Here is a 114,929-nt window from a genome sequence, read left to right on the forward strand (position 1 = left end):
TCATCGTCTTCGGAGCCAACGGCCGTACCGGACACCTCGTCGTCCGCGAAGCCCTGCGACTGGGCCACGACGTCACCGCCGCGGTGCGCGACCCGGCCCGGTGGCAGCCCCCGGCCCCGGACGACTCGCCCGGTACGGGGAGGTCGAACGTCGTGCGGGCCGACGTGCGCGACGCCGCCGACGTGCGCTCCGCCGTCGAGGGCCACGACGTCGTGGTCTCCGCGATCGGCCCGCCGGGGCGGCACGCGCACCGGCTCTACTCCGACGCGGCGCGCACGCTGGTGTCCGCGATGGAAGGCGCGGGGGTACCGCGGTTGATCGCCGTCACATCGGGGGGTGTCCACCACCGCGACCCCAACTTTCCCTGGTGGTACCGCAATCTCGTCACCCCCCTGGTTCGGGAGTTGTACGACGACATGCGGTTGATGGAAACGATCGTCCGCGGAAGCACCGTCGACTGGACCTTCGTCCGCCCCGCCCGATTGCAGGACGAACCCCCCACCGGCAACTACCGCGTCCTCGACGCGAGCAACCCCAGGGGCGGCCGGAAGGTGACCCGCACCGACCTCGCCCGCTTCATCGCCCGCGAACTCGACGAACACCGCTGGTCCCACGCCGCACCGACCCTCGCCGAATGACACCCCGGGTGCGGGCGCTCCGGCCGACCGTCCCTATCCGAGCGTGAGCATCGCCTCGGTGACCTCGCCGACCGCCGCGTCGGGGATCACGGTGGCGGCCTCCTCGAGGACGAGCAGCCGGGCCCCGGGGATCTCGCGTGCGATCGCCTCACCGTTGCCGACGGGGAAGAACGGGTCGCGGCGACCGTGGACGACGAGCGTGGGGATCTCGATCCCGGGCAGGCGCTCGCGCCAGCGGGGTGCGCAGTCGAGCCTGGCGAACACCATGCCCATCTGGTTGGCCATCTGGACCGGGGGCGCGGTGCCGGGCGTGCGGTCCCAGATCCGCGCGGCGATCGCGTGCGCGGCGACGGGGTCGTTGCCGAGGATCTCCGCGCCGGCGGCGGTGAACTCCGCGACCGCCGCGAGGTCGCTCCAATCGGGCATCGCCCGCGCGAACAACCGGCCCATCGTCGCCCGGTCGTGTTCGGGGAGGTCGTCGTCGGCCGGGCCGGGGGCAACCGCGCGCGTGCCGACCAGGGTGAGCGCCGAGAACGCGCCCGGATGGTCGAGTACGGCCACCTGGGCGACCATGCCGCCGACGCCGATCCCGGCGAGGTGCGCGGGCCCACCGCCGAGCGCGTCGACCAGGGCCGCCGCGTCGGCGGCGAGGTCGCGCAGGGTGTAGGCGGGCGCCTCCGGGTCCGCCGTCGTCGACTCCCCGCTGTCGCGCAGGTCGTAGCGCACCACACGGCGCCCGCGGGCGGCCAGGCGCTCGCACAGGGTGTCGGGCCAGGAGAGCATCGTCGTCCCGCCCGCGAGCAGGACGAGCGGCGCGTCGTCGGCACCGAACGACTCGATGCCCAGGGCGACTTCATTGACATTGACAGTGGTCATCGGGATCACCGGGAGACGTCGTGGGTCGGGTGGGTCGCGGTCGATGTCGAGAGCATGCTCCGCCGTACCGGCGGGCGCGGCGCTCCGCCGCAGGTGTCGGTGCCGGGGCCGCTGCCCGGGCCGGGGTCGGGCCCGGTGACGAAGCCGCCGAGGGGGGCGGAGATGCCGGCGATGAGGAGAGTCATGCCAGGTTGGACCCGACCCGTCGCCCAAACTCATCGCTCACGCACGAAACGCGCGGCGGAAACGAACCCGACGGCCCGCCGCACGGGCCCGTCCCGGTGGCGCGCGGAGGGGGTCATCGGCTCCGCTGAGGCGCCTGATCGCGAACTCGACGGCCACTCGCACATCGGGCCGCGGATCGATCACGACGCGTTCGACACCGTCGACGGGTTCGGGATCGCCGGGGCGAGCCTGCCGGGGTACCCCGAACCTCGCGTGGCATGGACCACCGCTTCGTGCTCGCCGACGGGCGGTACCGATCCGGGCCGGCGGCGCTGCCGCCGCAGGAATCCGATCCGCTGCCGAGCGAGGATCGGATAGGGATGGGCCGGCCTGGTCATGTGGCGAGTCTCCGGCCCGCGTCGGCCGAAGTGAACCCGCCCCGGGAGGAATCGACGGAACCGCCTCCGCCGCGCCATCGCCCCCGGGCCCGCCCGGAGTTCGGGGGCGGGGCCGGGGGCGATGGGAGGTGGAGCGTGGTCGGGGGTGACGACTACCGGGTCAGACGCCCGCGACGGACTGGATCCAGGAGCGGTACGCGGTCACGTTCGTGTAGGCGGTGGTGCTCTGTCGGTCGCTGGTGGAGGCGACGCCGACCTGAATGCCGTTCGCGTTCATCGGTCCACCCGAGTCGCCGCCCGCGGTGATGCCGTTGCCGTAACGGGCGCAGATCGCCGAGCCGTTGTACGCGTCGCGGCAACCGCCGGTGACCGTCACGTTGGCGACTTTCAGGAACTGCGACTGGCAGTTGATCTCCTGGCCGCACCGGGACGTCGCGCCCCAGCCGTAGACCTGGACGCTCTGACCCACCGTCACCGATCCCGGCTGCCCGAGTCGGGCGTAGGTCGCCGAGACGGAGCGGTCCAGGCGTACCAGGGCCAGGTCCGCCGACGGACTGGTGTAAGTCTGGGCGCCGTTGGCCACGGTGCCACCGGAACTCTGGTCGAGGCTGCCGATCCGGAACGTCAACTGCCCACCGCTGACGCAGTGTTTGGCGGTCAGGATCCAGGTGGGGGCGATGATGGTCGAGGTACAGGTCTGCCTGCCGGCGGAGAACAGGCGGGCCGCCCATGGGGCGTTCTGGGCGGGTCCGCCACCGATGATCGGCCGGGGACCGTCGGCCGACGGGTTCTCGTTGGAAACCCCCACCGGAGCGGGGGAAGCGGTGGCGGTGGCGGTGGCGCCGAGCGTGAACACCATGAGCAATGCGGCCAAGAGGGCGGGGACGATCTTGGTTGTTCGCAAAGTTCCTCGTTTCCGACGACACGCGATATCTCACACGTGGGATACAGGGGATACCAGGATCCCCAACGTCGGATTCCACGGGTAATAGCAATCTCCCCTCTCGGTGATGTTATGGACCGGAGGGCACCGCTCCGGTGTCGGCGGGAGTCGAACCGTTCCTCGGCTGCCGCCATCCTCCGAAAGGGCCGTGCTCCGTCGCCGGTGCGGCCCGTCGAGCCGGTGGTTGTGGCTTCGGTCATGGCGGCTTTCGACGTGGACGCGGATGATCCTGTGGAGCGCGATGTCCGTGCTCGACGCTCGACGACGTGCGGATGGACGATTCGTACGCCGACACCGGCTCGTCGTCCGGCCGCGCGACGCAACGCGACGTGACGCGCCGGATGGAACGGCCCACAACAGACGGGAAGCCCGACTCATCGTGAACTCGGCCCTCAAGTCGCTCCTCGCCGCCCTCCTGGCATCCGGCCTGCTCGTGGCGACTTCCGCCTGCCGACTCTCGGACCGGAAAGACGACAAGGACGAGAAGTACGTCACGGGCGCGGCGGACACCCGCCCGTACGAGGAGTGGCTCGCGGCACGCTCGGAGATACCGGCCGACCTCGCGCTCGCGGGAGGGTTCCGCACCGTTCCGGGCCACGACGAGGCCAGGGGCGGGACTCGTGTGCTGCGCTATCGCATACAGATCGAGGAGGGCCTGTCGATCGATGCCGCCTACTTCGCGCGCGCCGTGCACGAGACGCTCAACGACACGCGCAGTTGGGGCGGCGACGGGACCATCGCCCTGGAACGGGTGGCTTCGGGCGAGTCCGACTTCGTCGTGACCCTCGCCAGTACGGGAACGGTCAACACGTGGTGCGCCAAGGACGGTCTGGACACCGGCGAACAACGTGTCTCGTGCAACGTCGCCTCCACCCGGCGGGTGATGATCAACGCGTGGCGGTGGGCGAAGGGATCCACGACGTACGGCGACGACCTGGCGAACTACCGACGCATGTTGATCAACCACGAAGTCGGCCATCGCCTCGGCCACATGCACGAGACGTGTGATCGGTCGGGCGCCCCCGCGCCGGTGATGATGCAGCAGACGTTGACCCTCGTCACCGGCAGTGCCACGTGCTCGCCCAACCCGTGGCCTCGCCCATGACCGGAATCGGGTGAATCGTCCCTTCGGAAGCGCCTGCTCCCGTCCGCCCAGCCCGCGAGATTGTCGGCCCCACCCTCGCAGTCTCGCCACCTGAACCACTAGGCAACGGCGCGACACCGGCGCAGGATGGTCGCCGGGGTTGGTCGCCCCACCGGGGAACCGCACCCGCGGTGAACCGGATTTCGGGGCCTGTCGTTTCGACAGCGTCGTCGAAGCGTGGACAGGCTCCGAGCATTCGGCCGGGCAATGGCCCGAGCCTCATTCTCGGAGGAACAGGTGACCGTCACTCGGCACGGTGACAGGCTCAACGGCGAGCCTGTCACGATCGCGGCATCCACCACGCGGATCGCATCGTGGTTGGAGGACATCGCGACGGTGGACCGGATCCACCACTACCTGGACGCGCAACTCCGGAACCGGACGACGGATCCGGGCGCGAGATCGTTGCGGGCGATGCGCCTGCACAACGACGAGGCACAGGCCTCGATCCTCACGGCCGTACGCGCCGGTGTCGCCGATGCCGGCCTCACGGCCACGACGCGTGCCGCGCTCGAGCGGGAGGTGAGCGAGCACGCGTCGCGGTGGACGCACGCGTTGGCTCGTCTGATCGAGCACGCGGGATGGTTCGACCATCTCTGCGACGCACTGATCGCGACACACCAGGTCGTGCGGGTCGGTCCCGCCAAACCCTGCGGTCGCTGCGGGAACGACGGCGAGCGTGTGGTGTACACCAGCCTGTACCCCGGCGTCATGGACCGGGTCACCGTGTCCTGCGACCCGTGTGGTCGAACCGCCCATCATCCCTACGGCGAACCCGGTCCCGAGATCGACGTCCGGCTGGTCGCCCGTGCGGGCTCCGCCGTCCTGGAGATCACGACGGTCGCGGATCCGCGAGCGGTCGCCCCGACCGCGATGCACGTGCGGTTCGCTTCCGGCGACGTGGCGGGCGGCCCGGTGAAGCCGTCGCCCGGGAAGCACTTCCGGTTGGAACCGGGTGGGCGTGCGACCACGACGACGGAACTGCCCGACGCCGTCGGGGTGGGCGCCCGACTCCAAGTCCTGTGCGTCAGCGGTTTCCAGGTCTCGACCCGGAGCTTCGCGCTCCCCGGCCCGGCCGCGATCCCACGCCCCCGCGCCACGATGTCCCGCCGCCGAGACGTCCGCAAGGTCGCGCCGAAGCGCGGTGCGGCGACCACCGACCCGGCGGTCGCCGCCGTCTCCGCGAAGGCCTGACACCGGCCCGAGGCCCGACGTCGGACCCCCGTCCGGCGTCGGGCCCCGGAGTACCCGCGCGGCGGTCGACGTCAGGGCGTGCGGCCGATGAAGGCCAGCAGGCGGGTTTGTGCGTCGGCGTCCTCCGGGACCTCGACCCGCGGGCCGTAGTGGCCGCTGTCGCGCAGGACTTCGTCGAGCGGCAACATCCCCTCCAGGAGTCGGGCGCACGTGGCCGGGTCCAGGCGTTCGTCCTGGCCGGTCGCCCGGGCCAGGTCCCAGGTGTGCAGGAAGACGTCGACCGTGTAGAACCGGTCGATCGCCTCGCTCAACGGGAGTTCGCCGATGTGCGGGTTCGCCAAGACCTTGCCGGCGGTGGCGGGGTCGTCGAGGAGGGCCTGTACCGCCTCGTTGTGCACGATCCAGGCGGCCCGCGGGTCGTCGTCCACCGGCGGCCCCTTCGGCAGTTCGATCCCCGCGCCGGATCGGAGAAACGCCGGGAACCACTCGACCAGGTGGCGCACCACGTCGCGCGCGGTCCACCCCTCGCACGGTGCCGGGTCGTTCCACGCCGCGGCCGGCACGCCGAGCACCCGCTCGGTGAACACGCCCGCGACGCGGCGGTGTTCGGCCGCGGCGGCGGTTTCTTGCCGGAGTTCGTCGAGTCGTTCCGAATCCTCGCGGACGCCGTGCTCCGCGCCGCTCGCGATCATCGCGTCGCCCTCGATCGTCGTCTCGTCGTGGTGCGGGTCGTTCGTGGCAGTCATGATGCCGCCTCCTCGGTGCGGGATACCGTACCCGAGCGTGCCGCACGCGGTTGCCGATCGGGGCGTTCGGTCGGGCGTTCGGCGAGTTGGTGCAGGCGCAGGGCGAGTTGCAGTTCCAGCGCCTGCTGCGGCCGGTTCCAGTCCGGTCCCAGGAGGGCTTCGACGCGCTCCAGGCGTTGTACGACCGTGTTGACGTGGATGTGCAGCTCCTCCTTGGCCCGGGTCAGGCTGCCGCCGCACGCGAAGTAGGCCCGGAGCGTGCGCACCAGTTCGGTGCCGCGCCGCGCGTCGTACGCCAGCAAGGGGCCCAGCGCGTCGCCGACGAACGTGTCGACGTCCTGCCGGTCGCCGAGTACGACGCCCAGGAACCCCAGCTCCGCGGCGCACGCGCCGTCGCCGGTGCGGCCCAGCACGATCAGGGCGCGCAGGCAGCGGGCGGCCTCCGCGTGGGCCGCCGCGATGCCGCGCGCACCCGCGGCGGGGCCCGCCGCGGCGACCGTGACCGGCGCTCCGGTACGTACCCCGAGCCGGTTCGCGGCGCGTCGGGCGGCCTCGCCGGGCGGCGTGCCGTCGTCCGGCAGGAGCAACACCGTGGACCCGGCGTGCTGCGCGGTCACGCCGCTGCCCGCGAACAGGTATTGCCGGGCGCGCGCCGCGAGCCGCTCCCGGCCCGAGGTCGCGGTATCGGCCACGAGGACCAGGTGGGGGCGGTCGAGGTCGATACCGGAACGCCGCGCCCGGGCCGACAGGGACGCGGGATCGCGGTCGGGATCGGTCAGCAGGTCGGCCAGCAGCTCGCCGCGGACCCGGTTCTCGGTCTCCGCGACCGAGCGGCGCAGCAGCAGCAGGAGCGCGGCCACGACGCCGGCCCGCTCGAACACGTGCCGGTCGGCGTCGTCGAGATCGGCGCGACGCAGCACCAGGCTGCCCAGGGCCTCGGGCCCGGCCAGGACGGCGCAGACCCACCCGCCGTGCCACGCCACCGCGCGTCCGAGCGCGTGCGACTCCTCGGCGGCCCGGACCAGTTCGGCGCCGCCGAGCGGGGTGGCGTCGGCGTCCGTCGCGGGGCCGGTCAGGTCCAGACCGGCGGTGTCGTGGATGGCGACCGACCCGCCGAGGAGGTCGGCGACCGCGGCGGCCACGTCCGGCAGGTCGCCGCCGCGCAACACCAGGTCGGTGAGTTTGTCGTGCGCCTCCTCGGCGCGCTGCACCGCGTTGGCGTGGGCCCGGATGACGGTGTTCGCCTCGGCCAGTTCCGCGAGCGCCGCACGGGTGTCGGCCATGGCGCGCGCGGTGTCGATGGCGATGGCGGCGTGGGTGGCCAGCGAGCTCATCAGCGCCACTTCGTCGCCGCCGAACGCGCGTGGGGCCCGGTCGGCCGCCATCAGGACGCCGACGACCTTGCCCCCGTCCCCGCGCGTCGAACCCAGCAGGAGGGGCACGCCGAGGATCGCGACCAGGCCCTCGTCGAGCACTCCCTCGTCCACCCGGTCGACGTGCCGAAAGCGGGTGTCCGTACGGTAGTCGGGGGTCGCGTACGGCCGCGCGGTCTGCGCGACGAGCCCGCCGAGCCCGTCCCCGAGCCCCAGGCGCAGGGCCTGGAAGATCGGGGAGACCGACCCGTCGGTCACCCGCATGTAGGTGTCGCCCGCCTCCTCGTCCGGCAGCGTCAGGTACGCGGTGTCGGTGCCCAGCAACATCCGCGCCCGCCGGACGATCGAGCGCAGCACCGAATCCAGGTCCCGCAGCGCCGCCAGGTCGCTCGCGGTGTCGAACAGCGCGGTCAACTCCCGCTCCCGGCGCCGGTGTTCACGCAGCGTGCCGCGGATGCGCAGGGCCTTCGCGGTGGCGTCGTCGAGGTCCGCGAGCTCGTCGGGTGCGGCACCGGCCGCGCGGGCCTGTGCGGACAGGGCCCGGAAGTCCTCGGCGGGCGCGTCCGCGGAGAGGAGGTCGAGGAGGTCCCGGGTGAACCGCGCGGTTCGCCCGGGGTGTTGCTCTGCCATGGTGTCCGTCCATCCGCCGAGGTGGTGGCAGGGAAGGGATGTGTGCGCCACCGTAGGCGTCCCCGCCGAGGCAGGACATGGTGCCACGGCACACGACCGGGCATCGACGAGTATGAGCCGGCGCCATGACGAGCGCGGCGCCGCCGGGGCGTGACCTCGACGCGCGAGTCAGTGCGCGGTCCAGCCGCCGTCCAGGACGAACGAGGTTCCGGTGACGTGGCGGGCGTGCGGCCCGCACAGGTACAGGGCCGCCTCGGCGACCTCCTCGGGCTCGATCAGCCGTTTGATCGCCGTGCGTTCCAGCAGGATGTCGCGGACGACGTCGTCGGCGGGGATCCCGTGCGCGACGGCCTGGGCGGCGATCTGGCCCTCGATCAGCGGCGTGCGGACGTAGCCGGGGCAGACGCAGTTGCTGGTGACCCCGTGCGGGGCGCCTTCCAGGGCGGCGACCTTGCTGAGTCCCTCCAGGGCGTGCTTCGCGCTCACATACGCCGACTTGAACGTGCTCGCCCGCAGACCGTGCACCGAGGAGATGTTGACGATGCGCCCCCAGTTCCGCGCGTACATGTGCGGCAGGACCCGGCGCATGATGCGAAAGGGCGCCTCCACCATCACCTTGTGGATGAGGGTGAACCGTTCGAGGGGGAACTCCTGGATCGGCGCCACGTGTTGCAGACCGGCGTTGTTCACCACGATGTCGATCCGGGCCGGCAGCGTGTCCACGGCGTCCGGATCGGCCAGGTCGGTCCCGTGCGCGGTGCCGCCGATCTCCTCGGCGACCGCCTCGGCCGCGTCGACCGCGATGTCCACGACGTGCACGTGCGCGCCCGCGGCGGCGAACGCGAGGGCGCAGGCACGTCCGATCCCGCTCGCCGCCCCGGTCACCAACGCGACGCGTCCGGCGAGGAAGGGGGCGTCGGGGGGAGTGGGCGAGAGGTCGCCGGTGATCGCACTGGTTGCCATGGCCATATCGTAGGAAAAGCGAGCCTGCGGGCACATGGAGTCCGTCGCCATAGTCGCGGGGTGCGCCGTGGGCCGAGGCGCCATGCCGAGCCCGTGGGCACGGCGGCGCCGCCGGGCGGGCCGGAAGCGGCGCGTGCCGCACGCGGAGCGGCCGTGCGCCGAGCCGGCGCGCCGGCCGCGGGTCACCAGGTGCCGATGTCGCCGTCGTCGACCCGGTCGTTCCAGGCCACCGTGCGGCTCGACGGCGGGTTCGTGTCGTGCTCCACCCAGTCTTCGAGGGCCTTGAACACGGTGCGGTACGCGGGCAGGAGGGGACGCAGCCGAGCGGGGAAGAGGTCGCAGAATCCGTCGACGTGGTTGCCGCCCTCGACGCGGTACTGGCGATGCAGCCGGCCGCGACCGGCGGCGGCGACGAGGTCGGCGTAGCGGTCGGAGTGCAGCGTGATGGGCAGGAACGCGTCGAGGGTCCCGTGCAGGGAGAGCAGCGGCTTGCCGATCGCCCCGGTGAGCGCGACCCGGGCGACGGCCTCGTGCACGGCGGAGGGGCGGTTGGGGTAGTCGTAGTCGGCGTCGCTGCCCGCCTCGCCGGGGCCGGCGAAGGGGACACCGGCGGGCGGTAGACCCGGACCGGGGTGGTGCGGGTCGAAGACGGCCCGGTAGGTGCGTTGCGTGACGTCCCAGTAGGTCCGGTGGTGGATGTCCCACAGGAACTCCGACCCGGCCGGCAGTCCCGCTTCGATCAGCCGTGCCGCCGCGTCCGGATCACCGCTGTCCCGGTAGCGCGGATAGTGGGCCAGGACCGTCGGCAGATACGTGAACAGGTTGGGTCCTTCGGCCATCCACAGCGGGCCCTCCCAATCCACGCCGCCGTCGTACAGGTCCGGGTGCCGCTCCAGCTGAGCGCGGGTCAGGTAGCCGCCGTTGGAGATCCCGGTGACGTAGGTGCGGTGCGCCTCCGTGCCGTAGTGGCGGCGCACCGCCAGGCGTGCGGCGACGGCGAGTTCGTACAGGCGGTCGGACCAGTCGACGAGCGTGTCGCCGGGGTGGTGCCCCGCGGTGTGGAAGTCGGGGCCGGAGTTGCCCTTGTCGGTGGCCGCGTAGGCGTAGCCGGCGGCGAGCGCCCCGTCGGAGATGATGCGGTCGGTGGCGTATTGCCGTCGGATCCCCGGAGCGGCGGTGACGACCAGTTTGCCGTTCCAGTCGTCGGGGAGGCGCAGTACGAACTGTGCGTCGTGGTGCCAACCGTGATGCGGGTTCAGCCGGGTCTCGGCGGGGAAGCAGCCGTCGATCTGCAGTCCCGGCACCGGACGTTCCGGCCGTGGGGTCCCGGACGCGTGCAGGTTTTCCCAGTCCGCGAGGACGGTGTGCCCCGCGACGGCGGTGCCGACGGTGGTCAGATCCCCGAGCCGCACGACCTGTTGGCGTTCGGCTCCCGGGACGCGGACCGTCCGGCCGGCGTCGACGCCCACGGCGCGCGCGGCGCCGCCTTCCGTGGTGTCCGCCATCGCCGGCTCCTTCGAGTGTGGTGGGCCCGTATCGCTCCGGAGCGCCGTGCCGGAGCGCCGTGCATCCGCACGACGGTATGGCCGTACCGGGACCTCGTCCATGGCGTCGTGCCCCATTCACCGTCGTTCGAGCATGTTCGCGGAGCACACCGGCCGCGGCATCGACCGCCGGTGGACGGCGATTCGACCGGCACATGGGCCGACACGTCGTCGCTCGGTCGACCGCGGGCCAGGGGTGCGACCCACACCTCCGGTCGCTCGTCGTGTGGGCCGTCCTCATGGGCCCGGCCCGCCCGTCCCGCCTACCGTGTCGGGGCGGGCCGCTCCGGGCCCGCCGGGCGGAGGAGTTGACGATGGTGCGGAAGTCGGGCGGCTGGATCCTCGCGGTGTTGCTCGCGCTGCTGACCGGGCTCGTCGGAGTACCGGCCGCCTCGGCCGCGCCGCCGACTCATCTCACGATGGAGGCGAGCTACAACTCGCCGGCCAATGGCTGGGAGCGCGTCGAGCGTTATCTCGACACCACCGCAGGGTTCCGCCAGGAGCAGTACCCGCCGGACGGTCGCGGTGACCAGGACGGTCAGCGCCTGACCTTCTTCGGCGGGGTGAAGCAGCCGTATTCCGGGCGCTTCCTGCTCTACTCCGCACCCGGCTGGAACAGCGGCGCACACCAGGTGCCGGTGCTGCTGGTGCACGGCGCCAACGACAACCCGGACCGGGCCTGGGCCAACCCGGGCGAGTCGGGCGGCTACGGCTGCGGGACGGCGTCCTGCCCGAACACCGGCCTGATGCAGTACCTCTCCACGCGGGGATACCGGGTCTTCGCCATCGGCTTCGCGCACAAGCAGGGCGACAACCTGATGCAGGCGCAGGAGGTGGGCGACGCGGTCGCGTTGATCCGTGCCCGGCTGGGCGTCCCCCAGGTGGATCTGGTCGGCTGGAGCAAGGGCGAGATGTCCACCCGGGCGTACGTCTCCTCGGTCAAGCCCTCCTGGGGGCGCCCGTATGCCGGCGACGTCCGGCGGCTGGTCACCCTGGGTGGCCCGAACGGCGGCTACGACTACCCCTTCGCGCACGGCTGGGCGCACGATTTCAGCATCTGGCCGGAGTGCGGCGGCAAGGTCAACGCGCCCTCGCCGCATCTGCGCATGACGTGCTACGGGACCTATCAGGCCCACCCGGAGTACGCGTTCACCCCGACCGGCGGCTACGACGACTACCCGGGGCAGCGGCAGATGTTGGCCCGCTGGGACGGTACGTACGGCGTCGACCAGAGCCAACAGGACTGGTACACCACCTACTACGGCGGCCAGGGGTTCTACACCGACGGCACCGGCATCCAACCCGCCATCGCCGCGGGCTCGTTGATCACCCCGCTGCACCAGGCCGGCATTCCCGCCCAGGTCCGCACCTTCCTGCTGGCCGGCGGTACCCCGAGCATCCTCGGCATCTTCAACGAGAACCGCGGGCCCAGCGACGGCGTGGTCTTCGTCTCCAGTGCCCTGGACACCACCGGAGTCGGTACGGTCGGCGGGACCGCGCTGGTCGCCGGCGCCAACCACCTCGAACTCGGCTGGAACACCACGGTCGCGGCCAAGGTTGCCGGCTGGCTCGACTGAAGGATTCAAGGATGCTGCTGCCCACCATCGCCGCCGGTCGGATCGCGACCTCCCGGCTTACCGTCAACTGCCTGCAGATACAAGGACGTTCCGGTGAGCCGGTGGTCTTCGTGCACGGCAACGTGTCGTCCTCGCTCTTTTGGCGGCAGGCGATGCTCGACCTGCCCGCGCACTATCGGCCGATCGCGCTCGACCTGCGCGGCTTCGGCGACACCGACCCGCTGCCGGTGGACGCGACCCGCGGCCTGCGCGACTACAGCGACGATCTCAGCGCGTTGATCGAGACGCTCGACCTGGGCCGGGTGCACCTGGTCGGCTGGAGCCTGGGCGGAGGTGTGGTCCTGCATCAACTGCGGGACCACGCGCAGCGGTTGCGGTCGGTGACCCTGGTCAACCCGGTCTCGCCGTACGGGTTCGGCGGCACGCACGGGATCGACGGCCGGCTGAACAGCCCGGACGGCGCGGGCTCCGGCGGCGGCGCCGCGAACCCGGAGTTCGTCCGGTTGCTGGCGGCCGGCGAGACCGGCGGGGAGTCGCCGCTGTCACCCCGCGCGGTGTTCGCCGACTGCTACGTCAACGCGCCCGTGGAGCCGGCCGACACCTATGTCGCCTCGATGCTCACCACCCGGGTCGGCGACGACCACTACCCCGGCGACTCCCGCACCAGCGAGGCCTGGCCGGGCCTGGCACCGGGCGACCGCGGCGTGCTCAACTGCCTGGCGCCGACCCACTTTCGGGTCGACGACCTGGAACTCGCCGCGGCCAGGCCCCCGGTGCTGTGGTTGCGGGGCTCGGCCGACGTGATCGTCTCCGACACCTCGCTCTTCGACCTGGCCCACCTGGGCGCACTGGGTGCCGTCCCCGGCTGGCCCGGAGCGGACCACTGCCCCGCCCAGCCGATGATCGCCCAGACCCGCGCCGTCCTGGCCCGCTACGCGGCGGCCGGCGGCCCGGTCCGGGAAGCGGTGGTCGAGGGCGCGGGGCACAGCGTGCACATCGAGCGCCCGAAGGAGTTCCTGACGGAACTGCTGCGGGTGCTGCGGGAGGCCGATCCCGAAACCCCGACCGGGTAACGGCCACGCGGGCGCGCGGGCCGCTCCGCCGCACGACGGCCAGGGCGTGGCTTCAGGGGTGACCGTCCCGATCGCACGGAGTCCGCGACCGCGGGGTCACGCCTCGCAGTCGTCGGAGACCTTGCCTCCGTCGGCGCCGGCGTCGCAGATGTCGACGCCGGGGCCGCCGACGAGGGTGTCCACGCCGGCACCGCCCTTGAGGGTGTCGTTGCCGAAACCGCCGTCCAGCGTGTCGTTTCCGGGACCGCCGATCAGCAGGTCGTCCCCGTCACCGCCGCGGAAGGTGTTCTCGACCGCGCCGTAGGCGGCGAACGCGTCGTTGCCGGTACCTCCCCGCAAGTCCTCGACGTCGGGGCGGATGTTGCCGTTACGATGGCCGACCGGCCCGTCGTCCGCGATCCCGTCGAGCGTCACCGACACCGCGGCGGTCTCGGAGCCGTAGTTCACCACGTCGCGGCCTGTCCCCCCGGAGATGTCGTACGTTCCCCCGTGCACCACGAACGTGTCGTTGCCGTCGCCGCCCAACGCGGTCGTACCGGCGTACAGATCGATGGTGTCGTCGCCCGGACCGCCGTCGACCCGGCATGGATCCGGGGAGAGCGTGTCGTTGCCCGAACCGCCGTGGAGGACGCACGACACGCCTCCGAGTTGGTCCGAGACGGTGATCCGGTCGTCGCCGTCACCGCCGTCGATCACGGCTCGGGAGACATTCGGGCACAACACGAAGTGGGTCACGTCCCGGGTGCACCCCGGTCCGACGGCCACGCCGCCCGCCGGATCGTGGACACTCCAGGCCGGGATGGTGTTCGTCTCGTAGAAGTGGTCGTATTGCACAAGGATGTTCGACGACAATCCCGGCGCTCCGACCACGTACACGACGGAACCGTCGACATAGACGGTGGTCGGAGCCACCGACGCCGATGCCGGTGCGGACACGGCGGTAGTCGCCAACCCCGCACCCGTCACCGCCCCGACGACCATCAACCACGCCGTCGCGATCCGTGCGAACCAGCGCCTGCCGCTCACGCCCGACCCCCTCGCTCGGCGCCGACGCCCGATGGAGCGCCGGCACATCGACGCACACGCACCGGCGGAACACCCGCCGCCGTGGGCATCCGACCCACGCGCAACCAGGTTCCCTCCCGACCGACCGGCCCCACAGCGCGCGTTCCGGCCGAACCCGAAATGCCCTGCGAATCAAAGGAGTTGAGCATCAGGGCGGCCGACTTCGCGCGCCGAGCCGGCACGAACGGCAGCGGCCCCACACCCGTATCCGCTGCTCAACACCCACCATCCGCACGTCCGGCACCCCCGCCGGCCACCGCCGTGGAAGCCCCACTCGCCCCTCCAACGGGTCCCACCTCGGGGCTTGTTCACCTCTCGGACACCACGGCGCCACCAGGGCTTCCCCTGTCCGCCGGCCCGAATCATCCGCCGTGGTCCCGCGGCCCCGGACATCACCTGTGTCCCCGGATCGTGCCGTTCCGGTAACAGCGGCCGGAGATCACGATTCGCGCCCCTAGGGTCGTGATCACAAGCACGGCGCCGCCGCAACGTACCCGGCACCAGGGGGGTTACGGGTACCCACGTCACACACACGGCGGCGCCGTGGTCCGCGACAAACACCGAACCGGGGGGTTCACGGTGCGTATCACCATGCCGCGTCACGCGGCGACCACAGTCGTTGTACCGCTGACCGCGGTCGCGCTCTTCGGCCTGACGGCCTGCGAGAAGTCCGGCGGCGACGCCGAGGACACGCCGTCCGCGTCCGCTTCGATATCCGCCGCCGCCGACAGGGCGGACAAGAACGCGACGCCGGCGACGGACCGGCAACTGTCCGCGGTCCTCATCGACGGGAAGGACATCCCCGCCGGATACGGCGGCGGAAAGGTGTCGAACGAACGGACACCGGACAAACCCGGCGAGGTGGTCAGTCCCGCCGCGTGCGTGGCGCTCGGCAGCGGCGGCACGTCGCACCCGGTCGGCCACGCCGAGCGTTCGTACGCCATCGCTCCCGGCGACCCGGAGTCGGACGACTCGGTGCGCGTGAGCCTGTCCAGCGCGCCGCGCGACGTGCTGCAAAAGCAGCTCGACGACGGCATCAAGGCGCTGGGTTCCTGCGCGCACTACACCGTCACGAAGGGTGGCGACGTCACGACCTTCGCCGTGACCGATGTCAAGGTCGGCGTGCGGGGCAAGGACAGCGTCTCGTACAAGGTCGCCGTCTCCACCAACGGCCGACTGCTCGGCACCGCCGTCAACACCCTGGTTCTCCGGGGCACCACCGGTCTCGCCGTCACGTCGTTCGCGACGCCGGGCAAGGGCGACCCCGCCGACACCGGCCCGTTCGTGGGCGCCCAGCTCTCCGGGCTCGACAGGATGCCTCCCGACACAGGGGGTTCCCCGTCCGAGCCGGCGCGGCCCACCGCCAAGCCGTCGGCCACGCGGAGCGCCGAGAGCAGGACGATCCCGGCCGCCGACACACTGACGGCGGCACTGCTCAGCGCGCAGGAGGTTCCGGCGCAGTACTCGGCCGAGGGTCCGGAACCCGCGACGCCCGAGGACGCACCCCGACTGTCCGACCCGCGTTGTGCACCGTTGATGGACACCTCGCAGGACCGGCGCACCGCCGCGGTCCAACAGAAGTATCGCAAGACGACTCTCGACGCGACCGTGCGGCCCACCGAGGGTGTGATCACCGAGCTGTCGAGCGGCCGACACGAGGTGTTGAAGCGGGAGTTCGACGCGTACGTCGCGGCGCTCGAGGTCTGCTCGTCCTTCTCCGAGACGAACGACGACGGCACCGTCGACCGGTACACGATCACCGAGGTCTCCGTCGGGCGCAACGGTGCGGACACCGTGGCGTTCCGGATGCGCGACGACCACCCCACCGACGGACGCCTGTACGCCTACCTCGTGGTCGCCGTCAAGGGCGACGTCGCCATGCAAATGGCCTCGTTCGCGCAGACCGGCCCGGCCGAGGTGCCGTCCGAAATGATCGACGGCCAGCTGTCCAAGGTGGCCGAGATCGCAGGCTGACGACCCGTCGGACACGGACGCCCCACACGCTCCGGGCGACGGCCCGGAGCGTGCGGGGAGGTCGGTTCGTGGTCCGCCGGTCAGTCGACGTAGCGGGCGGGGGGCGGGGCCGCGGTCGGGTCGGACAGGTTTGCGGCGAGCCACTTTCGGTAGGAGGCCATCCATGGGCTGTCCGCGCCGCCCGCGCGATAGTTCTCCAGGATCGCGTTGACCCGGCGGACGAGGTCGGTGTCGTCGGGATTCATCGCGACCCCGTACAGCGTTTCGTCGAGGCGTGGTTCCAGTACGCGGATCATCGGATCCTGTGCGGCCAGTCCCGCGGCGAGTGAACCGTGTGTGAGGATCGCGTCGGTCCGACCCTCCTGTAAGCGCACCAGGCAGTCGAGATGGTTGTCGGCGAGGTCGACGATCGCGCCGAGGTCGGCCTGTGCCAGGACGTCCACGGCCGTGGTGCCGGCGCCCACGCACACCCGGCGTCCGCGCAGCGTCGTGTCGAAGGCCCGCACGGGTGACCCCTTGGGTACCACCAACTGCTGGCCGCTGCGGAAGTAGACGGTGGAGAAGGCCACTTCGGCCTTGCGTTGACACGTGATGGTCATCGTCCGCACCATCACGTCGACGTCTCCCGCCCGGATCCGCGCGACCCGTTGCTCGGGAGACATGGTCACGAACTTGACCCGGGCGCCCGGGCCCAGGATCCCGCGGGCGATCGCCCACACGATGTCGATGTCGAACCCGACGATCTCGCCCGTTTCCGGGTCGGCGGACCCCCACAGATAGCTGTTGAGGTCGACGCCCGCGACCAGGAATCCGCGCTGCCGGATCCGGGCGATCGCCGGCCCGTCGTCGGCGTTCGTCGGCCGCAGACTGGCCCACGGATCGCACGCGGGCGGCGTTGCCGCGGGCGCGGCGGGCGACGTCGCCGGCGCTCCGACAACCGCTGTGGGTACCGGGCGGCGCGTGGGCGGGGAACCACCGCACCCGACCGCCATCCCCGCGAGCACGACCACCACCAGACACCGGGCCGCCATCCTCACCGGCTGTACGCGCATCGCCCGCCACGTCCTCTCCGTACGGCGCACGTCGGAGGGCGCCGCGCGCACGGTCCGCACACGGCCCCCGGATTCGATCGACACCATCGTCGCGTTCCGAGGGGAGGCAGGTGTGGGTATCTCCCCATGCCGCTTGTCGGTTCACGGCCACCGCCCGCTTCACGGCGACTCGGTCGGGCCCCCGATCCGAGGTTTCGAGTCGGAACGGCTCGCCCGGGGAGCGGGCAGCTCGGGCCGCGCGTAGTAGCCGGCGACGTCGCAGTGCAACGGGCCCCACGCGTCGGGTTTGCCGAGTTCGCGGAAGTAGACGTCGACGTCGCCGGCGGCTCGACCGCCCGGAACACGGGCGTTGGCCGCGGTGCAGACGAGTTGGTGGACCGCGTCCACCTCTACGCGGCCGGCGTCGAGGGGGAGCGTGAGCGTGACGCTGCCCTCGCCGGTGTCGACGTCGACCCGGCCGGCCAACTCCGCCAGGAGGGTCCGGAATCCCTGCCGTCGTTCGGCCTCGGTCGGTCCCTTGAGCAGGAGCGCGATCGCCTGGCCGGGGTCGAGGGACGTGTCGCTGAGCCGGGACACGGCTTGCACACCGTCGGACGACGCGAAGAACAGGCGGGCCCGGTCGGGGACGGTGCCGACCTGGGGAACGCCCTTGGCCGGGGGGCCGACTCCGTGTGGCGTCGTGGTCGAGATGCCGCATCCGGTGACGAGAGCGGCCACGACGACGGCGGCCACGGTGGCGGGGAGCTTCACTGGTCCTCCGGCTGTCGGGTGTCCGGCACGACGACCGGTGGCACGAGGGGGAGTTCGATGGTGAACACGGTGCCCTCGCCCGCGGTGGAGGCCGCTCGCAGGGTGCCGCCGTGCAGGTGGATGTTCTCGCGGGCGATGGCAAGTCCAAGCCCGCTGCCGTCGGATCGGGTCCGGGCCGAGTCGGCCTTGTAGAAGCGGTCGAAGATGTGCGCGAGTACGGCCGGATCGACGCCTGGGCCGTGGTCGACGACATCGAGGGCGACCCGGTCGCCGGCGCGGCGCAGCACGACCCGGACGGGGTCGGCGCCGTGTCGCAGCGCGTTGCCGACCAGGTTGGCGAGGGCGACGTCGAAGCGCCGAGGGTCCAGGACGACGCGGATCCCGTCGGGGAGTTCGGTGTCGACCCGGTCGATCCAGCCGCGGGCGCGCAGGGTTCGGCGTACCGCGCCGGCGACGTCGACCTCGTCGGTGTGCAGGACCGCGGCGCCCGCGTCGAAGCGGGAGATCTCCATGAGGTCGTCGACCATGCGCGCGAGTTTGCGGGTCTCCTGGGCCACCAGGCGGAGCGCTTCGGAGGTGTCGGGGTCCAGGTGGGTGGTGTCCTCGTCGAGGACCTCGGTGACGGCGACCATCGCCGCGAGGGGTGTGCGCAGTTCGTGGGAGACGTCGGCGGCGAACCGGCGGGCGCCGGCTTCGAGGCGGCGCAGTTCGGTGGCGTCGCGTTCGATGGTGTCGGCCATGGTGTTGAACGTGGCGGTCAGGTCCGCGAGTTCGTCGTTGCCGCGGACGGGGATGCGGGTGTCGAGGTCGCCCCGGGTGATCCGGTGGGCTCCCGCGCGCAGCCGCCGTACCGGGCGCAGGACGTGCGCGGCGGCGACGAGCGCCGGGACGAGGGCGAGCGCGACCGCGGGGATCGCGCCGTAGCGGGCCGCGGTGACCAGGGCGTGGATGTCGGCCTGTTCGCCGCGCAGGGACAGTTCGGCGTACGCCACGATCCGGGTGGGGGTGCCCTCGGGTCCCGCGTGGAGGATCGGCATCCCGACGACCAGCCACGGGCCGCCGGGCCGCGCGACGCGCTGGGCCACCGCGCCGTTCTTCCGCAACACCGCGGAGCGCAGGGCGGCCGTGATCGTGCCCGGATCGCCGGGCGCCTCGGCGGGGATGAGCGGACCGTCCTGGTACGACACGTGTGTACGCCAGTTGCGCGGGATGCCGGCGCGGTTGAGCCGGACGGTCAGCTCCAGCAGGTTCTCGGTGCTGGGCGGATACGCCAGATCGGGTGCGCGCGAGTCGAGTTGGGCGCGCAGTTCGTCGGTCACGGCCTCCTCGGTACGGTCGAGGATCGCGTCACGCGCTTTGTCGAACGTCAGGGCGGAGGTGATCAGCGCGCTGAACGCGGCAACCAGGAGGAACGCGACGACCAGCCGGGGGCGCAGGCCCCGCAGCGACAACCGGCGTCGGAGCGGGCGCGGCGACCGGGGCGCGGAACGCGCGGCGGACGCGGTCACAGCGGACCGAAGCGGTAACCGAATCCGCGAACCGTCTGCACGTAGCGGGGGCGGCGCGGGTCGTCCTCGACCTTCCCGCGCAGGCGCAGCACACACGCGTCGACCAGCCGGGCGTCGCCGGCGTAGCTGTGCTCCCAGACCCGTTCGAGGAGGATGTCGCGGCTGTACACGCGCCCGGCGGAGGCGGACAGGTACAGCAGCAGCTTGAGTTCGGAGGGCGCGAGCGTGAGTTCGGTTCCGTTCTTCGACACGATGAGCGCGGCCCGATCGATCGTCAGGTCGCCGTACCGGTCGACCCGGGGCGCCATCGGATCCCCGGCGATGCCGTCGTCGGGGTCGGCGGGTACGGCGCGGCGCAGGGCGGCCTTGACGCGGGCGCCCAGGACCTCGCCGCCGGCCGGTTTGACGACGTAGTCGTCCGCGCCCGCTTCCAGGCCGACCACGATGTCCATGTCGTCGCCGCGCGCGGTGAGGATGATGATCGGGACCTGGTGTCGTTCCCGGATCCGGCGGCACACCTCCAGGCCGTTCATGCCCGGCAGCATCAGGTCCAGCAGGACGAGGTCGGGGCGAAGGTCCTCCAGGCCGGCGAGTCCGGCCTCCCCGGTGGGCGCGACGGCGACCTCGTGGCCGCGCCGCCGCAGTGCGATGGCGACGCCTCTTTGGACCGCGGGATCGTCTTCGATAAGCAATACACGTGGCATGGTGGTGACAATTCCCTGCTGAGTCGTCCCGATGGATCATATGGATTACGGGAGTTGTGTCGGGCCGTCCGAGGAATGTGTGGTGAGGCGGGGACGGCGGTCTGCGATGCCCTTCGACTTTACGACGGATCGCGAGGTACCAAAGCCGGTCCCGAACGTGGTCGCGGACCCGGCCCGCGATCCGGCCCCGAACCGGTCGGCGGGTGCGTCGGCGCCTGTTCGTACAGCTCAGAGCCTCGTTGATCACCATATGGTCCCGGGATGACGGCTCCGTGCGGGATATGTGACGAGACGGTGACAGCCTCCGGTTTCGATACCCGATCGTGTTTGGCTCGGCGAGCAGTCGAACCGATAACCAGGATATCGAGACGGGAATACCCATGACGATTGGTGGAATACGTCGCGGCGACACGGCGAGGGCCGTGGGTACGGCAATGGCTCTCGTCGTGACCGCGGCGGCTCTCGCGAGTTGCGCCGGCGGTGCCGATACACCGGCGAGGCAACGCGTCGGCGACACCCACCAGGCGGCCCGCCCGGTGCCGGGCACCGCCGACGCCGACCCGCCGACCGACCCGCGCCCGAAGGAGAACGCCAAGGCCGATCCTTCGATATCGCGGCACTCGGAGGACGGCGGCAAGTCGGTCAACCTCACCCTCGACGACGGCCCCGACGCCGTGTGGACGCCCCGCTTCCTGGATCTGCTGAAGAAGCACAACGCGAAGGCCGTGTTCTGCGTCCTGGGACCCGCCGCCAAGGCCAACCCCGAACTGCTCGGAAGGATCGTCGACGCCGGCCACCGCCTGTGCAACCACTCGGTGCATCACGACACCGGCATGGACAAGAAGCCCGTCGACTACCAGACGCAGGAGATCCTCGACGCCAAGAACATGATCGATCAGGCGTCGGGAGGCCGACGGATCTGGTACTACCGGGCACCCGGGGGCGCGTTCACCCCGGAAAGCCGCCAGGTCGCCGCCGACAACGGCATGCGTCCCCTCGGTTGGAACGTCGACCCGAGCGATTACCAACGCCCCGGGGTGGACGCCATCGTCACCCGCGTCCAACAACAACTGGCCAAGGGCCCCACCGTCCTGATGCACGACGGGGGCGGCAATCGCGAACAGTCCTTCCAGGCCCTCGAGAAGCTCCTGGCGTGGTTCGACGAGCAGGGCTACCGGTACAGCTTCCCGCAATCGTGAGCCTGCCGCGATCACCGGCCGGCCGAGCGCGCACGCGACCGGCCGGCCGTTCCGTCCCGGAACTCTCAATCTCCGTCGGCCAGTTGGGTGACATCCACGGAGGCCGCCCCGCTGTGGGGCTCCGGTACGACCGCCCACAGGGCCGCCATCGCGGCGAACGCGGCCACCAGGGCGACGGCCCCGGTCCGACCACGCGCCCAACGGGCCCGAAAACGGATCGGATCCTCCACCAGGAGCTTGGAGAGCGCGGCGGCGGCAACGGAAACGACCACGATGACGGCCGTCCGTCCCCAGCCCGAGAAGCCGAGGCGTTCCCCGTCCAGCAGCAGATAGACCGGCCAGTGCCACAGGTAGAGGCTGTACGAGATCAGACCGGTCCAGCGCAATGGGGCGCTGCCCAGGGCACGCCCGACCGGGCTGCCCGGGGCTCGGGTGAGGCAGGCGATGAGGAGGGCGGCGGCCAGCGCGTGCAGGAACATTCCGCCCTGGAACAGCGAGGGTGAGTCCTCTCCGTCGGCCAGGACCCAATACGTGCCGATGCCGCACGCCAGGGCGAGCGAGATCCACCCGGCCGGGCGCGCGTCCAGTCGGGCCACCGCGCGAGTGGCCGGCCCGGTGGCCATCAGAGCGCCCAGGAGCAGGGAGAAGGCACGCGTGTCGGTGCCCTCGTACACCCGGGTGCTGTCGATCGGATCGACGAGGTCGAGCATCAGCGCCAGGGAGACGACGGCCCCCGCGGCCGCGACGACGGCGACGTTTCGGCCGGCATGCCTGCCCCGGGCCACCAACACCAGCAACAGCGGCCAGAACAGGTAGAACTGCTCCTCGACGGCGATGCTCCACAGATGGCCGAAGACCCGGGTGTCGCCGGAGTTCCAATAACCCATCCGGTCGGCGATGAAGTGCCAGTTGGCGAGATTCGCGACCACCCACGGACCGTCGTCGAGCGCGTTTCGGATCAGCGCGGGCGCGCCGAACGCCCATACCAGCAGCAGGGTTCCGGACACCATGACGGCGAGGGCGGGCAGGAGGCGGCGGGCCCGGCGGCCCCAGAACGCGACGAGGTCGATGCGGCCGTTGCCGGTCGCCGCCTCCTTGAGCAGCAGTCCGGTGATCAGGTACCCGGACAGCACGAAGAACAGGTCGACGCCCAGGAAGCCGCCGCCGAAGTTTCCGGCGTGAAAGAGCAGCACCGCCGCGACGGCCACACCGCGCAGACCGTCCAGTGGCCCGATGTGCGGTCTGGCGGAGGTGGGCGGGCTCGCGGGCGTCGCGGGTATATCGGACGGCGTGGGAACCCGCCGATGGGTATGCCGAGGTGAAGTCTGCGCAGGCATGGGATGGGTCTCCGAAAGACGCGGGGGCGGAACGAGCCCGGGCCCGTTCCGCCCCTCGATCAACTGTGGCCGGGGGAGGCGAACGCGTCGCCCCGGGTCGACTACTTGCAGCCGAGTCGTGCGTACACCTTGTCGCCGGTCCACGACCCGGTGGCCCAGCGGTCCGCCGCCGCCGGTGTGAAGGAGTACCGCTTGCCGAGCTCCTTGCCCAACCAGTGGGCGAACGCGGCCGCACCCTGCTGACACGAGTGGATGCCGTCGTTGCTCCGCTGCGCCTTGGCGGCGGCGCCGTCGGTGCCCCACAGGGCCGCGGCGTCGAGGAAGTGCACCTTGCCCGGATGTTTGTCCGCCACGTCCTTGGCCGACTTCGGGGCGGTCTTGATCTCGGCCTCGTGCGGCTTGTAGAAGTCGTCGATCTTGAACGGCGGCGCGGACACGATGACGAGTTCGGCGCCGGCGTCGGTCACGGTCTTGACCAGTCGTTCGTAGCTCGCGTGTTGTTCCTCGGACTTGCCCCAGTCGTAGGTCGTGATCTGGTAGACGACGACGTTGGGCTTGAAGGAGCCGAGTTCCCCGGGCAGTTGTTCCCACGTGGGTTCGGCGACCTCGCCGATGACGCCGCCGCCACCGGCGGCCGCGATCGACTTGAACTCGGTGCCGTTGGCCTTCATCGCCGCCCCGAGCGCGGGGGCCTCGACTTCGCCGATGGAGTCACCCATCCACAACAACTTGGCGACCTTCGTGTTCGTGTTCGCGGCACCGGACGATTCCCGGCCGGCGCCGGTCGGGGACGCGGTCGCGTCGGACCGGCCCACGGTGGTCGTGCTCTTCTTGTCCGAGTCGTCGCATGCTGTGATCCCGAGGACGCCCGTCGCGGTGGCGAGGGCGATTCCCACGGTGAGCCGAACGGTGCGCCGACGGCGGGCGGAGGGGTAGGTCTGGCTGTTCATGCCGTTCAGTAGAACCGCTGAAATCCCTGCCCAGAGGGGTCGTCATCGTTTCATCACATGCTGTGAGACGAACAGTCATCCACCACACCCGCGAAGCCGGTGTCCTCGTTTCGCGCGGGTCGAGGTCGGGTTCCCGGGGTTCGACGGGGGCGTGTGTGGCGTTGTTGACAGATTGTGCCGCGTCGATTGCATTTCATTGACGGTCGACTTGTGCCTGTGTGAGCGTTTCGTTCGCTCGGGCACGAACCCGGCGCACACGAAGGTCGGTTCCGCTCACCTCGCGGAGTCGGTGCGAGTCGGACTCGTGGTCGAGGCCTGTCCTCCATCCAAGGAGCCTCGATGAAACGCAGCACGGTGACGGTCGGGTCGGTCCTGGCCTTACTCGCCGGCCTCGTGGTCGGTACCTCCCAGTCGAACGCGGCGACTCCCCCGCCCGCACCCGGATTGGCGGCGGCCGTGTCCGCCGCCGACAGGGCCGCCGCGAGCGGTCTGGACGTCCTGGCCAAGGGCCCCGACGAGAGTTACGTGCGGCAGCAGGTGACCCCGTGGGTCGACAACCTGTTCTCCGTGGCCTACGAGCGCACCTACCGCGGGCTGCCCGTGGTGGGCGGCAGCGCGGCGGTGCTGGCCGACGGCAACGGCACCGTCCGGGCCGCCGAGTCGGCCACCACTGTGCGGATCGACGTGCCCGTCAAGCCGACGTTCGGCAAGGACGCGGCCGAGAACGTCTCGCGTTCGCAACTCAAGGTCGTCGAGAAGGTCGACTCGCGACGCCTGGTCGTGCGGGTTCGGGAGGGTTCCGCCAACCTGGCCTGGGAGACCGTGCTGATCGGCAACACCGAGACGGCGCCCAGCCGACTGCACGTCTTCGTCGACGCCCGCTCGGGGCAGGTGCTCGACTCCTACGACGACGTCAGGGGCGGCACCGGCACCAGCCAGTGGAACGGTCCCAACCCGCTGACGATCACCACCAGCGGCAGCGCCGGCAGCTACAAGATGACCGACCTGACCCGGCCCGGCCTGTCCTGCTCCGACTACAGCGGCGGCGTCTTCACCAAGGCCACCGACACCTGGGGCAACGGCAACGCCACCAGCAAGGAGACCGGCTGCGTCGACGCCCTGTGGGCCGCGCAGAAGGAATGGAACATGCTCAAGGACTGGCTCGGTCGCAACGGCCACAACGGCAACGGCGGCAGCTGGCCGGTACGTGTCGGACTGCCCGCGGTCAACGCCTACTGGACCGGCTCGCAGATCCAGATCGGCCACAACCAGGGCAACCAGTGGATCGCGTCCATGGACGTCGTGGGCCACGAATTCGGGCACGGCATAGACCAGTTCACTCCCGGTGGCGCCGGCTCCGAGGCCGGCCTGGGTGAAGGCACCGGCGACATCTTCGGCGCGCTCACCGAGGCGTACACCAACGAGCCCTCGCCCTACGACCGCCCGGACTACCTGGTCGGCGAGACGGTCAACCTGGTCGGCAACGGCCCGATCCGCAACATGTACAACCCCTCGCAGATCAGCAACAACCCGAACTGCTACAGCGCCTCGATCCCGGGCACCGAGACCCACGCGGCGGCCGGGCCGTTGAACCACTGGTTCTACCTGCTCGCCGAGGGCACGAACCCCGGTGGCGGCAAGCCCACCAGCCCGACCTGCAACAACACGCAACTCACCGGCACCGGAATCCAGACCGCGGGCAAGATCTTCTACGGCGGCATGCTGCTCAAGACGAGCGGCATGACCTACAAGAAGTACCGCACCGCGACCCTGAAGTCCGCCAAGGCGCTCGACTCCACCTGCGGTCTGTTCAACAAGACCAAGGCCGCCTGGAACGCGGTGAGCGTCCCGGCCCAGCCCGGCGACCCGACCTGCCCGTGATGCCCGACGCACCACGCTAGACATCCGACGCCCGTCCCCGGACGAGGCCGCGGCCCCCGCCGCGGCCTCGTCCGCCATGTCCGGCGTCGTTGACGGGAACCGTTCCCGGAACGTCCCGGGAGATCGGATGGCTGAGGGCCCGCGGGTGCGGGAACGCGGCCGCGGGCGGCCGATGGGTGGTGGTCCGACCGGCCTGTCTTCTTGTTCGCCCGGCCGTCATACTGGAAGTCATCGGACCTCTGGAAGGATCATCGGCATGGCTGTGACGGACGAGGCCATCGACAGGATCAAGGAGATGATCGTCTCCGGAGAGCTTCGGCCCGGCGACAAGCTGCCGAAAGAGGCGGACCTGGCCACCAAGCTGGGGTTGTCGCGCAACTCGCTGCGCGAGGCGGTCAAGGCGTTGTCGCTGATCCAGATCCTGGACGTGCGACAGGGCGACGGCACCTATGTGACCAGTTTGGAACCCGGCCTGTTGATGGGCGCGATCGCGTTCGTCGTGGACTTCCACCACGACCGGAGCGTGCTCGACTTCCTCCAGGTCAGACGGATCCTGGAACCCGCCGCGACCGCGCTCGCCGCGACCCGGATCGACGCCGCGGGGATCGCCGAACTGCGCGGCCTCGCGCAGGTCGACGAGCCGCGGCCGAGCACCGAGCGACTGATCGAGCAGGACCTGCGCTTCCACCGGGCGATCGCGGGCTTCAGCGGCAATCCCGTGCTGTGCTCGCTGCTGGACTCGCTGTCCAGTCCCACGATGCGCGCCCGGCACTGGCGCGGCCTGACCCAGAGCGGCTCGTGGGAGCGTACGGTGCGCGAGCACCAGGCGATCGTGGACGCGCTGGAGAGCGGCGACGCCGAGGCCGCGCGGGCGTGGTCGACCGCGCACATCGCGGGCGTCGAGCAGTGGCTGCGCAAGGTGGCCTGACGCGCGGTCGGGCCGGGCCCCACCCGGCGCCGACGCGGACGGCGTCGGTGCCGATCCCGCTTGCCCGGACCCCGGCACGCGGTGGAGCATGACCTCGCGTGACGTCGCCGACGGCACTGCCCGGCCGCGCCCGGCAGTGCCCGAGGGCGTCAGGCCAGCGACGCGGCGTGGGCGGGGTCGATGGCGTGCCGAAGCGGCCGGTTCCGGGTGAGGCGGTCGACTTCGTCGAGCACGAGCTGTCCCAGGCGATGGCGTTCGGTGCCCATGGCGCCGGCCAGGTGCGGTGTCAGGACGACGTTGGGAAGGGTGAACAGTGGCGAGTCGGGGGCCGGGGGCTCGGGGTGCGTTACGTCGAGTACGGCGGTGAGGTCGGGCCTGGCCCGCAGGACCTCCGTGGCGGCGCTCTCGTCGATCAGCGCGCCCCGCGCGGTGTTGATCAGTGTCGCGCCCGGCCGCATGGAGCCCAGCAGTCGCGCCCCGATCGAGCCGCGGGTCTCGGGCAGCAGCGGTGCGTGGAGGCTGACGACGTGACACGCGGCGAAGAGTTCGTCGATGGAGACCAGCCGGACTCCCGCGCGCTCGGCGGTGTCCGAGGAGGCGACGGGATCCGCGGCGAGGACCTCGACGTCGAAGCGGGCGAGGTGGGCGGCGACGAGCCGGCCTATGTGCCCGAGTCCCAACAGGCCCACCCGTGACCGGTAGGCGCCCGGGACGTCGGGATCGGTGGGGAAGCGGCGGTTGTGCGCCACCTCCCGTGCGATGTGGTGGGCCTGTTTCAGTCCGAGGAGGACATGCGCGAGGGTGAACTCCGCGACCGGGACGGCGTTGGCCGCGGCGGCCGAGACGATCGGGATGTCGCGTTCCCAGAAGGCGGGTGTGGTCAGGTGCCGGACGGATCCCGCCGCGACGAGAACCGCCCGCAGCCGAGGGGCATGTGACAGGAGGGCGCCGTCCAGGACGGGCGCGCCCCAGCCCGTGAGCAGAAGGTCGACGTCGCGCAGCACGTCCGGGTCCGCGTCGAGTTCCTGCCGGGTGAGGGGCGGACCCTGCCAGTGCACGAGCCGGCCGAGCCCGGCCAGCACCTCGGGCGGGTAGACGTCGGCCCGGCGTGCTTCCTCCATGACCAACAGGGCTGTCGGTACGGTGGCCGGTTCGTTCATGGCGGGTCGGTCTCCTCGGCCTGTCCGATGGTGGACCGACAGCCGGACGATCGGCGGTCCCTGCTCGGATGCGGTGGCAAACGTCTGACTGGATGTCGCGATTGGTACGGCCTGGCCCGTGTTCGGTGTCGCCCGGCCCGGGTGTTGTCCGGCCTGAAGCTCACGGAAACCATACATCGGATCATTGAAATGTCATCGCTGTGACCTTGACTGCTCGAACTTCTCGGCTCGGACGACTACTCGCCGTTCCCGCCGATGCCCAAAATGCACGCGTAAGAGCCCATCCACAGGTGTCGGGCCGTCCCTCCCGCCCGTCGGATCACGTGGAGGCGGTGCGGGAGCACGCCGGACGAGTGTTCTCCTCGGCCGCTGAAACCTCTTGTATTCATCGGACTATTGACCGGCGAATCGGACCCCGTTACCGTCCCAGCAAGCGCTTTCCAGGCCACTGCGATCCGGCGAAAACAGGAGTAGTCATGCATAGATCGCGATGGATAGGTGTCGGGGCCCTCGCCTCCGCCCTGATCCTCACCAGCTGTACATCCGGGCCTGCGGGAGTGGATGCCAAGCAGAACTCCAAGGCGCCTCTGGAGCTTTGGACCCGGACGACGCCGGGCGGACCGGGGGACAAGGGCGCGCAGGAACTGGCCGCCGCCTTCGAGAAGGCCACGGGCTTCAAGGTCGAGGTCACGGCGATCTTCGACGACTTCGAGACCAAACTGCAGCAGCGCGCCGCCCAGAAGAAGCTTCCCGACATCGTCATGAACGACGCGACGCAGATCGGGACCATGCACAGCCAGGGTCTGCTCCGCGAGATCGACATGGGCAAGATCAAGGACAGCGCCCAGATCATCGGTCAGGGGCTGCAGTCCGGGAAGAGCCTGGACGGCAAGCAGTTCGGACTGCCGATCTCCGCGCAGGCGTCCGCGCTGCTCATCCGCAAGGACTGGCGCGAGAAGCTCAAGCTCGAGGCACCGCGGACCTGGGACGAGTTCGCCGCGATGGCCGCGGCCTTCACCACCCAGGACCCCGACGGCGACGGCAAGAACAACACCGCCGGGCTCGCCGCCCCGCTGTCCACCAAGCGCGGCTACGCCTCCTGGTACTTCTCCAACTTCCTCTGGGCCGCGGGCGGCGACTTCATCACCGAGGCCGGCAAGGGCAAGTACAAGCCGGCGATGACCACCCCTGCATCGGTGCAGGCCATGCAGTGGTTCCGCGACCTGGGGTGCAAGACCAAGGCGATCCAGCCCGGCGCCGTGACCATGGACACCCCGCCGACGAACGAGACGTTCGAGGCGGGCAAGGCCGGGATGTACGTCGTCGGCCCGTACCTGCTGCCGCGCTTCGACAAGTCGCTCGGCGCGGACAAGTACGAGGTCGTGCCGATGCCCAAGGGACCCAAGGACGCCACCGTCCTCGCCGAGGGCAGCTCCGTCTACCTCATGGCCGGTTCCGACAACCGCGCCGGCCAGGACGCCTTCGCCGCCTTCGCGGTCTCCGTCGAGGGCCAGAAGAAGGGGATGGAGGGCACCACCGGCTACACCGTGCAGATCCCCGTCAACACCAACGTGGACATCGCCCAGATCCGCACCGACCCGCGCTGGAAGACCTACGCCCAGGCGTACCAGGACTCCGGGCGCTACGCGCCCTCCATCCCGAACTGGACACCGGTGCGACAGGTGACGGCGGACGCGGTGAACGCGCTGATGGCGGACTGCGGTCTCGACATCAACGCCAAGTTGCGTGAGCTGGACAAGCAACTCGCCGACATCCTCAAGGAGCAGGGGATCGCCGCGTCATGAGCCTCGACCAGGCGGATCCGGCCGCCCTGCCGGCGGCCGGCCCCGCCCCGCGAAAAGTGGGTCGCCGGGGCGGCGGGGCCGCCGACCGCCGGGTCCGCGGCCGCAGAGGAGGCCGGTGGTGGACGCCCTGGCTGTTCCTCGCCCCGGCGCTGATCCTCTCCCTGTACTTCAAGTTCATCCCCATGGTCAACGCGGTGACCATGTCCTTCCAGGAGGTTCAGCCCTACCTGGGCAACCGGTGGGTCGGCACCGACAACTACAGCACGGTGCTCCAGTCCCACGGGTTCCGCGAGGCCGTGTGGCACACGATCGTCCTCGCCGTCGGCCAGACCTTCGGCGCGATGGCGCTCGGCTTCGCGCTGGCCCTGCTGATGGAGGGGCAGAGCCGTCGACTGGGATTCGTGCGCTCCGCCGCGTTCCTTCCGGTGGTGGTGCCGATGGCGGTCGTCGCCGAACTGTGGCGGATCATGTATCACCCGACCGGGGACGGCATGCTCAACTCCATTCTCGGTTTGGCGGGAATGGGTCCGTCGGGGTTCATCAACGACCCCGACACCTCGATGGCGTCCATCATGGTCACCGGCATCTGGCGCGGCGCCCCCTACGACATGATGATCTTCCTCGCCGGTCTGACGAGTGTGGACCGCGGTCTGTACGAGGCGGCCAGGGTCGACGGCGCCTCCCGGTGGCAGCGGGTGCGGCACGTGACCGTGCCCGGGCTGCGCTCGGTGTTCTCGATCCTGTTCATCCTGGCCGCGATTCGCGGACTGCGCGTGTTCACCGAGGTGTTCCTGCTCACCAACGGGGGGCCCAACGGCTCCACCGAGGTCGTCATGACCCTCATCTACAAGCTCGGGCTCGAGCAGAACCGGCTCGGTGTCGGAGCGGCGGGAGCGGTCCTGCTGTTCGTCGCGACGCTGATCCTGACCGTCATCGTCCAACTGCTGCGGCGGAGGGAGAGCAAGTGAGCGAGTCGACCGAAACCGCGCTGGGCCTGACCGAGAGCCGCAGCATCGGCGGACGGATCCTGAAGGCCGTCGTCTACCTCCTGGTCCTGACCATGTTCGCGGGTCCGTTGCTGGCCCTGCTGGTCGGCGCCTTCGGCGACATCAAGGACCCGACGCAGCTGAGCATCGTGCCCTCCGGCTTCACGTTGGAGAACTTCGACATCGCCTTCGACCAGGGGGTGCTCAAGTATCTGCTGAACTCCTTCTTCGTCGTCGGCTTCGGGCTGCTGCTCCAGGTGTCCGTCTCCGTCCTGGCCGGATACGCGCTGGCCAGGAAGGTCTTCCCGGGCATGACGCTGGCGTTCGTCGCCATCCTGGCCACGCTGATGTTGCCCGAGGAGATCCTGGCCATCCCGCTGTCCGTCGTGCTCGCCGACCTGCCGGTCGTGCACTTCAACCTCATCGGCACCCTCGCCGGCATGATCGTTCCGCTGGGCGCCTGGGGATTCTCCATCCTGGTGATGACCGAGTTCATGAAGGACGTGCCGCGCGAACTCGAGGAGGCCGCGCGCATCGACGGCGCCGGAGACTTCCGGATCTTCGCCCAGATCATCCTGCCGATGTGCAAGCCCGCCCTCGGCGTGATCGGGGTCTTCGGGTTCACCATGATCTGGGACCAGTACCTGCTGCCCCTGCTCGTCGCCACCGACTCCTCCTCGTACACGCTGCCGCTGGCACTGCGGACCCTGCGGATCGACCCGGCCGTGACCCCCGGAGTGGTGATGGCGGCCTCGCTGCTGGCGCTGCTGCCCTCGGTCATCGTCTTCCTGTTCTTCCAGCGGTCCTTCGTCAGCGGCCTGTCCTCCGGGGCCCTCAAGGGCTGACCCGCACACCCGTCGGCCCCGCCCCCACCCCCCCTCCCGTACGACCGGCCCGACGCGCACCGCAATGCCGGCGCGCGCCGGCGGCCGACGAGAAAGAGCGATTCCCCATGACCACGAGCGCTGACACCCCGCAGGCGCATCCGTCCGCGACCCCGGATCCCGAGCCGGGCCCGGAGACGACCTGGTTCACCACCGCCCGGTTCGGCATGTTCGTGCACTGGGGTCTGTACTCCCTCGCCGCACGGCACGAGTGGGTGAAGAACCGCGAGGAACTGACCGACGAGCAGTACCGGGTGTACTTCGACCACTTCGACCCCGACCGCTACGACCCCGCCGAGTGGGCCAGGGCGGCCAAGGCCGCGGGCATGCGGTACGTCGTGCTCACCACCAAGCACCACGACGGCTTCTGCCTGTGGGACAGCGCCCTCACCGAGTACAAGGTCACCAACACCCCGTACGGCCGCGACCTCGTGGGTCCGTTCGTCGAGGCGTGCCGCGCCGAGGGGCTCAAGGTCGGCCTCTACTACTCGCTGATCGACTGGCACCATCCGTCCTTCCCCGTGGACGGCACCCACCCGCAGCGCGACGACGAGGCGTTCAAGGCCGCCCACGCCGATCGGGACATCCGCGAGTACCAGCGCTATCTGCACGGCCAGGTCCGCGAACTGCTGACCTCGTTCGGCCGGATCGACTACCTGTTCTTCGACTTCTCGTACGCCGAACGCGCCTGGTGGGGCGGCAAGGGGCCCGACGACTGGGACTCCCCGCAACTCCTGCGCACGATTCGCGAACTGCAGCCGCACGTCCTCGTCAACGACCGGACCGGCCTCCCCGGGGACTTCGTCACCCCCGAGCAGTACCAGCCGTCCGGTCCGATGACCGAGAACGGGCGACCCGTGGTGTGGGAGGCCTGCCAGACGCTCAACGGCAGTTGGGGCTACGACCGGGACAACCGCGACCACAAGAGCCCCGACCTGTTGATCCGCATGCTCGTCGACGGAGTGTCCAAGGGCGGGAACCTGCTGCTCAACGTGGGGCCCGACGGCCGCGGCGCGCTCGACCCGCGCGACACCGTGATCCTCGACGAGATCGGCCGATGGACGCGGCTGCACGAGCGGTCCATTCGCGGCTGCGGTCCCTCCTCGTACACCGCCCCCGCCGAATGCCGGTACACCCAACGCGGCGACCGGCTCTACGTGCACCTGTTCGCCTGGCCGCCGCGCCACCTGCACCTGCCGGGCCTGGCCGGCCGGGTGCGCTACGCCCAACTGCTCAACGACGCGTCGGAGATCATCCCGGTCCACATCGACCCGGACCGGCCCGCGGTCAACACCGAGATGGGCGGACAGCCCGCCGGAACGCTCACGCTCCAGATCCCGGTCGGGCGCCCCGACACCCCCGTACCCGTCATCGAACTGTTCCTGGACGCCCAGGCGACCCGGGACGCCGAGGACACCACCCGGGACACCCCGACCGCCGGCTGATCACAGGCCGGAACACCGTCCGTACCTCCACCACATCCTCACGGAGGCACCATGCAACGCCGCACGTTCCTGATGGGTACCGCGGCAGGGGTGGCGCTGGCCGCCGCCCCCGTCGGCGGAGCGCCGACCGCGAGCGCGAGCGCGGCCCCCCGGGCCGTTCGCACACTGGACGAGCTGCAGGCCGCGATCGACCGGGCACGGCCCGGCGACCGGATCCTGGTGGCCGACGGGACCTACACCGTCCCCTCGGACCGCCCGCTCACCATTCGGAACAAGCAGGGCACCGGGCGCGCGCCCATCACCATCGCGGCTCGGACGCAGGGCGCCGTCGTCCTGGAAGGCGAGCACGGCTTCGTCTTCGAAGCGTCGAGTCACATCACCCTCGGCGGCTTCTCCTTCCGGCAGCGGAACACGCTGGACATACCCCCGGACTGCTCGCACATCAGGCTCACCCGCAACGACATCCACCTGGCCGACATCGAGGGCGTGCACTGGGTGATGGTGCGCGCGGACGACAGCACGGTCGACCACAACCACTTCCACGGCAAGAGCACCCTCGGCATCTACCTCGGCATCGAGGGCGCGAACACCGAGGAGATGGCCCAGCGCGTCCACGTGTACCGCAACTACTTCTCGGACCACACCTTCACCGGCTCCAACGGCGGCGAACCGATCCGGCTCGGCGTCAGCCCCCGGGCCCTGTCCAGTGCCCACGCGATCGTCGAGTACAACCTCTTCGAGCGGGCCAACGGGGACCCCGAGGCGATCTCGGTGAAGAGCTCGGACAACACCATCCGGCACAACACCATCCGGGACAGTTTCGGCGGAATCGTACTGCGGCACGGCAACCGCAACCGGGTCGAGGCCAACCACTTCATCAACGGCACCGAAGGCGTGCGGATCTACGGCAACGACCATGTGATCGTCAACAACCACCTTTCCGGCCTGGCCGGGCGCGCCCTGGTGATCGGCAGCGGATCGGAGCGCGATCACCTGCCCGGCGAGACGCCGGAGGCGCGCCGCGGCAACGACGCCCCCGACCGCATCCTGATCGTCCACAACACCCTGGTGAACAACGGCGGCACGATCTCCGGCGAGAGCCAGCGCCCGCACGAGCCGCGCGACGTCACCGTCGCCGACAACCTGCTCGTCGCGGACACGGGCCAACTGGTCGCGATGGCCAACACCGTGCGTTTCACCTGGTCGGGCAACCTCCTGTGGGGCGCCGCCGCGGACGGCAACATCCCCGCCGGCGGCGGTACCCGGGTCGACCCGAAGCTGGTGAAGGACGCGTACGGCATCGCCCGCCCGGCCGCCGGCAGCCCGGCGATCGACGCCGGCACGCCGCGCCGGCCGCGCGTCACGCACGACATCGACGGACAGCCCCGCACCAGGACGCCGGACGTGGGCGCGCACGAATACTTCCGCCGGGCGCCGAGGTGTGGCCCCCTGACCCCGGCCGACGTCGGTCCCCGGGCCGACTGAGCGACCCGCCCGCCCACTTCGACGCAGGAGGCATCATGCAACGACGCACGTTCCTCAAGGGTTCCGCCGTGGCCGCACTCGCCGCGGTACCCCTCACCACCTCGCTGTCGGGCAGCGCATCGGCGGCCGACATCCCGGTCGCGTCCCTCACGGCGCTCCAGAGCGCGATCAACGGCGCCGCGCCCGGTGACCGCATCGTCGTCGCCGACGGAACCTACACGGTCCCCTCGGGCGGCTCGATCACCATCTCCGGCAAGAACGGCACCAGCGCCGCGCCCATCACGATCGTGTCGAAGACGCGCGGCGGTGTGGTCCTGCGGGGCGAACGCGGCTTCGTGCTGAGCAATTCGACCAACATCGTGATCAGCGGCTTCGCCTTCCGGCAGAGCACCACGCTGGACATCCCGACGAACTGCTCGGCGATCCGGCTGACCCGCAACGACTTCCAGTTCGCGGACGACGGTGATCCGTACTGGGTCGTCGTCCGGGCGAACGACACGAAGATCGACCGGAACCATTTCCACAACAAGACCACCACGGGCATCTTCGTCGTCGTCGACGGTCCCAACAAGACCGACATGGCGCAGAACGTGCAGATCTTCCGCAACCACTTCTCCGACCACAGCTTCACCGGGGACAACGGCGGCGAGCCCATCCGCTTCGGCGTCAGCGGCCGGGCCCTGGCCAACGCCGGCGGAAAGGTCGAGTACAACCTGTTCGAGCGCTGCAACGGCGACCCCGAGGCCATCTCGGTGAAGTCCTCGGGCAACACCATCCGATACAACACCATCCGTGACAGCAAGGGCGGCATCGTGCTTCGGCACGGCAACGGCTCGACCGTGGAGGGCAATTACCTGATCGGCGGCTTCGACGGGGTGCGGATCTACGGCAACGACCACGTGATCGTCAACAACTACCTCAGCGGTCTGTCCGGCCGCGCCCTGGTGGTCGGCAGCGGCAGCACCCGGGACCACAACCCGAGCGAGACGGAGACCCAGCGGCGCGGCAACGACGCCTGTGACCGCGCGGTCATCGCGCACAACACCCTGATCGACAACGCCGGCATGTTGGAGGGCGAGACGCGGGCATTCGAGCCGCAGAACGTGACCATCGCCGACAACCTGCTGGTCGGCGACTCCGGCGACCTCGTGGCCATGGGAGCCACCACCGGCTTCACCTGGAAGAGCAACCTGCTGTGGGGGGCGGCCGGGAACGGCAACATCCCCGCCGGCGGCTTCATCCGGGCCAACCCCCTGCTCGCTCAGGGCGCGGACGGTGTGTCGCGACTGACGGCGGGCAGCCCGGCGATCGGCGCGGCCACGGGCAGCACGGCCGTGGCCGACGACATCGACGGGGACCAGCGCGGCAGCGTACGGGACATCGGTGCCGACGAGTATTCGACGGGACCCGCGCTCCGGCACCCCCTCACCGCCGCGGACGTGGGCCCGAACGCGCCCTGAGCGACCGCCGGCGACGGGGCACCGGACACTCGACCGGTTCGTGTACCCGACCCCGCCCGTGCCTGCGAAGCGGTCCGCCCGGCCCCGTCCGGGCGGGCCGCTTCGCACCCCGCAGAGCATCCACAGGCCGACCGCAGGAAGGCAGGGCCATGACCGAGGAGAGCCAACGGAACGCGGCGGACCACCCTCCGCTCCCGTCGGCCGCGCCGGACGCCGGGCGGATCCGTCCGGGCCTGTGCTCGGTCACCTTCCGCCGGTTGCCCGCCGCCGAGGTCGCGCGCCGCGCGGTCGACGCGGGCCTGGAGGTGATCGAGTGGGGCGCGGACGTGCACGCGCCCGCGGAGCAGCCCGGCGCGGTCCGCGCGGTCCGTGAGGTCTCCGCCCGCCACGGGCTGGTGTGTTGCTCGTACGGCTCCTACTTTCGCGCCGGCCCCGCCGAACTGGCCGGGTTCCCCTCCGTCGCCCGGGCCGCCGTGCTGCTCGGGGCACCCCGGATCCGGGTCTGGGCGGGTGCGACCGGATCGCGGGAGGCCCGGCCCGACGAGCGGTACGAAACCGTGCGCGGCCTGCGCGAGGCGGCCCGGATCGCTGCCGACCACGGCCTGGAACTCGCGACGGAATTCCACGGCAACACGCTCACCGACACCGTCGCCTCGACCATTCGGCTGCTCGACGAGGTGGACGCGGACAACGTCCGCACGTACTGGCAGCCGCCGCAGAACACCCCCGACGAGGAGGCGCTGGCCGGACTCGTCGCACTCGGCGAACGGGTCACCGCCGTGCACGTCTTCTCGTGGTGGCCGGGCAACAACCGGCTGCCGCTCGCGGACCGCCGGGACCTGTGGGTCGCGGCCCTGGGCCGACTGGCGGGTCGGGGCCTCGAGGCACTCCTGGAGTTCGTTCCCGGCGACGACCCCGCCGTGCTGGCGCGCGAGGCCGAGACGCTGAGGCGCGCCGCAGGATGAACCCCTCGACCCGGCATGGTCGAGACTGTGATTCGGCGGGCCACGCAGGGGATGTCCCGTCACCCGCCCAACCATCGACGCCAGGACGGCAGGCATGCATTTCAAGGACGACGACACGCTCCTGTTCATCGGCGACTCCATCACCGACGCGGGCCGCGACCGCGCCGATCCCGCGTCGCTCGGCGGGGGATACGTGCACGAGATCGCCCGGACCCTGCGCGAGCGGGCGCAGGACGGACCCGGCCCCCGTGTCGTCAACAGGGGCGTCAACGGGCACCGCGTGTACGACCTCGAATCCCGTTGGAGCACCGACGTCCTGGACCACCGGCCCACGGTCGTCACGGTCAAGATCGGCATCAACGACACGTGGCGCCGCTACGACCGCGATCTCCCCAGTCCGGTCGACGAGTTCGAGGCGTGCCTGGACCGGCTGCTCGCGGCCACCGCGCGGGAGTCGTCCGCACGGCTGGTCGTCATCACCCCGTTCCTGCTCCCGGTCGGACCGGACCAGGAACGCTGGTTCGAGGACCTGTCGCCGCGTACCGACGCCGTGCTGCGGGTGGCCGCGCGCAACGCGGCCCGGGTGGTGCGCGCCGACCTCTTGCTGCCCCGTGCGGCAGAGGAGCGGGAGTCGGCGGAACTGGCCCCGGACGGGGTGCATCCGAGCCCGCTGGGGCATCGGCTGATCGCCGACGCGTGGCTCGCCGAGGTCGCTCCCGTCGCCCACGACGCACGGCGGTAGCCGACGAGGTCCGAGACCCCGTACCGCTCTATCCGCTCGGACGCGGGCCGCGCCGGGCCCGGGCCGTCGAGTCGCGGACGATCAGCTTGACCGGCAGGGTCATCGGCTTGCCGGTGTGCGGTGCCGGTCTTCCGCGCGAGGACAGCAGCGCGTCGACGGCGGCCCGTCCCTGGGCGCGCAGCGGGGCGGCGACGGTGGTCAGCCCGGGCCGGACGATGCGCGTCGGGAAGATGTCGTCGAAGCCGACCACGCTGACGTCCCGGGGAACGTGCACGCCGCGTGCCTGGAGAGCGAGCACGACGCCGATCGCCAGTTGGTCGTTGTAGGCCACGACGGCGGTCGGCAGGTCCTCGGGGAGCGCGTCGGCGGCCTCGCGCCCGCCCGCGACCGTCGGCGCGAACGGGCCCACGCGCTGTACCCGCAGGCCCAGCCCGGCCGCCGCCTCGCGCAGACTCCGCACCCGCATCCCGTCCGCCCACGAGGCCTCCGGGCCGGCCACGTAGGTCACCGTGCGATGACCCAGCCGGGCCAGGTGTTCCGCGGTCACGAGCATGCCGTGCGGGTTGTCGAGGGTGATGCTGGGGACGTCGGCGACGTCGCGGTTGAGCACGACCACCGGCCGCTGCTTCGCGGTCATCCGGATGGCCGAGTCCGACAGCCGGGTACCCGCCAGGACGAGTCCCTCGACGGCGGGCAACGCCCTTTCCAGACTGGCGCGTTCCACCCGGTCGCTCTCCTGGGCGTCGATCAGCAGGAGCACGAAGCCGGCCTCGGCGGCGGCCGACTCGGCACCCCGGATGATCTCGGCGTAGAACGGGTTGGTCACGTCGGAGACCACCAGCGCGAGCATCGAGGTGCGGCCGGTGGGCAACCCCGACGCCAACGGATTGACCCGGTAGCCGAGCTCCGCGGCCACCCGCCGGATGCGCTCCGCGGTCGCCGCGTTGACCCGGCCGGGTCTGGCGAACGCCCGGGACACGGTGGACGCGGCCACCCCCGCGGCCCGGGCGACGTCGTAGATCGTCGGCGCCTTCCCGCCGGTCGCGGGGGTCGGTGCGCCGTCATGCTCGCTCACCGGATCTCTCACTTCCGTTCTCGCGGGAAGGCCCCGGGTCCGGGGCGGCGACACCGGTCGTCGGACGATGCCGCGGCCGCCCACGGGTTGGTGGGAGGCAGCGCACTGTACCCCGTTTCGACGCCGCCACCCACCGCGTGACGGCGCCGGGGCATCAGGCGGGTTCGGGGGTGAGCGTGTGCGGGGTGGGGGCGCCGGTGGTCAGGGCCGCCCGGTGGGCGGCGGTGGTGGTGGCGGCGAGGACGACGTGGACGGGAAGGCCGAGCCGGGCGGCGAGTTCGGCGGCGGGGGCGAACTCGGGCGTCGCCTGGAGGATTCTGCCGCCCCGGTGGCCCACCTTGACGGGGAGACGGTCGCCGAGCACGTCCACGTGGGTCCAGCCGCGGTGCAGCTCGGTCTTGCGGACCGGCCGTTCGCGGACGCCCAGGGTGGTGGTGAGGCGGAAGACGGCGTCGCGCAGGGGTTCGGCACCCTGCGAGGGGCACAGGACGGACAGCGTGTGCGCGGGGCGGCCCTTCTTCATCAGGATGGGGGTCAGCCAGGCGTCCGAGGCGCCGGCTTCGATGAGGGAGGCGAGGACGCTGGGCCACGCGCGTGGGTCCAGGTCGTCGATGTTGGTTTCCAGGACGACGGCCTCTCCGCCGGCGTCGACGGTCGTGGCGGGCACCGGGGTGCCGAGGAAGACGCGGGTGACGTTGGGGCGTCCGGGAGTGTCCCGGCTGCCGGCCCCGACGCCGGTGCGCTCCAGGCGCAGGTGCGGCAGGGGCGAGCACTCGCGCGCCAGGGTGGTCAGCAGCGCCAGGCCCGTCGGGGTGGCGAGTTCGCCCTCGCCGCCCGCGAACACCTGCCACTCGGCCGCGAGTTCGGCCACCGCGGGAGCGGGGACGGGAAGTTCGCCGTGGGCGGTGGCGACGCGGCCGAAGCCCAACGCCACGGGACCCGCCGTCAGATCGGTCACGGCGAGATCGTGCAGCGCGGCACACACACCGACGACGTCGGCGATGGAGTCCCAGGCACCCACCTCGTGGAAGTGCACCTCCTCCGTGGTGGTGCCGTGTACGTGTGCCTCGGCGACGGCGAGGCGGGCGAAGGCGGCCAGTGCCGACGTGCGGACCGGATCGGCCAGGGGAGCCCGCTCGATGAGGCGGCGTACGTCCCGCCACGTGCGGTGTGCGTGGTCGTGCGCACTCGGCGTCACGTCGATCCGGGTGGCCCGCATACCGGCGCGGGTGACCCGCGTCCGCTCCAGGCGCACCTCGCCGGGGACCACGGCCTCCACCGCGGCGCGCACGGTGTTCAACGCGGCCCCGGCGTCGACGAGGGCGGCGAGCAGCATGTCCCCGGCGACGCCTGCGGACGCGTCGATCCACGCGGCCCTCACGGGCGCAACCGATGCAGGATCTCGCCCGCCTGCGGCACGACGAGGGTGTCCGGATCGGCCGCGAACGCCGCGAAGTCCACCTCGGCGGGGTCCAGATGGCCGAGGTTCGCGCCGCGGACGACGTTTTCGGGAATGCCGGTCGCGAGGGTGACGGTCAACCGGCAGCGCTCGCCGTGCTCTTCGTCGTACGTACCCGCGCCGCGCAGGTGGGTGGAGTGCGCCAGGACGCCCCAGTGCAGGTGCTTGAAGCGGTCCCACTGCTTGGTGAAGTAGTCCCGGCAGTGGTAGCCGATCTGCTCGATCTCCGGGTGCATCGCGGCGATCGTCCGCACGTGCGGCGCGTAGAGGATGACCTCGCCGCCGTCCGCGACGACCGGTTCGAGCTTGTAGAAGCCCTTCGCCGCGGTCCAGATGTCCTCGTACTTCTCCGGGATCACGGACACCACCCGCCGTACGGGCGCGTCCAGGTAGCGGACGTGGACCCGCGCGGACACGTCGGCCGCCGCCGACCACGCCGCCTCCGGGGTCCCGTACGCCATCGCGTGCAGCGCCCCGGTGCCGGATTCGACCACCACGCACAACGCGCGCCGGCGGCTCGGGATCAGCGCGGCCGCCTCGTGGATCAGCGCGCGCACCGGGGTGATGCCGCGCGTGCCGATGATCTCCGCACTGGTGATCAGGGCCCCGAGCCAGTGCGACAGGTCGATGATGTCGGCGCCCGCGACGCCGGGGAAGAAGTACTTGTCCCCGCCGGAGAAACCGACCACCTCGTGCGGGAAGACCGGGCCGACGACCAGGGCCACGTCGTGCTCCACGACGGCCCGGTTCAGGCGCACGTCGACCTCTCGGCGCAGCAGCCCGCCGGACAACTCGGCCACCCGGTCGGCGCCGATCGTGCCGACCGAGGCGAACGTCGACGGCTCCCACCACTCGTGGTTGAGCACGGTCATGCCGGGCAACGGAGGGATGTGGGCGGCCAGTTCGGCCTCGCCCATCGGCGCGTGCGTACCCAGCGCGACCAGCACCGTCAACCGGGAGACCCGGCCGTACAGCGCCTCGTGCACCGCGGCGAGCAGCAGCGGAAGCGGGCAGCTGCGGGTGCCGTCGGGTACCACCAGGCAAACGCTCCGGCCGTCGAGGTCCTCGCCGGCCAGTTGTTCGGCGACGAAGGCTCGCACCCGGTCCTCGGCCAGGACGGTGCCCGGCCCACCGATCTGTGCTGTCATGGCGGCCAGAGGACCATGGTGTCCGACGTGGTGCAAGTGCCCGGGGCAACACATGGCAACCGGTTGCCGCGCCGGGCCGACGGCGGCGAACATGCCGTCATGTCAAGCCCCCACTCCGCGACCCGGCCGCTGTCCCGCGCGGTCGACGGACGCCCCGCCGCGCCGGTGCGCATGCTCCATCTCGGCCTGGGCGGCTTCTTCCGAGCCCATCAGGCCTGGTACACCGAGCACGCCGGGGACGCCGACCGGTGGGGGATCGCGGCGTTCACCGGCCGCAGCACCACCATCGCCGAGCGGCTGACCGCGCAGGACGGGCTCTACACGGTGGTCACCCGCGCGCCCGACCGCGACCGCTTCGAGGTGGTCGGTTCGCTCACCTCGGCACACCCCGGCGGCGACCACGCCGCGTGGCTGGACCACTGGCGGCGGCCGGAACTCGCGGTGGTCACCCTGACGGTCACCGAGGCGGCGTACGCCCGCGCCTCCGGGGGCGGCCTGGACACCCGACGCGCCGACGTGAGTGCCGACATCGCCGCGCTGCGCGCCGATCCGACGGCCCCGGTGTCGACGGTCGCCGCACGGCTGCTGGCCGGGCTGGCCGCCAGGCGGCGCGCGGGCGGCGGCCCCGTGGCCGTCGTGCCGTGCGACAACCTGCCGGGCAACGGCGAGGTCACCGCGCGGATGATCGGCGAACTGGCGGACACGATCGGGCGCCCCGAATGGCGCGAGGCGGCCGCACACGCCTCGTACGTGGCCACCATGGTCGACCGGATCACCCCGTGGACCACGCCGGACGACGTGGCCGCCGTCCGCGACGCGACCGGGCGGCCCGACGAAGCCCCCGTCGTCACCGAGCCGTTCACCGAGTGGGTGCTCAGTGGCGAGTTCCCGGCCGGGCGGCCGCGCTGGGAGGACGCCGGGGCCCGCTTCGTCGCCGACGTCACGCCGTACGAGGAACGCAAACTGTCGCTGCTCAACGGCGCACACTCGCTGTTGGCGTACGCGGCGCCGCTCCTCGGGCACGCCACCGTCGCCGAGGCCGTGGCCGATCCGGTCTGCCGGGTCTGGGTGCGCGAATGGTGGGACGAGGCCTCGGCCCACCTGGACTTCCCGGAAACGGTGCTGACCGCCTATCGGGCCGCGCTGACGGACCGCTTCGCGAACCCGCGCATCCGGCACACCCTCGCCAAGATCGCCGAGGACGGGGCGCAGAAGATCCCGGTGCGCGTTCTTCCGACGCTCTACGCCGAGCGGGCGTCCGGGGCGATGCCGCCGGGCGCGATCCGCGTCGTCGCCGCGTGGTTGCTGCACCTGCTCGGAAAAAACGGGATCCCCGTACGGGACGGCGCCGCGCCGGTGCTCACCGGATCACCGGCCGAGGCCGTGCACGCGGTGCTGGCCTTCCTCGATCCCGCCCTGGCCGGGGACACCGAACTGGTCGAGGCGCTCACCGCCCGGGCCTGGGAACTCGACTGAACGAAGTCGTCGTCGGCGGCGCGCGCACGCGCCGCGCACGCGCCGGCGCGGACCGGCCGGCGCGGACCCGACGGCGGCGAACCGTCACACCAACCTCGAACAGGAGAAGCACGTCATGCTCCCGGGACTGTCCGACACCGACGGCGAGGCCGTCGACCGCGTCGGCACACTGCTCCACACGCCCGGACGGCTCGGTGTGGCCTTCTCCGGGGGAGTGGACTCCTCCGTGCTGCTGGCCCTGGCCGTGCGAGCGCTGGGCGCCGACCGCGTGGTCGCGGTGCTCGGCGTCTCGCCCAGCCTCGCCGCGGACGAGCGTACGGCGGCCCTGCGCGTCGCCGCGACGATCGGGGCGCGCGTGGTCGAGGTGGTCACCCATGAGGGCGACCTGCCGGCGTACCGGGCCAACGGCCCCGACCGGTGTTTCCACTGCAAGGACGAGTTGTTCGCCCGCATTTCCGCCGAGGTGGTCCGGGCGCACGGTCTGACGGCCGTCGCCTACGGGGAGAACGCCGACGACGTGGTGCGCGCGGACCGCCCCGGTGCCGAGGCCGCCGTGCGCCACCGGGTGCTGCGCCCGCTCGCCGACGCGGGCCTGGACAAGGCGGCGGTCCGCCGGATCGCCGCCGCGCTGGGCCTGCCGTGCGCGGACAAGCCGGCCGCGCCCTGTCTGGCCTCGCGGATCCCGCACTTCAGCGAGGTCACACCGGACAAGCTGGGACAGATCGAGGCGGCGGAACGGGGCCTGCGGGGGCTGGGTTTCGGCGACTGCCGGGTCCGCCACCACGGCGATATCGCACGGATCGAGGTGCCCGTCGCCGAGATCGCGGCGCTCGCGGGCGAACGGCGCGAGGCGGCGTTGGCGGTGGTCCGGGCCGCCGGGTTCCGGACGGTCGCCGTCGACCTCGCGGGCCTGCGATCGGGCGCCTTCACGCTTTCCCTGATCGGAGTTCGCCATGGCTGAAACGACTGAATCGTTCGCACGTCTCGACCACGAGCGGATCGACCGCAGGGGATATCCAGAGGCGATCTTCTGCGAGGGGAAGACCCCGGAGCAGGTGGGCGCGATCGCCGCCGAGTTGCGCGAGCACGGCCGGGCGCCGGCCCTGTTCACCCGCGCCGGACCCGAGCACGCGCGGGCCGTGCTCGCCGAACTGCCCGACGCCCGGCACGAGTCGCAGGCCCGGCTGCTGGTGTGGCCGCCCGTACCGCCCGCCCCGGAGGGAGGTCTCGTGGTCGTGTTGGCGGCGGGTACCTCCGACCTCCCGGTGGCGCTGGAGGCCGAACTGACCGCCCGCTATCTCGGCCGGCGCTGCGAGTCGGCCGTGGACGTGGGCGTGGCCGGACTCCACCGCGTGATCGGCATGCTCGACCTGCTGCGCTCCGCCCGGGTCGTGGTGGTCGCTGCGGGCATGGACGGCGCGCTGCCCAGTGTGGTGGCGGGGCTGGTCGCCGCACCCGTCGTCGCGGTGCCGACCTCCGTCGGCTACGGAGCGGCCTTCGGCGGCGTGGCCCCCCTGCTGTCCATGCTCAACGCGTGCAGCCCCGGGGTCGCGGTCGTCAACATCGACAACGGCTTCGGGGCCGGGCACCTCGCCGCGCAGATCGCGGCACCCGTGACGCCCGCGGCCGACGCCGCGACGTGGGGGTCGGCCGGCCCGGAGTGAGCGGCCCCGCCTCGCGGCAACACATGACAACCGATTGCCGTGCTCTCCGGCCCCGGACAACCATTCGGGGTATGCCCTCCTCACTCCATCCCGACCGGCTCCTGCCCGTCGACGCACCGGCACGCGCCGTCGCCCGCCGGCTCTACGAAGCCGTCCGCGACCTGCCGATCCTGTCGCCGCACGGTCATGTGGACCCTCGACTGCTGGTCGACGACCGGCCGTTCAACGATCCGGCGAGTCTGCTGATCTCCGCCGATCACTACGTCACGCGCCTGCTGCACGCCTGCGGCGTCCCGCTGGACGAACTCGGGGTGGGGCAGGGGCCGTTGCCCGAACAACAGGCCCGCCGGGCGTGGCGCGCGATGTGTGCGCACTGGAGCGCCTTCCGGGGCACCCCCGTCCGCTACTGGATGGAGGCGGAACTCGTCGAGATCTTCGGTGTGACCGAGCGCCCCGCCGCGGCCACGGCCGACCGGATCTACGACGGGATCGCCGCGCGGCTGGCCGATCCGGCCTACCGTCCGCGGGCGTTGTTCCGCCGCTTCGGCATCGAGGTGCTGGCCACCACCGACGACCCCGCGGACGACCTGGCGGCCCACCGGGCACTGGCCGCCGACCCGGAGTGGACGGCGCGGGTCGTGCCCACCTTCCGCCCCGACCGCTACCTGGAACCCGGTGCGGGCTGGGCCGCGGCCGTGGCGCGCCTGGGCGAGGCCGCGGACATCGACACCTCGGACTACGACGGCTACATCCGGGCGTTGGAGGACCGACGACGCCACTTCATCGCACACGGCGCCACCTCCGCCGACCACAGCCACCCGGACGTGGGCACCGAACCGTTGACCCACGGCGAGGCCGCCCGCATTCACCAGGCCGCTCTACAGGGCACGGCGAGCGAGGCCGAGGGTGTCGCCTTCCGTCGACACATGCTCCTCGAGATGGCCCGCATGTCCTGCGACGACGGCCTCGTGATGACCCTGCACCCGTCCGTGCGCCGCAACCACCACGCGCCCACCCACCATCGGTACGGCCCCGACACCGGCCACGACATCCCGCTGCGCGCCGAGTTCACCGACGCCCTGCGTCCGCTGCTGCACAGGTACGGAACCGCCGAAGGGTTCCACCTGATCCTGTTCACCCTCGACGAGACCGTCTTCACCCGGGAGATCGCCCCGCTGGCCGGGTTCTACCCCTCGGTCTACGCGGGCGCCCCGTGGTGGTTCCTCGACGCCCCCGACGCCATCCGCCGCTTCCGCCGCGCGGTCACCGAGACGGCGGGATTCTCCCGGACATCCGGCTTCGTCGACGACACCCGAGCCTTCTGCTCCATCCCCGCCCGCCACGACATGTCACGGCGACTGGACTGCGGCTACCTCGCCGAACTGGTCACCGAACACCGACTCGACGAGGACGAGGCAATGGAAACGGCCGTGGACCTGGTCACCACCAACCCCCGGAGGGCCTTCAAACTGTAACCACAACCCTCGCGCGGCGTGCGGCCGTCGGCGAGACCGCGCGGCCGAGCACGAACTCGCCCACTCCGAGTTCCCCCGGGTTTCCCAGCCTCGGGTGGGAGGCGGCACGATGATTGCCGTATGCCTCCGTGTTCACGCGCGTCAGGTTCATCCGGGATTCACCAGGGAGGTTCCGTTGTGATCGATCACGCGGACGTCATCGTCGTCGGCGCCGGCCTGGCCGGCTTGGTGGCCACGTACGAACTCACCCGTGCGGGGCGGCGGGTGATCGTAGTGGACCAGGAGAACGAGGCCAACCTGGGTGGTCAGGCGTTCTGGTCGTTGGGCGGGTTGTTCCTGGTGGACAGTCCCGAGCAGCGCCGTATGGGTATCAAGGACTCGCGCGAACTCGCCCTGGCCGACTGGCTCGGCTCGGCCGGCTTCGATCGCGAGCGTGAGGATCGGTGGCCGCGTCGGTGGGCCGAGGCGTACGTCGACTTCGCCGCCGGTGCCAAACGTGCCTACCTGCACGGACTCGGCCTGCGGCTGACCCCCGCGGTCGGGTGGGCGGAGCGGGGCGGTGGCACCGCGACCGGGCACGGCAACTCCGTACCGCGCTTCCATCTGACCTGGGGTACCGGCCCGGAGGTGGTGCGGGTGTTTCGCGAACCGGTGCTCGCGGCGGCCGAACGCGGTCTGGTCGACTTCCGGTTCCGGCACCGGGTCGACGACCTGGTGGTCGAGGACGGCGCGGTCACCGGTGTGCGCGGCACCGTACTCGTGCCCGACGACGCGCCGCGCGGGGTGCGCTCCTCGCGCGAGGCGGCCGGGGAGTTCGAACTGCGCGCCGGGGCCGTCGTGGTCACCTCGGGCGGGATCGGCGGCGACCACGAACGGGTCCGCGGACACTGGCCGGTCGACCGGCTCGGCCCCGCGCCGGCCGAGATGATCACCGGGGTGCCCGCGTACGTCGACGGTCGGATGCTCGACGCCGCCGAACGCGCCGGGGCGTCCCTGGTCAACCGGGACCGCATGTGGCACTACACCGAAGGCATCAAGAACTGGGACCCCGTCTGGCCCGACCACGCGATCCGGATCATCCCCGGCCCGTCCTCGCTGTGGTTCGACGCCACCGGCAAACGCCTGCCCGCACCGCTGTTCCCCGGCCACGACACCCTCGCCACACTGCGCCACATCGGCGCCACCGGACACCACCACACCTGGTTCGTGCTCACCCGCACCATCGTGGAGAAGGAATTCGCGCTCTCCGGGTCCGAACAGAACCCCGACATCACCGGCAAGGACCTCAAACTCGCCCTCTCCCGGGTCAAGAAGGGCGCCCCGGGTCCGGTACAGGCCTTCCTCGACCACGGCGAGGACTTCGTCGTCCGCCACGACCTGCGGGCCCTCGTCGACGGCATGAACGCGCTCACCCCCGACACGCCCCTCGACCACGCCGACATCGAGCGCGAGGTGCTGGCCCACGACCGCGAGGCGGCCAACCCGTACGGGAAGGACCTCCAATTGATGTCCGTCCGCAACGCCCGCGCCTACCTGCCCGACAAGATCACCCGCGTCGTCAAGCCGCACCGCTTCCTCGACCCCGCCCACGGTCCGCTGATCGCCGTACGCCTGCGCATCCTCACCCGCAAGAGCCTCGGCGGCCTCGAAACCGACCTCGACGCACGGGTGCTGCGCCCGGACGGCGAGGTGATCCCGGGCCTGTACGCGGCAGGTGAGGCAGCCGGCTTCGGTGGCGGCGGCGTCCACGGCTACAACGCCCTGGAGGGCACCTTCCTCGGCGGCTGCATCTTCTCCGGTCGCGCGGCCGGACGCGCGTCGGCGCGGCGCCTCGCGTGAGGCGCCGTCGTCCGCCGCCCGGACCCGGGCCCGCCGAACGTCGGGCCCGGGTCCGATTCCGGGGCCGTCAGCGGCTCAGGTCCCGGAACCGCTTCACCGCCAGCGGGGCGAACACCGCGATCAACGCCAACGGCCAGGCCACCGCGAGGAGTTCCGCGTGGGTCGCGGCCCAGGAGTCGCCGCCCGCGCCCGGGTTGTCGAACAGATCCCGGACCGCGGTGGCCGTCGCCGACATCGGGTTCCACTCCACGATCGCGCCCAGCCACGCCGGCATCGACGCGGGCGAGGCGATGGCGTTGGAGAGGAAACCGACCGGCCAGACCAGGATCTGCACCGCCTGCACCAGTTCCGGCCGGCCCGCGACCATCGCCAGGTGGATGCCGACCCACAACATCGCGAACCGCAGCAGCAACAGCAGTCCCACCGCGCCCAGGAAGGAGGCGAACCCCTCGTGCGTGCGCCAGCCGATGGCGTATCCGACCGCGATCATCACGGTCAGGCCGACCGCCGACTGCAACATGTCGGCGATGCTCCGTCCGACCAGGACCGCGCCGGAGTTCATCGGCATCGAGCGGAACCGGTCGATGACCCCCTTGCCGAGGTCCTGGGTGACCGCGAGCATCGTCGCCTCGAGGCCGAACGCCATGGTCATGGTGAGCATGCCGGGCACCAGGTAGGCCCGGAAGTCCCCGGCGACGCCCTGCCCGCCGCCGATCAGGTAGCCGAACATCAGCAGCATCATCACCGGGAAGACCAGGCCGACGACCACCTGCACGGGTTGGCGGGCCCAGCGGGCCAACTCGCGCCTGGTCATCGTCCAGGAGTCGACGACCGCCCAGATCGGCTTCGAACCCGCACCGTGCGCCGTGCCCGCACCGTGAATCGCACTCATACGGCGTCCTCCTTCGTCAGGTGCATGAAGACCTCGTCGAGCGTCGGCCGGCGCATCACGATGTCCTCGGCCTCGATGCCGGCCGCCTCCAGCACCCGCACGGTCTCGGTCAGCGCGGCCATCCGGTCGGTGATCGTGGCACCGACCATGCGCCGGTCCTCGTCGACCACCACGTCACCGGGCAGGAGCGAGGCCGCGTGTGCCAGCCGGCCCGCGTCGCGCAGGACCACGTCGATGCGGTCACCGCCGGTCTCGGACTTCAGCTCGTCCGGCGTACCCTCCGCGACGACCCTCCCGTGGTTGATCACCGCTATCCGATCGGCCAACTGGTCGGCCTCCTCCAGGTATTGCGTGGTCAGCAGAACGGTGGTGCCGCCGCCCACCAGTGAGCGCACCGCGTTCCACACCTCCGCGCGGCCTCGGGGGTCGAGCCCGGTCGTGGGCTCGTCCAGGAAGAGCACCTGCGGCCGGGAAATGAGCGACGCCGCCAGGTCGAGCCGACGCCGCATGCCGCCGCTGTACCGCCCGACGGCCTTGTCGCCGGTGTCCGCGAGCCCGAACCGGGCCAGCAATTCGTCGGCCCGGGTGCGGGCGCGGCGGGCGCCGAGGTGGTGGAGGCGGCCGAACATCTCCAGGTTCTGGCGGCCACCGAGTTCTTCGTCGACCGCGGCGTTCTGGCCGAGCAGCCCGATCCGTGAGCGCACCTCGTCGGCCCGGGTCCGGACGTCGATTCCCGCCACCTCGACGCGTCCCTCCTCGGGGCGCAGCAGCGTGGACATGATGCGTACGGCCGTGGTCTTGCCGGCGCCGTTCGGGCCGAGGATCCCCTGCACGGTCCCGGCTCGGACGGTGAGATCGAGGCCGTCCAGCGCCTGCTTGTCCCCATACCTCTTGCGCAGTCCTTCGACGACGATCGCCGGATCGTGGTCAGCCAAGACAGCCTCCCTGGAAGTCAGTGGTCAAACTTGACTAGAGAGGCAAGGTACGGCGTCCCGGGCCGTCTAGTCAAACTTGATTACATCCCGACGACACCCGGCGCCACGCTCGCTAGTCAAACTTGTATAGTGATAGCGGCAAAATTGCCCGAAGAGGAGATGCGCATGTCAGCGATCCGGCTGCTGATCCTGGGTGCGGTCCGCCAGCACGGACGGGCGCACGGCTACCAGGTCCGCAACGACCTGGAGTACTGGGGGGCCCACGAGTGGTCCAACGCCAAGCCGGGCTCGATCTACCACGCGCTCAAGCAGATGGCGAAGCAGGGACTCCTCGTCGCACACGACGTCGCCCCGAGCACCGTCGGCGGCCCGCCCCGCGTCGAGTACGAGATCAACGACAAGGGAACCGAGGAGTACTTCACCCTGCTTCGCGAGGCATTGAGCTCGCACGAACAGAAGACCGACGTACTCTCGGCCGGCATCGGCTTCATCGTCGACCTGCCGCGAGCCGAGGCCGTCGCGCTCCTCGAGGAGCGGGTCGCGGGACTCGAGCGGTGGCGGTCCTCGGTCACCGACTACTACACGCCGGAGGAGGGGCTCGAACAGCTCGGGCACATCGGCGAGATCATGAACATGTGGGTGCACTCGGCCGACGCCGGCGCGGAATGGACGCGGGGTCTGATCGAGCGCATCGCGGGCGGCGCGTACACGTTCGCGGGCGAGGGCGAACCCTTCGTGGGCGTGCTCGCGAACGACGAGCCGAACCCGTACGCGACGCGCCCGGACCCCGAGGACGACACCCGCGACGACGGGGAGCCGGCGCGCCCGCGTGGCTGACCCGGATACCCCGGGCCGAACGACGCCCTCGCCGGACGCCCGGTGGCGCACGCGGCGGCCGGGTTCGGGGACGCGCCGCGGCCGGAGGGCGGCTCGGCCGTGTGTCCGGTGGTCGGCGCTCACGAACGCCACCGTCCGGCCCGCTCCCACCCGCGTACCGCCGGTAGAGTGACAGTCGATGCCGGAAACCCGCCAACCTTCTCCGATGTCCTCGTCGGAGCCGCGCGACATGGTCAGCGGCGCCGGATGGCTCCCGCACGGCTACCACCTCGACCCGCACACCCACGACCAGGGCCAACTCGTCTACGCCGCCGCCGGGACACTGGCCACCACGACGGTGCGCGGGACCTGGGTCGCCCCGGCCAACCGGATGACGTGGACGCCACCCGGCTTCGCCCACGGCCACCGCTTCTACGGCCGCAGCAACGCACGCCTGCTGACGATCCCGCTCGACCTGTGCGGCCGACTCCCGGAACACCCCGGCGTCTTCGCCGTCAGCCCACTGCTGCGCGAGGCCGTCCTGGTCCTGACCGACGGCCGCCCCGAGGCCCGCCCCGGCGCCCACCGACGACTGCTCGCCGTGGTCGTCGACGAACTCTGCGACGCCCCGACGCAGTCCCTGCACCTGCCCGAACCCGACGACGACCGGCTGCGCACGGTCACCGACCTCCTGCATGCCGACCCCGCGCGGCCGGCGACCCTGACCGAACCGGGACGCGCCGCGGGAGCCAGTGAGCGCACCCTCAGCCGCCTCTTCCACGCCGAACTGGGCATGAGCTTCCACCAGTGGCGCACGATGTTGCGCATCCACCACGCGCTGGCCCACCTCACCAACGGCATGTCGGTCACCGACACCGCGGTGACATGCGGCTGGTCGAATCCCTCCGGCTTCATCGACGCCTTCAACGAGGTCGTCGGCCAGACCCCTGGCACCTATCAGGCGGCTCTGCGCAACAGCCCCGCCGTGCCGTAGGCGCGGGGATTCCCCGGGAATCCCGAACTCCCCAGGATTGGCGGGTTTTCGGTATCGGGTGTCGGTCTGCCGGTGGTGGGACCCCCGGGCCGGAGCACAGGGTGGTGGTCCGCACACCACACCACCCGGGCGGCGGGCCCACCGCCTCCCGATCCGAGGAGCCCCGGAACACATGGTCGAGACACACGAGAACACCCCCGTCGTCATCGTCGGGGCCGGAGTCGCCGGCCTCACGCTCGGCAACATCCTGCTGAACAACGGCGTCGGCTGCGTCGTGCTGGAAAAGCGCAGCCGCGCATACGTCGACCGGCGCCAACGCGCCGGAGCCATCGACAGCTTCGGCGTGGGCGTCATCCGCAGGTGGGGGCTCGGCGAGGTCCTGGAGGGCGACCCCATCCCGCAGGACGAGGGCGGCTTCTTCATCGACGGCCGGGCGATGCCCATGGACATCGAACACGACGAGGACGACGGCATGTTCGTCCCCCAACACGTCCTGGTCCGCAACCTGACCGACACGTTCCTGGCCGGGGGCGGCGACCTGCGCTTCGAAGCCCTCGACGTTAACCTGCGGGACGTCGACGGCCCGCGGCCCACGGTCGGCTACCGCGACCCCGACGGCACGGCGCACGTCGTCACCTGCGACTTCATCGCGGGCGCGGACGGCTTCCACGGGGTGACCCGATCCGCCATCCCCGCCGACGTGTCGACCGAGTACTCCCACGAGTACGGCTACTCCTGGCTCACGGTCCGGGCCGCGGTGCCCACCGACCCCATGGGCATGGCCATTCACGAACGCGGCCTGGCCGGCATGATCCCCCGCGGCGCCGACGCCACCCGCATCTACCTGCAGTGCCCGGTCGACGACACCCCCGAACAGTGGCCCGACGAGCGCGTCTGGAACGAGCTCGAAGCCCGTTTCGGCACTCCCGTCGCGCGCGGCGAGATCCTCGCCAAGCAGGTCGTCCCGCTGCGCAGCGTGGTCTTCGACCCGATGAGCCACGGCAGGCTGTACCTGCTCGGCGACGCGGCCCACATCGTCCCGCCGATGAGCGCGAAGGGCATCCACCTCGCCCTCCACGACACCGACGTCCTCGCCCGCGCCGTCCTCGCCCGAATCCACGAGGACGACGCGAGCCTGCTGGAGAGCTACTCCGCGGACTGCCTGCGCCACATCTGGAACTACCAGGCGTTCGCCGCCTGGATCACCGACCTCATGCACAACGCGGGCGACACCTCCTACGAAGGAGAATTCCGCAAGCAGATCGCCCGCGCGGAGATGACCCGCCTGTTCACCTCCCCCACGGCGCACAAACTCTTCGGCGAACTCACCGCCGGCACCAACTGAAGACCGATTCGCTCCGGGGCCGGGGTGAACGGATCCGTCCCCGCCGTCGAGGGCACCGGATTTGACGCGGCCGAAAGACTGGAGGAGAGGGCGATTCGCCGGCCGATTCCGGTCGGATGTCCGGTCCCGATGGTCGCGGGCCTCGTACGCGGGGTCTCGGGCTCCGGGGCGGTGGACGCGCGGGCGCGGCCGCCGGCGCGGGTCGTCCGGATGGGAGGAAGGCACGATGCGGGAACTTGCGGGACGGGTCGGTGTGGTCACCGGGGCGGCCGGTGGGATCGGCTACGGCATTGCGCGGGCTCTGGCGGACGACGGGATGCGCGTGGTCCTGGCCGACACGGACACGGCGCGGCTGGAGAAAGCCGCGGCGATGCTGGGGGCGGCCGGCGCGGAGGTATTGGCGGTGCCCACCGACGTGCGGGACGCAGCTGCCGTCCGGGCCCTCGCGGAAGCCGCGACGGCCGGGTTCGGACGAGTCGACGTCGTCTGCAACAACGCCGGGGTGTGGACGTTGAACAGACAGTGGGAGACCGAACTCGTCGACTGGCAGTGGGTCGTGGACGTCAACCTGTGGGGCGTCGTGCACGGCGTGCGCACGTTCGTTCCGCTGATGCTCGCGCAACCGGAAGGCGGGCACATCGTGAACACCGCGTCGATGGGCGGCTTGATCGGCGGCGCGATGACCGGGCCCTACGGCACCACGAAACACGCGATCGTGGGCCTGACCAAGGGACTTCGCGCCGAACTCGGCGGAACCGCGGTCGGGGTGTCGCTGCTGTGTCCGGGCAAGGTGCGGTCCGACATGCTCGACCGGGTCGGCGCCCGCCCCGCCGCGGACGCCGACGAGGAGCCTCCCGGCGACGGCGGGCCGACGCCGTCCGCCCGGGACGTGATCGACGCGATGCGCAGGTCGCAGGCGGGGGCGATGAGCGCCGCGGAGGCCGGCGAACAGGTCGCCGCGGCGATCCGCGAGGACAGGTTCTGGGTGCTGCCGGGCGCCGACGCCCACGAGCCCTTGTTGCGGGCGGAGTTCGACGAACTGCTCGGCGCGTTCGGATCGATGCCGGCCGACGGGTGAGTCCCGGACCGGCGGGACGCGCGCCGACGGACGCGTCGCGTGCCGGAATGCGGCCTCGGTGACGGTACGGCGTCCGCCGGCCCCGGTAGGGCCGGCGGCGTCATCCGCGAGTGTGGCCGTCGCCGCCGAGGCGGTGAAGGCGTCGACGTCGGGCATGGTCAGATCTCGCGGCGGAGCGCGGCGATCTTCGGCCGGGGGCGGACGACTTCGTCGGGTGCGGCGGTGCGGGCGGCCTCGCGGAGGGCGGCGAACGCCGAAGGCCGGGTCGCGGTCGATGGCGACGCGCGACCCGGCCGGGTGGCGGGACGGGGACGGAGCGGGGCCGGTCCGTGTTCCCGCTTCGCCTACTTGCCGAATGTGAGCGATGCCGCCGGCGAGGCGTTGCCGTACGCGTCCACGGCCACGACCCGGGCCACGTAGCGGCCGCGCGCGACGGTGCCCGGTACGGGGATGTCGAGGGTGTTCGGACGGGGCATGAAGTAGTAGTCCGACAAGACCTTGGACGAGACGAGCGACTTCCCCGTCGCCGCGTCGGTGATGTCGACGTTGTAGTGGTGCACCATCTGGTCGTCCGTGGCCTGGGCGATCCGCACGGCCGTGCCGCCCTTGGCGTCGCGCACCGCGGACAGCGGCTGACGCGTGGTGAACTTCGGGGCCACGGTGTTGCGCGCGGCCTTGGTGTAGGTGAAGTTGTCCTTGATCTGCTGGTTCGTCGAGCCCTTGAGGCGTACGGTCCAGGTGGGACCGCTCAGGGTGCCCGCGCTGGCGTACGGCGGCTGCCAGCTCGCCGACCACTTGCCGTCGGTGTAGATGTCGTGCTTGTCCGCGGCCATGTTCACCCGCGCGATCTCCGTACGGTCCTTGTAGACCTCGACGAAGAGCGCCTGCGCGGTCGGCGACTCGAACCGGTCGGCAAGACCCTTCTCGGTGACCATCTGGTAGCCGTGGTCCATCTCGACGTACGACATCGAACCGTCGTTGACCGAGGTGAAGTCGCGCTGCTGGATGGAACGTTCGTCGTTGATGTTCAGGTGCGAGTGGCCGGAGAAGTAGACGGCCTGCGGGAACGCGCTCAGGTCCTCCGTGAGGCGCGGGTTGCTCGCCTGCTGTCCGTCCATGACCGTGTCCGTGGCGGGCCGGTGGCCCTGGACCAGGACGGGCTTGCCGGCGTAGGCCCGGTCGGCGGTGATCGCGGCGAGTCGCTGCTTGAGCCAGGCGCGCTGGGCCGTGTCGGAGTTGTACGTCTCGGTGTTGACCGTCAGCACGTGCAGGCCGTTCACCTGGGAGTCGTAGTAGCCGCCGCCCGAGTCGGGGAACCACGCCTTGGGGTAGCCGGCCCGTATCGCGGCCAGGCTGTCGTCGTGGTTGCCGGTGGAGATCAGCACCTGCGTGTCGGTCATGCGCTTGCGGGCCAGGTTGGCCTGGAAGATCTCGGAGACGATCTTGTGATCGGGACCCTTGCCGTCGCCGTTGTCGTTGATCATGTCGCCGTTCAGCAGGATCGCGTCCGGCTTGGGGAAGACGGATCCGATGGTGTCGAAGAAGCTCTCGTACTTCTTGTCGTTGGCGGCGTGGCCGCCGACGTGGACGTCGGACATCACGACCAGGCGGGCGAGGGGCTTCTCGGCGGTCTTGATCAGATAGCCGTACGACACCGGGACACTGGCCCGGTTGCCGTGGAAGGCGACCGCCGTGACGTTGGTGTCCTTGTCGATCCGCAGCGGACGGCCGGGGGAGTAGACGCGGCTGTCGCGGGTCGGGGTCGTGCCGTCCAGGGTGTAGCGCACCGTCGTGCCGCGCGCGACCTGGAACTTCACGTCCACCGCGTGCTCGTAGCGCCCGCCGGGGACGGTGACGTGCGGTGCGGACGGGGTGGCGGGATCGGCCTGTGCGACGGCCGGGGCGACGGCGGGGGAGACGAGCGCGACGGAGGCTGCGGCAATCACGAGAGGGGCGAGTCTCACGGGGTTCCTGTTCTCTGGTTCCGGTGACGACACGGCTTCTCCACGCGGTTTATAACGTATGGATAACCGGTCCGGTCCAGAGAGGCTATGCGGGCCATGTCGATCCGAGGCACGTTCGAATCGACGTTCCGGTGAAGTGATCATGAACGTCCGACGGTTGGGGTCGGGCCCGCGGGTACTCCCGAACCCCGCTCCCGCCGCTGCCGACGAAGGGCGACCCCGCCCGATCGGCGGACGGGGTCGGTGCCTACCGATCGCGCGTGACGGACCAGGCCGGCAGGTGCGCGAAGAACGCCACGGCGTCCGGCCGCCATCGCCCACCCCACGTGCCGGTCCGCGCCGCCGCTTCCCGCGCGTGGTGCTCGGCGTCGGCGCGGAGGTCGCGGTCGATGCCGTGGGCGCGTGCGATCCGGCGGATCCGGTCGAGGGCGTCGTCGTCACAGGACGGATCTCCCAGGACCGCGTCCACCACCTTGCGTTCGGCGTCGTCGGCCGCCGCGAGCAGGGCGCGGACGACGTAGCTGCGTCGTCCGGTACGGATGTCGGATCCGAGGGGTTTGCCGAGGACCGCCGAGTCGCCGAAGAGGTCCAGCCAGTCGTCGTGGATCTGGTTGGCGATGCCCACCGCGGTGGCGTAGGCGCGCAGTTCGCCCTCGTACGGAGCGATATCGGCGCCGGTGGCGAGCAGGCCCAGGCGCAGCGGGGCGAGCACCGAGTAGCGGGTCGACTTGTATTCGGTGACGGTGTGCAGGAACCCGATGTCGGCGGCGGGGCAAAAGTCGCGTTCCAGGTCCAGGATCTGCCCGCTGACCATGGCGGCCCCGGCCTCGGCGGGAACGGCGGCCATGGCCGGGACGCGGGCGGGTGGCAGGTCGCCGGTGAGGAGGACGCGCATGGACAGGAACGCGGCCAGGTCGCCGGCGAGGACGGCCAGGGCGAGGGCGACGTCGGGCCGGTCGGGGAATCGGTCGCGGTAGGCGTAGTAGGTGGATGGGCCGCCTCGGCGTACGGGCGCGTCGTCGATGATGTCGTCGTGGATCAGGGCGTGGGTGTGCAGCAGTTCGATGCTCACGGCGGCGTCGTCGAGCCCGGGCACCACCTCGTCCGTGACCAGCGCGGCGGCCTCGTGCAGCAGGGCGACCCGAAGGCGTTTGCCGCCGCGCAGCGACAACTCGCGCACCAGGTCGAGCGCCTGGCGGGGAAACGCGCCGTGCGGCGGCAGGTCCAAGGCGCCGCTCGCCGGATCGGTCAGGGCGTCGAAACAGGCCGCGAAGCGGACTTCGAACCGCTGTTGGTGGCCGTTCGCGCGGTGTAGGGCGGCGGTGAGGGCGTCGTTCACCGAACCAGGGTTGCACGCCGTCACGAGGACCCGCTCACGACCGGGCCGGTACCGCCGACCACGCGGCGTAAACCGACCCGACGCCTCGGGTCCGCGCGTACCTGCCTCGTCCGATGGCCCTCGGTCCGTGGCGCGTGACCCGTTGACAGGTGCCCGACCGGGCCCTAGCGTGCTCCATCACCGGATAGGAAAGTTTCCTAACTATCGAGGTCCAGCGCCAACTTCCCCCGCGTGGACGACCGTTGCCGGACATCGCCTGCCACGAAGACGCTCGCAGCGGACCCGCCCGGGGAGCACCACGAGTCGCCGAGTCGCCCCCGCGCTCGGCCCCTCTTCGCTGGAGGACACCGTGAGACGCAGCAAACCCCGGCCGTCGAGGGCGTTCGGCGCCCTGGTGGCCGCGGCCACCACCGCCTCGCTCTGCGTGGCCCTGCCCGCCGCCCACTCCGCCCCCCTCCCTCGTGCCGCCGCCACGTACGAGGCCGAGGCCGCCCAAGTCGCCAAGGGCAAGGTGGAGTCCAACCACGCCGGCCACACCGGCACCGGCTTCGTGAACTTCGACGCGGTCTCCGACGCGTACGTCGAGTTCACCGTCCGGGCCGAGCAACCGGGCGCCACGAAGCTCGACTTCCGCTACGCCAACGGCACTTCCGTCGACCGGCCGTTGGACATCACGGTCAACGGCACGCAGGCCGCCGACGACCTCTCCTTCCCCGGCACCGGCGCCTGGACGACCTGGAAGACGGCCTCCGTCACGACGGCACTGGTCGCCGGTACCAACAGGATCCGCGCCACCACCTCGGGCGTGGACGGCCCCAACCTCGACAGCCTGATCGTCACCCCGCAGGGCCCGGCCGACACCGAGAAGCCCACGGCCCCGAAGAACCTGCGCAAGGACAAGGAGCCGACCACCACCTCCGTGTCCCTCGCCTGGGAGGCGGCCAGTGACAACGTGAAGGTCACCGGGTACGACGTCTACCAGCACGGCCAGCTGATGAAGCAGGTCGACGGCTCCACACTGGCCACGACGGTCACCGGCCTGACGCCCGGGACCGGCTACGACTGGACCGTCTTCGCGCGCGACGCCGTTCCGAACGTCTCGGACGCCAGTAACGCGGTCACCATCGCCACGCTGCCCGCGCCGCCCGACGGCGAGGCGCCGAGTGTGCCGCAGGGGCTGCGCGCCACCGGCGGGACCGCGACGAGCGTCGATCTGGCCTGGACGCCGTCCACCGACAACGTGCAGGTCACGGGGTACGACATCTACCGTGACGGCGCCGCCGCCGGCACCTCGGAAGTCGCGTCCACGACCGTCGCCGGCCTGCGGGCCGCCACGGCGTACCGGTTCAAGGTGCGGGCCTTCGACGCCAAGGGCAACCGGTCGGCGTTCGGCCCGGAGATCGGCGTCACCACCGCCGGGTCCCAGGCGGGCGGCGTCCCCGATCCGGGCACCGTGACGACCCTGGCCAGTGGTGTGGACGTCGCCTGGGGTGTGGCGTTCCTGCCGGACGGCTCCGGAATCTACACCGAGCGGAACACCTTCGACGTCTACCGACTGACCAAGTCCGGCCGGAAGACGAAGCTCGGCAAGGTGCCCGACTCGCAGACCACCGGCGGCGAGGGCGGTCTCATGGGTGTGGAGGTCTCCCCGAACTTCGCCACCGACCACTACGTGTACTTCCTGCACACCTCCTCCGACGGCAACCGCATCGCCCGGATGAAACTGGAGAACAACACGCTCGGCGGCTACAAGGTACTGCTCGACGGCATGGCCAAGAGCCGCTTCCACAACGGCGGACGGCTTCGCTTCGGCCCCGACGGCAAGCTGTACGCCGGCATGGGCGATGCCCAGAACGATTCCCGGGCGCAGGACGAGAACTCCCTCAACGGCAAGATCCTGCGCATCAACCCGGACGGTTCCATCCCGTCGGACAACCCGTTCGGCAACGCCGTCTGGTCCATCGGGCACCGCAACCCGCAGGGCCTGGACTTCGATTCCAAGGGCCGCCTCTGGCAGGCGGAGTTCGGCGACAACATCATGGACGAGGTCAACCTGATCCAGCGGGGCGGCAACTATGGTTGGCCCAACTGCCAAGGCACTGAGGGCAGTTGCGCCGGATACATCGCGCCGAAGAAGACCTGGCCGGTGTCGTCCGCGTCGCCGAGCGGCCTGACCGTCATCAACGACCACGTGTTCGTGGCCACCACCCGGGGCGAGCGCGTCTATCGCATGCGCATCGACGCCGACTCCAACCTGGTCGAGCAGAAGGCGTACTTCGAGGGGACGTACGACCGGCTGCGCACCGTGGAGGTCGACCCCGACGGGGACATCTGGCTCACCACGTCCACGGACAAGGACGGCACGGCGGGCAACGACCGGATCCTGCTGATCGACATCGTCTACTCGGGCTCGGTCGCCCCGGGACCCGCCGAGGCCGAGCCGACCGGCACGGCCTCCGCTGGCAAGCAGGCCCGCACCGGTTCGCCGCACCGGGACACCGCGCCACCACCGCCCGACAACTGACACCTCCCCCCGCCCCGACCGGGATCGCCCACACCGGGCACCCCATGCCCGGTCGCGGGTACGGCAAACCACCTCGGCGCCACCGACGGCCGAGACGGCCGACTCACGCCCCGACGCGCTCGCCGAACGAATTCGGCGAGCGCGTCGGGGCGTCGGGCCGCAAGGCCGCCGGGACCGGGCGCACATCCAACGATCCGTCCACGAGTGCCGTGGGTGAGTCGACGACCCCGCGGGGCAGCCGCCCGTTCGATCCGCGGCGGCGCCGCGTGCGAGATCGATGTCATCTTGTCGATCTTATCGATTGTGAAATCTGACGCATCGTCATATCGTCACGCCGGTCGAGCGGAATGATCGACTCCGGTGCGGGCATCGAGTGTGCTCGAACTCGGGCGCATACGGCACTGGTTGCAAGGAACGACGGATCGTACGGACTTCAGGGGTGAGACACGTGGGCCAGGAACCGCCCGAGCCGGCCGCGCAGGCCGGCCGGATCCGAGCTGCCGGGGTCGAGCGCCGGTTCGGTCGCGGCGCGAGCCGCGTGCACGCGCTCGGCCCCCTCGAACTGGAGGTCGCCGCCGGAGAGTTCTGCTGCATCGTCGGTCCGTCCGGGTGCGGCAAATCCACCTTCCTGCGGATCGTGGCCGGCCTGGTCAAGCCGACCGCCGGCCGGGTCGAGGTGACGGCGGCGACCGCGAACCCCGCCGCGATGGTGTTCCAGAACTACGGCATCAGCCCGTGGAAGACGGTACTGGCGAACGTCCGGTTCGGCCTGGACCTGCGTCGGGTGCCCCGCAAGGAGGCGAACGCTCGAGCGCGCGACTGGCTGGGCCGACTCGGACTGGCGGACTTCGCCGACCGTTACCCCGCGGCCCTGTCCGGCGGTATGCAGCAGCGGGTATCGATCGCGCGGGCCCTCGCGGTCGAGCCGGAAATCCTGCTCATGGACGAGCCGTTCGCGGCCCTGGACGCGCAACTGCGGACGATCCTGCAGGACGAACTCCTGGAGATCTGCCAGGCCGACAAGCGCACCGTCCTGTTCGTCACGCACAGCCTGGAGGAAGCGCTGGTCCTGGGCGACCGCGTCCTGGTGATGTCCGCGCGCCCGGGTCGTCTGATCGCCGAGCGGGTACCGCCGTTCGCCCGCCCCCGCACCGGAGAGGTGCGCAGGTCACCGGAGTTCGCCGCGATGCAGGCCGAACTGTGGGAACTGCTGCGCGGAGAGGTCGAACAGGCGAGCGGCCGGGAGCGGGAGCCGGACCGGAAGCGGCAGTCGAAGCAGGACCGGGAGACGGGCGCGGACCGGCAGACGGACCCGGACCACGAAACGGACCCGGACCGGCGAACGGACCGGGAGCCGAAACAGGGCGGCACGCGCAAGGAGGAGGTCGCACCGTGACGATCACCGTGAAGGACGCCGCGCCGATCCGGGTGCTGGTCCGCGAGCCGGGCGCCGCGGAGCGTGACCCGGGCCGGGCGCGGACCCGACGCCGACTCCTGGAGGTCGGCCTGGCCGTCGCCGTTCCCGTGCTGCTCCTGCTGTGGTGGCAACTCGCGGCGAACCAGGGGTGGATCGACGACCGGCTCTACCCCGCGCCCTCGACCATCGTCGCGGACGGCTGGTCCGACGCCGTCGACGGCAAACTGTGGCCGGACGTGTGGGCCACACTCGCCCGGGTCCTGCCCGGCTACGCGATCGGCGCCCTCGGCGGGTTCGTCGTCGGCCTCCTGATGGGCACCAACGCCCTGATCCGGGCCGCGCTCGAACCCACCCTGGACGCCCTGTACGTGGTGCCCAAGCTCGCGCTGCTCCCGATCTTCATGACCATGTTCGGCCTCGGCGAGGCGCCGCACATCGCGCTCGTCGCGGTGACGGTGTTCTTCTTCGTATGGATCGCCACGATGGCCGCGGTCATCGCCGTGCCCGACGGCTACCGCGAGGCCGGAGCGGTCTTCGGTGCCGGACCCTGGCAGATGTTCCGGCACGTGTTGTTGCCCGCGTCGCTGCCGCAGGTGATGGTGGGCCTGCGGATCTCGGCGGGCGTCGCGGTCCTGGTCATCATCGCCTCCGAAGGAATCGCCTCGCCCGACAACAAGGGCCTGGGCTACGTGATCTTCAATTCGCGGCAACTCTTCGACAACCGCGCGATGTTCGTCGGGATCATCGTGGTCGCCATCGTCGGCGTGCTGTTCTCCGAACTGATCCGCCGCGTGGGCCGACTGTGCACCCCGTGGGCGCCGCGCGACCGCGGCCCCGGGCAGTCCTGACCCGACGTCACCACCTCGGCCGGGCCCCTTCGTGCCCGGCCGGCCCGAACACCACCGGGCGCACCGACCCCGAAAGGCACATCATGGCGAGACGTGGACTCCTCACCACCACCGCACTGTTGGCGTGCACCGCGCTGCTCGCCGCGTGCGGCGGCTCCGCCGACTCCGGTTCGGACCGGTCCAAGACCCCGCAACCCAAGCGTGCGATCGAGGCGGTCGCGGGTTGCGAGAAGGCGTGGACCGACCCGGCCGACCTGGCCCCGACCCGCAAGCCCGCGCGCTGCGCGGCGGGTTCGCCCGCCGCCGAGCCGCTCGCGCAGAAGGCGAAACTCACCGTGACCGCGGGATCGTTGTCGGCCGAATACCTCGGCCCGCTGCGCACCGCGATCGCCAAGGGCGAGTTCGCCAAGGAGGGCCTGGACGTCGAGCTCAAGCAGATGCCGGCCACCGACGCGATCACGCTGCTCGCCAAGGGCCAGGTGGACGTGCTGTACTCGGCGCCCGAGGCCGGCATGATCAACGCGGTCAAGCAGGGCTTCGACATCAAGTGGGTCGCGGGCAACTACTCGGCGGCGCCCGAATCCAGGACCGGAGTCTGGGCCCGGGTCAAGAACGGCAGGACCGGGGACGCGGTCGACCTCAAGAACGCGCGCTTCGGGACGCTCGTGGGCAAGACGTCGGTGATCATGTATCCGATCCAGAGTGTGCTCGCCCGCCACAGGACCAAGCCCACCGAGGTCTCGTTCCAGCAACTGGACGGTGCGGGTGTGCCCGAGGCGTTCAAGAACGGCGGCATCGACGCCGCGTGGCTGCTCGACCCGGTCTGGAAGGACTTCGAGGGCAAGCCCGAGTACACCTTCCTCGGCGGTCAGCCGGTCGGCGAACCGCTCGGCGGAATGCTCTACGGACAAAACCTCCTGGAGAAGAACCGGGACGCGGGCGTCGCGTTCCTGCGCGCGCTGATCCGCACCGTGAACACCTACTTCGCCGGCGACTACAAGCAGGACCCGGCCTTCGTCGAGGAGTTGGCGACGACGCTGGGCAGCAAACCCGAACTGCTGAAGTCCGTGCCCGCGCAGGTGGTCGACTGGGAGATCCGCGGCGGCACGACCGACCGGGTCCAGAGCATGTACATCGAGGGCAAGGTCATCGAGGCCCCGGCCCTGCCGGAGGACAAACTCGTCGACCGCTCCTTCTACGCCGAGGCCGTGGGCCACACCACGCCTTGACCACCCCGGGCGGCCCGCCCCGGGCCGCCCGGGCCCGCTCCGGCCCGGGGGCGGACGGTGTCGGTCGGGCCGGAGTAGCCTGCGGGCATGACCGACGTGATCATCCTGCACGGTGCCTGGCATCAACCGGCTCACTACGATGACCTGGTCGGGTTGCTGCGCTCCCGAAACCTCGGCGTGGAAGTGCCCGACCTCCACGAGCTGTCGTTGGCGGACGGCACCGCCGTGGTCGAGGAGATCGTCACCGCCTCCGAGCGGCCTCCGCTGGTGCTGGGGCATTCCTTCGGGGGTGTGACCGCCGGAACGATCCGCGGCGCGGCAGGGCTGATCTTCCTGGCCGGTTGGCTTCTAGACGTCGGTGAATCCCCCGCACAGCTCCTCGAAGAAGTCGCGAGGGAAACCGGTGCCCCCGCCGAAGGGTTGCTCGCCACCCTCGACGACGACGGGCGGCTTCGACTCGATCCCGCGGACGCCCGCAAGAACCTCTACGGCGACGTCGACGAACCGGCGGTCACCCGCGCGATCGAACTGCTGCGTCCGGAACCGCCCTCGATCTTCGCGGCCACGCCGAGCCACGTGAGCCGGCACGACACACCCTCCATCTATGTTGCCGGCCGCCAAGACCGCGCCATCGCGGCTCCGCTGGTCCGCCGCTTCGCGGCCCGCTGCTCGCTCTCGGAGACATGGGAGACCAGCCACTCGCCACACCTGAGCCGGCCCGCGGACGTCGCCGATCTGATCCACCGACAGCTACGGAACACGAGTCGCTGACCAAGGCGTCCACCCATGCGCCCGGCGCCGTTCACCCGCACCGACCTGCGCGCGCTGCGCGCCGGCCTCGAAGCCCTCGTCGCCACCGCGGGCACCCCCGGCGGCGTGATCGTCTGCGGTACCTCGGCGGGGGAGCGGCACACCATCGCCGCCGGCGTCGTCGCACCCGAGTGCGGCGACGCCCCGCCCACCGAACACACCCTCTACGACGCCGCGTCCCTGACCAAGGTGATCGCCACCTGGCCGCTGATCGGCCGCGCCCTCGACTCCGGACTCCTCGATCTCGACACCCCCGTCGGCGCATACCTCGCCCCGATCACCGGCGACGCCCCCGGTGCCGACGCCACCATCCGTCGACTCCTCACCCACACCGGCGGCCTGCGCGCCGAGACCCGCCTGGACCGCTACCGCGGCGACCCCACCCCACTCGCCGAACTCCTGTGCCGCGAACCCCTCGACGAACCCCCGGGCCGCCACCGCTACCTCAACCGCGGCTTCATCCTCCTCGGCCTGGCCCTCGCGCACACCCACCGGCGCCCCCTGCACGAACTCGCCGCCGAACTGTGGGCCGACGTCCGCATGACCGCCACCACCTACGGACCCGTCACCCGAGGCCCGCACGTCGCCCCCACCGAACAACGCCTCGCGGGCGCACCCCGCATCTGGGGCGGCGTCCACGACGACAACGCCGCCCTCCTCGGCGGCACCGCCGGCCACGCCGGCGCGTTCACCACCGCCGCCGACCTCGCCCGCTACGCGCGACGCCTCCTCGACCCCGAACACCCGCTCCACGCCTGGCTCATCGCCTCCCGCGCACCCCACGCCCCGGTCGAACCCGGCCTCGACCGAGGACTCGCCTGGCTCGTCGCCGGCCAAGTCGCCTACCACCACGGCTGGACCGGTACCAGCCTCTTCCTCGCCCCCACCACCGGCCGCTACATCGCCGTCTGCACCAACGCCGTCTACCACGGCCCCCCGGGCTCGCGCCTGCACCCACTGCGCGCCCTCGCCCGCGAAACCCTCGCCACCACCTGACTCCGACGTCGCCGCGGAACCGCGCTCTGCGCCAAGGGTGTCGGGCGCACCGTCCGGGCGCGCGAACCCCGGCCGACCTCGTCACCCACCCCTTTCCCTCGAACCCACGAGCCGCGGCGACCGCTCTCGGGGCATGATGGTCGACGGGTCGGTCGGGCAAGGGCGTGGAGTCCCGCGGAGCGGACACGCGTCGGGGGGTTACGAAGCGGTTCCGCTCTCCGAGAGGAATGCGAACGTGATTCGTTCCGTCGTTCTGGACATAGGCGAGACACTGCTCTCGGATGCCCGTGAGTGGCGTGCGTGGGCCGACTGGATCGGCGTACCACAGTACGAGTTCTGCATCACGCTCGGCGCGGTGACCGGCGCGGGCCGCCACATCACCGAGGCCTTCGAATACTTCAGGCCCGGCTTCGACCTGACGATGGAGCAGCGGCGGCGCGAAGAGGCGGGTCGCGGCGAACGCTACGACGACGGGGACCTCTACCCGGACGTTCGCCCCGCGCTCTCGGCGCTGCGGGACATGGGGTTGTGGGTCGGAGTGGTGGGCAATCAGACGGCCGTCGCGGGTCGCATCCTGCGCTCGCTCGGCCTGCCGGTCGACTACCTGTCGACCTCGGGGGAGTGGGGGGTCGGCAAACCCGACCCGGCCTTCTTCGACCGCGTCGGTCGTGAGGCCGAGGGCGAACCCGAACAGATCGTCTACGTCGGCGACCACCCCGACAAGGACGTGCTCCCGGCCAAGCGGGCGGGGCTGCGGGCGGCGCACATTCGGCGCGGCCCGTGGGGTCGGCTGTGGGCCGACGCGCCGCGCGTGATCGAACACGCGGACTGGCGTATCGACCGACTCACGGAACTGCCGGAACTGCTGCGGGCGAGTGGGCCGCGGTGACGGCCGGGGGAGTGTCGGGGGTGTACGAACCCGCCGAGCGGCGCCTCGCGTCGTGGACCACGTTGCGGCTGGGCGGCGCGGCGGAGCGGCTCGTGGTCTTCACCGACGAGGAGGCCCTGTGCGCGGAGGCCGCGGCGGCCGACGCACGGTCGGAGCCGTTCACGGTGCTCGGCTCGGGGAGCAATGTCGTCGTCGCCGACGCGGGGTTGACGGGAACCGTGGCCGTGGTGGGTACGCGCGGGATCAGGCCGGGCCGGCGGGACGGCGGGACGGTCGAGGTCACGGTCGCGGCCGGGGAACCGCTGGCCGAACTCGTGACCTGGTCCGTGTCCGAGGGGCTGGCCGGTCTGGAGAGCCTGGCGGGTATCCCCGGCACCGTGGGCGCGACGCCGGTGCAGAACGTGGGCGCCTACGGGCAGGAGGTGAGCGACACCTTGTGCGAGGTACGGGCCTACGACCGACGGTGCCGCCGCATGGTCGTCCTCCCCGCGGCCCGGTGCGGTCTGGGCCACCGCACGTCGCGTTTTCGCCGCACCGACCGTTGGCTGCTGTCGGCGGTGACCTTCCGGCTGGAATCCGGTGCGCTCTCCGCGCCCGTTCGGCACCCCGAGGTGGCACGACTGCTCGGCACCGAGGTCTCGAGTCGCGTTCCGATAGCGGAGGTTCCGGCGGCCGTGACGGCGATCCGGCGGACGAAGGGGATGGTGTTGAGCCGGGACGACCCCGATACCCGCAGTGTCGGTTCGTTCTTCGCCAATCCGATCGTCAGCGCGGCCGGCGCCGAGGAGGCCGGGCGCAGGGTGGGGGCGGTACCGCCGCAATGGCCCGACCGGGACGGGGTGAAGCTGAGCGCGGCCTGGCTCATCGAGCGGGCGGGCTGGCGCCGCGGGGACGGCCTGGGGGACATACGCATCTCCACCAAGCACGCCCTCGCCCTGACCAACCGCGGCGGCGGTACCACCCGGCAACTGTTGGAACTGGCCGGACGCATCCGCGCGGGGGTGGCGCGGACGTCCGGTGTACGACTCGAACCGGAGCCGACGTTGCTCGGCTGCACGCTGTGACACCACCGTGCCCCGCCCGGCGCATGTGCTCCACGCGGCCCACTCCCGGGTGGGATGGGCTTCGCATGGCCTACCCCCGGCGGGATGTGCCCCACGTGTGCAGCGCCTCGACCGCCCGTCGGCACGTGTCCGTCAGGTCCCCGCGGACGCGCAACTCGGCGGGCACGCCCACGACCACGCCCGCCCCCTCCGCCGTACGCAGCTCGCCCGCGTCGGGCACGACGACCCGGAAGATGACGCACCGGGTCGGCTCCGAGCCGGGCATCCGCTGTTCGTGGGCGAGCAACGGGTGCAGCGCGGTGCTCGTCAGCCGCAGGCCGAGTTCCTCGGTCGCCTCGCGCAGGGCGGCGTCCGCCGCGCCTTCGGCGCCCTCGGCGAGGCCGCCGAAGGCGGTGAGCAGGCCGGGGTTCTCGATACCCGGCTTGTGATCGCGTTGTTGCAGGGCCGCGCGACCGCGACCGTCCACGGGGATGATCCCGGCGTAGAGCCGCATCCGCCCGCCCTCCTTCGGCTCAGGCCCGCCCCGGTTCGTCGGGCACGAGGGCCACGTCGGCGCCCAGTGCGGCGAGCTTTCCGGGGAGGTCCGCGTAGCCGCGCGCCAGTTGGTGTGCGCCGCCGACGTGGGACTCACCGTCGGCCGCGAGCGCCGCCGTCAGGAGCGCGGCCACGCATCTGATGTCGTCGCCGGTGATGATCGCGCCGCGCAGCGCGGTGGTGCCGGTGACATGGAGTGTGCCGTCGGAGTCGGTGATCCGTGCGCCGAGTGTCGTCAACCCCGGTACATGGCTGGACCGTTGGCGGTGCACACGTTCGGTCACGGTGGCCCGTCCGGGCAGCGTCGCGAGCAGCGCGGTGGCCTGTGGCTGCAGATCCGTCGGGAACCCGGGGTGGGGTCCGGTGACCAGGCTGTGCGGTACCAGATCCCGTACGACTTCGAGCCGGATGCCCTGCTCGGTCTCCGCGACCTCGGTGCCCAGCCGCGCGAGCCAGGCGAGGAAGGCGGGAGTGAGGTCGGCGAGCCCGATGCCGTCGAGGGACACCGTGCCTCCGGTCGCCGCGGCGGCGATGAGCAGGGTGCCCGCTTCCATGCGGTCGGGCGGTATGCGGTAGGTGGTGTCGGTGAGCCGGGCGGCGCCTGCCACGACCAGGTTTCCCTCCCGCTCCGCCACCGCACCGCCGGCTCGCCGAAGGAATCGGACGGTGTGTTCGACCTCCGGTTCGGCGCTCGGGTTCGTCAGTGTCGACGTACCATCGGCTCGACTCGCCAGGAGCAGCGCGGTGATCGTGGCGCCGAGGCTCGGACCGTAGCGCGTGCCGAGGTCCATGGTGAAGGCGCGCGGGCGCGAGCCGTCGAGGTCGGCCCGGATCAGCCCGTCCTGTTCCACGAGTCGGGCGCCGGCCCGCCGCATCGCCTCGATGTGCAGGTCGACGGGGCGATCGCAGAAGCCGTCGCCGCCCGGCAGCGGAAACGAGACGTGGCCCGTGCGGGCGAGTACGGCGGCCGCGAACGACGGGGTGTGTCGGATCCGGCGTCCCAGGGCGACATCCATGTCGCTGTCGGCCAGTTCGTGGGCCGCGATGCGCAATCCCCCGGGCGTCGTGGACGTGGTGGCACCGAGATGGGCGCCGATGCGCGAGCCGATCGCGACATCGGTGACGTCCGGCAGGTTGTCGAGTACGACCTGCCCGTCGACCAGCAGCGCGGCGGCGCTGAGCAGCATCCCCGCGTTCTTGGATCCCTGCACCGTGCACTGGCCTTTGAGGGGGCTTCCACCGGAAACGCGAACGTACCTCACGTGATCCTTCGTCCTCACTGGGCGACTGTGAATCGGTGGGGCGCGGGCTTCGGTTCGTCCCGGGCGTGTGCTGCTCGGCGGCGCGGCCGGTCGGTCGCTACCCGCTCGCGGATCGGGTGGCCGACGCCGCGGGGCCGGAGCAACGCCTCCAGGTGAGGTATGCAGAAGTCGTCGGGCACAGCGAACTCCTTCTCGTTCTCGATGGGCGGGCCGCGCGGCCGCGTGACCGCGCGGCTGTCGGGACGAACCGGCTCGACCTCGCTCGGGTCGCGCCCGGGTCCCGCTCGGGCCTTGTTCAGACCTTCTCGATCAGCAGCGGGCCGAGCATCAGGTACCGCAGGCCGGAGGCCTCGAACACGTCGAGCGCGTCGCGGGGGGACTCGACGATCGGGTAACCGTGCAGGTTGAACGAGGTATTGAGCACCGCGCCGATACCCGTGAGTCGGTGGAACTCCGAAATGAGCCGGTGATAGTCGGGATTCGCCTCGCGTGTCAGGATCTGCGGACGGCACGTCCAGTCGTGCGGATGCGCCGCCGCCTGGATCCTGCCGCGCACGTCCGCGTGCGTGTCGAACGAGACCGTCATGTACTCGGCACCGGTCTCGGTCGGCATCTCCAGATACGTCGCGGCGTGCTCGGCGAGTACGGATGGGGCGAACGGCATCCAGAAGTCCCGTTGTTTGATCATTCGGTTGATCAACGCACGAACCTCGGAATTGCCCGGGTGGGCGAGGATCGAGCGATTGCCGAGCGAGCGGGCGCCGAACTCCATCCGGCCGGCGAACCGGGCCACGACGTTGTGGTCGGCGAGCAGGCGAGCGGCGACCCGCGCCGGCTCGTCGGGTCGCGAGACCCGTATGCCGTCCCGCTCGGCGAACGCCCGGGCCTCCCGCTCGATCTCCGCGTCGGGGTAGTCGGTTCCGACGTACAGGTCGCGCAGCGGCCGACCGTCGGCGGCCTCGTCGGCGCAGACGCTCCACGCCGCTCCGAGGGAGTTGCTTTCGTCACCGGCCGAGGGGCAGAAGAACGTCGAACGGACCGAGGGCAGGTCGTTGATCCGCTGGTTGAGCTTGACGTTCATGAACAGCCCGCCCGCGAGCGCGAGATCGGCGATGCCGGTCGCGGCCACGACGCGTTCCACCCAAAGGCAGATCGTGTTCTCCACGAACATCTGCAGGCCGGCCATGACGGCGTCGAACCGACGAAAGCGCAGGGCCGCCTCGATGTCGGGTGCGATGAGGGAAGTGGGCGGTACGCCGGGACGGCGGGCCCACAGGAGCGGCTGGTCCTCGGGGAATTCGAAGAGACTCTCGAAGTACGCGCATACCTCCTCGGCGGCCTTCGAGCCGGCGGCGTACGGCGCCATTCCCATGAGTTTGTACTCGTGCTCCAGCGGAGTGAAGCCGAGGAGATAGGTGACGTAGCTGTACAGCGCGGCGATGGAGTCCGCGCGCGGCAGTGCCGCCAGTCGCTTGATCGAGCCACCGCGGCCGATGGAGACCGTCGCGCAGAGGCCGTCGCCGTGTCCGTCGTTGGTCAGGACGAGGATGTCACGATCCGTCGTTCCCCGGGCGAAGTAGGCGGTGGCCGCGTGGCAGGTGTGGTGGTCGACGAAGGTGATGTTCTCCGCCGGGTACCCCGCGTCGGTGAGGAACGCGGCCCGGGTGCGTTGTTGTCCGGCCGCCTCCTCGCCGCCTTCCTCGCCCGAGACCTGACGTCGGGGGTCCCCGAAGACGGTCCGATAGACGGACAGGACGTCGGCGGATGTACGCAGGTTCGTGTTGCGGAGCCTGATGGTGCTGACCGCGACTCGGTCGACGTCCCGCAGTTGCGTCGCGGCCTCGCGCAGGACACGGTCCACCGCGCGCCGGGGAGTTCCGCCCTGGTTCTTCACCCTGCTGAGGCGTTCTTCCTGGATCGCCGTGATCAATCGACCGTTGTCCATGAGGCAGGCGGATGCCGAATGACCGTCATGAATACCGAGAACCTTCACGTACCACTCCGTCCGATGCCGTTGCTTCAAGCCCGTGCCACATCGGCTCGAACCTCACGTCGGTTCGACCGTCGTGTGCGAGGAGCATGGAAATCACGTTATGCGCGGGTCGGTTGGGTCTCCTGGCCGTCGCTCGTGCGGAGCTTCCCGGTATGCCGGAGCAGTATCCGCACGCCGATCGGGAACAGCGTCCACTGCACGGCGAACGCCACGGTGTACGTGGTCCGATCGGTGAATCCGAGTGCTTCCGCGACGTTCAACGCGGCACCGACGAGCGCTACCGCGGCCAGCGTGCCCGCGTGCCCTCCGGTGTTGGCCATCGCCGCGGCCGTGGCGGCCCGGTCCCCGGGGTTCGAGGTACGGGCGACGTCCGCACCGAGCATCGACGAGGGCCCGCACATGCCCAGCGCCGTGACGAGGAGGATCAGCAGCGGCAGCGGCGCGGGCCCCGGCCAGACGAGGACGCAGGCCCACAGCGCCGCGACGATCGCGGATGTCGTGACGTTGACCCGAACCCGGGAGCCGGGCCGGGTGGCGGCGATCTGCCCGAAGACCGGGCCGATGGTCATGTTCACGACCACCAGGAGCATGAGCAGGCGGCCGGCGGCGGCCGCCGACAGTCCCTGGCCCCGGGTGAGGAACGGGAACCCCCACAGCAGCGAGAACGCCATGAACGAGAAGGCGCCGGTGAAGCACATCCAAAAGCCCAGTCGGGTGCCGCGAACCCGCCGGACCGCCGAGATGTCGGCGCGCATCTCGCGCAGCCATGTCGGCGTCCGCCGGGCCGAGGCCGGGGGTTCGTCCCGCGGGGGCTCCGTCCGATCCCGCGAAGCCGACGGTGGGGCAGGTCGGTTCGGTGTTCGCGCCGCGACATGCGGCCGGTCGCGGACCACGCCGACGACCACGCCGGCCATCGCCGTGGTGAGGAGCGCGGCGCCGAGGAACGCCGGTGTCCAACCCAGCCGTTCCAGCGTCATCCGGAGCGGGACCGTGCTGATGAGATTGCCCGCCATGCCGAGGACCGAGGTCAACTGCACCAGCAGGGCGATACGCCGTTCCGGGCACCAGGACGTGGTGAGCCGCAGGACGCCGACGAACGTCGCGGCGTCCCCGAGGCCGAGAAGGGTTCGGGCCGCCAGCCCGAGTGGGAAACTGTGGGTCGACGCGAAGGCGGCCTGTCCGACGGCCATCACCAGCAAGGCGACGGTCAGCGTTTTGCGGGGCCCGAATCGATCGACGAGTACGCCGGCCGGCAACTGCAGCGCGGCCGCCGCGACGAGTTGTTGCACGGTGAACATCGACAGTTCCGCCGGACCGATCCGGAACCGGCGCCCGGCCAGTCCCGAGGCGACGCCGAGGCTGGTGCGGTGGAAGATCGCCACGAGGTACACCGACGAACCCAGTGCCCACATCAGCAGGCCGCGGCGGAGGGTGCGGTCGTGCGGTGATCGGGGCCCGTTCGCCATGGATGTTCCCTGCCACCGGGGGTTTCCCCTGCATGGCGGCTTGACGATGGTGTCCCCTTGCCGGTGATGGATGGAGGGCGGCGATGCGGCTCGGCATGCCTAACCCGAGGGTCGGTGTGGCGTCGGTAAGGAATCGATCGATCGATCCGGGCGCCGGGCGCCGCTCACGTCGCGCCGATCCGCTTCGACACATCTGACGAGCATTCACTACTCCGGTAACTACGCAGAGTACACGTGTAGTTCGGTTTGCGTCAGTACTCTTGCAGGCTTCCATGCCCCCGGCGTCGAGGGACAGGCGTTTTCCGGCCGCAAAATCTCGAGCCCGATCGGCGGGATCGGGGGTGGTCGGCCCTTGACGCACGACACGACACCTTGCAGTCTGTTGCGCGAAAATTGCCGCGAGGAACCGGTGCCACGTGACGGACGACGCCAACCGGAGAGCGTGTCATGTTTCGCCACACGGACTTCCATGAACTGCAAGTGGGATCGATGTGGAGAGAGATCCTGGGAACCGAGGATTTCCACCTCCACGACGACTTCTTCGAGGTCGGTGGTGACGAGACCGCCACCACTGCGCTGCTTTCGGCGATCCGGCGCGTATTCGCGTTGGATCCGTCGGTCGAACAACTCACCGCCGCACCGACGATCGCCCGGCAGGCGGCCCGGATCCGAGCCGCCGTGAGATCACGCGGCCCCGGGCCCACCGCATACCGGATGTACGGGCGAGTGCAGGGCGAACATCCGCTCGTCTGCACGAGCACCAGAGACGGCGACGTGATCTCGTTCCAACAGATTCGGGACGTGGACGTCGGCCGCCCGGTCGTGGGACTGAGGTCGGCGGGAATCGACCTGGAGGACGTGCCGCTCACCACGATCGAGGACATGGCCCGACGCCACATCGCGGACCTGGACCTGATCGGCGTGCCCGAACCGTTCGCTCTCTGCGGCTTCTCACACGGAGCCCTGGTCGCGTTCGAGATGGCCGGACAACTGGAGCGCGCCGGAAGGAGCGTCGCGTACGTCGGTCTGTTCGAGCCGTTCCCCGCCGACGGCACGGAACAGGTCGCAGACATACCGGAGTTGATGAACGAGCGCCTGGAGGAGCTGTGCGCGATGTACGAAGTCGAATACGTGCCCGACCGGCTCGACGACTGCCTTGAGAGGCTCAAGGAATCAACGGGCGTACCGGCCGGAGTTTCCCCCGAGCTCTTCAGGCGAAGGCTGGAGGTCTTCGCGCTCAACGTCAAGGCGTTGAGCCACTACCGCGTGGAGGCACGTCTGACGAGCCGCACGTTTCTCTACACGAGTCGAAACAGCGAAGGCCTCGACGACGTGACCCGGTTGGACGAGGCGGTATCGACCAGGAATCCGTACGAGGCGTTCTGGGCCCGTCATCTTCCGCCGCAGACGGTCATCCGCAGACAGGCGTGCGAACATCGCCTCCTCTTCGGCACCCCGACGACCAGGACCTTCCTCGGAGAAGACGTCGCGTGGGCGCTCGACGACCACGAAGACCGTCACCGCCGAGCAGCGCGAGGAAGCCCTTCCGGACCGTCCGGACCGTTTGCAACCATATAGGAAACGGTTCGGAGCGACGGGCTTCCTGTCCTGATCCCGTTCGCCGCGGGCTTGGTTCGGGTGCCGACCGGATGCCCGTCGGATCCTTGTGACCGGCGCGTCCCGGGCCCTCACCGCGACGGCGCCGAGGGACCGGGACGCGCCCGTCAACGTCCGGTGAACCGCGGTTGCCTCTTGTCCAGGAACGCGTCCACCGCTTCCCGGTGGTCCGCGGACTTGCCGGCCCGGAGTTGGAGGGCGCTCTCCTTGCCCAGCGCCCTCGCGATCGGCAGCGTGGCCGAGCACACCAGCGCCTCCTTGATCGCGGCGAACGCCACGGTCGGCCCCGCCGCCAGGCGTCGTGCGAGCTCACTCGCCGCCGTCGCGACATCCTCGGCCGGCACCACCCGGTTGGCGATTCCCAGCTCCAACGCGCGCGCCGCCGAGATCGTTTCGGACAGCATCAACAACTCGGTCGCCCGAGCGTGCCCCACCAGCCTCGGCAGGGTCCACGACGCTCCCGAGTCGGCGCCGAGCCCGATGCCCGCGAATGCCAGGTTCACCGTCGCGGTCTCGGCGAGGACCCGGAAGTCGCAGGCGAACGCGAGCGCCGCGCCGGCGCCCGCCGCCACACCGTTGACGGCCGCGATCACCGGCTTCCGCATGGTCGTCAAGGCCATGATCAGCGGGTTGTAGTGCTCGGCCACGGTGCCGAGGGCCGCCTGCGGGCTGCGGGCCAGCTGTTCGCGGTGTTGCCGGAGGTCCTGGCCCACACAAAAGGCACGTCCGGCGCCGGTGAGCACCACCGCCCGCACGTCCGCATCGCCGGCGGCCCGGGTCAGGGCCTGGCGCAGTGCCACCTTCGTCGCGTGGTCCAAGGCGTTCAGGGCGGCTGGTCGAGCGATGGTCACCGTGGCTATGGCGTCGACGCACTCGTATCGGACGAACTCGGTCATGGCCGTACTCCTGGGTCGCGATGGCGCTTGGCGAGCCAACTCGGTCGGGTCGAAAAAGGGCGCGGCGCCGCCGCGCGGTGGACGCTCAGGTCGCCTGGATCCGCAGCCCGCCCTCCTCCTGGGCGTCGTCGCGCAACCGGGTGCGGATGGTCATGCGGGTCCGGTCCGCGCGGAACAGGTCGTGGGACAACTCGAAGACGCGACCCTGGTGATCCGCCGCCACCCGGACGACGGAGATCAGTGGCGCGCCGGGTTCGACCTCCAGCAACCGGGCCTCGTCCGCGGTGGCGGCGACGACCTCGATTTCCTCGGTGACCTCGGCGGGGGTGGTGCCGTAGTGCTCGGCGATGAGCTCGTACACGGACCCACCGAGGGGGCATTCCAGGAGGCCGGGGAAGTGTTCGGCGACGAGTTGCGCGTGCTCGAGGCTGATCGGCCGGCCATCGGCGAGTCGAAGCCGCACCAGGTCGAACACGAGGTCGCCGGACGACAGGCGGAGCCGACGGGCGGTGTCCTTGTCCGCGGCGCGCAGCGCGGTGGACAGCACGTTGGTGCCGGCTTCGAACCCCTGCCGGCGCAGGTAGGCCGGCACGCCGACGGCCGCGGAAAGGTCGCGCTCGGCCTTGCCGTGGCTGACGAACGTGCCGCCGCCGCGTCCGGGTACCCGGCGCACGACGCCGCTTTGCTGAAGGGCGTCGAGTGCCTGCCGCAGGGTGGATCGGCTGACGTCGTACTGCTGGGCGAGGTCGCGTTCGCCACCGAGCTTGTCTCCGGGCCGGAGCAGGCCGCTGCGGATCTGCTCGAGGATGCGGCGGCGGACGTCCTCGGCGGTGCCGGACGTCGTGGCTGGGGCTTCGTCATGTTCCATGGACACAAGTATGGTTTACACCATTTCTGGATTCGGTTGCCTCCGGTACCCCTGACGGCCGTACGGTCGTCGGCGGAACCGGAGGCGGAGCGTCAGGCCGCTCGTTCCGTGGATTCCTCGAGCACCACGCGGCCGATCAGCGCGAACCGATGGGGCGCCCGGACCTTCGTGTACAGCGCGAGGACGACACCGAACACGGCGACGCCGAGCACCAGGTAGGGGATCATCCGAAAGATCGTGGTCTGCGACGCGGCGCCGCCCGCCGTGTCGAGGTTCTGGAAGAGCAGGATCACCACGTAGACCATCGCTAGGCCGCCCACCAACGGCGCCGCGAACGTGCGCAGCGGGTGGGCGGTTTCGGGGTGCTTGCGCCGTACGTGGAAGTAGCCGATGACGGCCGCGGAACTGAGGATCTGGACGATGAGGATGGCCATCGTGCCCAGGACGGACAGGACGACGAACAGGTCGAGGTAGGGGTCCTTGCCGGCCAGCGCGAAGCCCAGGACCAACGCCGTGGCGATCCCGCACTGGACGTTGCTGGCGACGTGGGGCGAGCCGTGTTTCGGGTGTGTGGCGCCGAGGGTGCGTCGGGTGCCGGGTACGACGTCTTCTCGGCCGATGGCGTAGAGGTATCTGGACGCACAGTTGTGGAACGCCATGCCGCAGGCGAACGAGCCGGTGACGAGCAGGATTTGGAAGAGGGTGACGGCCCAGCCGCCGAGCAGGACGCGGGTCGGTCCGAAGAGCAGTTCGGCGGGGGAGTCGCCGCCGGCCACGCGCACCGATCGGTCGAGTCCGTTGGCGGCCACGACCATCCAGGAGACGAAGACGTAGAAGACGCCGACGCCGACGACCACCAGCATGGTGGCGATGGGGACGATGCGCTTGGGGTCACGGGACTCCTCGCCGTACATCGCGGTCGATTCGAAGCCGACCCACGACCAGAAGGCCATGAACAGGCCGAGGCCGACGCTTGCGCCGGCGACTCCAGAAGCGGCGTCGAAGGCGTTCAGGGGGTTGACCACCTGCGGCACGAAGCCGTCCGGGCCGCCTCCGTCCACGAGTATCGCCACGGCGAGCGCGGTGAGGATGAGCACCTCGGAGACCAGGGCGAGGCCGAGGACCTTGCTGGTCAGGTTGATGTCGAAGTGCGACAGTACGGCGTTGAGCGCGAGCATGAGCAACGCGTAGCAGAGCCAGGGCAGGGAAACGCCGAACAGGTCCGCCATGGTCAGCTTCGCGAAGTAGGCGAACAGGCCGGTCAGCGACGCCTCGAAGACGATGTAGGCGACCGTGGCGAGCAGTCCGGCGCACATGCCCGCCACCTGGCCCAGCCCGTGTGAGACGAAGCCGTAGAACGCGCCCGCCGCGGTGATGTGTCGTGCCATGGCCATGTAGCCCACGGCGAAGACGGTGAGCACGATGGTGGCCACGAGGTAGCCGGCGGGAGCGCCGGTGCCGTTGCCGAAACCCACGGCCACCGGCACGTTGCCGACCATCGCGCTGATGGGTGCCGCGGTGGCCACGGCCATGAACACCACGGCCACGAGACCGACCGCGTTGGGCCGCAGCCGCTGCACGTGCTCTCGCGGATCGGGCTCGGGCGGGTGGGGCGTCGTTCTCGAACCAATATCGGTCATGGCATCGACCTTTCGGAGGCTACGGTCGGCATCGTGGTCGTCTACGACAGAGATTTCCTGGCAAATATGGCTTTTGCGGAGATTCATCGGCGGGATACCGGCGATGCTGCCACCGCTGGACGAGGCCAGGCAAGACCTTCACGGCATACGGTTGAGTTGTAGGGAGCGTTGACAACCGAAAAGCTAATCGGTACACATACGGTATGAACCAAAACAACGGCCCGGACGTGGTCCGCCTGTCGAGGAAGGAGTGATGATGCGCGACTACGGCTTCGTCTCCTACGCATCCAGAGACGACTTCTTCGACCGCTCCCGTGCCGCGTGGAACCCCGGCAAGACGCAGTTCTGGCTGGACCAGGGCGTCGATCTCGTCATCGACCGCCGGGAGGGGTATCACCTCTGGGACGTCGACGGCCGAAAACTGATCGACGTGCACCTCAACGGCGGCACCTACAGCCTCGGCCACCGGCACCCCGAACTGGTCGCGGCCATGAACGAGGCGATGACCCACTACGACGTGGGCAACCACCACTTCCCGTCCATCGCCCGCACCGCTCTGGCGGAACGCCTGCTCGCCACCTGCGACGGCACCATGGGCAAGGTCGTCTTCGCCGCCGGCGGCGGCGAGGCGATCGACATCGCGCTCAAGACCGCCCGGCACGCCACCCAGCGCCGCAAGATCGTGTCCATCCGGAACGCGTTCCACGGCCACACCGGACTCGCCGTCAACGCCGGCAACCCGCGGTTCTCACGGTTGTTCCTGGTCGACGAGCCGTCCCAGTTCCCCCAGGTCGACTTCAACGACCTGGCCGCGATGGAGTCGGCGCTGCGCGGCGGCGACGTCGCCGCGGTGCTCCTGGAGACGGTGCCGGCGACCTACGGCTTCGTGATGCCCGAACCCGGATACCTCGCCGGGGTCAAGGACCTGTGCGAACGGTACGGGACCGTGTACATCGCCGACGAGGTGCAGACCGGCCTCATGCGCACGGGCGAGATGTGGGGCATCTACAAGGCCGGAGTCTCGCCGGACATCCTGGTCACGAGCAAGGGCACCGCGGGAGGGCTCTACCCCCTGGGCGCGGTCATCGTCGCCGACAAGGTCGCGGGCTGGCTGGACGAGGACGGCTTCGGCCACATCTCGACCTTCGGCGGGGCCGAACTCGGCTGCATCGTCGCCATGAAGGTCCTGGAGATCACCGGGCGCCCCCAGACCAGGGCGACCGTCGCCTCGATCGCGGCCCGCCTCGAACGCGGTCTGGCCGACATCCGGTCCGACCATCCGGACTTTTTCGTCGGCATCCGACAGAACGGCCTGGTGATCGGCCTGGAATTCGACCACCCCACAGGCGCCCAACTCGTCATGCGGGCGCTGTACGAGAACGGCGTCTGGGCCATCTTCTCCACACTCGACACCCGTGTCCTCCAGTTCAAGCCGGGATTGCTGATGTCTCCCGAACTCGTCGACGACCTGCTCGAACGCCTCCACCGGGCGGTCGGCCAGGCCCGCGCCGCCGCACGAGCGACGTCCGGGCGGGCCGCGTGAGCGCCCGGCGGGCCCAGGTCCGCACGACCGATTGGGGCCCCGATCCGGCGGCACACGCGCGAACCCTGCTGGAACGCGCCCGTTGGGCGGCCGACGAATTCGCGTCGTTCGACCGTGCCCGGGTCGACCGCATCGTGCGAGCCGCCGCGCAAGCCGGGCACGACAACGCCGCCCGCTACGCGGAATGGGCGGTGCGGGAAACCGGGTTGGGCGTGGTCGCGGACAAGACCACCAAGAACGAGGCGTGCTCGCTGGGTCTCCTGGCCCGCTACGGAGACGAGGACTACGTCGGCGCCCGCTACGACGCGGACGCCAAGATCCTGGAAATCCCCCGTCCCGCGGGCGTCGTCGTCGCCCTGACACCGTCGACCAACCCGGTCTCGACCGTCTACTTCAAGGTCATGCTCGCCCTGATGACACGCAACGCCATCGTCATCAGCCCGCACCCCGCGGCCAAGGCCGCCAGCGCGGACGCCGCCCGCACGCTCAACGCGGCGGCCGTGGCGGCCGGAGCGCCCGCCGACGTCGTCCAGGTGGTCGACGAGCCGACCATTCCCCTGGTGGACGCCCTCATCACCGACCCCGGCTGCAGCGTCGTGCTGGCGACCGGGGGAACCCCCATGGTGCGCGCCGCCTACGGCTCCGGGAACCCCGCCCTCGGCGTCGGACCGGGCAATGTGCCCGTGCTCGTCGACGCCACGGCCGACCTCGTCGCCGCCGCCGAACGCATCGTGGCCAGCAAGGCGTTCGACAACTCCGTCCTGTGCACCAACGAATCGGTGCTGCTGGCCGAAGAGTCCATAGCCCCGGACCTGTTGCGCGCTCTCGACGACGCCGGCGCACACGTGTGCGACCCCGTCGAGCGCGACCGCCTGCGGGACTGGCTCTACCCCGAGGGCCGGCTCCGCACCGCCGCCATCGGCCGGGACGCGGCCTGGATCGCCGAGCAGGCCGGATTCCGCGTTCGGCCGGGCAAGCGGGTACTCGTCGCGCCGTTCGAGCGCCCCTTCGAGGAACCGCTCACCCAGGAGAAGCTCTGCCCCGTGCTGGGATTCCACACGGTGGCCGACGCGGCCGGCGGCATCCGACTGGCCCGGCTGCTGCTGCGCGGGGGCGGGCGCGGGCACTCCGCCGCCATCCACAGCCGCGACCGCGCCACCGTCATGGCCTTCGGAGCGGCTGTCGAAGTCATGCGCGTCAGCGTCAACGTCGGTGCCAGTCTGGGAAGTTCGGGCTTCGAGACCAATCTCGCGGCGACGATGACCATCGGCACCGGGTTCACGGGGCGCAGCTCGCTCGGCGAGAACCTGGAACCCCGCCACCTCGTGCAGTACACGCGTGTGGCGTACAACCGCGATGCCGGCGTCGCGTTCGACGACTTCGCGGGCATGCAGCCGTGGACCGTCCGGCCCACGCCGCCCGCGGCCCGCCCGGCGGCCCACGACACGGCCCGGCCGGACGGCGTGTCCCACACCGCGGACGGTCGGGCGGCGGGTCGAGAACTCGACCTGCTGCGCGAGGAGATCCGCCGGCTCGTCCGCGCCGAACTGCACAGCGTGCTGGGAGCCCACCATGGCTGAACTGCGCTCGTTCATCTTCATCGATCAACTCCAGCCGCAGACCATGTGCTACCTCGGCACATTCGTGCGAGGCAGCCTGCCCCGCACCAACATGTCGGCGCAGATCATCGAGGTCGCGCCGGGTCTGGACATCGAGCCGCTCACCGACGTGGCGCTGAAATACGCCGATGTCCAGGCCGGCATCCTGGTCGTCGAGCGGCAGTTCGGCTACCTCGAAATCCACTCCCGGTCCACCGACGCCGTGCGCTCGGCCGCCGACGCCATCCTGGACGCACTGGGCGCGGATCCCGCCGCGGTGCCCACCCCGACCATCCTGGCCGACAAGACGATCACGAGCGTCGATCCGAGGCACGCGTTCCTGATCAACCGGAACAAGTCCGGCTCGATGGTCCTGCCGGGCGAGTCGTTGTTCACCCTCGAGGTCACCCCGGCGTCCTACGCGATCCTCGCCACGAACCAGGCGGAGAAGGCCGCCGACATCAAGGTCGTCGACTACCGCATGATGGGCGCCACCGGGCGCGTCTACCTCAGCGGTTCCGAATCCGACGTCCGCATGGCCGCGGAGGCCGCGCGCGAAGCCGTGCGAGTTCGGCCATGAACGGCACGCCGTCGGCCGTCGGCTCGTCGACCGTCGGGACCTCGTGGGACCAACTGCGCGGCCTCGTCGCCGAGGCGGTCCGCGAAGCGGTCGCCGAATTGACCTCCGCCACGGCGGATCGCGGGAGTTCACCGCCTTCCGCGGCCGTCGCGCCGACCGCCGTCGCGCCGACCGTCGCCGAGCCGGACACCCGCCCCGTGGTGCTCCGGGACGACGCGGACCTCGCGCGTTTCGTACGACTGCTGCTCGATCTCACCGCGACACCCGAGGGGCGGGCGGCCCTCGACGACCGCAGGATCCGATTCCGGCTCGACCACGATCTCCCCGCCCACACCGGCGGTGCCGAGCGGCCCGCACCGGCACAGGGCGTGCATCGCATCGAGCGTGGCGCCGTCGGCGAGGCAGCGGTCACCGCGGCCGCCGCCGCCGGACACCACATCGTCGCCGGCCCCCGCGCCGTCATCACCCCTCTGGGGCGGGACACGGCCCGCCGACTCGGCATCCGCATCGACCGGGAGGAGGCCTGATGCGCATCGGCACCGTCACCGGATCCGTCTGGTCGACCCGACGCGTCACCGGCGTCCCGTCGGGCGCGTTCTTGACCGTGGCATTCGAGGCGTCACCGGAGGTGATCATCGCGTTCGACGTCCTGGGAACCGGCGTCGGCGAACGTGTACTCGTGGCCCAGGGCATGAGCGCCGCCCGCCGGTTCCCCGACAACGCCCCGATCGACGCCTTGATCATCGGCTCCGTCGACGAGACCTCCACCACCCACCGCAACTCCTGAACACGAAAGTTGGGACCCTCATGTCCGACGCCATCGGAATGATCGAAACCCGCGGCTACGTCGCGGCGTTCGCCGCCGCCGACGCCATGGTCAAGGCCGCGAACGTGACCATCATCAGTCGCGAGGAGGTCGGCGACGGCCTGGTCGCGGTCGTCATCAACGGCGACGTCGGAGCGGTCAAGGCCGCCGCCGACGCCGGCGCGGACACCGCCGCCCAGGTCGGCGAACTCGTCTCCGTCCACGTCATCCCCCGCCCCCACCCCGAAGTGAACCGGCACTTCAACGGCGGCGGAAACACCACGGGCTGAGCGCCATGACCACGACCTCCGACGAGCCGACGGGGGGCGCCGCACGGCGGCGCCCCCGCGCCGCCGCACAAGACCGCACCCCCGCACCGGACCGCGCCGCCGCGCCCGCCGCCCCGCCGCAGCCCGCCGCGCCGGCGACCGAACTCCGGGTATACCTGACCCTGCGCAGCCTGCAGCGACAGTTCGCCGCATACTTGGGAACCCCCACGCGAGCCCGCGGCTATCCACCCCTGGAAGGCGACCACGCCCTGATCATCGAAGTGGCCCCCGGACTGGCCATCGAGCGGGTCATCGACCTGGCGCTCAAGGCCGTACCCGCCGCGGAACCCGGGCTGCTCTTCGTGGAACGCCAGTTCGGCATCCTCGAACTCCACACCGGGAAGACCGATGATCTGGAGCGCGCCGGCGCCGCCATCCAGGCGGGGATCCGCCGCAGCCCGGCCGACCAGCTCAAGCCCCGCCTGCTGTACACCGACGTGATCGAGGACGTCACCGACCAGCACGCGGTCATCCTGAACCGCACCCGCCAGGCATCCATGATCCTGCCGGGCCAGACGCTGCTGGTGATGGAGATGACCCCCGCGCTGTACGCGGCCCTCGCCGCGAACGAGGCGGAACGCGCGGCGCCGAAGAACACCCTGGTCGACGTGCAGATGATCGGCGCCGCCGGCCGCGTCTACATCAGCGGCACCCTGGAAGACGTCACCACCGCACGCCACGCGATCGACGCGGCGCTGGCGGCCGTCGAGGGACGTGACCACTGAACCGACGGGTCCGGTCCGGCCGGCTGCACCGACCCCCGACTCCATCGACCCTCCGGCTGCCCGCGCCCCCAGGAGAAGGCATGTCCCCCGAAAGACCCGAGCCCGACCGCGACGACACACCCGGTGCCGTCGCCGATGAACCGTACGACTCGCTGGCACGCCGCATCCTGCCCGCGTACGGCATCGGCCGCGACACCCCGCTCGAACTGCTGAACCTCTCGGAGAACGCGACCTATCGTGTCCACGCCGAGGCGGGCACGGCCCCGCGCATCCTGCGGGTCCACCGCCCCGACTACCACACGGCCGCCGAGATCCGGTCCGAACTGGCCTGGGTCGCGGCGCTTCGCGAGGACACCGAGATCGCCACCCCGGAGCCGATTCCCACTTCGGACGGCCGCCTCGTCGTCGGCGTCGATCCGCTCACCGCGGGCGGGCAGCGGCGTCATGCCGTCCTCTTCCACCTGATCCCCGGTGACGCTCCGGACGAGAACGTGCCCGCTCCGCAGTTCGAACGACTGGGCGAGATCACCGCGCGCCTGCACCGGCACGCCGAAACGTGGACGCCTCCCGCCGGGTTCACGCGGATGCGGTGGGACCTCGCCGCGATGCTCGGCCCGCACGCGCACTGGGGACGGTGGCAGGACGGGCCCGGCACGACCGGCGAGGTGCGCCGGGTACTCGCGGACACGGAAGCGATCATCCGACAGCGGTTGTCGCGATACGGAACCCGCCCGAGTCGATTCGGGTTGATCCACGCCGACCTCAGGTTGGCCAACCTTCTCGTGCACGGCGACCGGACCGCCGTGATCGATTTCGACGACTGCGGTTCGGGCTGGTTCCTCTACGATCTGGCCGCCGCCCTCACCTTCCTCGAGGAGACCCCGCAGGTCCCCGATCTCATCGACGGTTGGCTCACCGGCTACCGCCGGGTCCGCGCACTCACCACCGAAGACGAGAACGAGATCCAAACCTTCATCATGCTCAGACGCCTGATGGTGGTCGCCTGGCTGGGCTCGCACCCCGATACCGACCTCGCGCGGGCCAAGGGCGCGGGGTTCACAGAGGTGAGCGCCGAACTGGCGGACGAATACCTCGGCAAGCAGAACCGATGGTGGCGTGGCCGGTCGGCCAACAGCCATTGACCCGACCCACATCCGACCGACCCCACCCGAAACAGCACTGGAGCATTCATGACACCCCCATCCATGGACGGCCGCCGCGTCGTCGTCACCGGCGGCTCGAAGGGCATCGGCAAGGGAATCGCCGCCGTCTTCGCCCGCTCCGGAGCCCACGTGGTCATCACCGGCCGCAACGCCGCCGACGTCCACGCGACCGCGGCGGAACTCTCCGCCACGGGCGGGAAGGTCACCGGCATCGCGGCGGACGTCGGCGACCCGACGGCGATCACGCGTCTCGCCGACGAGGCGGTCGAGGTGCTGGGCGGCGTCGACGTCGTCTGCTGCAACGCGGGCATCTTCCCCAGCACTCCGCTGAGCGAGCTCACCGCAGAGCGCATCGACGAGGTCTTCAACGTCAACCTGCGCGGCACCATGCTCACCGTGACGGCCTTCCTGCCCGCTCTGCGGCGCAGTGCGCACGCTCGCGTCGTGGTCACCGCGTCCATCACCGGCCCCGTCACCGGCTACCCCGGCTGGAGCCACTACGCGGCCAGCAAGGCCGGACAAATGGGCTTCGTGCGGGCCGCGGCCCTGGAACTGGCCCCCCACGGCATCACGATCAACGCCCTGTTGCCCGGCAACGTGCTCACCGAGGGCGTGGTGGACCTCGGCGCCGAGTACGTCCGCGGCATGGCCCGGTCCATTCCGATGGGCAGGCTCGCGACGAGCGAGGAGATCGGCCACGCGGCGCTGTTCCTCGCCTCCGAACACGCCGGGTTCATCACCGGCCAGGGTCTGATCGTCGACGGCGGCCAGGTACTGGCCGAGTCACTGGACGCGATCACCTCCCCCGGCGCCTGACGCCTCCACCTCGGCGGCGGGGTCGACCTGCCCGTCCGGGCCGGCCCCGCCGCGAGGATCCGTCGTTCGACCGCCGGCCCCACCTCCGGCGACCCGCTTCCTACCCCGGCACCCGACCGAGGAAGTCGCGCACGTGGCCCGCGACGACGTCCAGGTGGCTCTCCAGCAGGAAGTGGCCGCCGTCGATCAGGTGCACTTCCGCGTCCTCCGCGTCGCGGGCGAAGGCCCGCGCGCCCGCCGGGCCGAAGATCTCGTCGTTGCGGCCCCACACGGCGAGCACCGGAACCTCGCCGGCCCGCAGGAGTTCGTGCAGCGGCGGGTAGAGCGGGCGGTTGTTTCGGTAGTCGCGGAACAGCGCCAGCTGGATCTCGTCGTTGCCCTCGCGGGAGACGAGGGCGAAGTCGTGCTCCCAGGTGTCCGGGCTGACCAGGCTCGGGTCGGGCACGCCGTGCACGTACTGCCAACGGATGGCCTCGACGCTCAGCGCGGCGCGGACGGCGGGCTCGGTGTCGGGGCCGGGGTTCGCCCCGTAGGCCCAGACGTCGGTCCAGAACGACTCGACGAAACCGTCCTCGTAGCCGTTGCCGTTCTGGGTGACGACGGCGGAGATCCGTTCGGGGTGTGCGAGCGCGAGGCGCCACCCGATGGGGGCGCCGTAGTCCTGGACGTAGAGGGCGTAGCGCTCCAGGCCCAGCCGGTCGAGCAGCCCCGAGGTGATTTCGGCGAGGGCGTCGAACGTGTAGGTGAAGTCCTCCACACGGGGCGCGTCGGAGAGCCCGAAGCCGAGGTGGTCCGGCGCGATGACGTGGTAGTCGTCGGCCAGCAGCGGGATGAGTCCGCGGAACATGAACGAGCTGGTCGGGTAGCCGTGCAGCAGGACGATCGCGGGGGCGTCGGCGGGGCCGGCCTCGCGGTAGAAGATCTCGTGGCCGTCGACGGTGGCCGTCCGGTGGTGCACCGAGTGCATGTCTAACCTCTTTGAAAGCTTGATCTGGTTAGTTCTTCTCCATGCGAACATGGGATGAGCTAACCTGTCAAACGATCCGATCCGGTTAGAGAGAGTGGCACCCGATGGACACGCTGCTGGACCTGCTCAACAGCAGGCCGCTGGTCGACGGCGAGGAACAGGACGCGCTCGGCGACCCGGCCGAAGGCGGACGCTGGGCGCGGGAGCGCGGCGGCGACGGCAGCCTCGCGGAACTGGCGCTGCTGCGCGAGGCGCGGGACGTCCTGCAGGACGTGGTGCGCGGCAAACGCCCGCCCACCGCACTGAGTCCGCTGCTCGAAGGGGTGCGGCGGATCCCGGAGCTCACTTCGGACGGCCTCCGGTGGGCGCTCGAGACTCCGCCGCACGCCCGGCCGGCCGTCGAGGCGGTGCTCGCCTGGGCCGCCACCGAGAAACAACTGCCCGGCCGGCTACGCCCCTGCGCCAACGACGAATGCCGGTTGTTCCTGCTCGACCGCAGCCGCGCCAACCGCGCCCGCTGGTGCTCCATGGCCGTCTGCGGCAATCGGGAAAAGGCACGCCGCCACTACGAACGCACCCGCTGACGCGGTCGACCGAGCGGTCATCCCGACAGTCGTCGCAGCCATTCCGTCAGGAGTTGTCGTTCGGCGTCGCTGAGCACGCTCTGGGCGGGCAGTGCCGCGCGCAGGGCGCGGGCGGCGCCGGCCGGCCCCGGTTCCCGCACGGCCGGTTCCCGGGTGGTGACGGTGGTGATCATCGCTTCGCGCAACGCGACGAGGAGCGCGGGGTCGCGCTCGGACTCGGGTACGGACAGCCAGGTCAGGACGGCGCCGCCGGCGGTGGCGTGGACGATCTGGGCCGCGAGGCCCTCGTCCACGCGCAACAGGCCCGCGGCGGCGATGCGGCGGATGCGGCCCTTGAGGTGTTCGAAGCCGATCCGGAAGACGGCGGTGGAGCGGGTGGGTTCGCCGTACATCAGGGTGTACAGCGCGGGATTGGCCAGTCCGAACCCGACCACCACGTCCCAGCCGTCGCACAGTTCCCCGACCGGATCCTCCGGGGCGGGATCGATCCGCCGCTTGGCGGCCAGGAACCGGGTGAACCCGTACTCGGCCACCGCGTCCAGCAGCCCTTCCTTGTCGCCGAACAGGCGGTACAGGGCGGGGGGTTGCAGCCCGGCGGCGTCGGCGACCGCCCGGGTGGTGACCGCATCGCGGCCGCCGCGCTCCAGCAGGTCGATCGCGGCGTCGACGACTCGGCGGCGCGTCTGCTCGCGCGCGTCGCCGCCGGGCTCCTCGGCAGGCCGCGTACGGGTCGGTTCGACAGGCATGAAGCAACGATAACGCTGTTGGGATCTCGGCGTTAATATCATCGATACACCGATCACGTTAGCGTCGATATTATCGGTGGTAGCTTGGATGATGTTCCATTGGAAACATCATCGGAGGAGAGCCGTCATGTCCGACCGTCTGCGGATCATCGGAGTGGAAGAGACCGTCGTCGTACCGGCCGTCCACGAGGCGTACCTGCGGGCCGGATCGCCGCGGATCTTCTCGCGCGGCTTCGGGGACAGCCCCGTCGCGAAGAACCTGCGCGAGGTCGGCGAGCGGCGACTGGCGCACATGGACGACCAGGGCATCGACGTCGCGGTGCTGTCCCGTCGTCGCCGGGCGTGCAGGACCTGCCGGAAGCCGACGCCGTCGCGGTGGCCCGCGACGCCAACGACCAGCTCGCCGCGATCGTCGCCGCCCGGCCCGACCGCTTCCAGGCGTTCGCCGCGATACCCACCCAGTCCCCGGCCGCGGCCGCGGCCGAGCTGGAGCGCGCCGTGTGCGAACTGGGTTTTCCCGGAGCCATGCTGTACGGCCGCACCGGGGACAAGCCGGCCGACCACCCGGACAACGACGAGCTGTACGCGACCGCCGAGCGACTGGCCGTGCCGTTGCACTTCCACCCGCAGACGCCGGTCGCGTCCGTCGTCGACGCCTACTACTCCGACCTCCCGGAACCCATGGGTCCCGTGCTGGCCGGAGCCGGACTCGGCTGGTACTACGACCTCGGCGTCCAGTACCTGCGCATGATCTTCTCGGGTGTCTTCGACCGGTTCCCCGACCTGCAGGTGATCGCCGGACACTGGGGCGAGGTCGTCCTGTTCTACCTCGACCACACCGGCTTCTTCGCCGAGGCGGGCGGTCTGCGGCAGCCCCTCGCCGACTACTTCACGCGGAACTTCTGGGTCGCGGGCAGCGGCACCAACAGCCCCCGCTACCTGCGCTGGACCGCCGAGGTGATGGGCACCGACCGGATGTTGTACTCCACCGACTACCCCTTCACCTACGGCTTCCGCCCCGCCGGCTTCCCCTACGTCGACACCAGCGACGGTCGAGCCCGCTCCTTCCTGGAGAACTCGCCCTTCACCGACGAGCAGAAGGCCGACATCGGCCACCGCAACTGGGAACGCCTCACCGCTCGCGCCCGGCGCCCGTCGGCCTGAACCGCCGGCCGGGTGATCTCGTTCAGTTCTGTTCCAGGACGAAGACGGCGATGGTTCCCGGTTCCAGCGCCTGGAAGACGTGCGGAATGTCGCCGCGATAGCTCACGTAATCCCCGACGTCGAGCTCGACGGCCTGGTCGAGAGGTCCCGCCGAGGCGCGTCCGGCGGTGATGACGACGTGCTCGACGGTTCCGGGCAGGTGGGGGGCGGACCGTCGGGCCCTGCCGGGCTCGGCGTGGATCCGGTAGATGTCGCACTGCGCGTCCGGCGCGCAGGAGGCGAGCAGTGTGGCCGTGTAGTGCGATTCCTCCGCCTGGGTGGGGCTTCCCTCGTCGGCTCGCAGGATGCGGATGGCGGGCCGCGGCGGGGTGACGAGCCGACTGAACGGGACACCGAGCGCCACGCTGAGCGCCCATACGGTCTCCACTCCCGGATTGCCGGTACCGGCCTCCAGTTGCGACACGGTGGCCTTGCTCAGGCCCGCGAGGCGGGCGAGCTCGCTCAGCGACAGCCCTCTGCGCTGTCGCTCGCTGCGAACCGCGGCCGAAATGGCCGCGACGGGTGATGCCATGAGGACGACTCCAGGGATGGGTAGGGGAACGTGCGGGTCCGGCGCCGGCGTGGCCCGGCGCCGTGACACCTGTCGTTTGCTGTGGCGAACGTTCGGACGGAAAAATGTACAGTGATCATGTGTGTTCGGCACGGCCGGCCGGCGTTCGGCACACACGATCGATGGACGCGGAAAGGAGCAACGATGCAAACGATGCCAGGGACGACCGGGGCGCACGCGTTGGTGCGCACGTTGGTGGACAGCGACGTACGGGTCTGCTTCGCCAACCCCGGTACATCCGAGATGCACTTCGTGGCCGCACTCGACACGCTCCCGCAGATGCGGGGGGTGTTGTGCCTGTTCGAGGGGGTCGCCACCGGCGCGGCCGACGGATACGGACGCATGACCGGGCATCCGGCCGCGACGCTCCTGCACCTCGGACCGGGGCTGGCCAACGGACTGGCGAATCTGCACAACGCCCGACGTGCGAACACCCCGGTCGTGAACGTCGTGGGCGATCACGCCCTCGGCCACAAGGCGCTGGATTCCCTGCTGGAATCGAACATCGACGCGCTCGCCGGCACGGTCTCCGGCTGGGTACGGCGTTCCGCGTCCATCGAGGACCTCGGTACGGACGCGGCGGAGGCGGTCGCGGCGACGCTGACCTCGGGCGCCGCGGGGGAGGGCGGGCGGGACCCGTCCCGTAACGGTACGTCCGGGTCCGTCTCGACCCTCATCGTCCCGGCGGACCTGTCCTGGTCGACGGGTGGCCGGTCGGCGCGACCGGTGAAGATACCCGCGCCCGCCGCGCCGTCCGAACAGCACGTGCGGTCCATAGCGAAGCTGCTGCGCTCGGGTGAATCGTGCGTGCTCCTCCTGGACGGCCCGGCGTTGAGCGAGCAGGGACTGCGCGCGGCGAGCCGGATCGAGCGCGCCACGGGCGCACGACTGCTCGCACGGAACTGGGCCGCCCGGCAACGCCGAGGCGCCGGGGTGCCACACGTCGAGCCGCTGGCGTACCGAGGCGAACAGATCACCGCCCAACTCCGCGACGCACATCACCTCATCCTCTGCGGCGCCCGTACGCCGGTGACCTCGTTCGCCTATCCGGACCGCAGCAGCCTGCCGACGCCCCCCGACACCCGGGTGCACGTCCTCGCCGAGGACGAAGGCGCCGACACCGTACTCGCCCTGGACATGCTGGCCGACCATGTCGCGCCGCACACCGAGCCGCTCCTGGCCCCGTCGGCCCCGCCGCCCCTGCCGCGCGGCGCGTTGACCGTCGACAACTGGGCGGCGGTCATCGGCGCCCTGCTGCCCGAGGAGGCCATCGTCTGCGACGAGTCCATCACGGCGGGCATGGCCACCCTGCACGCGGCCACCGCCGGTTCGCCGCCCCACGACGTGCTCGGGTTGACCGGTCTGTCGATCGGCCAGGGACTGCCGTCGGCCACCGGCGCCGCGATCGCCTGCCCCGACCGTCCCGTGATCTGCCTCCAGGCCGACGGCAGCGCCATGTACACCCTGTCCGCGCTGTGGAGCCACGCCCGCGAACACCTCGACATCACGACCGTGATCCTCAACAACAGCTCCTACGCGATCCTGCGCGCGGAACTGGAGCGCGTCGGTGCCACCGCCGAGGCCTCCGCCCAACTCTTCGACCTGTCCCGTCCGGACCTGGACTTCGTCTCCCTCGCGCACGGCATGGGCGTGCCCGCCGAGCGGGCCGGGACGGCCGAGGACCTGGCCCGGCAGTTCCGGCGGGCGCTGTCCGAACCCGGCCCGCACCTGATCGAGGCCGTGCTGCTGCCGCACGGCGGCTGAGCCCACAGGTCGTCGCGGCTCCGACGCCCGGTCCCCGGGAGGTCGCCTCCGCCGAAGGGTTCGGGCCGTGTCGATCGCTCCGCTGCCGGACTTACTAAGCGGAACCTCGTTCCGTATTGTCGAACGGGACGGGGTTCCGTTTGCTCACGATGCCAGAGCAAGGGCCCGGCTCCCGGTACGGACCTGGCCGCACACGAAAAGAACGACATCCCACCCGCCCTGCTCGACCCGGCACTTCGCTGCCGCTGACGGGTCCGTTCGGACGTGTGTCCCGACGATTCGACGTGGGTCAGACGATCTCGCCCGCACAGGATCCGTGGGGATCGCAGGCGTAGCAGCTGTACCGCATGCATCCGGTGCACACGCCGATGTTCTCCAAGCGGTATGTGTCGTCGCAGGTATGGCACACGGCGCGCTCGCGCAGCATGGTTTCCCAGCCGTGGTCGCCGCCCAGGAAGTCGTAGGAGACGGCCACGAACTCCCCCCACATCGGGTCGTGTTCGGCCCAGTGCCGGAGATACCAGGAGTAGACGACGAAGAACGCCTTGCCGGTCACCAGGTGGTCTCGACCCCGACCGTCTCGGATCCACGCCTCGACGAGTTGCCCGACGCGCTCCCCGAGGGGCAGTCCACCGCCGAGAACGACATCGTTGTTGTTCGTCATCGTCATCGCCACAGTATCCGGGCGAACGCACCCCATGAACAGCCACCGAGCCACGCCACATCTCCCGAACACCCCGGCATTCCGTGGACGTCCCAGCCTTCCCGTTCGGCACCAGGTCAGGAGGTGGGAGGCATCCCACGGCCGACGTGGGACGCACGCGGCCTTCACGGAGTCGTCACCTCCGAGCGAGAGTCGAACCGGCGATCACACCCGTGGTCGCCGGGGGGACACGCCACCCGAGACGGCGTGAGAGGTGGGATCACACCATGAGGCTCCGTAAGAAGACGACCGGTACCGCGGCGGCGATGGTGATGGCGGTCGGTGCCGTGGCCTTCGCGTCCGGTCCCGCAAGCGCGGGCGGCTGCGGCCCTGTCGGGCCCTGCGGGCGAGTGGACAACAACACCGCGAGCGACACGATGAGTTACACGCTCAAGCTGGACACCGGCGGTGACCATCGCTGCAACGTATGGAACTTCCCCGGGGGACAGCGGACCGTGAGCTGTCAACAACAGGGCCTGAATCCCGGAAAGGGTGTCGGAGGCCGACTTCACGACGGAAAAGACGTCGATGCCTTTACCTTTCCCAACACCGGCTATCACGTGACGTTCAACGGGGGCATCACGCAGAGCTATCACGAGCGGGGCATGTGGACCAAAATCAGCAACACGGCCACTGCCGTGTGCAAGGACGTGAGCTCGTTCCAGACGCCGTACTGCGAGGTCATGGGGTAGTTCGGCGCGGCGCCGCAGGCGGGCCGACGCGCGATGCCGATCATCGTCACCGCGTTCCCGACACGTCGTGAGTTCGACGGTCGGTCTCGCCGCCCGATCGGGACTCGACGAGGATCGGCCGTCCGGAGACCCGCTGGGTGTCGTGGGCGTCGACGTCCCGGGCGGTGCCGTCGAGGAACAGGATCCGGTTCTCGCGGCGCCCGATCGGGATGTCGGCGGTGCCCTCGTGCGTCCACACGATGCGGGCTCGGCGCGACGCGCCGAGCTCGTCGGGGACGAGGAACTCGCACTGCCACACGTTCTCGGGAAGGCCGACCCCCCGGCCGTGGCCGCACGCGTCGACCCTGGCGTGGGCGAGCCACTGTTGGAGGCGGGCGGTGAACAGTCCGGCTTTGGTGGGCGGTTGTCCCTCGGCCTGCAGGACCATGGGGATCTTGCCGTTGCCCCACGCGTAGAAGTACATGCGTCGCAGGTCGCGGTTGCGGGCGTACAGCCCGGTCAGGTAGAAGCGCACCGCGTGGTCGGCGGCGGTGTCCTCGTCGAGAGGATCGTCGAGCGGCAGTGTCTGCGTGGTGCCGGTGTTCCACAGGGGCAGGTGGTAGCCGGCCCGCTGGAAGGTCCGGTCGACGCCGCGGACGGCCTCGAGCATGGTCTCGGGCGGGTCGGTGACCCGCCGCTGGTAGAGCTTGACACCCGCCGCGTCGCAGTACTGGTAGCCGCCCGCCGCGGCGAACCGCAGCAGGAAGTCGTGCGACTCGGTCTTCCACAACTCGGTCACCGACGGACACACCAGCGTCGCGCCGGGGTCCTCGGCGCGGATGACGGCGCTCGCCCGGCGGGTCATCTCCACCAACGACTCGACACTGCCGTTGTAGTGGTGGGGGTGGTTGGCGGCCACCCACAGCTCGTAGGCGTCGATCCGATCACCGGCGTGCCGAACGAGGGAGCGCACGAAGTCGTCCCAGTCCGCCGGGTCGTCGGGCGCTGCGGCACGCGAGCCGTCGGGGTACGGCGCCTTGCGGGCGTCGGGTGCGGCCCAGGCCGGTGTACCGCCGAAGACGAAGAGCGTGTCGAGACCCTGCCGGTCCGCCCCGTCGAGCAGCCGGTCGAGGGCCGACCAGTCGAATTCGCCGCGCCGGGGCTCCAGTTGCGCCCAGCGGGTCTCACTGTCCCACAGCCGTAAAGCACCGACCCGGAACGACGGCATCGCGCCCGAGGAGCTGTTCATGGTGACGCCGAACAACTCGGGGCCGACCGCTTCGGGGGTCCGGGTCCAGCCGACCGCGTCGATCGGCTTGACGGCGGTCGGATGGCCGGGCCCACTCGAAGCGGTGTCGGAGGCCGTCGCGAGGACGATCAGAACCAGGCCGAGGACCGCGAGCCGGCGGGCCAACGGGCGGCGGCGTCGAAGGCGTCCGGTGGGGACGGTCCCCCGGGGCACTCCCGGCGCGGCCGCGGACTCGGCGTCCCGCGCCGGCATCGATGTCGCGGCACCGACCGGCACTTCACGCGGCGACTCCGCCGGCGACGACGGCTGCGTGCCGGCGCCGTCGTCGTCGTTCGGGCCGGTCTCGTCCTTCGGGTCCGGGCCGGTCGCGATACTCCAGTCGCGCAGCAACGCCGCCACGTCGTCCGCCGTCGCCCCGCACTCCTTGGCGAGCCGGACGACCACGTCGTAGTCCGGTGGCACCGCCCGCCCGCTGCAGTACCGGTGCAGCGACGAACTGCCGGCGAAGACCCGCCGCCCCAACTCCTGGTAGCTCAGTCCGCTGCGCCGCTTCAACGCGGCCAACCGGTCCGCCAACGCGCGGCCCGCCTCTGCCCTGTCCAGGCGTCCCACCCCCGTGGTTTGCTCCGACTCGCGGGCAAGTATGGCAAAAAGCAGGCGACACGCCCCCGGCTTCGCCGCCGACCTCGTCCGCCGACGGCTCCCGGGTCAGTCCCGGCCGGTCTCCGCGACGTGGATCGTGAACGGTTGCCTGTTGTTGTCCGGGTTCCGGTCGTCTTCACTGCGGACCGCGACGTAGCCGCCGGTCAGGTCGCCGATGGGGACGCTGTCGGCGATCCGTACCGGGACGACCGCCGTGGCGGATCGGAACCGCGGCAGGCCGGCGGGGAAGACGCAGCGCACTCGGTGGCCGTTCTGGAACTCGGTGCAGTCCTCCGGGAAGAACGGCCCCTCCGGCGTCACGCCCTCCGGCAGGGTGATCACCACGGTGAACGGTGAGGCCGTCCGGTCCGGTCCGGTGTTGCCGATCAAGGCGTGCACCGTGGTGGTGCTGCCCGGCGCGACGGAGGACGGGTCGATCCGGATCACCTCCAGGTCGGAATTCGACGGGCGGACCGCGGCCGCGACCTGTGCGGGGGCCGGCTTCGTCACCGGAGAGGTGATGGCACAGGCCGACCCGGCGGCCAGTACCACCAGCGCGGAGCCCACCGTCAGCGATCGCCCGACGAACCCTCGAATCGACCCGTTGCGCGTCATCTCCGCTCACCCTGCTCTCTGTGTCCGTACGCCCGCACCGTCGAGGGCCGTCCGGGCCGAGCGTGACCGATCCGCCCGCCGGCGTCCGAGCGACCCGCCCTCGGGTCGCTCGAACGGGCGAAGGCGGGCACCGCGATCCCGGGGCGTCGCGGCCCGCCGGCGTCGGTGTTTCCGGTGGCGAGCCGATCGGGTTCGAACCGAGCGCGAACGCCGTGGGGTTCCTGGAGGAGCAGGTCCGAATCCGGGAGTCGGGGGTGCCCGTGGTGCATGATTATCCGCATGGAAACGCCTGAGCTCACGCTCTCTCGCGCCCCTGCCGCGTACGCCTGCATGATCGTTCGCAAACCCGCCGAGGAGGTGTTCCGAGCCTTCGCCGACCCGGCTGTGACCTCCCGGTTCTGGTACAGCAGGAGCAGCGGGCCGATGGTCGCGGGAGCCGAGTTGCACTGGGAGTGGGAGACGTACGGTGCCTCGGCCGATGTTCGGGTCAAGGAGGTTCGAGAGGCCCGACTGATCCGGTTCGAATGGGGCAACTACGGGCAGCCGACCACCGTCGAGTTGCGGTTCACCGCGCGCGCCGAAGGAGCCACGTTCGTCGAGGTCACCGAGACCGGTTTCGAGGGCTCGGGGGATGACGCCGTGCGCTGGGTGAACGACACCGTCGGCGGATTCGCCACGGCCCTGTGCGCCATGAAGGCCCTGCTGGAATTCGACATCGAACTCGGCGCCGTCTCCGACCACCATCCCGCCTGACCGACCCGGCTCCCCCCGATCAACGGCCGAACCCCCGCCCGTCGCACGGCACATCGCCGAAGGCGACCCCACCACACGTCGCGGATGCCGGAGACACCGGCCGGACGAACATGGCGGAAACCGTACGCTTCCTCGGAGCATGACCGCCGACAAAGCAGCCTCCCCGGAGCGGACGCCGGCCCCGACTCCGTGGCTCCGGCAAGGCCCCTCCAGCCACCGCCACTTCCACACGGGACCTTTGGTGGGACTTCCACCTCCGGGTGGTCGCGGGTCAGCCGCCCTGGCCGGCGCTGCCGATCGGGCCGACCTTGATCGGGGCGCCGGCGCTCTTGACGGGGAGCCTGGCGGTGCCGGGCCAGTTCAGGGTCACGGACTTCGTCTCGTCCGGCGGGGTCACCACCAGACCGGTGATGCGGAGCCCGGAGGCCTCGCCCATCGTTTCCTTCGGGTAGTTGATGCCGAAGGACACCGACTTGCCGCTCTTGAGAACGAACGAGACGGGCTCCTGGCCGGTGCGCTGCGCGGAGATATTGCCCGCGTCGGTCTTCAGGTCGACGCCCGCGTAGCCGGACATCGAGCAGTCCGGGCCGTTGTTCTTGAACGTGACCGCGACGGTGCCGTCGGAGTCGCCGTCGATGGTGCCGTCGATCGCGGTGGCCTTCAGCTCGTCCGTCCGGCACTTGGCGGTCTTGCCGTTTCCGCCGCCGCCCGAGGTGGTTCCGGTGCCGGCGCTCGTGCCCTGACCGCCGCCACCGCTCTGCCCGCCGGAGGCACTGCCTCCGCCCTGGGTTCCGCTGCTCTGGGTTCCGCCGGTGCCCTGACTGGCGCTCGGGTTCGCCGGGTTGGGCGCGGCGGGTGCCCCGCCTCCCGGAGCGTTGGACGAAGTGCCCTTCGCGGCGCCGGAGTCCGAGTCCTGGCAGGCGGTCATCAGCAGGGCGCCGGCGACGAGGGTCGCGGAGGCGAGGATGGTCCGGCGGCGGTTGGCGGACATGAAAGACCCCTTGGTATCGCGTAGTCGAAGCCTCGATGACGCCGGGCTTCCCGGTAGTTGCGTGATCACCATGCCGGGGCGGCGACCCCCCTGGGAACCGACGTCGGCGTTCCACGACAGCGCTGTCACCAACCGGTGACATGGTCACAGAACGCAACAAGAGCAAGGCGGCGCGCCGTCACCGCGAACGTCGGCGCCAACGATCCCGCCGGGGGCCTCGGTCGTTGCGGGTCACGCGGAGGGGTGGCGCGGCCGTGTCCGCGCTCCCGACAGGGCGATCTCCAGGAGCCCACGGACGGCCTCCCGCAGATCGTTTCGGCTCTCCGGCGTCCCGGGCGTCGGGACGGTGCCGGGTGCGGCCGTCAGCCGATCGAAGATCAGCCCGTCCACGCAGGCCAGATGCCGACGGGCCCGCTCCTCGGCCCGGGCCCGGGGTATGCCGGCGGCCGTCAGCAGCGCGCACATCTGCGCCCTGGCCGCGTCCCCGTGCCGAAGGATCTCCCGCAACTCCGTTTCGTGGACGGTCTCCAGGATGCAGTGGTAGCGCGCGAGCGTACGCACGCGTCCGGGACCGAGCATGTGGTCGACGAAGGCCGCGGTGGCGTCCGCGAGTCGGTCCAGGTGCGCGGGGCCGAGCAGTTCGGCCGGCGACGGGGCGAGCAGCGGTCCGTCGCCGGCCAGCGCGACCTGCCGCAGGTCCTCGGCGTCCAACTCGACAAGGCGCCGGACCGCTTTGGTGATCAGCGCCTTCCGGGTCCGGAAGTAGGCCGAGGTGGTGCCGAGGGGCAGTTCGGCCCGGGCATCCACGCCGCGATGGGTGAGCGCCCGCATGCCGCCGGAGGCCAGCAGTTCGATCGCCGCGTCCGCGAGAACCGTCCGACGATCGTGTTCCGCGTGCACGCGTGCCCCCTCCGATACCCCGTGTCGTTTTCTACATCCGTAGTATACGGTCTTCTACAGAAGTAGAAACGAGGGGGCGTGAACCATGCCGGAAAAGAACGCGACGAACACACACGCGAACAACCGGGCGGGCAGCCGATCGGCGGTGGTCGTCGGGGGTGGCATCGGCGGCCTGGCCGCCGCCGTCGGGCTGCGTCGGATCGGTTGGCGGGTGACCGTCCTCGAACGCAAGGCGGTCGGCGGCGAGGTCGGGGCGGGGATCGCGCTGATGAGCAACGCGATGCGCGCGCTGGAGAGCCTGGGCCTGGGTCCCGCGGTCAAGGCCGGCGGCCGACCGCAACTGTCCACCGGCGTGCGCGACGGCGGCGGCCGGTGGTTGTCCCGGGTCGACGGCACGGCACTGGAGGCCAGGCTCGGCACCGGGATCTACTCGCTGCACCGGGCCGAACTCCACGACATCCTGCGGCGAGCCCTCCCCGTGGACGGCGTCGTCGTCCACGGGGCCGAGGTCACCGACATCACGCAGGACCCGAAACAGGCTCTCGTCCACTACACCGGACCGGGCGGCACGGCGACCATCGGGACGGATCTGGCCGTCGTCGCCGACGGCGTCAACAGCCGCGTCCGCGCCCGCCTTTGGCCGGACGCCCCGGCCCCCGTCCACAGCGGCTCGACCGTCTGGCGCGGCGTGACGACCGAGGCGTTCCTGCCCACCCCCGACATCGCGCAGACCCTGCACGCCGGCGCCGAGATCGGCGTCATGCCCATTCGTGACGGCCGGGTGTGCTGGCACGTGGTCACCAGGGCGACGGCCGGAGTGCGCCACGACGACGAGTGGGCCGAGGCGCGGCGCCGCGTCGACGGCCTGCACGACCCGATTCCCGCCCTGCTGAAGGCCACCGCCCCGGAGGCCGTCCTGCACCACGACATCCACATCCTGGGCGCCCCTTTGGATACGTACGTGGCGGGCCGCGTCGCCCTGCTCGGCGACGCCGCCCACGCGATGCCCCCACATCTGGGCCAGGGCGCGTGCATGGCCATCGAAGACGCCGTCGTCCTGGCCGCGTGCCTGCACACGCACGAGAATCAGGCCACCGCCCTGGCCGCATACGACGACACCCGCCGCCCCAGAGTCGCCGCCGTCACCAAGGCATCGCACCGAATGGGCCGCATCCAAAAGGCGGAAGGCCGCCTGGCGGTGGCCGTGCGCAACGCCGCGATGCGCCTGACCCCACCGGCGGTGGCCATGAAGGCGATCCTCGAATTCGCCGACTGGACACCCCCGAGGCTCCCGCTGCCCGACACCGGGCCGACGGCGTAGGCCGCGCGCCCACCCGTCCGCGGTTCGTGGTCCGTGTGTCTAGTTCCGATCCCTGCTTCTGAGGCCGTCGAGCAGTACATCCGCCAGGCGTTCCGGCAGGTCGGGTTCGAGGGGGCGGTGGCCGAGGAGGGCGCGGGTCTGGAGCGGGGCGCACAGCAGTTCCAGAGCGAGACCGGTGTCGGTGTCCGGGGGGAGTTCGCCGCGCTCGACGCCCCGGCGGACGATGGCGCCGGCCTGATCGAGGCGGGACTGCCAGAACGTGCGCCAGGACTCGGCGAGCACCGGGTCGTCGGAGCCGAGTGTGGCCGCCCGGGCGACGGCGCCGCCGAGCGGGGTCGCCATGTACTCGGCCAGCGCACGGGCGAAGGCGGCCAGGTCGGTGCGCACTTCGCCGGTGTCGGGGACGGGGATGCCCGCGTCGCTGCCCGTCAGCATGGCGTCCAGCAGCAACTTTTCCCGGCTGCCCCAACGCCGGTACACCGTGCTCTCGTTGACGCCGGCGCGGACCGCGACGTCGGCGACGCCGAACCCGGCGATGCCGCCCTCGGCGAGCGCGTCCATGGCCGCGGCCAGCACGGCCGCGCGCACCCGCGCGGCCCGCCCACCCGGACGCCGGCGAATCGGATCCGGCGCTTCCTCTGCTCCCTCGGTCCCGGTCATGTGTCGATCACCTCGGCCGTCATCTTAACGCAAGTGCCCTTGCGTTAAATCCCGCCCAGGCGCATAGTCGCTAATGCAAGGCAACACGCTTTAAGTACGACAGGAGGCATCGCCATGCCCTTCACCTGGCCGCTGGACCCGCAGGACCTGTTCGTCGAGCGCTACCCGCAGATGACCCTCGGCCTCCCCGCCGACGAGGTCGACGCGGTGCGCGCCGCCGTCACCGAGATGTGGCCCGACCGCCCCGGCGGCTGGGTGTACGAGTGGTCCGCCCTGGCGGCCCGGCACGCCGCCGCCGGGCGCCACCGCTCCGCCGCGCAGGCGTACGGCTGGGCCAAGTTCCCCTCGCTCGCCGACGAATCCAAGCGCACCGCGCTCGCCCGCCAGGTCGAGCAGTACGTGCTCGCCTCGCCGGACTTCCCCGTCGAATTCGAGCGCCGCACGCTCACCGTCGCCCACCGCGGCGGCGAGACCACCCTCCCGATCCACCTGATGGCCGCGCCCGACCTGCCCGCCGACGCCCCGGTGGTCCTGGCCGGCGGCGGCGTGGACTCCTGGAAGACCGACCTGCACGGCATGTGGGAGCAACTCGCGCTCACCCTCCCGGCACGGCTGCTGCTGTTCGACCTCGCCGGCACCGGCGAGAGCGCCCACCTGCCGATGACCCCGGACGGCGGTGCCGAGGTGATCGACGGCCTGATCGCCTTCGCCCGCACCATCGGCAACGGCCGCGTCGGCCACTTCGGCATCTCGATGGGCGGCCACTACTCCGCCCGCACCGGACTGACCGGCGCCGTCGACGCCTCGGTCGTACTCGGCGGCCCGGTGCGGCATTCGTTCGCCCGGGGCCGCGGCTTCGCCTTCGGCATGGACGGCATCGTCGGCAACGCCCTGGGCTTCGACGCGATGCCGACCACGGCCGAGCGCGATCGAGCCCTCGCGGCCTTCGACCTGCGCCCGCTCCTCGACCGCGACACGAACGGCCCGATGCTGGTGATCAACGGCGCCGACGACGTACACGTCCCACAGTCCGACACCCTGATCTTCCAGGGCCGCCGCGACACCCGAGTCCACCTCGTCCCGGACACCGGCCACTGCGCCATCTCCCGCTTCGACGAGGCGATGGCACTGATCACCCCCTGGCTCGAAGCCACCCTGGCCACCTGACCCCCCGACCACGACCTGCGGCCCCGAGGTCGCGCGAACCGTCAGGGGACGGCCGGGCGCAGCAGCGGGCGCTGGGCCGTCTTCTCCCGTTCGTAGTCGCGGCGGGCCTCGCCGGTCGTGGGGGTCGTGGCCACCTCGGCCACGGGCACGTCCCACCACGCCCGCGAGGACGGGGCGCCGATCAGGGGATCGGTGTCGACGTGTACGACCGTGGTGCGCGCGGACGCGCGGGCGGCGGCCAGCGCGGTGCGGAATTCGGCGAGCCCGTTCGCCCGGAGTACGTCCGCGCCCAGGCTGGCCGCGTTCGCCGCCAGGTCGATCGGCAGCACACCGCCGTCGAAGGTGCCGGATTCCCGGTCCCGGAACCGGTACTGCGTGCCGAAGCGTTCGGCGCCCACCGCCTCGGACAGCGCCCCGATCGAGGCGTAGCCGTGGTTTTGTACGAGCACGACGACGAGTTTGACGTCCTCGGCGACGGCCGTGACGATTTCCTGCGCCATCATCAGGTAGGAGCCGTCCCCGACCAGGACGAACACCTCGCGCTCGGGTGCGGCCATCTTCACGCCCAGGCCGCCGGCGATCTCGTAGCCCATGCAGGAGAACCCGTACTCGACGTGGTAGCCCAGCGGATCGGCCGGGCGCCACAGTTTGTGCAGGTCGCCGGGGATGGAGCCGGCCGCGGAGACCACCACGTCGTGCGGCGCCATCGCCTCGCGGACCGCGCCGATGATCTCGCTCTGGGCGGGCAGCGGGGTGTGGGCGCGGGCGAACGCGGCGTCGACCTCCGCGTCCCAGCGACGCACCGCCTCGGCCGCGCGGGTGCGGTGTTCGGCCGGGGCGCTCCAGCCGGTCAGCGCCGCCGTCAACGCCTCCAGGCCCGCCCGCGCGTCCGCGACCAGCGCCACGCCGGCGTGCTTGGCCGCGTCGAACGCCGCGATGTTGAGGTTGACGAAGCGCACGTCGGGGTCGGCGAACAGGGTCCGCGACGCGGTGGTGAAGTCCTGCCACCGGGTGCCGATGCCGAGCACCACGTCGGCGTCGTGGGCCAGCGCGTTCGCCGCGACGGAGCCCGTGTGGCCGATCCCGCCGACGGCGGCCGGGTGTTCGTGCGGCAGCGCGGCCTTGCCCGCCTGGGTGACCGCGACCGGGATGCCGGTGGCCGCGGCGAAGGCGGCCAGCGCGGCGGTCGCGTCGGCGTGCACCACACCGCCGCCGGCCACGATCAGCGGCCGGCGCGCGCTCCGCAGCACCGCGACCGCGGCGGCCAGCGAGTCGGGGTCGGGCACCGGCCGGCGGACGTGCCACACCCGCTTGGCGAACAACTCCTCGGGGAAGTCCCACGCCTCGGCCTGGACGTCCTGCGGCAGCGCGAGGGTGACCGCCCCCGTCTCGGCCTGGTCGGTGAGCACCCGCATGGCCTGAACCGCCGCGTGCGCGAGTTGCTCCGGGCGCTGGACGCGGTCGAAGAAGCGGGACACCGGCCGGAAGGCGTCGTTGACGCTGATGTCGGCGGCGTACGGCAGTTCCAGTTCCTGCAGGACCGGCGAGGCCACGCGGGTGGCGAACGTGTCGCCCGGCAACAGCAGCACCGGCAGCCGATTGATCGTGGCCAGCGCGGCGCCGGTGATCATGTTGGTCGCCCCGGGGCCCACCGACGTCGTGCAGGCCAGCGTCGACAGCCTGCGCCGGGTGCGGGCGTAGGCCACCGCCGCGTGCACCATCGCCTGCTCGTTGCGGGCCTGATGGTAGGTCAGGTCGCCGGGCCGCTCCAGCAGCGCCTGTCCGATCCCGGCCACGTTGCCGTGCCCGAAGATCCCGAAGCAGCCCTCGATCAGCCGGTGTTCGACGCCGTCGCGTTCGCTGTACTGGCGGGAGAGGAAGCGCACCAGCGCCTGTCCCGTGGTCATCCGCACGGTGTTCGTCGTGCGTACGGTGCTCATCGTGGTCCCTCCGCATCGCACATCGGCACCCGCGGGTCGCGTTCCACGCTCTCCCAGGACTGCCGGACCCAGTGGTGTTCGGGGTCGTCGCAACAGGCCATCGTGCGCTGTGGATGCGGGCCCGCGAGCACGTTCAGGTAGTACATCGGGTATCCCGGCGGCGCCATCGACGGGCCGTGGTAGCCGCGCGGCACCAGGACCACGTCGCCCTGGCGCACCTCGGCGAGCACGTCCACCTCGTGCCCGTCGTAGACCCGCTGGTAGCCGAAGGGGCGCCCGGGGCCGCCGGAGGAGCCGAGTTCGAAGTAGTAGATCTCCTCCAACACCGCCTCCCCGGGGCGGGCCTCGTCGTGCTTGTGCGGCGGGTACGAGGACCAGTTGCCGCCCGGCGTGAGCACCTCCACCGCGACCAGGCGGTCGCAGCCGAAGCCGTCCGGCGCGGCGAAGTTGTTGACCTGCCGCGAGGCGGCGCCCGCGCCGCGTACCTCCACCGCGACGTCGCCGGCCAGCACGTACGCCGGGGCCAGGCGCCGCTCGCAGCGAGCCGCCGGGAGCGCGAAGCGGCCGCCGCGCTCGGAGGTCACGCTCACGCGCGCGTCGCGCGGGGCGTAGACGAAGTCGCTCACCCGCGCGAACACGTGTTCACGGCCCGCGAGTTCGTAGGTCTCCTCGTCGACGGTGACCGTGCACGACCCGGCCAGGGGCAGCACGATCGTCTCCGCGTCGCCCGTCTCGAACCGGCGGGTCTCGCCCGGCGCCAGCTCCAGCACGCGCAGCGAACTGTAGGCCCAGCCCGCCGACTCGGGGGTGATCGCCACGCGGAAGCCGCCCTCGGCGGTGCTCCCGTCGGGCAGGTGCAGGGCGCTCACCGCGTGGCCCCACGCACCAGGGACACGGCGGTGTCGACCGCGCCGGCCACGTCGCCGTCGTGCGGGAAGAGCATGGTGCGTCCGATGATCAGGCCGCGCACGTGCGGGATCTCCAGCGCGCGCTGCCAGGAGGCGTACATCGCGTCGACGTCGCCGCCGCCCTCGCCGCCCAGGAGCAGCGTGGGCATGGTGGTCGAGGCCATCATGCGTTCCATCTCGTCGACGACGGGCACCTTGAGCCACGTGTACGCCGAGGTGCGCCCCAGTGCGGCGGAGATGTTGTTGACCTTCATCTGCGCGTCGGGGGTGAGGATGTTGCGGACCTTGCCGTTCTCCCGGATCGACAGGAACGGCTCTATCAGCGCCAGGAGTTCGCGTTCGGCCAGCTCGTTGACCGCGTTCGCGGTGCCGATCAGCGTCTCGGCGGTGCCGGCGTCGGCCGGGTCCACGCGCAGCAGGATCTTGCCGCCGTCCAGGCCGCCCTCGGCGATGCCGCGCGCGTCGTAGGAGCCGAACCGGTCGTCGAGTTCGAAGCTCGCGCCGGGGATGCCGCCGCGGTTCATCGAGCCCAGGACCAGCTTGCCGTCCAGCGCGCCGAGCAGGATCAGGTCCTCGACGATGTCCGGGGTGCCCAGGAAGCCGTCCACCCCGGGGCGGGCCAGCGCCTCGACGCAGCGCGCGAGCAGTTCGTGCCGGTCGCCCATCGCGGTGGGGTCGCCGCCGGCGGCGATCGCGCCGCGCGCGGCGTGGTCGGCGGCGAGGATGAACAGCGGACGGGCGAAGCCGGCGCGCTCGAACCGGGGTCGGGCCAGCGCGGCGCGGCGAATGGCGCCGGGGTCGGTCAGGCGGGTGGCGACGACCGAGGCGATGTCGGGGGCGATGCTCACAGCTGTCCTTCGGTAGGGGTGGAAACGGGGGTGGCGCTCGGGGTGGAGCCGACGGCGGACCCGGAGGCGGCGCCGGCGGAGCGCGCGATCAACTCGTCGATCTCGGCGAGGGTGGGCATCGCGTCGGCGCACGCGTGTCGGCCGGCCACCAGGGCGCCGGCGGCGTTGGCGATCTCCAGCGTGCGGCGCAGCGGCAGTCCGCCGGCCAGGCCCGCCGCGAGCGCGCCGCCGAACGCGTCGCCGGCGCCGAGGCCGTTGACCACGTCGACGGGGATGGGCGCCAGCCGGATCTCCTCCGTGGCGGTGCGCGCCAACACGCCGGCCGGCCCCTGCTTGACCACGGCCAGTCGCACGCCGCGCGCGAGCAGGCGGTCGGCGGCCTCGTCGGGGTCGCGGGTGCCGACGGCGACCTCGACCTCGTCGCGGTTGCCCACGGCCACGGTGGCGTGGGCCAGGGCCCGGGCGTACCAGGCGGGCGCCTCGCTCGGGTCGGCCCAGAACATCGGCCGCCAGTCCAGGTCGAGCACGGTGTCGCCGCCCTCGACCCGGTCGGCGACGGCGCGCAGGGTGGTGGTGCGCGAGGGTTCGGCGGACAGTCCGCTGCCGGTGATCCACACGATGCGCGCGGTGCGCAGCGCCTCGGTGTCCAGGTCCTCGACGGTCAGCGCGAGGTCGGGGGCGTTCGGCCGGTAGAAGTAGAGCGGGAAGTCGTCCGGCGGGAAGATCTCGCACAGCACGACGGGCGTCTGCCGGCCGGAGACGGTGACCACGTGGCGGTCGGCGACACCGAAGCCGCGCAGCGCGCGCCGCACGAAGTCGCCCAGCGGGTCCTGGCCCACGCCGGTGACCACGCTCGTGCGCAGCCCGTGCCGGGCGCCCGCGACGGCGACGTTGGTCGCGCTGCCGCCGAGGTATTTGGCGAAGGTGCGCACGTCGGCCAGGCCGACGCCGATCTGTTCGGGGTACAGGTCCACGCTCACCCGGCCGAGGGTGATCAGGTCCCGGGCGTCGCTCATCGGGCGTCCGCCGCGACGCGGTTCGTGTCCGGGGACGGCGCCGCGGCGCGGTCCACGTACAGGGACGGGCGTTCGCAGGTGACGACCAGGGTGGCCGGCCACGCGGGGTCGTAGTCCCCGGCCGCGCCCAGGCGGCGGACCGCCTCGCGCTTGTGCTCGCCGTGTACGACCATGACCGCGCGTCGCGAGCGGGAGACGATCGTGTGCACGCCGACGGTGACGCCGTGCCGGGGGACCTCGTCGAGCGAGGCGTAGTCGGGGAAGGTGCCGAGGTTGTCGCGCCGGGTGCTGTCGGGCAGTTCGACGACGCGGCTGCGGCTGTCGCGGGGCGCGCCGGGCGGGTTGAAGGCGATGTGTCCGTCGGTGGCGCCGGAGGCCAGGATGAACAGGTCGATGCCGCCCGCGTCGGCGAGGCGGGTGTCGTAGGCCTCGGGGTCGGCGGGGTCGGGGAACCAGACGGCGTCGGCGGGGATGCCGCGCCCGGGGCCGGCGGCCGCGTTCAGCGGGGCGACGATCTCCTCGGCGGCGAAGCGGTGGCAGCTGTTGTGCGCGGTGTGGTCGATGTCGGTGTAGCCGTCGGGGCCGGCCACCACGTATTCGTCCATCATCGCGATCACCACGTGCCGCAGGTCCAGGCCGCGGGCGGCGACCTGTTCGGCCAGCGCGTCGTAGACCGGCTTGGGGCTGCGGCCGCCCGGGCAGCCCAGCACGTAGCGCACGCCGGCCGCGGCGGCGGCGACGATGCCGTCGGCGATCTCGCGGGCGAGCGCGTCGCCGAGGTCCGCGGGCGCGTCGAAGACCCGGAGGGGAAGGGGGGCTGGCATGGGTGTCACTCCTTGACGGCGCCCGCGAGCATTCCGCTGATCATGCGGCGCTGGAGGGCGATGTAGCTGATGAGCACGGGAAGGGCGACCAGGACGGCCGCGGCGGCGGTCACGCCCGGATCGCTGTTGCGGCGGTTGCCGGCGAAGAACGACAGGGCGAGCGGTGCGGTCTGCACCGAGCGGTTGTCGGGGACCAGGACCAGGGCGAGCAGGAACTCGTTCCAGGCGAAGAGGAAGAGCAGGGTGGCCAGGGTGCCGATCGCGGGCGTCGCCATCGGCAGCAGCACCGAGCGCAGGGTGCGCAGGCGGGACGCGCCGTCGACCGCGGCGGCCTCGCGCAGCGCGGGCGGGGTGGAGACGAAGAAGGTCCGCATCCAGAACACCGCGAAGGGCAGCGACAGTCCGATCTGCGGCAGGATCAACGCCCAGTAGGTGTTGACCAGTCCCCAGTCCTTGAGCTGGTAGTAGAGCGGGATGACGGTCGCCTCGTACGGCATCACGAGCCCGATCAGCAGCAGCCCGAGCATCGGGCCCTTGAGCGGGAACGGGAAGAACGCGAGGGCGTAGCTCGCCAGTACCGCGAGCACGATCGTGCCGATCACCACGGCGGCGGCGACGATCAGGCTGGAGGTGAGCGCGTCCGAGAACAGACCGCGCCGCCACGCCTCGGTGAAGTTGTCGAAGCTGATCGAGGTGGGGATGGAGAATCCGCTGGTGCGCGTGCCGGGTTCGCCGAACGCGAGCAGCAGGACGGACAGGAACGGGTAGAGCGCGACGAGGGCGGCGACCGCGAGGATCGCGTGGCCGATGACGGTCTGTCGGCGACTGTTGCTCGGCATCGGTCAGCCCTCCTTGCCGCGCACGAGGCGCATGATCACGCCGGTGACGACGAGCACCACGGCGGTCAGGCAGACGCTGATCGCGGCGGCACTGCCCACCTCGTGGGTGAGGAACGCGCCCTGGTAGACGAACACGCTGGGCACGGTGGTGGAGGTGCCCGGGCCGCCCGCGGTGGTGTTCCACACGAGGTCGAAGTTGCGCAGCGCGTAGGTGATGGTGAGGACCAGTGCGATGGCGATCTCGCCGCGCAGGGCGGGCAGGGTGACGGTGAAGAACTCCCGAATGGGGCCGCAACCGTCGAGCCGGGCCGATTCGTACAGTTCGGTGGGGATCTTCTGCACGCCGGCGAGGAAGAGCACCATGCACAGGCCGTACATCACCCAGGTGCCGACGATGCCGACCGCGGGCAGTGCGGTGTCGTAGTCGCCGAGCCAGGCCCGCGCGAGCGAGCCCAGGCCCACCGCGCGCAGCCCGGCGTTCAGCGGGCCGTCGATGTCGTAGATCCACCGCCACGACACCGCGACCACCACGGTCGCCAGGATCTGCGGCAGGAACAGCACGGCGCGGAAGAAGCTCAGTCCGCGCACCCTGATCCGCGACATCAGCGCGGCCAGGAACAGCCCGAGCGCGACGGGGAAGACCGCGTAGAAGACGACGAAGACCAGCGAGTGCGCGATCGCGGAGGGGATCCGGCCGTCGTCCAGGAGCGCGGAGTAGTTGTCCGCGCCGACCCAGCGGCCCTCGGTGATGCCGTCCCAGGTGAACAGCGACACCCAGGCCGTCTGGCCCAGCGGACGCAGCACGAACAGCGTGTAGAACACGGCGGCCGGCAGCAGGTAGAAGAACGCGGGCCAGTACTGTCTCGCGCTCCACGCGCGCAGGCCGCTCACGACGCGGCCTTCCGGTCCGCCCGCTGTTTGGCCGCGAACGCTTCCCGGTCGTCCTGGAGCGCCTTGGCGAAACCGCTCGGCGAGGTGTGCTTGGCCAGCAGGTCCTGGGTCTTGGCGCCGATGGTGTCGTACATCGTGGTCGAGGCCCAGTCGAGGTAGAAGTTCTGGCCGTCGTCGACCAGGAGCTTCAGACCGATCGTGTTGACCTGCTCGACCACGGGGCTGCCGGCCTTGACCTTGCCCGCGCCGGTGACCGGGGTGCGGCCGACGTCGGCGATGGTCTGCGCGAACTCGTCGCTCATCAGCAGGTCCAGGAACGCCACCGCGGCGGGCAGCTTCTTGGTCTTGGCGCCGATGTGCCAGCCCAGGCCCAGCGAGCCCACGGTCGCGCGGGTGCCGTCGGCGCGGGCGGGCAGGGTGAAGCCGACCTTGCCGTTCATGTTCTCCTGGAGCGAGGGCGCGTTCCAGGAGCCGGCGACGAGGAACGCGCCCTCGCCGGCGCCGAACTTGGCGACCGCGTCGTCGGAGCTGATGCCGTTGTATCCGGGGCCGAAGTAGCCCTGTGCCGCCCAGTCCTGCACGGTCCGGGCGGCGTCCACGGTGCCGGGGTCGGCCACCGTGGTGCCGGGTACGCCGCTGATCCACGAACGCACGTCGCGGCTGGGCACGTTCTGGCCCTGGACCAGGCCGATGACCTGGCTCGCCGGATACTTCTCGGCGTTGCCGAGCATGATCGGCTGTTCGCCCGCGGCCTTGACGCGGTCGAGCGCGGCGGTGAACTCGGCGTAGGTCTGCGGCGGCGCGATGCCCAGCTTGGCGAGCTTGTCGGTGTTGTAGAACACGCCGACGTACTCGGTGGCGGGACTGATGCCGTACAGGCTGCCGGAGCCGAAGATCGAGCCGTCGGGCGACCAGCGGTACTGCTTGAGCGCGCCCTCGGTGAAGGTGTTCTCCCACCCGTAGGTGCGCATCACGTCGTCGAGCGGGCGGATCAGTCCGGCCTTCACCAGCGGGCCGTCGGTGCCGTAGCCCTGGTTGCCCTGGGCGAGGTCGGGCGCGTCGGAGCCGGACATCGAGTTGACGACGGTCTTCATCAGGTCGTCGAAGCCCTTGGTGGCGACCTCGACCTTGACGTTGGGGTACTTCTTCTCGTACAGCGGCACGAGGGCCTTGAGCGTGTTCTCCTCGCCGGCGTCGGCGAGCACGCGCAGCTTGGTGTCGCCCATGGCCTTGACGTCCTCGGCGGTGACCCGTTGGGTCACGGGACCGCCGGCGAGGTCGGAGGCGACGGTGGTGCCGCCCGCGCCGGGGACGCCGCACGCGGTGGCGAGGATCCCGGTCAGGGCGATCCCCGCGACCGCGGTCCAGCGCAGAGATTTCATGGTTGCTCCCGGATCCGACCACCGTGGGTGGTCAAGGGGGACCGAGGGGCGGCCTGGCGGGGCGCCCCTCGGGATCGGGGTCGGGGTCAGACGAGTTCGGCGACCTTGGCCGCGAGCCACGCGCGGTTGGCGGCCTGTTCGGCGGCCACGGTCGGGTAGAGCTCGGCGGGGGTGGGCGCGCGGTCCTGCTCGATCAGCAGCCACTCGCGGTAGCCGCCGCGCAGGAGGGCGACCAGGAATCGGTCGATGTCGACGTCGCCGCGGCCGAAGGGCACGCACACGTTCGCCCACCACGTGTCGAAGTCGGTGCGGCGTTCGGCCTTGGCCAGGGCCAGCACGCTCGTGTCGACGTCTTTGAGGTGGACGTGGTTGATCCGCTCCCGCCAGCGGTCCAGGCACTCGACCGGGTCGCCGCCCGCGAGTTGGATGTGGGCGATGTCCAGCGTCAGGCCCACCTCGGTGAGGTCGAGCAGCCGGTCCACCTCCCAGGGCGATTCGACGAAGGTGCTGATGTGCGGGTGGAAGGAGGTGCGCAGCCCGTACGAGCGGGCCAGCGCGACGGCCTGTGCGGACAACTCCGCCAGTCGCCGCCACCCGGCGTCGTCGAGCGCGAGCGAGCGGTCCTCCCAGGCGCGGGCCGGGTTGTGCAGCAGGGCCTCGCTGCCCTCGTCGGCCAGGATCGCCAGCGGCGTCTCGCCGGTGGCCTCGGCGCACGCGGCCAACTCGCGGCAGGTCTGTTCCATCCGGGCCAGGTCGTGGGCCACCACGTCGTCGCCGAGCGCGTAGTGCACGGGGATGTAGGCCCCGACGGCGGCCAGGCCGTGCCGGGTGAACAGGGCGGCGGTCTCGGCCGGGGTGCCGAAGAATCCGGGCGGGCCCAACTCGCTGCCCGCGTACCCGGCTTCGGCCATCGAGGCGAGCAGGGCCTCGGGCGAGGTGCCGGCGCCGCCGGCGGCCTCGCCGTAGACGCCGTAGCTGACGGGGGCGTTGCCGATCCGCAGGGCGGGGCCGGTGGGTCGGATCGTGGTCATCGGGCGTCACCTTCCAGGAGGGCGGCCTCGCCGCCGACGCGCACGTCGGCGCGGCGGGCGATCGCCGCGATCAGCGCCTGGAGGCAGCGCACGTCCTCGGCGGCTCCGCTCGCGGTCGAGCGCACCGGCGCGCCGTGCGTGATCGACGCGGCGAACTCCGCCAGTTGTACGACGAATCCGGTGTCGTAGCCGGAGCGCACGAGCGAGTCGCGGCTGGCCCCGTCGTGGGCGCGCTCGACCCGCAACGTGCTGCGCACGTCCACGAGGTAGGGCGCGGCCATGTCCAGGCGCAGTCGGCCGTCGCGGGCGAGCACGGCGACCTCCTCGCCGTATTCGGGGTGATCGGGCAGCCAGTTCCAGTTGAGCACCAGGCGCGCGGCCCCGTCGACACCCAGCGGCGCGGACGCCAGCAGGCACGGCGGTTCGCCCTCGACGGGCCACGGCCACAGGTCGGCCGTGTCGAAGGAGGTCGGCAGGGTGAAGCCGAGCGCGCGCAGCAGCGAGAGTTCGTGGATCACCGAGCCGTTGAGCACCTCGCGGTAGTAGCGGCCGAGTTCGGCCGGGACCTCGCCGAGGGCGTCGAGCGTGCGATCGGCCTCGTAGCGGATCGCCTCGGCGATCACCGTGCCGTCCGCGTCGTCGACCGGCGGCGGCATCCGCAGGTGCGCGACCTGGGGCTCGTCGGCCGGGTGCAGCACGGTCACGCGCACGGTGCGCGGGGTGTCGAGGGTGTCCAGTTCGGCCGCGGCGAGCGCGGTGATCGGGTCGTACATCTTCATGTAGCCGACCTGGAGCACCAGGCCGCGCTCGGCGGCCAGCGCGCCGAGCTCGTCGGCCTCGGCGACGGTCAGGCACAGCGGCTTCTCGGCGAGCACGTGCTTGTCGGCGAGCAGGGCGGCCTTGGCGTCGCGGGCGTGGGTGCCGGGGGTGGCCAGCAGTACGGCGTCCACGTCGGGATCGGCCAGGACCCGGGCGTAGTCGGTTTCGGCCCGCACGCCGGTGCCCTCTCGCGCGGCGACGGACGCCGCGCGGGAGGGCGACAGGTCGCACACGATCGCGGTGGTGACGACGTCGCCGAGGCGCCGGATCGCGGGCAGGTGCACCGACTGGGTGATCGTCCCGGCACCGACGACGGCGAGACGGACGGGTTCGCTTACCGGCATTGAGGGTTCCTTGCGCGTCGTGGTTGGGGCGGAAGCCGTCCACAGTGGACAGAACATCCATATCGGATGGGTCGTCCGTAACGGACAGGAGGGTGTCATCGGAATGACGGGTTCCGCTTGTCGCTTCTTCCCGGATCATGACCTACGGCAGACCAGTTAGTCCAGAGATTGGACCAGATTCGCATCTGGTCTGGCGATTGGTTCTTCTGGTATGTTCTCGCGCTGTGACAGTCAGCGACGATCTCCCCGCCGCCGCGGGACCCGCCGTGCAACTCGCCTACCGGGCACTGGCCCAGGCGTTGGACCGACGCGAGTTCCCCGCGGGCAGCCGCCTGCCCGGCGAGCGCGCGCTCGCCCAACGGTTGGGAGTCAGCCGCAGCAGCCTGCGCCTGGCCCTGGCCGGTCTGGAGCGCGACGGCCGGGTGCACGCCTCCGCCCAACGCGGGTGGTACGTCTCCACCGACATGGTCAGCGAGCCGCCGAGCCTGCTGCGGAGCTTCACCGACATCGCGCGGGACCGCGGCCTCACCGCCACCGCCCGGCTGCTGACCCGGCGGGTGCGGCCGGCGAGCTACGAGGAGGCGGTCCGACTGCGTGTCGCGCCCGCCTCCGAGGTGGTGGAGATCACCCGGGTGCGCGGGCTGGACAGCGTCCCCGTGTGCCTGGACACCACCGTGCTCGTCCGCGACCGGGCGCGGGCGCTGGAGACGGCGGAGCTGGAGAACCGTTCGCTGTTCGCGCTCCTGGAGGAGACGGGCGTACACATCCTGCGCAGCCAGTACACCGCGCACGCGGACGCCGCCGACGCGGTCACCGCCGAGCTGCTGCGGGTGCCCGTGGGCTCGCCGGTGCTGATCGGCGAGGAGGTCACCTTCGATCGCAGCGAGGCGCCGGTGCTGCTGGGGCGGGCGGTGTATCGCGGGGACGCGTATCGCTTCGAGGCCACACTGCATCGGGGGACCGAGTAGGGGCGGCCGGCGGGCCCGCGGGCACCCCGAGTGCCCGCGCCGCGTACGACCGATGAGCAAGCCATCGTTGGAGAACCCTTGAACACCTTCGTGACCGCGGCCCTGGACGTGGGCGGCACCAAGATCGCCGCCGCGCTCGTCACCGCCGACGGAACCGTCCTGCACCGCGACGAACGCCCCACCGTCACCGCCGGGCGGCTGCGCGACCCCGGGCTCGCCGGCACCCGGGCGGCGGCGGTCGAGCTTTTCGCGGCGGCACGACGCCTGGGGCTGACGGTGAGCGGGCTGGGCGCCGGTTTCCCCGAATACGTGGACGCCGCCGGGCTGCTGACCAGCCGTGAGGTGTTGGCGTGGGACAAGCAGCCGCTCGACGTGCTGTCCGCGCTCGCGCTCGACGTCCCGTGCGCGGTGGGCTCGGACGTGCGCTGCGGCGCGCTCGGCGAGGCCCGGCACGGCGCCGGTCGTGGGCTGGAGGGCTTCTTCTACGTCTCGCTCGGCACCGGTCTGTCCTCGACGTTCGTGCTCGACGGCAGGCCCGTGACCGGCGCGCGCGGCGAGGCGATCGCGCTCGGCGAGTTCGAGGTACCGGCGTCGGTGGACCCGAACTGGTCGGGCAACCTGGAGAGTTACGCCTCCGGGCGCGGGATCGGCGAACGCTTCGGCGTGGCCGGGACCCGCGAGGTGCTCGCCGCGGGCGGGCCCCGGGCGGCGGCCGTGCTGGACTCCGCCGGCCGCGCGTTGGGCACGGTCCTGGCCGCCGTGGTGCGACTGCTCGATCCGGCCGCGATCGTGGTGGGCGGCGGGCTGGGCAGCGCCGCCGGGCCGGTGCGCGCGGCGATGGAGCGCGCCTACGCCGAACACACGGCCGCGCGCTCCGCGGCACCGCCGCTGCGTACGGCCGCGCTCGGCGCGGACGCCGGACTCGTGGGTGCCGCCGCGCTGGTGTGAACACGGGCGGGCGAGGCGCCGGGCGCGGCCGGCCGTACTCGCCACCCGCGCCGCCGCGCTGCTCGCGGTGGGCCCACCCCCGCCCGCGCCCCGTCACCCGCCCCGGCCCGCGGTGAGGGGCCGCGGGGCCGGGGCGGGGAGGCAGGCGCCCGGGCGGGGTCAGGTGGTCCGCTTGGTGGTGAGGTATTCCTCCCAGGTCCCGACGCCCACCGCGTGCTCCCGCGTGACCAGGCCCCCGGCGCGGAACCCGGCGCCCGTCCTGCCCGGGATGCGCACGGGCAGGACCCTGCGCCGCCTGCCCGTCGCCTCCAGCCAGGAGCGTGCCAGGTCCGCCGCCTCGTAGACGCGCGGCCCGCCCATGTCCGGGACCCGCCCGGCCGGCGTACCCTGCGCCAACTCCACCAGGCGGTCGGCCACTTCACCCTGATCCACGGGTTGGCACTCGGTCTTCGACGGGACCAGGACGACGGGTGCCTTGGCCAGCACGCCGAACGCCTTGTTCAGCAACTCGGGGAACTGCGTCGCGCGCAGGTTCGTCCACGGGACGCCCGACTCGGCCAGCAACCGCTCACCCTCGACCTTGATCCGGTAGTAGGAGTACGGGATCCGGTCGACGCCGACGATCGAGATGTTCACGATGTGCCCGACCCCGGCCCGCCGCGCCGCGTCCAGCAGGTGCCGCCAACCGGGGATGTCGTGCTTCGGCCGCCGCGTGTCCGACGCGCAGTGGATGATCGTGGCGACACCGTCGAGTGCCGCGTCGAGACCCGTACCCGTTCGCAGGTCCGCGGTCACCCAGGTCACCCCCGGATCGTCGGGCAGCGCCGTCCGGCGGGTCATCGCCCGCACGGGCACGCCGGCACGCCGTATCCGGTCCAGCACCTCACGCCCCAGCACACCGGTCGCACCCGTCACCAGGATCACGTTCTCGCTCATCGGTCCTCCTCGCCACGGGGACGCCGCACCTCCGCGACGCCGCCCTCGTCAGCAAGGAACCGGACGGCTACGCGTTACGTGACAACTCTCGGCACTGTTCTTCGAGAAATTTCAGCTTCTCCGGATTCCGGACCATCCGCACGCCCGCGATGCCCTCCGCGCCGACCTCCACCACCGCGGCCGTCGTGAGCGCTCCGCCCTCCCAGCCCAACAGCGCCGCGTCGCCGTTGACCTCGGCGAAGCCGAACTCCATACCGGAGGAGAAGCGGGCCACCAGACCCATGAGGAACCGGGCCACCTTGTCCCGACCGAAGACCGGGCGCGTGGACGCGGTGACCTTGCCGCCCCCGTCGGACCACGCCACGACATCGCCCGCGAGCAGCGCCTCCAGTTCGTCGAGCGCCCCCTCGGCCGCCGCCGCGAGGAAGCGCGCCAACAGGTCGGACCGCACCGCCGCGGGGGCCTCGAAACGCGGCCGCCCGGACGCCAGACGCAGCCTGGCCCGCCGATGGGTCTGCCGGGAATTGGCCTCCGACCAGTCCAGCACGTCGGCGATCTCCCGATGGCTGTATCCGAACGCGTCCCGCAGCACCACGACCGCCCGCTCCGGCGGCGACAACCGCTCCAGCATCACGAGCATCGCCATCGACACCGCGTCCCGCTGTTCGGCGGTCTCCAACGGCCCGAGCACCCCGGTGTCCGTCCGCACCGGCTCGGGCAACCACGGCCCGACATACTCCTCGCGCCGGACCCGCGCGGACGTCAGCCGGTTGAGGCACAGATTCGTCAGCACCTTGGCCAACCACGCCCCCGGCGCGTCGATGTGTTCCCGCTCGGCCGCGTGCCAGCGCAGATACGCGTCCTGCACCGCGTCCTCGGCCTCGGCCGCCGACCCCAACATCCGATACGCGATCCCGAACAGCCGCCCCCGCTGCGCCTCGAACTCCGCGGTCGGATCGGGAAGCGGGTCGACGGTCACGAAACCCACCGTACAAGCCCCCCACCCTCACACCACCACCACCTCGAACGGAGCGACACCGCGCCCGCCCCGGTTTCGGGCCGCTGCGGGCTTG

General features: G+C 71.3%; 102 protein-coding genes and 1 pseudogene (1 of these 103 cut by a window edge). 53 read left to right on the forward strand and 50 right to left on the reverse strand.

Annotated elements, in window-relative coordinates; all coding sequences use genetic code 11:
* Positions 1–638 carry the 3' portion of an NAD(P)-dependent oxidoreductase gene (locus EMA17_RS02645; RefSeq protein WP_126635200.1) on the forward strand. Its footprint begins 10 nt before the window's first position, so only the last 638 of its 648 coding nucleotides appear in the window; its start codon lies off the left edge, out of view; it ends in the stop codon at positions 636–638.
* 33 nt (positions 639–671) lie between these two features.
* Here EMA17_RS02645 and EMA17_RS02650 read toward each other — a convergent pair whose 3' ends face one another.
* The 3 genes from EMA17_RS02650 to EMA17_RS02660 form a co-directional block, all read right to left on the reverse strand.
* Positions 672–1,514 (reverse strand): alpha/beta fold hydrolase, encoded by an 843-nt coding sequence (locus EMA17_RS02650; protein WP_126635201.1) that lies wholly within the window; start codon positions 1,512–1,514, stop codon positions 672–674.
* A 5-nt stretch (positions 1,515–1,519) separates the two neighbouring features.
* Complete coding sequence (locus EMA17_RS53745; RefSeq protein WP_246126395.1) at positions 1,520–1,699, reverse strand: hypothetical protein; 180 nt, start codon at positions 1,697–1,699, stop codon at positions 1,520–1,522.
* Positions 1,700–2,237: 538 nt separating this feature from the next.
* Positions 2,238–2,936 carry a S1 family peptidase gene (locus tag EMA17_RS02660; RefSeq protein WP_126635543.1) on the reverse strand — a complete coding sequence of 233 codons (699 nt, stop codon included), beginning with the start codon at positions 2,934–2,936 and terminating at the stop codon, positions 2,238–2,240.
* A 463-nt stretch (positions 2,937–3,399) separates the two neighbouring features.
* Here EMA17_RS02660 and EMA17_RS53750 point away from each other — a divergent pair, with 463 nt between their 5' ends.
* Complete coding sequence (locus EMA17_RS53750) at positions 3,400–4,125, forward strand: DUF3152 domain-containing protein (RefSeq protein ID WP_307721518.1); 726 nt, start codon at positions 3,400–3,402, stop codon at positions 4,123–4,125.
* 276 nt (positions 4,126–4,401) lie between these two features.
* Complete coding sequence (locus EMA17_RS02670) at positions 4,402–5,358, forward strand: hypothetical protein (protein WP_126635203.1); 957 nt, start codon at positions 4,402–4,404, stop codon at positions 5,356–5,358.
* A 71-nt stretch (positions 5,359–5,429) separates the two neighbouring features.
* Here EMA17_RS02670 and EMA17_RS02675 read toward each other — a convergent pair whose 3' ends face one another.
* From EMA17_RS02675 to EMA17_RS02690, 4 genes are all read right to left on the reverse strand, one after another.
* Positions 5,430–6,104 carry a TIGR03086 family metal-binding protein gene (locus EMA17_RS02675; RefSeq protein ID WP_126635204.1) on the reverse strand — a complete coding sequence of 225 codons (675 nt, stop codon included), beginning with the start codon at positions 6,102–6,104 and terminating at the stop codon, positions 5,430–5,432.
* Entirely contained in the window at positions 6,101–8,107 is a 2,007-nt protein-coding gene (locus EMA17_RS02680; protein ID WP_126635205.1) for a helix-turn-helix domain-containing protein, read from the reverse strand. The genes EMA17_RS02675 and EMA17_RS02680 overlap by 4 nt, the downstream gene beginning before the upstream one ends.
* A 168-nt stretch (positions 8,108–8,275) precedes the next feature.
* Positions 8,276–9,070, reverse strand: coding sequence for a 3-hydroxybutyrate dehydrogenase (locus tag EMA17_RS02685; protein ID WP_246126396.1), 795 nt, complete (start codon positions 9,068–9,070; stop codon positions 8,276–8,278).
* A gap of 182 nt (positions 9,071–9,252) precedes the next feature.
* Complete coding sequence (locus tag EMA17_RS02690; RefSeq protein WP_126635207.1) at positions 9,253–10,575, reverse strand: tannase/feruloyl esterase family alpha/beta hydrolase; 1,323 nt, start codon at positions 10,573–10,575, stop codon at positions 9,253–9,255.
* 353 nt (positions 10,576–10,928) lie between these two features.
* Here EMA17_RS02690 and EMA17_RS02695 point away from each other — a divergent pair, with 353 nt between their 5' ends.
* Both EMA17_RS02695 and EMA17_RS02700 read left to right on the forward strand, forming a co-directional pair.
* Complete coding sequence (locus EMA17_RS02695) at positions 10,929–12,191, forward strand: esterase/lipase family protein (protein WP_218042601.1); 1,263 nt, start codon at positions 10,929–10,931, stop codon at positions 12,189–12,191.
* 11 nt (positions 12,192–12,202) lie between these two features.
* A complete protein-coding gene (locus EMA17_RS02700; RefSeq protein ID WP_126635208.1) occupies positions 12,203–13,264 on the forward strand; it encodes an alpha/beta fold hydrolase in 1,062 nt (353 codons plus the stop codon).
* A gap of 96 nt (positions 13,265–13,360) precedes the next feature.
* Here the strand turns inward: EMA17_RS02700 and EMA17_RS55200 are convergent, their stop codons facing one another.
* Positions 13,361–14,290: a calcium-binding protein gene (locus tag EMA17_RS55200; RefSeq protein ID WP_281290419.1), complete on the reverse strand. Its 930-nt coding sequence runs from the start codon at positions 14,288–14,290 to the stop codon at positions 13,361–13,363.
* A gap of 618 nt (positions 14,291–14,908) precedes the next feature.
* Between EMA17_RS55200 and EMA17_RS02710 the strand changes: the two genes are divergently transcribed.
* Positions 14,909–16,303 carry a hypothetical protein gene (locus EMA17_RS02710; RefSeq protein ID WP_126635210.1) on the forward strand — a complete coding sequence of 465 codons (1,395 nt, stop codon included), beginning with the start codon at positions 14,909–14,911 and terminating at the stop codon, positions 16,301–16,303.
* An 80-nt stretch (positions 16,304–16,383) separates the two neighbouring features.
* On the opposite strand, the gene EMA17_RS02715 is transcribed toward EMA17_RS02710, so the two are convergent.
* The 4 genes from EMA17_RS02715 to EMA17_RS02730 all read right to left on the reverse strand — a co-directional run bounded on the left by EMA17_RS02715 (position 16,384) and on the right by EMA17_RS02730 (position 20,317).
* Positions 16,384–17,355, reverse strand: coding sequence for a glutamate ABC transporter substrate-binding protein (locus EMA17_RS02715; protein ID WP_160161289.1), 972 nt, complete (start codon positions 17,353–17,355; stop codon positions 16,384–16,386).
* Between the two features lie 159 nt (positions 17,356–17,514).
* Positions 17,515–18,105 carry a GerMN domain-containing protein gene (locus EMA17_RS02720; protein WP_126635212.1) on the reverse strand — a complete coding sequence of 197 codons (591 nt, stop codon included), beginning with the start codon at positions 18,103–18,105 and terminating at the stop codon, positions 17,515–17,517.
* Positions 18,102–19,556 (reverse strand): ATP-binding protein, encoded by a 1,455-nt coding sequence (locus EMA17_RS02725; protein WP_246126397.1) that lies wholly within the window; start codon positions 19,554–19,556, stop codon positions 18,102–18,104. Before EMA17_RS02725 ends, EMA17_RS02720 begins: the two co-directional genes overlap by 4 nt.
* Before the next feature lie 53 nt (positions 19,557–19,609).
* A complete protein-coding gene (locus tag EMA17_RS02730; protein ID WP_126635213.1) occupies positions 19,610–20,317 on the reverse strand; it encodes a response regulator in 708 nt (235 codons plus the stop codon).
* A gap of 434 nt (positions 20,318–20,751) precedes the next feature.
* Between EMA17_RS02730 and EMA17_RS02735 the strand changes: the two genes are divergently transcribed.
* Positions 20,752–21,516 carry a polysaccharide deacetylase family protein gene (locus tag EMA17_RS02735; RefSeq protein ID WP_126635214.1) on the forward strand — a complete coding sequence of 255 codons (765 nt, stop codon included), beginning with the start codon at positions 20,752–20,754 and terminating at the stop codon, positions 21,514–21,516.
* A 65-nt stretch (positions 21,517–21,581) separates the two neighbouring features.
* On the opposite strand, the gene EMA17_RS02740 is transcribed toward EMA17_RS02735, so the two are convergent.
* Both EMA17_RS02740 and EMA17_RS02745 read right to left on the reverse strand, forming a co-directional pair.
* Positions 21,582–22,853: an acyltransferase family protein gene (locus EMA17_RS02740; RefSeq protein ID WP_126635215.1), complete on the reverse strand. Its 1,272-nt coding sequence runs from the start codon at positions 22,851–22,853 to the stop codon at positions 21,582–21,584.
* Positions 22,854–22,954: 101 nt separating this feature from the next.
* Positions 22,955–23,803 (reverse strand): SGNH/GDSL hydrolase family protein, encoded by an 849-nt coding sequence (locus EMA17_RS02745; RefSeq protein WP_126635216.1) that lies wholly within the window; start codon positions 23,801–23,803, stop codon positions 22,955–22,957.
* 339 nt (positions 23,804–24,142) lie between these two features.
* On the opposite strand from EMA17_RS02745, the gene EMA17_RS02750 reads away from it, so the two are divergent.
* The gene (locus EMA17_RS02750) at positions 24,143–25,684 is read left to right on the forward strand and encodes a M4 family metallopeptidase (protein ID WP_126635217.1); all 1,542 of its coding nucleotides are present in this window, start codon (positions 24,143–24,145) and stop codon (positions 25,682–25,684) included.
* A gap of 256 nt (positions 25,685–25,940) precedes the next feature.
* Complete coding sequence (locus tag EMA17_RS02755) at positions 25,941–26,612, forward strand: FadR/GntR family transcriptional regulator (RefSeq protein ID WP_126635218.1); 672 nt, start codon at positions 25,941–25,943, stop codon at positions 26,610–26,612.
* A 149-nt stretch (positions 26,613–26,761) separates the two neighbouring features.
* Here the strand turns inward: EMA17_RS02755 and EMA17_RS02760 are convergent, their stop codons facing one another.
* The gene (locus EMA17_RS02760) at positions 26,762–27,772 is read right to left on the reverse strand and encodes a hydroxyacid dehydrogenase (RefSeq protein WP_126635219.1); all 1,011 of its coding nucleotides are present in this window, start codon (positions 27,770–27,772) and stop codon (positions 26,762–26,764) included.
* Positions 27,773–28,248: 476 nt separating this feature from the next.
* Here EMA17_RS02760 and EMA17_RS02765 point away from each other — a divergent pair, with 476 nt between their 5' ends.
* From EMA17_RS02765 to EMA17_RS02800, 8 genes are all read left to right on the forward strand, one after another.
* Positions 28,249–29,577: a sugar ABC transporter substrate-binding protein gene (locus EMA17_RS02765; protein WP_126635220.1), complete on the forward strand. Its 1,329-nt coding sequence runs from the start codon at positions 28,249–28,251 to the stop codon at positions 29,575–29,577.
* Positions 29,574–30,545 carry a carbohydrate ABC transporter permease gene (locus EMA17_RS02770; protein WP_126635221.1) on the forward strand — a complete coding sequence of 324 codons (972 nt, stop codon included), beginning with the start codon at positions 29,574–29,576 and terminating at the stop codon, positions 30,543–30,545. Before EMA17_RS02765 ends, EMA17_RS02770 begins: the two co-directional genes overlap by 4 nt.
* On the forward strand, positions 30,542–31,408 hold the full coding sequence (locus EMA17_RS02775; RefSeq protein WP_078982007.1) for a carbohydrate ABC transporter permease: 867 nt from the start codon (positions 30,542–30,544) through the stop codon (positions 31,406–31,408). Before EMA17_RS02770 ends, EMA17_RS02775 begins: the two co-directional genes overlap by 4 nt.
* Positions 31,409–31,515: 107 nt before the next feature.
* Complete coding sequence (locus EMA17_RS02780; RefSeq protein WP_126635222.1) at positions 31,516–32,892, forward strand: alpha-L-fucosidase; 1,377 nt, start codon at positions 31,516–31,518, stop codon at positions 32,890–32,892.
* Between the two features lie 51 nt (positions 32,893–32,943).
* Positions 32,944–34,377: a polysaccharide lyase 6 family protein gene (locus EMA17_RS02785; RefSeq protein ID WP_126635223.1), complete on the forward strand. Its 1,434-nt coding sequence runs from the start codon at positions 32,944–32,946 to the stop codon at positions 34,375–34,377.
* Positions 34,378–34,412: 35 nt separating this feature from the next.
* On the forward strand, positions 34,413–35,837 hold the full coding sequence (locus EMA17_RS02790; protein WP_126635224.1) for a polysaccharide lyase 6 family protein: 1,425 nt from the start codon (positions 34,413–34,415) through the stop codon (positions 35,835–35,837).
* Between the two features lie 149 nt (positions 35,838–35,986).
* Positions 35,987–36,802 carry a sugar phosphate isomerase/epimerase family protein gene (locus EMA17_RS02795; protein WP_126635225.1) on the forward strand — a complete coding sequence of 272 codons (816 nt, stop codon included), beginning with the start codon at positions 35,987–35,989 and terminating at the stop codon, positions 36,800–36,802.
* A 94-nt stretch (positions 36,803–36,896) separates the two neighbouring features.
* Complete coding sequence (locus EMA17_RS02800; protein WP_126635226.1) at positions 36,897–37,544, forward strand: SGNH/GDSL hydrolase family protein; 648 nt, start codon at positions 36,897–36,899, stop codon at positions 37,542–37,544.
* A 28-nt stretch (positions 37,545–37,572) separates the two neighbouring features.
* Here the strand turns inward: EMA17_RS02800 and EMA17_RS02805 are convergent, their stop codons facing one another.
* From EMA17_RS02805 to EMA17_RS02815, 3 genes are all read right to left on the reverse strand, one after another.
* On the reverse strand, positions 37,573–38,619 hold the full coding sequence (locus EMA17_RS02805; RefSeq protein ID WP_126635227.1) for a LacI family DNA-binding transcriptional regulator: 1,047 nt from the start codon (positions 38,617–38,619) through the stop codon (positions 37,573–37,575).
* Between the two features lie 154 nt (positions 38,620–38,773).
* Entirely contained in the window at positions 38,774–40,000 is a 1,227-nt protein-coding gene (gene larC / locus EMA17_RS02810; RefSeq protein ID WP_126635228.1) for a nickel pincer cofactor biosynthesis protein LarC, read from the reverse strand.
* Positions 39,997–41,226 (reverse strand): lactate racemase domain-containing protein, encoded by a 1,230-nt coding sequence (locus EMA17_RS02815; protein ID WP_126635229.1) that lies wholly within the window; start codon positions 41,224–41,226, stop codon positions 39,997–39,999. Before EMA17_RS02815 ends, larC begins: the two co-directional genes overlap by 4 nt.
* A gap of 99 nt (positions 41,227–41,325) precedes the next feature.
* Between EMA17_RS02815 and EMA17_RS02820 the strand changes: the two genes are divergently transcribed.
* From EMA17_RS02820 to EMA17_RS02840, 5 genes are all read left to right on the forward strand, one after another.
* Positions 41,326–42,702: a mannitol dehydrogenase family protein gene (locus EMA17_RS02820; protein WP_126635230.1), complete on the forward strand. Its 1,377-nt coding sequence runs from the start codon at positions 41,326–41,328 to the stop codon at positions 42,700–42,702.
* A gap of 115 nt (positions 42,703–42,817) precedes the next feature.
* A complete protein-coding gene (gene larE / locus EMA17_RS02825; protein ID WP_246126398.1) occupies positions 42,818–43,663 on the forward strand; it encodes an ATP-dependent sacrificial sulfur transferase LarE in 846 nt (281 codons plus the stop codon).
* Positions 43,656–44,366 (forward strand): nickel pincer cofactor biosynthesis protein LarB, encoded by a 711-nt coding sequence (gene larB, locus EMA17_RS02830; RefSeq protein WP_126635231.1) that lies wholly within the window; start codon positions 43,656–43,658, stop codon positions 44,364–44,366. Before larE ends, larB begins: the two co-directional genes overlap by 8 nt.
* A gap of 71 nt (positions 44,367–44,437) precedes the next feature.
* A complete protein-coding gene (uxaC, locus tag EMA17_RS02835) occupies positions 44,438–45,841 on the forward strand; it encodes a glucuronate isomerase (protein ID WP_126635232.1) in 1,404 nt (467 codons plus the stop codon).
* A 177-nt stretch (positions 45,842–46,018) separates the two neighbouring features.
* On the forward strand, positions 46,019–47,680 hold the full coding sequence (locus EMA17_RS02840; RefSeq protein ID WP_126635233.1) for an FAD-binding dehydrogenase: 1,662 nt from the start codon (positions 46,019–46,021) through the stop codon (positions 47,678–47,680).
* 67 nt (positions 47,681–47,747) lie between these two features.
* On the opposite strand, the gene EMA17_RS02845 is transcribed toward EMA17_RS02840, so the two are convergent.
* Together EMA17_RS02845 and EMA17_RS02850 are read right to left on the reverse strand one after the other, a co-directional pair.
* Positions 47,748–48,572 carry an ABC transporter permease gene (locus EMA17_RS02845; protein WP_126635234.1) on the reverse strand — a complete coding sequence of 275 codons (825 nt, stop codon included), beginning with the start codon at positions 48,570–48,572 and terminating at the stop codon, positions 47,748–47,750.
* Complete coding sequence (locus EMA17_RS02850) at positions 48,569–49,507, reverse strand: ATP-binding cassette domain-containing protein (RefSeq protein WP_126635235.1); 939 nt, start codon at positions 49,505–49,507, stop codon at positions 48,569–48,571. The genes EMA17_RS02845 and EMA17_RS02850 overlap by 4 nt, the downstream gene beginning before the upstream one ends.
* A 165-nt stretch (positions 49,508–49,672) precedes the next feature.
* Between EMA17_RS02850 and EMA17_RS02855 the strand changes: the two genes are divergently transcribed.
* The 4 genes from EMA17_RS02855 (at position 49,673) to EMA17_RS02870 (ending at position 53,740) form a co-directional block, all read left to right on the forward strand.
* A complete protein-coding gene (locus tag EMA17_RS02855) occupies positions 49,673–50,344 on the forward strand; it encodes a PadR family transcriptional regulator (protein WP_126635236.1) in 672 nt (223 codons plus the stop codon).
* A 205-nt stretch (positions 50,345–50,549) separates the two neighbouring features.
* Positions 50,550–51,317, forward strand: a complete 768-nt coding sequence (locus EMA17_RS02860; RefSeq protein WP_246126399.1) for an AraC family transcriptional regulator — start codon at positions 50,550–50,552, stop codon at positions 51,315–51,317.
* A 172-nt stretch (positions 51,318–51,489) separates the two neighbouring features.
* Positions 51,490–52,662, forward strand: a complete 1,173-nt coding sequence (locus tag EMA17_RS02865; protein WP_126635238.1) for a 4-hydroxybenzoate 3-monooxygenase — start codon at positions 51,490–51,492, stop codon at positions 52,660–52,662.
* A gap of 226 nt (positions 52,663–52,888) precedes the next feature.
* The gene (locus EMA17_RS02870; protein WP_126635239.1) at positions 52,889–53,740 is read left to right on the forward strand and encodes an SDR family NAD(P)-dependent oxidoreductase; all 852 of its coding nucleotides are present in this window, start codon (positions 52,889–52,891) and stop codon (positions 53,738–53,740) included.
* A 344-nt stretch (positions 53,741–54,084) separates the two neighbouring features.
* Here the strand turns inward: EMA17_RS02870 and EMA17_RS02875 are convergent, their stop codons facing one another.
* Both EMA17_RS02875 and EMA17_RS02880 read right to left on the reverse strand, forming a co-directional pair.
* The gene (locus tag EMA17_RS02875) at positions 54,085–55,686 is read right to left on the reverse strand and encodes a chitobiase/beta-hexosaminidase C-terminal domain-containing protein (RefSeq protein WP_218042603.1); all 1,602 of its coding nucleotides are present in this window, start codon (positions 55,684–55,686) and stop codon (positions 54,085–54,087) included.
* Positions 55,687–55,951: 265 nt separating this feature from the next.
* On the reverse strand, positions 55,952–57,043 hold the full coding sequence (locus EMA17_RS02880) for a polyprenyl synthetase family protein (RefSeq protein WP_126635241.1): 1,092 nt from the start codon (positions 57,041–57,043) through the stop codon (positions 55,952–55,954).
* Positions 57,044–57,554: 511 nt separating this feature from the next.
* Between EMA17_RS02880 and EMA17_RS02885 the strand changes: the two genes are divergently transcribed.
* The 8 genes and pseudogenes from EMA17_RS02885 to EMA17_RS02920 all read left to right on the forward strand — a co-directional run bounded on the left by EMA17_RS02885 (position 57,555) and on the right by EMA17_RS02920 (position 66,820).
* Complete coding sequence (locus EMA17_RS02885; protein WP_371862957.1) at positions 57,555–59,567, forward strand: PQQ-dependent sugar dehydrogenase; 2,013 nt, start codon at positions 57,555–57,557, stop codon at positions 59,565–59,567.
* A 490-nt stretch (positions 59,568–60,057) separates the two neighbouring features.
* Positions 60,058–60,801: pseudogene (locus tag EMA17_RS02890) on the forward strand (ABC transporter ATP-binding protein); the annotation flags it as partial.
* Between the two features lie 158 nt (positions 60,802–60,959).
* The gene (locus EMA17_RS02895) at positions 60,960–61,832 is read left to right on the forward strand and encodes an ABC transporter permease (protein ID WP_174861290.1); all 873 of its coding nucleotides are present in this window, start codon (positions 60,960–60,962) and stop codon (positions 61,830–61,832) included.
* A gap of 83 nt (positions 61,833–61,915) precedes the next feature.
* Positions 61,916–63,061, forward strand: coding sequence for an ABC transporter substrate-binding protein (locus EMA17_RS02900; protein WP_126635243.1), 1,146 nt, complete (start codon positions 61,916–61,918; stop codon positions 63,059–63,061).
* 87 nt (positions 63,062–63,148) lie between these two features.
* Positions 63,149–63,832: an alpha/beta hydrolase gene (locus tag EMA17_RS02905; protein WP_126635244.1), complete on the forward strand. Its 684-nt coding sequence runs from the start codon at positions 63,149–63,151 to the stop codon at positions 63,830–63,832.
* A 15-nt stretch (positions 63,833–63,847) separates the two neighbouring features.
* Entirely contained in the window at positions 63,848–64,867 is a 1,020-nt protein-coding gene (locus EMA17_RS02910; RefSeq protein WP_126635245.1) for a serine hydrolase domain-containing protein, read from the forward strand.
* 235 nt (positions 64,868–65,102) lie between these two features.
* A complete protein-coding gene (locus EMA17_RS02915) occupies positions 65,103–65,756 on the forward strand; it encodes an HAD family hydrolase (protein ID WP_126635246.1) in 654 nt (217 codons plus the stop codon).
* A gap of 20 nt (positions 65,757–65,776) precedes the next feature.
* Positions 65,777–66,820 carry a UDP-N-acetylmuramate dehydrogenase gene (locus EMA17_RS02920; RefSeq protein ID WP_126635247.1) on the forward strand — a complete coding sequence of 348 codons (1,044 nt, stop codon included), beginning with the start codon at positions 65,777–65,779 and terminating at the stop codon, positions 66,818–66,820.
* A gap of 70 nt (positions 66,821–66,890) precedes the next feature.
* Here EMA17_RS02920 and EMA17_RS02925 read toward each other — a convergent pair whose 3' ends face one another.
* From EMA17_RS02925 to EMA17_RS02940, 4 genes are all read right to left on the reverse strand, one after another.
* A complete protein-coding gene (locus EMA17_RS02925; RefSeq protein ID WP_126635248.1) occupies positions 66,891–67,313 on the reverse strand; it encodes an NUDIX domain-containing protein in 423 nt (140 codons plus the stop codon).
* Between the two features lie 19 nt (positions 67,314–67,332).
* On the reverse strand, positions 67,333–68,634 hold the full coding sequence (locus EMA17_RS02930; protein WP_307721519.1) for a UDP-N-acetylglucosamine 1-carboxyvinyltransferase: 1,302 nt from the start codon (positions 68,632–68,634) through the stop codon (positions 67,333–67,335).
* A gap of 277 nt (positions 68,635–68,911) precedes the next feature.
* The gene (locus tag EMA17_RS02935; protein WP_160161291.1) at positions 68,912–70,609 is read right to left on the reverse strand and encodes a carbamoyltransferase C-terminal domain-containing protein; all 1,698 of its coding nucleotides are present in this window, start codon (positions 70,607–70,609) and stop codon (positions 68,912–68,914) included.
* Between the two features lie 98 nt (positions 70,610–70,707).
* Positions 70,708–72,075 carry an MFS transporter gene (locus EMA17_RS02940; protein ID WP_126635251.1) on the reverse strand — a complete coding sequence of 456 codons (1,368 nt, stop codon included), beginning with the start codon at positions 72,073–72,075 and terminating at the stop codon, positions 70,708–70,710.
* Positions 72,076–72,522: 447 nt separating this feature from the next.
* Between EMA17_RS02940 and EMA17_RS02945 the strand changes: the two genes are divergently transcribed.
* Positions 72,523–73,653, forward strand: coding sequence for a thioesterase domain-containing protein (locus tag EMA17_RS02945; RefSeq protein WP_126635252.1), 1,131 nt, complete (start codon positions 72,523–72,525; stop codon positions 73,651–73,653).
* 146 nt (positions 73,654–73,799) lie between these two features.
* Here the strand turns inward: EMA17_RS02945 and EMA17_RS02950 are convergent, their stop codons facing one another.
* From EMA17_RS02950 to EMA17_RS02960, 3 genes are all read right to left on the reverse strand, one after another.
* On the reverse strand, positions 73,800–74,588 hold the full coding sequence (locus EMA17_RS02950) for an enoyl-CoA hydratase/isomerase family protein (RefSeq protein ID WP_126635253.1): 789 nt from the start codon (positions 74,586–74,588) through the stop codon (positions 73,800–73,802).
* A gap of 85 nt (positions 74,589–74,673) precedes the next feature.
* A complete protein-coding gene (locus tag EMA17_RS02955) occupies positions 74,674–75,456 on the reverse strand; it encodes a GntR family transcriptional regulator (RefSeq protein ID WP_126635254.1) in 783 nt (260 codons plus the stop codon).
* Between the two features lie 92 nt (positions 75,457–75,548).
* Positions 75,549–77,096: an APC family permease gene (locus EMA17_RS02960; RefSeq protein WP_170222088.1), complete on the reverse strand. Its 1,548-nt coding sequence runs from the start codon at positions 77,094–77,096 to the stop codon at positions 75,549–75,551.
* Positions 77,097–77,349: 253 nt separating this feature from the next.
* Here EMA17_RS02960 and EMA17_RS02965 point away from each other — a divergent pair, with 253 nt between their 5' ends.
* From EMA17_RS02965 to fabG, 9 genes are all read left to right on the forward strand, one after another.
* Entirely contained in the window at positions 77,350–78,639 is a 1,290-nt protein-coding gene (locus EMA17_RS02965; protein WP_246126402.1) for a class-III pyridoxal-phosphate-dependent aminotransferase, read from the forward strand.
* Positions 78,636–80,219, forward strand: coding sequence for an aldehyde dehydrogenase family protein (locus EMA17_RS02970; RefSeq protein WP_126635255.1), 1,584 nt, complete (start codon positions 78,636–78,638; stop codon positions 80,217–80,219). Before EMA17_RS02965 ends, EMA17_RS02970 begins: the two co-directional genes overlap by 4 nt.
* Positions 80,212–80,817, forward strand: coding sequence for a BMC domain-containing protein (locus EMA17_RS02975; RefSeq protein WP_126635256.1), 606 nt, complete (start codon positions 80,212–80,214; stop codon positions 80,815–80,817). The genes EMA17_RS02970 and EMA17_RS02975 overlap by 8 nt, the downstream gene beginning before the upstream one ends.
* The gene (locus EMA17_RS02980; RefSeq protein WP_126635257.1) at positions 80,814–81,344 is read left to right on the forward strand and encodes a hypothetical protein; all 531 of its coding nucleotides are present in this window, start codon (positions 80,814–80,816) and stop codon (positions 81,342–81,344) included. The genes EMA17_RS02975 and EMA17_RS02980 overlap by 4 nt, the downstream gene beginning before the upstream one ends.
* Positions 81,344–81,604, forward strand: a complete 261-nt coding sequence (locus EMA17_RS02985; protein WP_126635258.1) for a EutN/CcmL family microcompartment protein — start codon at positions 81,344–81,346, stop codon at positions 81,602–81,604. The genes EMA17_RS02980 and EMA17_RS02985 overlap by 1 nt, the downstream gene beginning before the upstream one ends.
* 20 nt (positions 81,605–81,624) lie before the next feature.
* Positions 81,625–81,912 carry a BMC domain-containing protein gene (locus EMA17_RS02990; protein ID WP_126635259.1) on the forward strand — a complete coding sequence of 96 codons (288 nt, stop codon included), beginning with the start codon at positions 81,625–81,627 and terminating at the stop codon, positions 81,910–81,912.
* Positions 81,913–81,917: 5 nt separating this feature from the next.
* Positions 81,918–82,676 carry a microcompartment protein gene (locus EMA17_RS02995; RefSeq protein WP_126635260.1) on the forward strand — a complete coding sequence of 253 codons (759 nt, stop codon included), beginning with the start codon at positions 81,918–81,920 and terminating at the stop codon, positions 82,674–82,676.
* Positions 82,677–82,756: 80 nt separating this feature from the next.
* Positions 82,757–83,818, forward strand: coding sequence for a phosphotransferase enzyme family protein (locus EMA17_RS03000; protein WP_126635261.1), 1,062 nt, complete (start codon positions 82,757–82,759; stop codon positions 83,816–83,818).
* Positions 83,819–83,866: 48 nt separating this feature from the next.
* Positions 83,867–84,655 carry a 3-oxoacyl-ACP reductase FabG gene (gene fabG, locus EMA17_RS03005; protein WP_170222089.1) on the forward strand — a complete coding sequence of 263 codons (789 nt, stop codon included), beginning with the start codon at positions 83,867–83,869 and terminating at the stop codon, positions 84,653–84,655.
* A 100-nt stretch (positions 84,656–84,755) separates the two neighbouring features.
* Here fabG and EMA17_RS03010 read toward each other — a convergent pair whose 3' ends face one another.
* A complete protein-coding gene (locus EMA17_RS03010; protein ID WP_126635262.1) occupies positions 84,756–85,622 on the reverse strand; it encodes an alpha/beta fold hydrolase in 867 nt (288 codons plus the stop codon).
* Between the two features lie 104 nt (positions 85,623–85,726).
* Here EMA17_RS03010 and EMA17_RS03015 point away from each other — a divergent pair, with 104 nt between their 5' ends.
* The gene (locus tag EMA17_RS03015) at positions 85,727–86,206 is read left to right on the forward strand and encodes a CGNR zinc finger domain-containing protein (RefSeq protein WP_126635263.1); all 480 of its coding nucleotides are present in this window, start codon (positions 85,727–85,729) and stop codon (positions 86,204–86,206) included.
* Between the two features lie 17 nt (positions 86,207–86,223).
* On the opposite strand, the gene EMA17_RS03020 is transcribed toward EMA17_RS03015, so the two are convergent.
* Positions 86,224–86,952: a TetR/AcrR family transcriptional regulator gene (locus EMA17_RS03020; protein WP_126635264.1), complete on the reverse strand. Its 729-nt coding sequence runs from the start codon at positions 86,950–86,952 to the stop codon at positions 86,224–86,226.
* A gap of 342 nt (positions 86,953–87,294) precedes the next feature.
* Between EMA17_RS03020 and EMA17_RS03025 the strand changes: the two genes are divergently transcribed.
* Positions 87,295–88,116 (forward strand): amidohydrolase family protein, encoded by an 822-nt coding sequence (locus EMA17_RS03025; RefSeq protein WP_246126403.1) that lies wholly within the window; start codon positions 87,295–87,297, stop codon positions 88,114–88,116.
* Between the two features lie 22 nt (positions 88,117–88,138).
* Here EMA17_RS03025 and EMA17_RS03030 read toward each other — a convergent pair whose 3' ends face one another.
* Positions 88,139–88,687, reverse strand: a complete 549-nt coding sequence (locus tag EMA17_RS03030; protein ID WP_126635265.1) for a helix-turn-helix domain-containing protein — start codon at positions 88,685–88,687, stop codon at positions 88,139–88,141.
* 183 nt (positions 88,688–88,870) lie between these two features.
* On the opposite strand from EMA17_RS03030, the gene EMA17_RS03035 reads away from it, so the two are divergent.
* Positions 88,871–90,490: an acetolactate synthase large subunit gene (locus tag EMA17_RS03035; protein WP_218042607.1), complete on the forward strand. Its 1,620-nt coding sequence runs from the start codon at positions 88,871–88,873 to the stop codon at positions 90,488–90,490.
* A gap of 289 nt (positions 90,491–90,779) precedes the next feature.
* Here EMA17_RS03035 and EMA17_RS51585 read toward each other — a convergent pair whose 3' ends face one another.
* On the reverse strand, positions 90,780–91,160 hold the full coding sequence (locus tag EMA17_RS51585; RefSeq protein ID WP_160161292.1) for a hypothetical protein: 381 nt from the start codon (positions 91,158–91,160) through the stop codon (positions 90,780–90,782).
* 260 nt (positions 91,161–91,420) lie between these two features.
* Between EMA17_RS51585 and EMA17_RS03045 the strand changes: the two genes are divergently transcribed.
* On the forward strand, positions 91,421–91,885 hold the full coding sequence (locus tag EMA17_RS03045; RefSeq protein ID WP_126635267.1) for a hypothetical protein: 465 nt from the start codon (positions 91,421–91,423) through the stop codon (positions 91,883–91,885).
* 46 nt (positions 91,886–91,931) lie between these two features.
* Here the strand turns inward: EMA17_RS03045 and EMA17_RS03050 are convergent, their stop codons facing one another.
* Positions 91,932–93,725: a helix-turn-helix domain-containing protein gene (locus EMA17_RS03050; RefSeq protein ID WP_126635268.1), complete on the reverse strand. Its 1,794-nt coding sequence runs from the start codon at positions 93,723–93,725 to the stop codon at positions 91,932–91,934.
* A 96-nt stretch (positions 93,726–93,821) separates the two neighbouring features.
* A complete protein-coding gene (locus EMA17_RS03055; protein ID WP_126635269.1) occupies positions 93,822–94,370 on the reverse strand; it encodes a hypothetical protein in 549 nt (182 codons plus the stop codon).
* A 279-nt stretch (positions 94,371–94,649) separates the two neighbouring features.
* On the opposite strand from EMA17_RS03055, the gene EMA17_RS03060 reads away from it, so the two are divergent.
* Positions 94,650–95,123 (forward strand): SRPBCC family protein, encoded by a 474-nt coding sequence (locus EMA17_RS03060; RefSeq protein ID WP_126635270.1) that lies wholly within the window; start codon positions 94,650–94,652, stop codon positions 95,121–95,123.
* Between the two features lie 271 nt (positions 95,124–95,394).
* Here EMA17_RS03060 and EMA17_RS03065 read toward each other — a convergent pair whose 3' ends face one another.
* Both EMA17_RS03065 and EMA17_RS03070 read right to left on the reverse strand, forming a co-directional pair.
* Positions 95,395–96,114 carry a DUF4232 domain-containing protein gene (locus tag EMA17_RS03065; RefSeq protein ID WP_126635271.1) on the reverse strand — a complete coding sequence of 240 codons (720 nt, stop codon included), beginning with the start codon at positions 96,112–96,114 and terminating at the stop codon, positions 95,395–95,397.
* A 231-nt stretch (positions 96,115–96,345) separates the two neighbouring features.
* Positions 96,346–97,014 (reverse strand): TetR/AcrR family transcriptional regulator, encoded by a 669-nt coding sequence (locus EMA17_RS03070; protein WP_126635272.1) that lies wholly within the window; start codon positions 97,012–97,014, stop codon positions 96,346–96,348.
* 85 nt (positions 97,015–97,099) lie between these two features.
* On the opposite strand from EMA17_RS03070, the gene EMA17_RS03075 reads away from it, so the two are divergent.
* Positions 97,100–98,335, forward strand: a complete 1,236-nt coding sequence (locus tag EMA17_RS03075) for an FAD-dependent monooxygenase (protein WP_126635273.1) — start codon at positions 97,100–97,102, stop codon at positions 98,333–98,335.
* Positions 98,336–98,374: 39 nt separating this feature from the next.
* Here EMA17_RS03075 and EMA17_RS03080 read toward each other — a convergent pair whose 3' ends face one another.
* Positions 98,375–98,995 (reverse strand): TetR/AcrR family transcriptional regulator, encoded by a 621-nt coding sequence (locus EMA17_RS03080; protein ID WP_126635274.1) that lies wholly within the window; start codon positions 98,993–98,995, stop codon positions 98,375–98,377.
* A gap of 114 nt (positions 98,996–99,109) precedes the next feature.
* On the opposite strand from EMA17_RS03080, the gene EMA17_RS03085 reads away from it, so the two are divergent.
* The gene (locus EMA17_RS03085) at positions 99,110–100,162 is read left to right on the forward strand and encodes an alpha/beta fold hydrolase (RefSeq protein WP_126635275.1); all 1,053 of its coding nucleotides are present in this window, start codon (positions 99,110–99,112) and stop codon (positions 100,160–100,162) included.
* 41 nt (positions 100,163–100,203) lie between these two features.
* Here the strand turns inward: EMA17_RS03085 and iolD are convergent, their stop codons facing one another.
* From iolD to EMA17_RS03135, 10 genes are all read right to left on the reverse strand, one after another.
* Positions 100,204–102,102 (reverse strand): 3D-(3,5/4)-trihydroxycyclohexane-1,2-dione acylhydrolase (decyclizing), encoded by a 1,899-nt coding sequence (gene iolD / locus EMA17_RS03090; RefSeq protein ID WP_126635276.1) that lies wholly within the window; start codon positions 102,100–102,102, stop codon positions 100,204–100,206.
* Positions 102,099–102,971, reverse strand: a complete 873-nt coding sequence (gene iolB / locus EMA17_RS03095) for a 5-deoxy-glucuronate isomerase (RefSeq protein ID WP_126635277.1) — start codon at positions 102,969–102,971, stop codon at positions 102,099–102,101. Before iolB ends, iolD begins: the two co-directional genes overlap by 4 nt.
* Positions 102,968–103,852: a Cgl0159 family (beta/alpha)8-fold protein gene (locus EMA17_RS03100; protein ID WP_218042643.1), complete on the reverse strand. Its 885-nt coding sequence runs from the start codon at positions 103,850–103,852 to the stop codon at positions 102,968–102,970. Before EMA17_RS03100 ends, iolB begins: the two co-directional genes overlap by 4 nt.
* Before the next feature lie 2 nt (positions 103,853–103,854).
* Positions 103,855–104,874, reverse strand: coding sequence for a 5-dehydro-2-deoxygluconokinase (gene iolC, locus EMA17_RS03105; RefSeq protein ID WP_126635279.1), 1,020 nt, complete (start codon positions 104,872–104,874; stop codon positions 103,855–103,857).
* Complete coding sequence (locus EMA17_RS03110) at positions 104,871–105,698, reverse strand: 6-phosphogluconolactonase (protein WP_126635280.1); 828 nt, start codon at positions 105,696–105,698, stop codon at positions 104,871–104,873. Before EMA17_RS03110 ends, iolC begins: the two co-directional genes overlap by 4 nt.
* A gap of 5 nt (positions 105,699–105,703) precedes the next feature.
* Positions 105,704–106,537, reverse strand: coding sequence for a carbohydrate ABC transporter permease (locus tag EMA17_RS03115; protein WP_126635281.1), 834 nt, complete (start codon positions 106,535–106,537; stop codon positions 105,704–105,706).
* Between the two features lie 3 nt (positions 106,538–106,540).
* Positions 106,541–107,428 carry a carbohydrate ABC transporter permease gene (locus EMA17_RS03120; protein ID WP_126635282.1) on the reverse strand — a complete coding sequence of 296 codons (888 nt, stop codon included), beginning with the start codon at positions 107,426–107,428 and terminating at the stop codon, positions 106,541–106,543.
* The gene (locus EMA17_RS03125) at positions 107,425–108,810 is read right to left on the reverse strand and encodes an ABC transporter substrate-binding protein (protein WP_126635283.1); all 1,386 of its coding nucleotides are present in this window, start codon (positions 108,808–108,810) and stop codon (positions 107,425–107,427) included. Before EMA17_RS03125 ends, EMA17_RS03120 begins: the two co-directional genes overlap by 4 nt.
* 86 nt (positions 108,811–108,896) lie before the next feature.
* The gene (locus EMA17_RS03130; protein ID WP_126635284.1) at positions 108,897–109,841 is read right to left on the reverse strand and encodes a sugar phosphate isomerase/epimerase family protein; all 945 of its coding nucleotides are present in this window, start codon (positions 109,839–109,841) and stop codon (positions 108,897–108,899) included.
* Positions 109,838–111,004, reverse strand: a complete 1,167-nt coding sequence (locus tag EMA17_RS03135) for a Gfo/Idh/MocA family protein (RefSeq protein ID WP_126635285.1) — start codon at positions 111,002–111,004, stop codon at positions 109,838–109,840. The genes EMA17_RS03130 and EMA17_RS03135 overlap by 4 nt, the downstream gene beginning before the upstream one ends.
* Positions 111,005–111,228: 224 nt before the next feature.
* On the opposite strand from EMA17_RS03135, the gene EMA17_RS03140 reads away from it, so the two are divergent.
* Positions 111,229–111,972: a GntR family transcriptional regulator gene (locus EMA17_RS03140; protein ID WP_126635286.1), complete on the forward strand. Its 744-nt coding sequence runs from the start codon at positions 111,229–111,231 to the stop codon at positions 111,970–111,972.
* A 78-nt stretch (positions 111,973–112,050) separates the two neighbouring features.
* On the forward strand, positions 112,051–112,920 hold the full coding sequence (locus EMA17_RS03145; RefSeq protein WP_126635287.1) for an ROK family protein: 870 nt from the start codon (positions 112,051–112,053) through the stop codon (positions 112,918–112,920).
* 159 nt (positions 112,921–113,079) lie between these two features.
* On the opposite strand, the gene EMA17_RS03150 is transcribed toward EMA17_RS03145, so the two are convergent.
* Positions 113,080–113,856: an SDR family oxidoreductase gene (locus EMA17_RS03150; RefSeq protein ID WP_126635288.1), complete on the reverse strand. Its 777-nt coding sequence runs from the start codon at positions 113,854–113,856 to the stop codon at positions 113,080–113,082.
* Positions 113,857–113,923: 67 nt separating this feature from the next.
* On the reverse strand, positions 113,924–114,835 hold the full coding sequence (locus tag EMA17_RS03155) for an RNA polymerase sigma-70 factor (protein ID WP_307721520.1): 912 nt from the start codon (positions 114,833–114,835) through the stop codon (positions 113,924–113,926).
* Positions 114,836–114,929 lie beyond the last annotated feature (94 nt).

Origin of the sequence: Embleya hyalina, assembly GCF_003967355.1 — a bacterium.
Taxonomy (GTDB): Bacteria; Actinomycetota; Actinomycetes; order Streptomycetales; family Streptomycetaceae; genus Embleya; species Embleya hyalina.

Excerpts from the sequence above, each read along its gene's own strand:
- EMA17_RS02690 (WP_126635207.1), bottom strand. The coding sequence starts at position 10,575 with ATGGCGGACACCACGGAAGGCGGCGCCGCGCGCGCCGTGGGCGTCGAC.
- EMA17_RS02820 (WP_126635230.1), top strand. The coding sequence starts at position 41,326 with ATGTCAAGCCCCCACTCCGCGACCCGGCCGCTGTCCCGCGCGGTCGAC.
- EMA17_RS02715 (WP_160161289.1), bottom strand. The coding sequence starts at position 17,355 with ATGCGCGTACAGCCGGTGAGGATGGCGGCCCGGTGTCTGGTGGTGGTC.
- EMA17_RS02685 (WP_246126396.1), bottom strand. The coding sequence starts at position 9,070 with ATGGCAACCAGTGCGATCACCGGCGACCTCTCGCCCACTCCCCCCGAC.
- EMA17_RS02700 (WP_126635208.1), top strand. The coding sequence starts at position 12,203 with ATGCTGCTGCCCACCATCGCCGCCGGTCGGATCGCGACCTCCCGGCTT.
- EMA17_RS02795 (WP_126635225.1), top strand. The coding sequence starts at position 35,987 with ATGACCGAGGAGAGCCAACGGAACGCGGCGGACCACCCTCCGCTCCCG.
- EMA17_RS03150 (WP_126635288.1), bottom strand. The coding sequence starts at position 113,856 with ATGAGCGAGAACGTGATCCTGGTGACGGGTGCGACCGGTGTGCTGGGG.
- EMA17_RS03065 (WP_126635271.1), bottom strand. The coding sequence starts at position 96,114 with ATGTCCGCCAACCGCCGCCGGACCATCCTCGCCTCCGCGACCCTCGTC.
- EMA17_RS03110 (WP_126635280.1), bottom strand. The coding sequence starts at position 105,698 with ATGCCAGCCCCCCTTCCCCTCCGGGTCTTCGACGCGCCCGCGGACCTC.
- fabG (WP_170222089.1), top strand. The coding sequence starts at position 83,867 with ATGACACCCCCATCCATGGACGGCCGCCGCGTCGTCGTCACCGGCGGC.
- EMA17_RS02650 (WP_126635201.1), bottom strand. The coding sequence starts at position 1,514 with ATGACCACTGTCAATGTCAATGAAGTCGCCCTGGGCATCGAGTCGTTC.
- EMA17_RS03000 (WP_126635261.1), top strand. The coding sequence starts at position 82,757 with ATGTCCCCCGAAAGACCCGAGCCCGACCGCGACGACACACCCGGTGCC.
- EMA17_RS02965 (WP_246126402.1), top strand. The coding sequence starts at position 77,350 with ATGATGCGCGACTACGGCTTCGTCTCCTACGCATCCAGAGACGACTTC.
- EMA17_RS51585 (WP_160161292.1), bottom strand. The coding sequence starts at position 91,160 with ATGACGATGACGAACAACAACGATGTCGTTCTCGGCGGTGGACTGCCC.
- EMA17_RS03055 (WP_126635269.1), bottom strand. The coding sequence starts at position 94,370 with ATGACGCGCAACGGGTCGATTCGAGGGTTCGTCGGGCGATCGCTGACG.
- EMA17_RS03115 (WP_126635281.1), bottom strand. The coding sequence starts at position 106,537 with ATGCCGAGCAACAGTCGCCGACAGACCGTCATCGGCCACGCGATCCTC.
- EMA17_RS02945 (WP_126635252.1), top strand. The coding sequence starts at position 72,523 with ATGTTTCGCCACACGGACTTCCATGAACTGCAAGTGGGATCGATGTGG.
- EMA17_RS02760 (WP_126635219.1), bottom strand. The coding sequence starts at position 27,772 with ATGAACGAACCGGCCACCGTACCGACAGCCCTGTTGGTCATGGAGGAA.
- EMA17_RS02950 (WP_126635253.1), bottom strand. The coding sequence starts at position 74,588 with ATGACCGAGTTCGTCCGATACGAGTGCGTCGACGCCATAGCCACGGTG.
- EMA17_RS02940 (WP_126635251.1), bottom strand. The coding sequence starts at position 72,075 with ATGGCGAACGGGCCCCGATCACCGCACGACCGCACCCTCCGCCGCGGC.
- EMA17_RS02990 (WP_126635259.1), top strand. The coding sequence starts at position 81,625 with ATGTCCGACGCCATCGGAATGATCGAAACCCGCGGCTACGTCGCGGCG.
- EMA17_RS03015 (WP_126635263.1), top strand. The coding sequence starts at position 85,727 with ATGGACACGCTGCTGGACCTGCTCAACAGCAGGCCGCTGGTCGACGGC.
- EMA17_RS02905 (WP_126635244.1), top strand. The coding sequence starts at position 63,149 with ATGACCGACGTGATCATCCTGCACGGTGCCTGGCATCAACCGGCTCAC.
- EMA17_RS02730 (WP_126635213.1), bottom strand. The coding sequence starts at position 20,317 with ATGCCACGTGTATTGCTTATCGAAGACGATCCCGCGGTCCAAAGAGGC.
- EMA17_RS02960 (WP_170222088.1), bottom strand. The coding sequence starts at position 77,096 with ATGACCGATATTGGTTCGAGAACGACGCCCCACCCGCCCGAGCCCGAT.
- EMA17_RS03060 (WP_126635270.1), top strand. The coding sequence starts at position 94,650 with ATGGAAACGCCTGAGCTCACGCTCTCTCGCGCCCCTGCCGCGTACGCC.
- EMA17_RS03125 (WP_126635283.1), bottom strand. The coding sequence starts at position 108,810 with ATGAAATCTCTGCGCTGGACCGCGGTCGCGGGGATCGCCCTGACCGGG.
- EMA17_RS02740 (WP_126635215.1), bottom strand. The coding sequence starts at position 22,853 with ATGCCTGCGCAGACTTCACCTCGGCATACCCATCGGCGGGTTCCCACG.
- EMA17_RS02770 (WP_126635221.1), top strand. The coding sequence starts at position 29,574 with ATGAGCCTCGACCAGGCGGATCCGGCCGCCCTGCCGGCGGCCGGCCCC.
- EMA17_RS02855 (WP_126635236.1), top strand. The coding sequence starts at position 49,673 with ATGTCAGCGATCCGGCTGCTGATCCTGGGTGCGGTCCGCCAGCACGGA.
- EMA17_RS02995 (WP_126635260.1), top strand. The coding sequence starts at position 81,918 with ATGACCACGACCTCCGACGAGCCGACGGGGGGCGCCGCACGGCGGCGC.
- EMA17_RS02755 (WP_126635218.1), top strand. The coding sequence starts at position 25,941 with ATGGCTGTGACGGACGAGGCCATCGACAGGATCAAGGAGATGATCGTC.
- iolD (WP_126635276.1), bottom strand. The coding sequence starts at position 102,102 with ATGAGCACCGTACGCACGACGAACACCGTGCGGATGACCACGGGACAG.
- EMA17_RS03010 (WP_126635262.1), bottom strand. The coding sequence starts at position 85,622 with ATGCACTCGGTGCACCACCGGACGGCCACCGTCGACGGCCACGAGATC.
- EMA17_RS02955 (WP_126635254.1), bottom strand. The coding sequence starts at position 75,456 with ATGGAACATGACGAAGCCCCAGCCACGACGTCCGGCACCGCCGAGGAC.
- EMA17_RS03085 (WP_126635275.1), top strand. The coding sequence starts at position 99,110 with ATGCCCTTCACCTGGCCGCTGGACCCGCAGGACCTGTTCGTCGAGCGC.
- EMA17_RS03035 (WP_218042607.1), top strand. The coding sequence starts at position 88,871 with ATGCAAACGATGCCAGGGACGACCGGGGCGCACGCGTTGGTGCGCACG.
- EMA17_RS02745 (WP_126635216.1), bottom strand. The coding sequence starts at position 23,803 with ATGAACAGCCAGACCTACCCCTCCGCCCGCCGTCGGCGCACCGTTCGG.
- larB (WP_126635231.1), top strand. The coding sequence starts at position 43,656 with ATGGCTGAAACGACTGAATCGTTCGCACGTCTCGACCACGAGCGGATC.
- larE (WP_246126398.1), top strand. The coding sequence starts at position 42,818 with ATGCTCCCGGGACTGTCCGACACCGACGGCGAGGCCGTCGACCGCGTC.
- EMA17_RS02865 (WP_126635238.1), top strand. The coding sequence starts at position 51,490 with ATGGTCGAGACACACGAGAACACCCCCGTCGTCATCGTCGGGGCCGGA.
- EMA17_RS03135 (WP_126635285.1), bottom strand. The coding sequence starts at position 111,004 with ATGCCGGTAAGCGAACCCGTCCGTCTCGCCGTCGTCGGTGCCGGGACG.
- EMA17_RS02750 (WP_126635217.1), top strand. The coding sequence starts at position 24,143 with ATGAAACGCAGCACGGTGACGGTCGGGTCGGTCCTGGCCTTACTCGCC.
- iolC (WP_126635279.1), bottom strand. The coding sequence starts at position 104,874 with ATGAGCGACGCCCGGGACCTGATCACCCTCGGCCGGGTGAGCGTGGAC.
- uxaC (WP_126635232.1), top strand. The coding sequence starts at position 44,438 with ATGCCCTCCTCACTCCATCCCGACCGGCTCCTGCCCGTCGACGCACCG.
- EMA17_RS02800 (WP_126635226.1), top strand. The coding sequence starts at position 36,897 with ATGCATTTCAAGGACGACGACACGCTCCTGTTCATCGGCGACTCCATC.
- EMA17_RS02815 (WP_126635229.1), bottom strand. The coding sequence starts at position 41,226 with ATGACAGCACAGATCGGTGGGCCGGGCACCGTCCTGGCCGAGGACCGG.
- EMA17_RS02675 (WP_126635204.1), bottom strand. The coding sequence starts at position 6,104 with ATGACTGCCACGAACGACCCGCACCACGACGAGACGACGATCGAGGGC.
- EMA17_RS02790 (WP_126635224.1), top strand. The coding sequence starts at position 34,413 with ATGCAACGACGCACGTTCCTCAAGGGTTCCGCCGTGGCCGCACTCGCC.
- EMA17_RS02975 (WP_126635256.1), top strand. The coding sequence starts at position 80,212 with ATGGCTGAACTGCGCTCGTTCATCTTCATCGATCAACTCCAGCCGCAG.
- EMA17_RS02980 (WP_126635257.1), top strand. The coding sequence starts at position 80,814 with ATGAACGGCACGCCGTCGGCCGTCGGCTCGTCGACCGTCGGGACCTCG.
- EMA17_RS02765 (WP_126635220.1), top strand. The coding sequence starts at position 28,249 with ATGCATAGATCGCGATGGATAGGTGTCGGGGCCCTCGCCTCCGCCCTG.
- EMA17_RS03075 (WP_126635273.1), top strand. The coding sequence starts at position 97,100 with ATGCCGGAAAAGAACGCGACGAACACACACGCGAACAACCGGGCGGGC.
- EMA17_RS03045 (WP_126635267.1), top strand. The coding sequence starts at position 91,421 with ATGAGGCTCCGTAAGAAGACGACCGGTACCGCGGCGGCGATGGTGATG.
- EMA17_RS02660 (WP_126635543.1), bottom strand. The coding sequence starts at position 2,936 with ATGGTGTTCACGCTCGGCGCCACCGCCACCGCCACCGCTTCCCCCGCT.
- EMA17_RS03080 (WP_126635274.1), bottom strand. The coding sequence starts at position 98,995 with ATGACCGGGACCGAGGGAGCAGAGGAAGCGCCGGATCCGATTCGCCGG.
- EMA17_RS02925 (WP_126635248.1), bottom strand. The coding sequence starts at position 67,313 with ATGCGGCTCTACGCCGGGATCATCCCCGTGGACGGTCGCGGTCGCGCG.
- EMA17_RS02900 (WP_126635243.1), top strand. The coding sequence starts at position 61,916 with ATGGCGAGACGTGGACTCCTCACCACCACCGCACTGTTGGCGTGCACC.
- EMA17_RS02680 (WP_126635205.1), bottom strand. The coding sequence starts at position 8,107 with ATGGCAGAGCAACACCCCGGGCGAACCGCGCGGTTCACCCGGGACCTC.
- EMA17_RS02910 (WP_126635245.1), top strand. The coding sequence starts at position 63,848 with ATGCGCCCGGCGCCGTTCACCCGCACCGACCTGCGCGCGCTGCGCGCC.
- EMA17_RS02870 (WP_126635239.1), top strand. The coding sequence starts at position 52,889 with ATGCGGGAACTTGCGGGACGGGTCGGTGTGGTCACCGGGGCGGCCGGT.
- EMA17_RS03020 (WP_126635264.1), bottom strand. The coding sequence starts at position 86,952 with ATGCCTGTCGAACCGACCCGTACGCGGCCTGCCGAGGAGCCCGGCGGC.
- EMA17_RS02785 (WP_126635223.1), top strand. The coding sequence starts at position 32,944 with ATGCAACGCCGCACGTTCCTGATGGGTACCGCGGCAGGGGTGGCGCTG.
- EMA17_RS02860 (WP_246126399.1), top strand. The coding sequence starts at position 50,550 with ATGTCCTCGTCGGAGCCGCGCGACATGGTCAGCGGCGCCGGATGGCTC.
- EMA17_RS03030 (WP_126635265.1), bottom strand. The coding sequence starts at position 88,687 with ATGGCATCACCCGTCGCGGCCATTTCGGCCGCGGTTCGCAGCGAGCGA.
- EMA17_RS02695 (WP_218042601.1), top strand. The coding sequence starts at position 10,929 with ATGGTGCGGAAGTCGGGCGGCTGGATCCTCGCGGTGTTGCTCGCGCTG.
- EMA17_RS02845 (WP_126635234.1), bottom strand. The coding sequence starts at position 48,572 with ATGAGTGCGATTCACGGTGCGGGCACGGCGCACGGTGCGGGTTCGAAG.
- EMA17_RS53745 (WP_246126395.1), bottom strand. The coding sequence starts at position 1,699 with ATGACTCTCCTCATCGCCGGCATCTCCGCCCCCCTCGGCGGCTTCGTC.
- EMA17_RS02985 (WP_126635258.1), top strand. The coding sequence starts at position 81,344 with ATGCGCATCGGCACCGTCACCGGATCCGTCTGGTCGACCCGACGCGTC.
- EMA17_RS02735 (WP_126635214.1), top strand. The coding sequence starts at position 20,752 with ATGGCTCTCGTCGTGACCGCGGCGGCTCTCGCGAGTTGCGCCGGCGGT.
- EMA17_RS03130 (WP_126635284.1), bottom strand. The coding sequence starts at position 109,841 with ATGACCACGATCCGACCCACCGGCCCCGCCCTGCGGATCGGCAACGCC.
- EMA17_RS02780 (WP_126635222.1), top strand. The coding sequence starts at position 31,516 with ATGACCACGAGCGCTGACACCCCGCAGGCGCATCCGTCCGCGACCCCG.